The 113,353-nt window shown below is 54.0% G+C and carries 115 protein-coding genes and 1 other RNA gene (2 of these 116 only partly in view); 42 read left to right on the top strand and 74 right to left on the bottom strand.

Annotated elements, in window-relative coordinates:
• The 11 genes from FHW71_RS14340 to FHW71_RS14295 form a co-directional block, all read right to left on the bottom strand.
• Positions 1-220, bottom strand: partial view of a phage virion morphogenesis protein gene (locus tag FHW71_RS14340; RefSeq protein ID WP_179452101.1) — the beginning only. It extends 227 nt beyond the left edge of the window; only the first 220 of its 447 coding nucleotides appear in the window; it begins with the start codon at positions 218-220; the stop codon falls past the left edge of the window.
• Positions 213-644 carry a phage tail protein gene (locus FHW71_RS14335; protein ID WP_179452100.1) on the bottom strand — a complete coding sequence of 144 codons (432 nt, stop codon included), beginning with the start codon at positions 642-644 and terminating at the stop codon, positions 213-215. The genes FHW71_RS14340 and FHW71_RS14335 overlap by 8 nt, the downstream gene beginning before the upstream one ends.
• A complete protein-coding gene (gene lysC / locus FHW71_RS24025; RefSeq protein WP_286176269.1) occupies positions 607-849 on the bottom strand; it encodes an Rz1-like lysis system protein LysC in 243 nt (80 codons plus the stop codon). Before lysC ends, FHW71_RS14335 begins: the two co-directional genes overlap by 38 nt.
• Positions 740-1,168, bottom strand: a complete 429-nt coding sequence (lysB, locus tag FHW71_RS14330; protein WP_179452099.1) for an Rz-like lysis system protein LysB — start codon at positions 1,166-1,168, stop codon at positions 740-742. Before lysB ends, lysC begins: the two co-directional genes overlap by 110 nt.
• Positions 1,165-1,680 (bottom strand): lysozyme, encoded by a 516-nt coding sequence (locus FHW71_RS14325; RefSeq protein WP_179452098.1) that lies wholly within the window; start codon positions 1,678-1,680, stop codon positions 1,165-1,167. Before FHW71_RS14325 ends, lysB begins: the two co-directional genes overlap by 4 nt.
• Positions 1,661-1,873, bottom strand: coding sequence for an HP1 family phage holin (locus tag FHW71_RS14320; RefSeq protein ID WP_179452097.1), 213 nt, complete (start codon positions 1,871-1,873; stop codon positions 1,661-1,663). Before FHW71_RS14320 ends, FHW71_RS14325 begins: the two co-directional genes overlap by 20 nt.
• 3 nt (positions 1,874-1,876) lie before the next feature.
• Complete coding sequence (locus FHW71_RS14315) at positions 1,877-2,080, bottom strand: tail protein X (protein ID WP_061720352.1); 204 nt, start codon at positions 2,078-2,080, stop codon at positions 1,877-1,879.
• Entirely contained in the window at positions 2,080-2,544 is a 465-nt protein-coding gene (locus FHW71_RS14310; RefSeq protein ID WP_179452096.1) for a head completion/stabilization protein, read from the bottom strand. Before FHW71_RS14310 ends, FHW71_RS14315 begins: the two co-directional genes overlap by 1 nt.
• 98 nt (positions 2,545-2,642) lie before the next feature.
• Positions 2,643-3,293, bottom strand: coding sequence for a terminase endonuclease subunit (locus FHW71_RS14305; protein ID WP_179452095.1), 651 nt, complete (start codon positions 3,291-3,293; stop codon positions 2,643-2,645).
• A gap of 3 nt (positions 3,294-3,296) precedes the next feature.
• Positions 3,297-4,352 carry a phage major capsid protein, P2 family gene (locus FHW71_RS14300; protein ID WP_179452094.1) on the bottom strand — a complete coding sequence of 352 codons (1,056 nt, stop codon included), beginning with the start codon at positions 4,350-4,352 and terminating at the stop codon, positions 3,297-3,299.
• Between the two features lie 16 nt (positions 4,353-4,368).
• Positions 4,369-5,220, bottom strand: coding sequence for a GPO family capsid scaffolding protein (locus tag FHW71_RS14295; protein WP_179452093.1), 852 nt, complete (start codon positions 5,218-5,220; stop codon positions 4,369-4,371).
• Positions 5,221-5,362: 142 nt separating this feature from the next.
• Here FHW71_RS14295 and FHW71_RS14290 point away from each other — a divergent pair, with 142 nt between their 5' ends.
• Entirely contained in the window at positions 5,363-7,129 is a 1,767-nt protein-coding gene (locus tag FHW71_RS14290; protein ID WP_179452092.1) for a terminase ATPase subunit family protein, read from the top strand.
• Positions 7,130-8,161, top strand: a complete 1,032-nt coding sequence (locus FHW71_RS14285; protein ID WP_179452091.1) for a phage portal protein — start codon at positions 7,130-7,132, stop codon at positions 8,159-8,161. It abuts the gene before it with no gap.
• A 38-nt stretch (positions 8,162-8,199) separates the two neighbouring features.
• On the opposite strand, the gene FHW71_RS14280 is transcribed toward FHW71_RS14285, so the two are convergent.
• The 12 genes from FHW71_RS14280 to FHW71_RS14225 form a co-directional block, all read right to left on the bottom strand.
• Positions 8,200-9,213, bottom strand: coding sequence for a hypothetical protein (locus FHW71_RS14280; RefSeq protein WP_179452090.1), 1,014 nt, complete (start codon positions 9,211-9,213; stop codon positions 8,200-8,202).
• 99 nt (positions 9,214-9,312) lie between these two features.
• A complete protein-coding gene (locus FHW71_RS14275; protein ID WP_179452089.1) occupies positions 9,313-10,899 on the bottom strand; it encodes a DUF262 domain-containing protein in 1,587 nt (528 codons plus the stop codon).
• A gap of 260 nt (positions 10,900-11,159) precedes the next feature.
• Complete coding sequence (locus tag FHW71_RS14270) at positions 11,160-11,417, bottom strand: hypothetical protein (RefSeq protein ID WP_179452088.1); 258 nt, start codon at positions 11,415-11,417, stop codon at positions 11,160-11,162.
• Positions 11,418-11,529: 112 nt separating this feature from the next.
• A complete protein-coding gene (locus FHW71_RS14265; protein ID WP_049850574.1) occupies positions 11,530-11,718 on the bottom strand; it encodes a hypothetical protein in 189 nt (62 codons plus the stop codon).
• 101 nt (positions 11,719-11,819) lie between these two features.
• The gene (locus FHW71_RS14260) at positions 11,820-13,829 is read right to left on the bottom strand and encodes a replication endonuclease (RefSeq protein WP_179452087.1); all 2,010 of its coding nucleotides are present in this window, start codon (positions 13,827-13,829) and stop codon (positions 11,820-11,822) included.
• Positions 13,822-14,139, bottom strand: a complete 318-nt coding sequence (locus tag FHW71_RS14255) for a DUF5405 family protein (protein WP_179452086.1) — start codon at positions 14,137-14,139, stop codon at positions 13,822-13,824. Before FHW71_RS14255 ends, FHW71_RS14260 begins: the two co-directional genes overlap by 8 nt.
• Positions 14,136-14,363, bottom strand: a complete 228-nt coding sequence (locus FHW71_RS14250; protein WP_179452085.1) for a TraR/DksA family transcriptional regulator — start codon at positions 14,361-14,363, stop codon at positions 14,136-14,138. Before FHW71_RS14250 ends, FHW71_RS14255 begins: the two co-directional genes overlap by 4 nt.
• Positions 14,363-14,590 carry a DUF2732 family protein gene (locus FHW71_RS14245; protein WP_009127567.1) on the bottom strand — a complete coding sequence of 76 codons (228 nt, stop codon included), beginning with the start codon at positions 14,588-14,590 and terminating at the stop codon, positions 14,363-14,365. Before FHW71_RS14245 ends, FHW71_RS14250 begins: the two co-directional genes overlap by 1 nt.
• A gap of 68 nt (positions 14,591-14,658) precedes the next feature.
• Positions 14,659-14,997: a DUF5347 family protein gene (locus FHW71_RS14240; RefSeq protein ID WP_179452084.1), complete on the bottom strand. Its 339-nt coding sequence runs from the start codon at positions 14,995-14,997 to the stop codon at positions 14,659-14,661.
• Positions 14,961-15,152, bottom strand: coding sequence for a phage filamentation protein Fil family protein (locus FHW71_RS14235; protein ID WP_179452083.1), 192 nt, complete (start codon positions 15,150-15,152; stop codon positions 14,961-14,963). The genes FHW71_RS14240 and FHW71_RS14235 overlap by 37 nt, the downstream gene beginning before the upstream one ends.
• A 2-nt stretch (positions 15,153-15,154) precedes the next feature.
• Positions 15,155-15,664: a phage regulatory CII family protein gene (locus FHW71_RS14230; protein WP_179452082.1), complete on the bottom strand. Its 510-nt coding sequence runs from the start codon at positions 15,662-15,664 to the stop codon at positions 15,155-15,157.
• 34 nt (positions 15,665-15,698) lie between these two features.
• Positions 15,699-15,935: a hypothetical protein gene (locus FHW71_RS14225; RefSeq protein WP_061720369.1), complete on the bottom strand. Its 237-nt coding sequence runs from the start codon at positions 15,933-15,935 to the stop codon at positions 15,699-15,701.
• Positions 15,936-16,025: 90 nt separating this feature from the next.
• Here FHW71_RS14225 and FHW71_RS14220 point away from each other — a divergent pair, with 90 nt between their 5' ends.
• The 3 genes from FHW71_RS14220 to FHW71_RS14210 all read left to right on the top strand — a co-directional run bounded on the left by FHW71_RS14220 (position 16,026) and on the right by FHW71_RS14210 (position 19,324).
• Positions 16,026-16,646: a phage repressor protein CI gene (locus FHW71_RS14220; protein ID WP_179452081.1), complete on the top strand. Its 621-nt coding sequence runs from the start codon at positions 16,026-16,028 to the stop codon at positions 16,644-16,646.
• 8 nt (positions 16,647-16,654) lie between these two features.
• A complete protein-coding gene (locus FHW71_RS14215) occupies positions 16,655-17,671 on the top strand; it encodes a tyrosine-type recombinase/integrase (protein WP_179452080.1) in 1,017 nt (338 codons plus the stop codon).
• A gap of 90 nt (positions 17,672-17,761) precedes the next feature.
• Complete coding sequence (locus FHW71_RS14210; RefSeq protein WP_179452079.1) at positions 17,762-19,324, top strand: AAA family ATPase; 1,563 nt, start codon at positions 17,762-17,764, stop codon at positions 19,322-19,324.
• A gap of 309 nt (positions 19,325-19,633) precedes the next feature.
• Here FHW71_RS14210 and FHW71_RS14205 read toward each other — a convergent pair whose 3' ends face one another.
• The 4 genes from FHW71_RS14205 to FHW71_RS14190 form a co-directional block, all read right to left on the bottom strand.
• Positions 19,634-20,338, bottom strand: coding sequence for an MgtC/SapB family protein (locus FHW71_RS14205; RefSeq protein ID WP_061720373.1), 705 nt, complete (start codon positions 20,336-20,338; stop codon positions 19,634-19,636).
• Positions 20,339-20,681: 343 nt separating this feature from the next.
• The gene (locus FHW71_RS14200) at positions 20,682-22,565 is read right to left on the bottom strand and encodes a TolC family protein (RefSeq protein WP_179452078.1); all 1,884 of its coding nucleotides are present in this window, start codon (positions 22,563-22,565) and stop codon (positions 20,682-20,684) included.
• Positions 22,566-22,570: 5 nt separating this feature from the next.
• Positions 22,571-23,812 (bottom strand): HlyD family type I secretion periplasmic adaptor subunit, encoded by a 1,242-nt coding sequence (locus tag FHW71_RS14195; protein ID WP_008103450.1) that lies wholly within the window; start codon positions 23,810-23,812, stop codon positions 22,571-22,573.
• The gene (locus FHW71_RS14190) at positions 23,809-26,121 is read right to left on the bottom strand and encodes a type I secretion system permease/ATPase (RefSeq protein WP_008103452.1); all 2,313 of its coding nucleotides are present in this window, start codon (positions 26,119-26,121) and stop codon (positions 23,809-23,811) included. Before FHW71_RS14190 ends, FHW71_RS14195 begins: the two co-directional genes overlap by 4 nt.
• 267 nt (positions 26,122-26,388) lie before the next feature.
• On the opposite strand from FHW71_RS14190, the gene ddlA reads away from it, so the two are divergent.
• Positions 26,389-27,483 (top strand): D-alanine--D-alanine ligase, encoded by a 1,095-nt coding sequence (gene ddlA / locus FHW71_RS14185; RefSeq protein ID WP_179452077.1) that lies wholly within the window; start codon positions 26,389-26,391, stop codon positions 27,481-27,483.
• Between the two features lie 14 nt (positions 27,484-27,497).
• Here ddlA and FHW71_RS14180 read toward each other — a convergent pair whose 3' ends face one another.
• The 3 genes from FHW71_RS14180 to FHW71_RS14170 form a co-directional block, all read right to left on the bottom strand.
• Complete coding sequence (locus FHW71_RS14180) at positions 27,498-28,922, bottom strand: sensor domain-containing diguanylate cyclase (protein ID WP_179452076.1); 1,425 nt, start codon at positions 28,920-28,922, stop codon at positions 27,498-27,500.
• Positions 28,923-29,216: 294 nt separating this feature from the next.
• Positions 29,217-30,692, bottom strand: a complete 1,476-nt coding sequence (locus FHW71_RS14175; RefSeq protein WP_179452075.1) for a SulP family inorganic anion transporter — start codon at positions 30,690-30,692, stop codon at positions 29,217-29,219.
• A 682-nt stretch (positions 30,693-31,374) separates the two neighbouring features.
• Positions 31,375-32,184: a 5'-nucleotidase, lipoprotein e(P4) family gene (locus tag FHW71_RS14170; protein ID WP_179452074.1), complete on the bottom strand. Its 810-nt coding sequence runs from the start codon at positions 32,182-32,184 to the stop codon at positions 31,375-31,377.
• A 109-nt stretch (positions 32,185-32,293) separates the two neighbouring features.
• Here FHW71_RS14170 and FHW71_RS14165 point away from each other — a divergent pair, with 109 nt between their 5' ends.
• Positions 32,294-33,013 (top strand): polyphenol oxidase family protein, encoded by a 720-nt coding sequence (locus tag FHW71_RS14165; protein WP_179452073.1) that lies wholly within the window; start codon positions 32,294-32,296, stop codon positions 33,011-33,013.
• A gap of 30 nt (positions 33,014-33,043) precedes the next feature.
• On the opposite strand, the gene FHW71_RS14160 is transcribed toward FHW71_RS14165, so the two are convergent.
• The 4 genes from FHW71_RS14160 to FHW71_RS14145 form a co-directional block, all read right to left on the bottom strand.
• Complete coding sequence (locus FHW71_RS14160) at positions 33,044-34,363, bottom strand: gluconate:H+ symporter (protein ID WP_008103467.1); 1,320 nt, start codon at positions 34,361-34,363, stop codon at positions 33,044-33,046.
• Positions 34,364-34,442: 79 nt separating this feature from the next.
• Complete coding sequence (idnO, locus tag FHW71_RS14155) at positions 34,443-35,207, bottom strand: gluconate 5-dehydrogenase (protein WP_061720380.1); 765 nt, start codon at positions 35,205-35,207, stop codon at positions 34,443-34,445.
• A 9-nt stretch (positions 35,208-35,216) separates the two neighbouring features.
• Complete coding sequence (idnD, locus tag FHW71_RS14150) at positions 35,217-36,248, bottom strand: L-idonate 5-dehydrogenase (RefSeq protein WP_179452072.1); 1,032 nt, start codon at positions 36,246-36,248, stop codon at positions 35,217-35,219.
• 170 nt (positions 36,249-36,418) lie between these two features.
• Positions 36,419-37,120, bottom strand: coding sequence for a response regulator transcription factor (locus FHW71_RS14145; protein ID WP_008103473.1), 702 nt, complete (start codon positions 37,118-37,120; stop codon positions 36,419-36,421).
• A 486-nt stretch (positions 37,121-37,606) separates the two neighbouring features.
• Here FHW71_RS14145 and FHW71_RS14140 point away from each other — a divergent pair, with 486 nt between their 5' ends.
• The 3 genes from FHW71_RS14140 (at position 37,607) to FHW71_RS14130 (ending at position 44,321) form a co-directional block, all read left to right on the top strand.
• Positions 37,607-41,272 (top strand): ATP-binding protein, encoded by a 3,666-nt coding sequence (locus FHW71_RS14140; RefSeq protein ID WP_179452071.1) that lies wholly within the window; start codon positions 37,607-37,609, stop codon positions 41,270-41,272.
• 99 nt (positions 41,273-41,371) lie between these two features.
• Entirely contained in the window at positions 41,372-41,995 is a 624-nt protein-coding gene (locus tag FHW71_RS14135) for a response regulator transcription factor (RefSeq protein WP_008103476.1), read from the top strand.
• A gap of 322 nt (positions 41,996-42,317) precedes the next feature.
• Positions 42,318-44,321, top strand: a complete 2,004-nt coding sequence (locus FHW71_RS14130; RefSeq protein WP_179452070.1) for an NADPH-dependent 2,4-dienoyl-CoA reductase — start codon at positions 42,318-42,320, stop codon at positions 44,319-44,321.
• Here FHW71_RS14130 and rlmG read toward each other — a convergent pair whose 3' ends face one another.
• Entirely contained in the window at positions 44,322-45,440 is a 1,119-nt protein-coding gene (rlmG, locus tag FHW71_RS14125) for a 23S rRNA (guanine(1835)-N(2))-methyltransferase RlmG (protein WP_008103480.1), read from the bottom strand.
• A gap of 81 nt (positions 45,441-45,521) precedes the next feature.
• Here rlmG and FHW71_RS14120 point away from each other — a divergent pair, with 81 nt between their 5' ends.
• Complete coding sequence (locus FHW71_RS14120) at positions 45,522-46,022, top strand: M48 family metallopeptidase (protein ID WP_008103482.1); 501 nt, start codon at positions 45,522-45,524, stop codon at positions 46,020-46,022.
• Here FHW71_RS14120 and FHW71_RS14115 read toward each other — a convergent pair.
• Positions 46,019-47,707 carry a chloride channel protein gene (locus tag FHW71_RS14115; protein WP_061720386.1) on the bottom strand — a complete coding sequence of 563 codons (1,689 nt, stop codon included), beginning with the start codon at positions 47,705-47,707 and terminating at the stop codon, positions 46,019-46,021. The two genes, FHW71_RS14120 and FHW71_RS14115, sit on opposite strands and share 4 nt — an antisense overlap.
• 139 nt (positions 47,708-47,846) lie before the next feature.
• On the opposite strand from FHW71_RS14115, the gene FHW71_RS14110 reads away from it, so the two are divergent.
• The 3 genes from FHW71_RS14110 to sstT all read left to right on the top strand — a co-directional run bounded on the left by FHW71_RS14110 (position 47,847) and on the right by sstT (position 51,543).
• Positions 47,847-48,833, top strand: coding sequence for a Gfo/Idh/MocA family oxidoreductase (locus FHW71_RS14110; RefSeq protein WP_179452286.1), 987 nt, complete (start codon positions 47,847-47,849; stop codon positions 48,831-48,833).
• 258 nt (positions 48,834-49,091) lie between these two features.
• Entirely contained in the window at positions 49,092-50,063 is a 972-nt protein-coding gene (locus FHW71_RS14105) for a TerC family protein (protein ID WP_008103489.1), read from the top strand.
• 232 nt (positions 50,064-50,295) lie between these two features.
• Complete coding sequence (gene sstT, locus FHW71_RS14100) at positions 50,296-51,543, top strand: serine/threonine transporter SstT (protein ID WP_008103491.1); 1,248 nt, start codon at positions 50,296-50,298, stop codon at positions 51,541-51,543.
• A 33-nt stretch (positions 51,544-51,576) separates the two neighbouring features.
• On the opposite strand, the gene FHW71_RS14095 is transcribed toward sstT, so the two are convergent.
• From FHW71_RS14095 to uxaC, 3 genes are read right to left on the bottom strand one after another with little or no spacing between them, the layout of a single operon-like run.
• On the bottom strand, positions 51,577-53,067 hold the full coding sequence (locus FHW71_RS14095) for an altronate dehydratase family protein (RefSeq protein ID WP_179452069.1): 1,491 nt from the start codon (positions 53,065-53,067) through the stop codon (positions 51,577-51,579).
• Positions 53,068-53,071: 4 nt separating this feature from the next.
• Positions 53,072-54,520: a tagaturonate reductase gene (locus tag FHW71_RS14090; RefSeq protein ID WP_179452285.1), complete on the bottom strand. Its 1,449-nt coding sequence runs from the start codon at positions 54,518-54,520 to the stop codon at positions 53,072-53,074.
• 2 nt (positions 54,521-54,522) lie between these two features.
• Entirely contained in the window at positions 54,523-55,938 is a 1,416-nt protein-coding gene (gene uxaC / locus FHW71_RS14085) for a glucuronate isomerase (RefSeq protein ID WP_179452068.1), read from the bottom strand.
• Positions 55,939-56,311: 373 nt separating this feature from the next.
• Here uxaC and FHW71_RS14080 point away from each other — a divergent pair, with 373 nt between their 5' ends.
• The 10 genes from FHW71_RS14080 to FHW71_RS14035 all read left to right on the top strand — a co-directional run bounded on the left by FHW71_RS14080 (position 56,312) and on the right by FHW71_RS14035 (position 63,095).
• Entirely contained in the window at positions 56,312-57,613 is a 1,302-nt protein-coding gene (locus FHW71_RS14080) for an MFS transporter (RefSeq protein ID WP_179452067.1), read from the top strand.
• An 88-nt stretch (positions 57,614-57,701) separates the two neighbouring features.
• A complete protein-coding gene (gene exuR / locus FHW71_RS14075) occupies positions 57,702-58,475 on the top strand; it encodes a transcriptional regulator ExuR (protein WP_008103503.1) in 774 nt (257 codons plus the stop codon).
• Between the two features lie 335 nt (positions 58,476-58,810).
• Entirely contained in the window at positions 58,811-59,488 is a 678-nt protein-coding gene (locus tag FHW71_RS14070) for a DedA family protein (RefSeq protein ID WP_008103505.1), read from the top strand.
• Entirely contained in the window at positions 59,485-59,853 is a 369-nt protein-coding gene (gene mzrA / locus FHW71_RS14065; RefSeq protein ID WP_179452066.1) for an EnvZ/OmpR regulon moderator MzrA, read from the top strand. Before FHW71_RS14070 ends, mzrA begins: the two co-directional genes overlap by 4 nt.
• Before the next feature lie 174 nt (positions 59,854-60,027).
• Complete coding sequence (locus FHW71_RS14060) at positions 60,028-60,399, top strand: DUF1090 domain-containing protein (RefSeq protein ID WP_152929102.1); 372 nt, start codon at positions 60,028-60,030, stop codon at positions 60,397-60,399.
• Positions 60,400-60,434: 35 nt separating this feature from the next.
• Positions 60,435-60,740 (top strand): YqjD family protein, encoded by a 306-nt coding sequence (locus FHW71_RS14055; protein ID WP_008103512.1) that lies wholly within the window; start codon positions 60,435-60,437, stop codon positions 60,738-60,740.
• 2 nt (positions 60,741-60,742) lie between these two features.
• Positions 60,743-61,141, top strand: coding sequence for a phage holin family protein (locus FHW71_RS14050; protein WP_175501688.1), 399 nt, complete (start codon positions 60,743-60,745; stop codon positions 61,139-61,141).
• Positions 61,138-61,422, top strand: a complete 285-nt coding sequence (locus FHW71_RS14045; protein WP_008103516.1) for a YqjK-like family protein — start codon at positions 61,138-61,140, stop codon at positions 61,420-61,422. The genes FHW71_RS14050 and FHW71_RS14045 overlap by 4 nt, the downstream gene beginning before the upstream one ends.
• A 207-nt stretch (positions 61,423-61,629) precedes the next feature.
• Positions 61,630-62,040: a DoxX family protein gene (locus FHW71_RS14040; protein WP_008103518.1), complete on the top strand. Its 411-nt coding sequence runs from the start codon at positions 61,630-61,632 to the stop codon at positions 62,038-62,040.
• 80 nt (positions 62,041-62,120) lie between these two features.
• A complete protein-coding gene (locus FHW71_RS14035; protein WP_179452065.1) occupies positions 62,121-63,095 on the top strand; it encodes a glutathione S-transferase family protein in 975 nt (324 codons plus the stop codon).
• Positions 63,096-63,132: 37 nt separating this feature from the next.
• Here FHW71_RS14035 and mdtI read toward each other — a convergent pair whose 3' ends face one another.
• The 4 genes from mdtI to rsmI form a co-directional block, all read right to left on the bottom strand.
• Positions 63,133-63,462, bottom strand: coding sequence for a multidrug/spermidine efflux SMR transporter subunit MdtI (gene mdtI / locus FHW71_RS14030; RefSeq protein WP_179452064.1), 330 nt, complete (start codon positions 63,460-63,462; stop codon positions 63,133-63,135).
• Entirely contained in the window at positions 63,449-63,802 is a 354-nt protein-coding gene (gene mdtJ / locus FHW71_RS14025) for a multidrug/spermidine efflux SMR transporter subunit MdtJ (protein WP_179452284.1), read from the bottom strand. The genes mdtI and mdtJ overlap by 14 nt, the downstream gene beginning before the upstream one ends.
• 407 nt (positions 63,803-64,209) lie before the next feature.
• Positions 64,210-64,588, bottom strand: an RNA gene (rnpB, locus tag FHW71_RS14020) — RNase P RNA component class A.
• Positions 64,589-64,621: 33 nt separating this feature from the next.
• Entirely contained in the window at positions 64,622-65,485 is an 864-nt protein-coding gene (gene rsmI, locus FHW71_RS14015; RefSeq protein WP_154154988.1) for a 16S rRNA (cytidine(1402)-2'-O)-methyltransferase, read from the bottom strand.
• 62 nt (positions 65,486-65,547) lie between these two features.
• Here rsmI and FHW71_RS14010 point away from each other — a divergent pair, with 62 nt between their 5' ends.
• Genes FHW71_RS14010 through dolP form a run of 4 tightly spaced genes read left to right on the top strand, consistent with a single transcriptional unit; the run spans position 65,548 to position 69,108 of the window.
• Positions 65,548-67,566, top strand: a complete 2,019-nt coding sequence (locus FHW71_RS14010; RefSeq protein ID WP_179452063.1) for a penicillin-binding protein activator — start codon at positions 65,548-65,550, stop codon at positions 67,564-67,566.
• Positions 67,524-67,919, top strand: a complete 396-nt coding sequence (locus tag FHW71_RS14005) for a YraN family protein (protein WP_008103534.1) — start codon at positions 67,524-67,526, stop codon at positions 67,917-67,919. The genes FHW71_RS14010 and FHW71_RS14005 overlap by 43 nt, the downstream gene beginning before the upstream one ends.
• 14 nt (positions 67,920-67,933) lie before the next feature.
• The gene (diaA, locus tag FHW71_RS14000; protein ID WP_007890352.1) at positions 67,934-68,521 is read left to right on the top strand and encodes a DnaA initiator-associating protein DiaA; all 588 of its coding nucleotides are present in this window, start codon (positions 67,934-67,936) and stop codon (positions 68,519-68,521) included.
• Positions 68,522-68,535: 14 nt separating this feature from the next.
• A complete protein-coding gene (gene dolP, locus FHW71_RS13995; RefSeq protein ID WP_008103536.1) occupies positions 68,536-69,108 on the top strand; it encodes a division/outer membrane stress-associated lipid-binding lipoprotein in 573 nt (190 codons plus the stop codon).
• A gap of 54 nt (positions 69,109-69,162) precedes the next feature.
• On the opposite strand, the gene FHW71_RS13990 is transcribed toward dolP, so the two are convergent.
• The gene (locus FHW71_RS13990) at positions 69,163-69,864 is read right to left on the bottom strand and encodes a pirin family protein (protein ID WP_179452062.1); all 702 of its coding nucleotides are present in this window, start codon (positions 69,862-69,864) and stop codon (positions 69,163-69,165) included.
• A 129-nt stretch (positions 69,865-69,993) separates the two neighbouring features.
• Between FHW71_RS13990 and FHW71_RS13985 the strand changes: the two genes are divergently transcribed.
• On the top strand, positions 69,994-70,893 hold the full coding sequence (locus FHW71_RS13985; protein WP_008103540.1) for a LysR family transcriptional regulator: 900 nt from the start codon (positions 69,994-69,996) through the stop codon (positions 70,891-70,893).
• 93 nt (positions 70,894-70,986) lie between these two features.
• Here FHW71_RS13985 and FHW71_RS13980 read toward each other — a convergent pair whose 3' ends face one another.
• From FHW71_RS13980 to pmbA, 11 genes are all read right to left on the bottom strand, one after another.
• Positions 70,987-72,897, bottom strand: a complete 1,911-nt coding sequence (locus tag FHW71_RS13980; protein WP_179452061.1) for a PRD domain-containing protein — start codon at positions 72,895-72,897, stop codon at positions 70,987-70,989.
• Positions 72,898-72,921: 24 nt separating this feature from the next.
• Positions 72,922-73,659 carry a KDGP aldolase family protein gene (locus FHW71_RS13975; protein ID WP_179452060.1) on the bottom strand — a complete coding sequence of 246 codons (738 nt, stop codon included), beginning with the start codon at positions 73,657-73,659 and terminating at the stop codon, positions 72,922-72,924.
• The gene (locus FHW71_RS13970) at positions 73,656-74,777 is read right to left on the bottom strand and encodes a DgaE family pyridoxal phosphate-dependent ammonia lyase (protein ID WP_179452059.1); all 1,122 of its coding nucleotides are present in this window, start codon (positions 74,775-74,777) and stop codon (positions 73,656-73,658) included. Before FHW71_RS13970 ends, FHW71_RS13975 begins: the two co-directional genes overlap by 4 nt.
• Positions 74,761-75,894 (bottom strand): amidohydrolase/deacetylase family metallohydrolase, encoded by a 1,134-nt coding sequence (locus FHW71_RS13965; RefSeq protein ID WP_179452058.1) that lies wholly within the window; start codon positions 75,892-75,894, stop codon positions 74,761-74,763. Before FHW71_RS13965 ends, FHW71_RS13970 begins: the two co-directional genes overlap by 17 nt.
• 96 nt (positions 75,895-75,990) lie before the next feature.
• Complete coding sequence (locus FHW71_RS13960) at positions 75,991-76,638, bottom strand: DUF4310 family protein (protein WP_008103548.1); 648 nt, start codon at positions 76,636-76,638, stop codon at positions 75,991-75,993.
• 12 nt (positions 76,639-76,650) lie between these two features.
• Entirely contained in the window at positions 76,651-77,427 is a 777-nt protein-coding gene (locus tag FHW71_RS13955; RefSeq protein ID WP_007892190.1) for a DUF4311 domain-containing protein, read from the bottom strand.
• A gap of 27 nt (positions 77,428-77,454) precedes the next feature.
• On the bottom strand, positions 77,455-77,751 hold the full coding sequence (locus tag FHW71_RS13950) for a DUF4312 family protein (RefSeq protein WP_008103551.1): 297 nt from the start codon (positions 77,749-77,751) through the stop codon (positions 77,455-77,457).
• A gap of 2 nt (positions 77,752-77,753) precedes the next feature.
• Complete coding sequence (locus FHW71_RS13945; RefSeq protein WP_008103553.1) at positions 77,754-78,110, bottom strand: SFCGS family glycine-rich protein; 357 nt, start codon at positions 78,108-78,110, stop codon at positions 77,754-77,756.
• Between the two features lie 17 nt (positions 78,111-78,127).
• Positions 78,128-78,466: a glycine dehydrogenase gene (locus FHW71_RS13940; RefSeq protein WP_008103555.1), complete on the bottom strand. Its 339-nt coding sequence runs from the start codon at positions 78,464-78,466 to the stop codon at positions 78,128-78,130.
• A gap of 253 nt (positions 78,467-78,719) precedes the next feature.
• Entirely contained in the window at positions 78,720-79,109 is a 390-nt protein-coding gene (gene cybC, locus FHW71_RS13935; RefSeq protein WP_061720170.1) for a cytochrome b562, read from the bottom strand.
• 73 nt (positions 79,110-79,182) lie between these two features.
• Positions 79,183-80,523: a metalloprotease PmbA gene (gene pmbA / locus FHW71_RS13930; RefSeq protein ID WP_176970547.1), complete on the bottom strand. Its 1,341-nt coding sequence runs from the start codon at positions 80,521-80,523 to the stop codon at positions 79,183-79,185.
• Positions 80,524-80,639: 116 nt separating this feature from the next.
• Between pmbA and yjgA the strand changes: the two genes are divergently transcribed.
• Positions 80,640-81,182, top strand: coding sequence for a ribosome biogenesis factor YjgA (yjgA, locus tag FHW71_RS13925; RefSeq protein ID WP_179452057.1), 543 nt, complete (start codon positions 80,640-80,642; stop codon positions 81,180-81,182).
• A gap of 86 nt (positions 81,183-81,268) precedes the next feature.
• Here yjgA and mpl read toward each other — a convergent pair whose 3' ends face one another.
• Positions 81,269-82,624, bottom strand: coding sequence for a UDP-N-acetylmuramate:L-alanyl-gamma-D-glutamyl-meso-diaminopimelate ligase (mpl, locus tag FHW71_RS13920; protein WP_179452056.1), 1,356 nt, complete (start codon positions 82,622-82,624; stop codon positions 81,269-81,271).
• 166 nt (positions 82,625-82,790) lie between these two features.
• Between mpl and fbp the strand changes: the two genes are divergently transcribed.
• Positions 82,791-83,798, top strand: coding sequence for a class 1 fructose-bisphosphatase (fbp, locus tag FHW71_RS13915; RefSeq protein WP_008103565.1), 1,008 nt, complete (start codon positions 82,791-82,793; stop codon positions 83,796-83,798).
• A gap of 26 nt (positions 83,799-83,824) precedes the next feature.
• On the opposite strand, the gene FHW71_RS13910 is transcribed toward fbp, so the two are convergent.
• The gene (locus FHW71_RS13910) at positions 83,825-84,103 is read right to left on the bottom strand and encodes a helix-turn-helix transcriptional regulator (RefSeq protein ID WP_179452055.1); all 279 of its coding nucleotides are present in this window, start codon (positions 84,101-84,103) and stop codon (positions 83,825-83,827) included.
• Between the two features lie 91 nt (positions 84,104-84,194).
• On the opposite strand from FHW71_RS13910, the gene FHW71_RS13905 reads away from it, so the two are divergent.
• Positions 84,195-84,467, top strand: a complete 273-nt coding sequence (locus FHW71_RS13905) for a helix-turn-helix transcriptional regulator (protein ID WP_008103569.1) — start codon at positions 84,195-84,197, stop codon at positions 84,465-84,467.
• Positions 84,468-84,570: 103 nt separating this feature from the next.
• On the opposite strand, the gene FHW71_RS13900 is transcribed toward FHW71_RS13905, so the two are convergent.
• Entirely contained in the window at positions 84,571-86,133 is a 1,563-nt protein-coding gene (locus tag FHW71_RS13900) for a methyl-accepting chemotaxis protein (protein WP_179452054.1), read from the bottom strand.
• Positions 86,134-86,302: 169 nt separating this feature from the next.
• Between FHW71_RS13900 and FHW71_RS13895 the strand changes: the two genes are divergently transcribed.
• The 3 genes from FHW71_RS13895 to ppa all read left to right on the top strand — a co-directional run bounded on the left by FHW71_RS13895 (position 86,303) and on the right by ppa (position 87,867).
• A complete protein-coding gene (locus FHW71_RS13895; protein ID WP_179452053.1) occupies positions 86,303-86,716 on the top strand; it encodes a lysozyme inhibitor LprI family protein in 414 nt (137 codons plus the stop codon).
• A gap of 70 nt (positions 86,717-86,786) precedes the next feature.
• Complete coding sequence (locus tag FHW71_RS13890) at positions 86,787-87,236, top strand: DUF441 domain-containing protein (RefSeq protein WP_008103576.1); 450 nt, start codon at positions 86,787-86,789, stop codon at positions 87,234-87,236.
• A gap of 100 nt (positions 87,237-87,336) precedes the next feature.
• Positions 87,337-87,867 carry an inorganic diphosphatase gene (gene ppa / locus FHW71_RS13885; RefSeq protein ID WP_179452052.1) on the top strand — a complete coding sequence of 177 codons (531 nt, stop codon included), beginning with the start codon at positions 87,337-87,339 and terminating at the stop codon, positions 87,865-87,867.
• 53 nt (positions 87,868-87,920) lie between these two features.
• Here ppa and FHW71_RS13880 read toward each other — a convergent pair whose 3' ends face one another.
• The 3 genes from FHW71_RS13880 to FHW71_RS13870 are packed head-to-tail and all read right to left on the bottom strand — an operon-like array spanning position 87,921 to position 93,783.
• Positions 87,921-88,274, bottom strand: a complete 354-nt coding sequence (locus FHW71_RS13880; RefSeq protein WP_101762883.1) for a gamma-glutamylcyclotransferase — start codon at positions 88,272-88,274, stop codon at positions 87,921-87,923.
• A gap of 2 nt (positions 88,275-88,276) precedes the next feature.
• Positions 88,277-92,047, bottom strand: a complete 3,771-nt coding sequence (locus FHW71_RS13875; RefSeq protein WP_179452051.1) for a translocation/assembly module TamB domain-containing protein — start codon at positions 92,045-92,047, stop codon at positions 88,277-88,279.
• Positions 92,044-93,783, bottom strand: coding sequence for an autotransporter assembly complex family protein (locus FHW71_RS13870; protein ID WP_179452050.1), 1,740 nt, complete (start codon positions 93,781-93,783; stop codon positions 92,044-92,046). The genes FHW71_RS13875 and FHW71_RS13870 overlap by 4 nt, the downstream gene beginning before the upstream one ends.
• A gap of 452 nt (positions 93,784-94,235) precedes the next feature.
• On the opposite strand from FHW71_RS13870, the gene FHW71_RS13865 reads away from it, so the two are divergent.
• Positions 94,236-95,573 (top strand): hemolysin family protein, encoded by a 1,338-nt coding sequence (locus FHW71_RS13865; RefSeq protein WP_061720179.1) that lies wholly within the window; start codon positions 94,236-94,238, stop codon positions 95,571-95,573.
• Positions 95,574-95,649: 76 nt separating this feature from the next.
• Here FHW71_RS13865 and FHW71_RS13860 read toward each other — a convergent pair whose 3' ends face one another.
• Positions 95,650-95,856 carry a DUF1107 domain-containing protein gene (locus tag FHW71_RS13860; protein WP_007892150.1) on the bottom strand — a complete coding sequence of 69 codons (207 nt, stop codon included), beginning with the start codon at positions 95,854-95,856 and terminating at the stop codon, positions 95,650-95,652.
• Positions 95,857-96,170: 314 nt separating this feature from the next.
• Here FHW71_RS13860 and FHW71_RS13855 point away from each other — a divergent pair, with 314 nt between their 5' ends.
• Positions 96,171-96,734, top strand: coding sequence for a YtfJ family protein (locus tag FHW71_RS13855; protein ID WP_008103585.1), 564 nt, complete (start codon positions 96,171-96,173; stop codon positions 96,732-96,734).
• A gap of 165 nt (positions 96,735-96,899) precedes the next feature.
• On the opposite strand, the gene cysQ is transcribed toward FHW71_RS13855, so the two are convergent.
• Positions 96,900-97,646 (bottom strand): 3'(2'),5'-bisphosphate nucleotidase CysQ, encoded by a 747-nt coding sequence (gene cysQ / locus FHW71_RS13850; protein ID WP_179452049.1) that lies wholly within the window; start codon positions 97,644-97,646, stop codon positions 96,900-96,902.
• Between the two features lie 293 nt (positions 97,647-97,939).
• On the opposite strand from cysQ, the gene FHW71_RS13845 reads away from it, so the two are divergent.
• Positions 97,940-99,886: a bifunctional 2',3'-cyclic-nucleotide 2'-phosphodiesterase/3'-nucleotidase gene (locus tag FHW71_RS13845; protein WP_179452048.1), complete on the top strand. Its 1,947-nt coding sequence runs from the start codon at positions 97,940-97,942 to the stop codon at positions 99,884-99,886.
• A 34-nt stretch (positions 99,887-99,920) separates the two neighbouring features.
• On the opposite strand, the gene fklB is transcribed toward FHW71_RS13845, so the two are convergent.
• Positions 99,921-100,541, bottom strand: a complete 621-nt coding sequence (fklB, locus tag FHW71_RS13840) for an FKBP-type peptidyl-prolyl cis-trans isomerase (protein WP_008103590.1) — start codon at positions 100,539-100,541, stop codon at positions 99,921-99,923.
• A gap of 216 nt (positions 100,542-100,757) precedes the next feature.
• On the opposite strand from fklB, the gene FHW71_RS13835 reads away from it, so the two are divergent.
• Positions 100,758-101,411 (top strand): LysM-like peptidoglycan-binding domain-containing protein, encoded by a 654-nt coding sequence (locus FHW71_RS13835; RefSeq protein WP_179452047.1) that lies wholly within the window; start codon positions 100,758-100,760, stop codon positions 101,409-101,411.
• Between the two features lie 56 nt (positions 101,412-101,467).
• Here the strand turns inward: FHW71_RS13835 and rplI are convergent, their stop codons facing one another.
• Genes rplI through rpsF form a run of 4 tightly spaced genes read right to left on the bottom strand, consistent with a single transcriptional unit; the run spans position 101,468 to position 102,908 of the window.
• On the bottom strand, positions 101,468-101,917 hold the full coding sequence (gene rplI, locus FHW71_RS13830; RefSeq protein WP_008103594.1) for a 50S ribosomal protein L9: 450 nt from the start codon (positions 101,915-101,917) through the stop codon (positions 101,468-101,470).
• Between the two features lie 39 nt (positions 101,918-101,956).
• On the bottom strand, positions 101,957-102,184 hold the full coding sequence (gene rpsR, locus FHW71_RS13825) for a 30S ribosomal protein S18 (protein ID WP_002210155.1): 228 nt from the start codon (positions 102,182-102,184) through the stop codon (positions 101,957-101,959).
• A 4-nt stretch (positions 102,185-102,188) separates the two neighbouring features.
• Positions 102,189-102,506, bottom strand: a complete 318-nt coding sequence (gene priB, locus FHW71_RS13820; RefSeq protein WP_007892027.1) for a primosomal replication protein N — start codon at positions 102,504-102,506, stop codon at positions 102,189-102,191.
• A gap of 6 nt (positions 102,507-102,512) precedes the next feature.
• Complete coding sequence (rpsF, locus tag FHW71_RS13815) at positions 102,513-102,908, bottom strand: 30S ribosomal protein S6 (protein WP_007892026.1); 396 nt, start codon at positions 102,906-102,908, stop codon at positions 102,513-102,515.
• 387 nt (positions 102,909-103,295) lie between these two features.
• Here rpsF and FHW71_RS13810 point away from each other — a divergent pair, with 387 nt between their 5' ends.
• Complete coding sequence (locus tag FHW71_RS13810; protein ID WP_061720184.1) at positions 103,296-103,502, top strand: hypothetical protein; 207 nt, start codon at positions 103,296-103,298, stop codon at positions 103,500-103,502.
• Between the two features lie 47 nt (positions 103,503-103,549).
• Here FHW71_RS13810 and yjfP read toward each other — a convergent pair whose 3' ends face one another.
• The gene (gene yjfP, locus FHW71_RS13805) at positions 103,550-104,299 is read right to left on the bottom strand and encodes an esterase (protein WP_008103597.1); all 750 of its coding nucleotides are present in this window, start codon (positions 104,297-104,299) and stop codon (positions 103,550-103,552) included.
• Positions 104,300-104,457: 158 nt separating this feature from the next.
• Here yjfP and FHW71_RS13800 point away from each other — a divergent pair, with 158 nt between their 5' ends.
• Positions 104,458-106,389, top strand: coding sequence for a methyl-accepting chemotaxis protein (locus FHW71_RS13800; protein ID WP_179452046.1), 1,932 nt, complete (start codon positions 104,458-104,460; stop codon positions 106,387-106,389).
• A gap of 54 nt (positions 106,390-106,443) precedes the next feature.
• Positions 106,444-106,767 (top strand): biofilm peroxide resistance protein BsmA, encoded by a 324-nt coding sequence (bsmA, locus tag FHW71_RS13795; RefSeq protein ID WP_179452045.1) that lies wholly within the window; start codon positions 106,444-106,446, stop codon positions 106,765-106,767.
• Here the strand turns inward: bsmA and FHW71_RS13790 are convergent.
• The 5 genes from FHW71_RS13790 to FHW71_RS13770 form a co-directional block, all read right to left on the bottom strand.
• Positions 106,744-108,372, bottom strand: coding sequence for an isovaleryl-CoA dehydrogenase (locus FHW71_RS13790; RefSeq protein WP_179452044.1), 1,629 nt, complete (start codon positions 108,370-108,372; stop codon positions 106,744-106,746). The two genes, bsmA and FHW71_RS13790, sit on opposite strands and share 24 nt — an antisense overlap.
• Positions 108,373-108,564: 192 nt before the next feature.
• The gene (rlmB, locus tag FHW71_RS13785) at positions 108,565-109,299 is read right to left on the bottom strand and encodes a 23S rRNA (guanosine(2251)-2'-O)-methyltransferase RlmB (RefSeq protein WP_007892019.1); all 735 of its coding nucleotides are present in this window, start codon (positions 109,297-109,299) and stop codon (positions 108,565-108,567) included.
• Between the two features lie 108 nt (positions 109,300-109,407).
• On the bottom strand, positions 109,408-111,858 hold the full coding sequence (gene rnr / locus FHW71_RS13780) for a ribonuclease R (protein WP_154154936.1): 2,451 nt from the start codon (positions 111,856-111,858) through the stop codon (positions 109,408-109,410).
• 16 nt (positions 111,859-111,874) lie between these two features.
• The gene (gene nsrR / locus FHW71_RS13775; RefSeq protein WP_008103609.1) at positions 111,875-112,318 is read right to left on the bottom strand and encodes a nitric oxide-sensing transcriptional repressor NsrR; all 444 of its coding nucleotides are present in this window, start codon (positions 112,316-112,318) and stop codon (positions 111,875-111,877) included.
• Between the two features lie 190 nt (positions 112,319-112,508).
• On the bottom strand, positions 112,509-113,353 hold the 3' portion of the coding sequence (locus tag FHW71_RS13770; protein ID WP_008103611.1) for an adenylosuccinate synthase. 454 nt of this gene lie beyond the right edge of the window; 845 of the gene's 1,299 nt are visible here — the last part of the coding sequence; its start codon lies beyond the right edge, outside the window; its stop codon occupies positions 112,509-112,511.

Raw genomic sequence — 113,353 nt, 5'->3', positions numbered from 1 at the left:
TCGCAAACATCTTGCGTCGAATGCGGCCCGGCTTGGTGCGGGCGGTGACGCGGCGCGGTTCCCATGCTGTGCCGTCCGGACTGCGCTGTAGCGTGATGTTGTTCTGCTGAATGCGCCGCACATCGCGCGCCACTTCGCGCAGCATCTTTGTGCGCATCGGTGGCTCAAGCTGCGACAGCAGCGCACCCAGCCACGCCTCAACGTCGTGCAGCTCAGCCATGATTCACCGCCCAAAACTCGTCTGGCACTTCCGGCTCCGGCACTGCCTCAACCGACATTACGCCGTCAACTTCCTTCACGATCACACGCTCCGTCAGCTTCAGATTCATGCTGATGTCGCAGCGGTCATTGCCCAGAATGTCCACCTCAAAGGTGAAGAGCCGCTCGCGCTCGGTGGCGTTCTGCAGCGCGTCCGGCTGGTTGACGCCTAGCCAGAATAAAACGGGCGCCATCAGCAGATTCTGATCGCCGGTAAAATCCGTCACTACCACGTTCAGGGTGTAGCGGTACTCCCATGAAATCGACGTGGCGGAGGTGGCAACCACAGCGCCATTGTCCACGAACAGATGCAGGCGATCCGGGTTGTCGGCTACGTAGGGCACGGCTTTATTCAGGGCGTTTCGCAAGGACTGCGGCTTGTTCATCGTCTTTATCCTGACAGCTGATGATGGTATCTACCTTGTCGGCGCAGGCCGCCCATGCGGCCTCGGTGTCGTCAAGTTGCGCCAGCAGGTCGCCGTTACTGCGCGGCGCGGCTTCGTCCAGGCGGCACGGCGTGATTCGCGGACAGCCACTCACGGTAAGACTGACCTCCGGTGAGGGCCGGACGCTGGCGCAGCCGGATAACAGGATCAGGCAAAGGGGCATCAGCCCAGCGGCGAAGCTCGTCATTTTCACGTTTGAGTTCCTCAATGGTGCGCTGCCGGTCACGCAAAAGCGTGCCGTTCTGCTCGGCGGCGGCGTAAAGCTGCGTCTGCGCCCGGCTGCTGGTTTGCGTCAGAATGTTAAGGGCTATCAGCTGGCCGTTTTTCGCCGACAGCTTTTTACCTTGCGCGGCTAAGTCCTTCACCTGCGCGTCGATTTTGTTGTGGGCGGTACTAAGTCGCCACGACTGCACGCCAAGCGCGGCAATCAGAACGAGCGCTATCGCCGCAAGCGCGCGCATCATGCTGTTACTCCTTTTAAGCACCATGCCAGCTCACGCTGTCGCCGGTTATCCAGCCCCTGATTAAATACGCCTTTCACGTACACCCAGCGCGGCAGCTGATAGCAGGCATCGCGCCAGCGCTCCTGTTTAATGAGCGCCACCATCGTTGAGCCGCAGGCGTTCCCGGTGCCGACGTTAAACGCCAGCGACACCAGCGCGTCGTAGACCGGCTGCGGCATGGAAACCGCAGCGCAGCGCGCCAGTGCCGCCTCAACGCGTAACACGTTAGTGATGAAATTCCCCGCCGCCTGCCGCTCGGTGATGCTCCGGCCCGGTACCACGCCAACGGTGTTACCGATGCCGTCGGTCCACTTGCCCGCGTCGCAAAGGTACGGCTTCAGGCGGCAGCCCTCATAATCGGCGATCAGCTTCAGCCCCTCGACGGAGGTGTGCAGCTGCTGGAAACCCGGCATCGTCGCGGCGATAGCAAGCACCATGCCGACGGTGCAGCGCTTAACGGTTTGCAGATTCATATTCCTCCCGCGTGATGCGCCCGGCGGCCAGCAGCTGATAGGTTTTGCGCTTGTAGTACCAGCTGATGATTGCCATCAGCAGGCCGATTAATACCCCGGCCACGGTTGAAACGTCTTTTAGCGACAGGTCGCCCAGCCACGCCATTGCCAGCGCGATGAACCAGACGATCCCGGTGCTGATTTTTTCCCACATGATTCAGTCCCAAAGCTGGACGGCCTGCACGGTGGCCGCCGCCGTCACGTCCGGCAGCTCCACCTCCAGCCCGTGCGGTAAAATGGGGCCGTGCTCCGCCAGCCCCGGATTGGCCTGCAATACCTGCTCCGTCATGCCCTGCGTGCGCCCGTAGTGACGCCAGCAGATTTCGTCCACCGTGTCGTACTGCTGCGCGCGCACCTTCATCAGATCAGCTCAACGGTACAGTGCGGCGCGTTCTGCACGCGGCTGATGGCCCAGCGCGCGTCGCGCCACAGGTCGCCGGTGGCATCTTCCAGTTCTTCCCCGCGCTTCGCTGCGGCAGCGGTGGCGTCAAAGTCCTGATAACGCTCATTCAGCACCGCGCGCGCCCAGCACCACACCGCATTTTCATAGTGATGCAGACGCACGCTGCGCCCGGCCAGCTGCTCCGCCGGTACATCGGCCAGACCGTTAAAGCCGCGCAGCTCCTGCTGTTCGCGCCACAGGTACAGCTCGGCGTTCACTTCCGCCATAGCGGTGAGCACCACCTGCTTCAGACGCTGCGGCGTCACCGTGCCGTCAACGCGCATCACGCTGCGAAACGTCGCCAGATCGATGTCCGGCCAGAAGGAGTTGTTGGGGATAATTTCCGGCGTTCCCGTCGCCTTTTCCGGCGCTACAAACTGCATGCCTTATTTCTCCTGAATAGGTGGGCGGTGGACGGGGTTTTGATGCGGCGCTGCCTGTCGCCACCCCGTGCCGCCCCGCGCGTGGGCACGTCCGGTTATCAGCTGGCGTTGCGGATTTTCCGCTCCAGCTGCTCAATGTCTTTTTTCACCCCGCAGCGCTCGTCGAGCTGCATGGCCTGCTGCAGATGGTTCAGCGCGGAAACCGGCTGGCTTTCACGCAGCACCCAGCCGAGCGACTTATGCAGGCGGGCGCGCGACTGATCGGGCATGTCCAGATCGCCGATCACGTCGAGCGTCTGCATCAGCAGGTCGGGGTCAAAGTCGGCTTTTGCCACAAGGGCGTTTTTGGCGGCGTCGGCCATCTCCTCGGCCAGCAGCGTCTGCACGTTGCGGTTAAAGCCCTGCGGCATCGACCAGCCGTGGCGGATGGCGTGACGGCCAATCGCGAGCGCCCCGGCATAATCACCGGCATCAACGCGCCACAGCATCACGTACATCAGCACGTCGTCCTGCTGCGCGCCGTCGGCGGCCAGCACGCCGTCCACCCACGGCACGTATTTCGGCAGGACTTCCACCTTGATTTCGGCCTTCTTCACGGTGGACTGAATGCCCTTGAGGCGACGGCGGTCTTCGCCAAGCTGCATCAGCATCAGCTCATAGCCGCTGGCGTGGCGAACACTGCCGCCCTGACGGGCGGCCTGTTCAGCCTGGACGCGCTGGCGGTGCTGCCGTGCGGGACTCAGGCTCATTGATTACGCTCCCGCGCCAGCGTTTGCTGAGAAGTCACCAATGGTGATGTTTTCAACCAGCGCGGCGCAGCGGTAGTCCTCAACCACGTAGGCCTCATTGACCGATTCAAAGTTTTCGATACGGTCCCGTTTCGGGTTGTCGATGAGTGAGCGGCGGCGGGATTCTTCCTGCCAGTAAATCGACAGGTTATCGAGGCGGGTGATCAGCACCGCATTAGCCGGGAAGTACGGCGCGCGCACCGCCTGCAGGCCGCCCATGCGTTTCTGGCTGATGATGAGATCGGCAGCCAGCTTGTTGGTGTTGTCCTGCTCGCTGTTAACCAGCGGGAAATACTTGTCCGCCAGCAGCTCGCGGCCACAGATGACCACCAGTTCGTCGTCGTCCTGGAAAATTGGATCAATCAGCTCGTTAACCGCATCCATCACCAGCGCGTCGAGGTTGGCATATACGCCGCCCTTGCCCACCTTCACCGGCTCGGCGGTGGTTTCTCCGTCTTTGGTCACGCTGCCCAGCACGTTGTCCGGCGCATCTTCGCGCACCTTCTGCAGCCAGCCCTTGTTCACGTCCTGCAGCAGCGGATTCGCGGTACGGCTGGACGTTTTCGCGCGCTCGGTGCCGTTGAAACCAATCATGATGCGGTCCAGCGCCTGACGCTTGACGATGGCGTCACGGATGCGGGTCTGGAAGTCCTGGAACTTCGCCCACAGGTCCAGCTTCGCGTAGGTGATCGCCGTGTCAAAGTTGGTCTGCTCACACTTGTACTCAATATCCGACATCGCGGTGGGGTCGGACGGCTCGCGGTCTTTGGCGGTGGTGTCAGTCGTGCCTGCAATGGTGCTGCCGACGCCGAGGCCCAGCAGCTGGCCCGACTGATCGGCCACGCCAATGACGTTAATCAGCGTAAGAAAGGCGGTGGACTGCTGAATGGTGTCTTCCAGCGTCTGCGCAACGGACGGCTCCACGCTGAATTTTCCGGACAGCTCGGCCTGTTCGACCTTATAGATTCGTGCCAGCTGCACCAGAAAGGCGTTGAAGGCAAAACGGGTTAATTTTTTCATGGGGTGTGCTGCTCCTTTAGCAGTTGGTCAGGTGTTCGGCTGGCGCGTTGCCACCCGGTGCGCGCTGGCGGAAATCGGTGCGGCTGTCTTCGCGGCCCAGTAGCTCCTTCAGTTCGGCAAAATCAGCCTTCTGCCCTTTCAGGTCGGCCAGCTGCGTTTCCAGTTCGGTTTCCAGCTTGCTCAGGCGTTCCGCCTGTTCATTCAGCGCCTTGTCGGTGCGGGTGCTGTAGTCCTGCTGTTCGGTAGCAATAAGCTCCACCGCCTGCTGCACGTCAGAAAAGCGGGCATCATCGGACAGCTGCTTTTTACCGAACAGCGCGGTGATGCGGGCAAACAGCGCGGGCTTGTCCTCCACCACTTCCAGCTCGATCACGGTTTCGGTGGCGGCGGTGAACAGGTTTTCCGGGTGCAGCTTGCGGTTCGCCAGCGGGTTCAGCTCGGCTTTCACGCTGAAGGCCAGCATTTCGGTGCCGAGGCTTGCCGGGTCGTCGGTGGCAGCCAGGCCAACCAGATAGGCTTTGCCGGTGTCGGCAAACTTGGTGCTGACTTCCATTGAGGTGAAAAGCTTCTGGCCCTTTTTCACCAGCTCCACGAGGGATTCCGTCGGCAGGATGTCGGCATACAGCGCCAGCTTTCCGGTCAGCGGGCCGTCGGTGATCTCCTCGGTGCCCAGCGCGCTTACCGTGCCGTAACGGTTAAAGGTGCTGTCCGGCGAGTACGATTTGATGTGTTCCAGATTGATGGTCGCGGTGTAAACCGCCGGGTTGTAGGCGGCGGCCATCTGCACCAGCCATTCGCGGGAAATTTCGCGTCCGTCCGTGGTGGCGCCTTCCACCCCGATACGAAAACGCTTTGCTTTAACTGCCATAGGTCAGGCTCCGTTGGGTAAATCGCTTTGAAGCCTTATGTTTGCGGTTCAGAGGGGGTCGAAACAACGCGGGCACGTTGTGCGGGCAGCCACACAATGAGGGACGGCAGAAAAGGGATCGGCGGGGCCGTATTTTGGGGCCATGACAACGACACTCGCCCCCGTAGACCTCGATCCCCGCAGGCAGGCCATGCTGCTGTACTTTCAGGGATACCGTATCGCCCGCATTGCTGAAATGCTGGGAGAGAAACCCGCAACCATTCACAGCTGGAAGAAGCGCGACAAGTGGGGCGACTATGGCCCGCTTGACCAGATGCAGCTGACCACCGCCGCGCGCTACTGCCAGCTGATCATGAAGGAGACAAAAGAAGGGAGAGACTTCAAGGAAATTGACCTGCTGGCGCGTCAGTCCGAGCGCCATGCCCGCATCGGCAAGTTCAGCAACGGCGGCAACGAGGCGGATCTCAATCCGAACGTGGCGAACCGCAACAGCGGGCCGCGCAAGCCGCCTGAAAAGAACGTGTTTACCGACGAGCAGGTGGAGAAATTACAGGAGATTTTCCACGGTTCCATGTTCGGCTACCAGCGCCAGTGGTGGGACGCGGGCAACAAGCACCGCATCCGCAACGTGCTGAAGTCGCGCCAGATTGGCGCCACCTATTATTTTGCGCGCGAGGCGCTGCTGGATGCGCTGACCACCGGACGCAACCAGATTTTCCTGTCAGCCAGTAAGGCGCAGGCGCACGTTTTCAAGCAGTACATCATTGAGTTTGCTAAAGAGGTGGAGGTCGAGCTGAAAGGCGATCCGATGACGCTCAGCAACGGCGCATGCCTGTACTTCCTCGGCACCAACGCCCGCACCGCGCAGAGCTATCACGGCAATCTGTACCTGGATGAATACTTCTGGATCCCGAAATTTCAGGAGCTGCGCAAAGTGGCGTCCGGCATGGCGCTGCACAAGAAGTGGCGCCAGACCTATTTTTCCACCCCGTCCAGCCTCACGCACAGCGCCTATCCGTTCTGGTCCGGCGGCCTGTTCAACCGGGGCCGCGCCAAAGCGGACCGCGTGGACATCGACCTGTCGCACATGAACCTGTCGCCGGGCCGCTTCTGCGATGACGGCCAGTTCCGCCAGATTGTCACCGTTGAGGACGCCGTGCGCGGCGGCTGTAACCTGTTTGACCTCGACCAGCTGCGACTCGAATACAGCCCGCCGGAATACCAGAACCTGCTGATGTGCGAATTTGTGGACGATCTGGCGTCCGTGTTCCCGCTGCAGCTGCTGCAGAAGTGCATGGTGGACAGCTGGGAAATCTGGGCCGACTTCGAAGCGCTGGCGCTGCGCCCGTTCGGGTGGCGCGAAGTGTGGATCGGTTACGACCCGGCGAAAGGAACGCAGAACGGCGACAGCGCCGGGTGCGTGGTGATTGCACCGCCTGCCGTGCCGGGCGGTAAGTTCCGCATTCTGGAGCGTCACCAGTGGCGCGGCATGGACTTCCGCGCGCAGGCCGAGTCCATCAAAAAACTGACGCAGCAGTACAACGTGACCTATATCGGCATCGACTCCACCGGCGTCGGCCTCGGCGTGTACGAGAACGTGAAGATGTTTTATCCGGCGGTGAAGGAGTTTGTTTATAACCCGAACGTGAAAAACGCCCTGGTGCTGAAGGCGTTCGACATCATCAGCAGCGGGCGTCTGGAGTTCGACGCAGGACACCTCGACATTGCGCAGTCATTCATGGCAATCCGCCGCGCCACCACGGCCAGCGGCAACCGCCCGACCTACGAAGCCAGCCGCAGCGAAGAAGCAAGCCACGCCGATCTGGCGTGGGCGACCATGCACGCGCTGGCAAACGAACCGCTACAGGGCGAAGCCGCCCACACCGGCAACATTATGGAGATTTTTTAAATGAGCAAACGCAGGAACAGCACGCGCATGCAGCCCGTGCAGCAGCAACAGATGACCGGCGGCCCGGCGGCGGAAGCGTTCACCTTTGGCGACCCGGTGCCGGTGCTGGACCGCCGCGAGCTGCTGGACTACGTGGAATGCGTGGTGATGGATAAGTGGTATGAACCGCCGGTGAGCTTTGACGGGCTGGCGCGCACGTTCCGCGCCGCCGTGCATCACAGCTCGCCTATCAACGTGAAGCGCAACATTCTTACCAGCACCTTCATCCCTCACCCGCTGCTGAGTCAGCAGGCGTTCAGCCGTTTTGTGCAGGACTATCTGGTGTTCGGCAACGCCTATCTTGAGAAGCGCACCAACAGGCTCGGCGGCGTGCTGGCGCTTGAGCCGGCACTGGCAAAATTCACGCGACGCGGCACGGATTTAGACACCTACTGGTTTGTGCAGTACGGTATGAACACGCAGCCCTACGAGTTTACTAAAGGCAGCGTGTTTCACCTGATGGAGCCGGATTTAAATCAGGAGGTTTACGGCCTGCCGGAGTATCTTTCGGCAATCCCGTCCACCCTGCTAAACGAGTCGGCTACGCTGTTCCGCCGCAAATACTACCTGAACGGCAGCCACGCCGGTTTCATCATGTATATGACCGACGCCGCGCAAAATCAGGAAGACGTAAACAATATCCGCCAGGCAATGAAAAGCGCCAAGGGGCCGGGCAACTTCCGCAACCTGTTTATGTACTCACCGAACGGGAAGAAGGACGGGATTCAGATCATCCCGCTGTCAGAGGTGGCGGCTAAGGATGAGTTTCTGAATATCAAAAACGTGAGCCGTGACGACATGATGGCCGCGCACCGTGTGCCGCCGCAGATGATGGGGATCATGCCTAATAATACCGGAGGGTTTGGTGATATCGAAAAAGCAAGTCGTGTATTCGTGCGTAATGAATTAATTCCGATACAAAAGCAGCTCCAAACACTAAATCACTGGTTAGGCGAAGATGTAATTTCATTTCAAACTTATGCACTTATTTAGAATTATGAGGCCAAATAAAATGGCCTCTTTTTAAATTTCTAAGTTAAACGAATATATTGTTTACCAATTCCTTCAAGATAGTGCTCAACAGCATGTCTTATCAAACCAACATGAGTGTAGAATACTCCGCGTTTAATCCTCGCTTCAGTATCATCCTCACCCTTTCCTTTTGTCCACCACGATTTAGCTGACTCATTACTAACTTTTGCAACTCGAGTTCGTTCTTCATTTATCCAGAATTCTTCTGTACTTTTAATAATGTCAACAAGTTGATCAACCTTAAGGATTCCATTTGAAGTTAATTCACTCATAAGCTCATCATAAGGTTCAATGCCCGATAAATTCTCAATAGGAAGATACCTCGATGCTATAAACCTAAGGCTATCAATATTCAAGTGTTCATCTTGAGTAAGATTATCATTTGATTTCTGATTCAGAATATCGAAATAACCATCTCTTTCTATAAGGATTCTTTCAAATTCGAGATCAACAAGCTCCAACATTGCTGAAGCTCTATTTATAGCTCGTCTTAATTGAACGGGAATGTTTTCTTCATTCTTATATTGTAACTTATGAGATGTTGCCGCCCAAATATGCTGAGACAAAGTTCTAACTTGAATTTCAGCCTTATAATCTTTACACGAAACAAACGACGGAACCTTGAGCCATGACTTGGGGATTTTTACAATATAATGCCTTGATTGATAGCCGAACTTATTATCGTCTAGAGATTCTAATTTATCATCCTCGCTAATAACATTCAAATTCTCCTTGATTAAATTAGATATTACATCCAGATCCCTTTTAAAAAGTAAAATTATCCTGAATCCAATCAAGTCGGTCAAATCATGCACTGTCTTCAGGTTTAGCTCTTTTCTATCGACCTTTTCGGCAATAGAACCCCATTCTTTAACCCTTGACTCAAGATTAATGCCCAATGGAACACCTGACTCGAAAATTAATTTTGTTAACTGGTCAGATAAATTTTTCCTGAAGTCATCAATAGCACCGATGGATTTATTGTATTCATCTTGTAGGTCCCCCTTATTCACATAACACCTCATGGAGATTTATTTGGCAATTGAATAGTATTAATGGAAAACCAGCGATAGTTCTCCATCATAAAAATCACAGTTAAGATTAAAATTAACTCAAAGATTGCCCATCATCGCTTTATGAGCCATTTTAACTAAGCTTTTCTCTCTTACATCAATAAACTCTTTAAAGGATTTGTCACCGTTCCATAACTCCTCATCAATTAACGCCGAGTTAAATATAGCTATCCTTTCTGCAGAGTTAACATTAGGGAAATAGTTGGCCGGATCTTCGTCAGAAATTTTATTATTATCCTGAGCTGTGAGAAATGCAATATTAGCAATAATATTTGACTCGTGAAATCCTATACCAATCTTGCTCAAGAATGATTTAGGATAAATATGGTGGAACTGTCTTGCGTTATAAGCTGATAGAGCTGTTCCTAAATCTACGCATTTACCTGTAATGAAGCTTCTAGGATTCAACTGTGCTAACAAACATATTGTTGATTTTGCAGCAGAGGAATTTATACGCCATGATTTACGGAAAAAATCAGCCTCTATTTTCATTGGGAACTGGATATATTTATCTCTTATAGATAAGATCTTATCCATTTCCAAAATATCTTCCATTACGAATGCATTTGTGCCAGCTTTATATCTTTGAGAAAATGCACAGCACCAAAACCAACGTTTTATTGAATTATATTGATATCCCGTTGGCCGATCCTCCTTAGAAAAGAAATAAACTAATGGTACGAGCATGATAGGGAATGGCAAAAACACAGAGTTCTGTATTTTTAAATCTTTCTCTAAAAAATCTACTGCTTTAACAATACCTTCACGCAATAAGTTTACTGACGAAGCCAAAGTCGCAGGATCATTATTTATCAAAGTGTCAGAATCAATTTCTTTATTTACTATTGATGTAAGGCATCGCATGAGCAATGTCTCATCAGCATGCCTAAAACCCTTACTAGCTAAATAATCATTTATCTCATTAATTTCGATACGTAGATTAAACTCTTCGGACCATGTCCAAGCCGTTAAAAGTTCAATAGTACTAAGACTTGTTCCTGATGAATTAATCCTTTGAAAGATACGACATACCTCTTGATTGGTACGTTCTTTAATTGTAACCACCGGAAAATCATAATCTTTGAACCTATCAACCAGATTGGTTATTTTATTTCTATCACCCTCATCAAAATCACTCAAGTACGAAATTAACTTTGTCGTTTCAAGTATACTATTCAATGGTATGCTTTTTAAATCATGTGGCTTTGTATATACATGATAAAATTTATCGTCTTGAGGAACATAATGCACATTAAATCTTGAAGCTAATTCTTTATTTTTTGTTGGTTTATCGGAATTAAAAACCCCAAATAATGTTGTAAGCCTTTGCTGCCCGTCTAAAATATAGTTTACAGGGTAATCCTCCTTTATTTCAGGTAAATCAAACCCTCCAACATTTCTTTCAAATTTTAAAGGAACTTTAGTTGTCCATAAAAGTAACGATCCTACTGGATAGCCAGAATATATTGAATCAATCAATCCCAATATCTGCTCATCTGTCCAAACATACTCTCTTTGGAAAGCAGGGATTTTTATGCTACCCCTTACTACGTCCTCTAAGAGTGAAGCCAAACGCTCATTACCAGAATCAATTTTCTTTTTGATAGATGTGGACTGAGATGACATATGTTTAATCCTTAAACAGTTTTTAAAAAACATCTCACAATTTCTTATATTTATCAATTCCCTATTTTTTGGAATTTATTACATAACAGTCCTTTGTAGCCCATCAGCGCGCGCTCGTACCCCCGCCACGCCTGCCCGCTTTATGATGCGGTTTTCATGCACCTGCATGACATAAACGAAAGCCCGCCAGAACTGGCGGGCCGAGGGTAAAGCGATCCTTTTCGGATCATGCGAATTCATGCGGCATAGTCATGCACTCTTCACTCCAGCTTGAAGTCATCCACAGAAGCGGCTTTGTGGATGCCAATTCCTTCTGTTTCATTCAGAAAATCCATGCCCTGCCGTAAAGAAATGGGATATGGAATCTCAAGCATGAAAACGAAGTCGTAGGTTTTACCGAGCCAGTAACCCCCGCCACATTCTTTCGGCCGTTGGAAAAACACCCATTCACCAGGCTTGTAGTAAGTGAGCACCTCACCTCGGTAAACGATCTGGAATTTTTCGGGACTTTTAGCCATGGCCTAACGCCTCGCAACTCTCGTTATGTTCGGACTCATCTTGCGTAAGCATCCCGGTGTGATATGTAGCTTCCATCCGATCACATCTTGCTACGCGTGACATCTGAAAAAACTAATCTGAAGCGTGCATCATGCGCGAATATTCGTGGCTTCTGACTTTCCGCATCAGCTCATCGGTCAGTTCAGAGACCCACTGAATGGCAAGCTGCTTCTCGTCATCCGTGCAATCACTAGCAGCAACAAGTTTCATAAATAAATCAATACGCTGGAGCTTCATCGACTCCAAAAAATAATCCTGCATATTCCCTCCGCACAATGAACAACTGGTTATACGTACAGTATATTATGAGTTTCGAAATGTGAAATGTTTTTTTACCTTCCGTGAGAAATCCTCTGGATTAATCAGATGGTTATCTTTTGTTCCTGGAGTCTGCCGTTTCGGTAAAACAGCCGCATTCGCGCGCCTGAATTTATGCTGCATCCTCGGGAAAGAAGGCTAATTTCCTCCTCATGCCCCTCAAAACCACGGGCTTTTAGTTCCAGCTCTAACCGCCGGCGCTCCGGCCCCGTACAGTTATTGACAGAACTCCAAGGGGCGGCGATGCCGCCAGAAGGACCAGCCTCCGCTGACGCGTCGGCTAATTTAGCAACGGCTTCCCACTTCACCAGACGCGTGAATACTTCAGAATCTTGATAGTGAGGCGAATAGATGCCTTGAACGCGCTGCACGTCCTCCGCGTATTCGTTGCCCATTTCGGTAATCTCGTAGCAAAGGCGGATCACCAAGTCATCACGTGCGACCAGCGGGCCACCCTGCGCCATGGTGTAAGACGCCCAGCAGCTGGCAACGGAAGCAGACGCCAGCACAGCGTCCATCTTCTCGTTTGGTAGGCGCGTATCGCCGAGACGGCGCAACTCGCGCCAAACAGTGACCGGCGCGCCGCCAATCTGCTGAAACTGGCGGATGCGCCAGCGTGACGCCCACGCGCAAACGGCTTTCGCCATATCACGCATGTTTGAGCCGGTTTCATCATCCTTTTCGCCGTCCATTGCGAAGCCGTCAATATTTTTGGAGATGTATTTAGCGATGTAACCCGTGGCGCTGCCTTTGGTAGGATCGATAGGCTCAGCGTGGAAACGCGCTTTGCGCGCCTGCGGCGTGCTCAGTTCGTCAGCGTCTTCTTTGCTAGCATGCTCACGCATGATCTGCTGCACACGCTCGCGATGTTCCGGCAGCATAAACAGCAGCATGTGCCAGTGTGGCGTGCCGTCGTGATGAGGCTCAACAACGCGGAAACCGAAAACATGGATTTCTTCGCGTGACAGTGCGGCGCGGATGCGCGCCCAAACGCGGCAGAGATAGCGCTGCGTATCGCGCGGGCTTGAGCCGTTCCATTTAGTAATGAAACCACCCTGGCTGTAAACAGAGTGATAACGCGACGGCGCGGTGATCGTATAAAAGTCCCCTACGCAGCCGCTTTCGTTGGCGATGTCTTCAAAGCCACGCATTCTGGTCATCAGCTCGCGGCGGCGCATGGCCGGGTTCGCGGTGCTGCGGTTGACCATCTCATCCATCGCGACACGATCACCGGTTTCTTTGTTCATCAGGTCGTATCTTTTGAAGAACTCGCGATTGCGTTTCTTCTGCTCGACCCATTCCGCCAGTGTGCCGCGTGAAACGTAAGGTGAAGCTGATTTTTGCACCTGCCCTACAGCGATTGCCATGTGCTCGCGCTGGAGATCGCGCATCTGCTTAAGACGGCCGCGCCACCACTCTGGTGCCATCATGCGTAACAAACCGGATTGCGCCTTGCGTAGACTCAATTCACCTTTGCAGGCTTTAAACTCCGCCCAATATGGCGGTTGCGTGCCGGTCAATGCTGCAAGCTCAGCAACGTAGCGATAAGCAATGCAGGTTATGGTCTGCTCGTCCGCTTCCTGAGGCATTGAGGTTTTATCAACAAACTCAGCCAGGCTGAGCGAAAGATAGGATGCGACTTTATAAGCCAGATCGCGCACGTCCTGCCGGTCAAGCGTAGGCAGACGATCAAGCTGCTTTATGAACGGCAGTTCATGTTGAGCGGCTTCATCAAGACGATAGCGACTGCGAACTAGCTGCAGGCGTGGCAATACATTCTGGCCGATAGTCTGGCGCAGAAACGCATTGGCCCGACGGCGGCCATTATTTGCTGAGAGGATTTTGCTGTAGCGATCGGCAAAGTAACCGGCCAGATAGTCCGGCATGTTTTGCAGATACTGGCTGCGCCAGTTGTGGTCCTCTGGATTCACATTCCAGAGACGGCGCTCAGAAAGGGACATATCCGCCGGAGCGGACATGCCAAAGACTTCACGCCGCTGCTGATTTACGACGTGATGTTCACCAGTAAGGAGATCAGGAAGGCTTTCAGACATGCGCGGCCTGAAGTTCAGACAGCTCTTGCACTGCAGCCTCGACCAATTCAGCAATGCGGCGAGTTTCCGCCACAAAGGCCGCAGTTGTTTTCATCTGGCCGTGCAAAACATGGCGACCAATGACATCAGCAGCCAAATCGCGCATGAGGAGCACTGCCGACTCATATACGGCCATGGTTTGCGGCACGCGCTGACGGACGCCATCAATCTCAAGCCAGCTGAATTTCTCCAGCACTAACTGTTGCGGCTTGCCCGGCTCATTGGATTTCAGCGCGCGCACTGCATAGCGATCATCAACCTGAACTCTCAAAGCGCGGCCCCTTTGTAATGCACGCTTTTCAGTTCGCTAATCTCTTTGCAGGTAACGCACAGCTCGACCCCTGGCAACGCACGGCGACGCGCTTCTGGGATAGCTTCATCGCATGACAGGCAGAAAAACTCACTCGCACCTGCAGGACGGTGAATAGCCGTTGCCAGGTTGCGCGCCAATTCTTCCTGGACGCGCTGCTGAACCAGATCCATTGAGTCGGCCATTAGTGCAGCTCCCGTGATTGGTTCTCGAAGCGTGCGGACTCTTTATCTAGCAGTTCGATAATTTCAGCAGCTGACATTTCTTTGTTTCTTGCATGAATCGCCAATGCTGCCAGGCGAACGGATACGGCCAACGCATCATCTGATCGCTGCTCACTTTTGGCCTTACTCAGCATCGCGTTTAGCACTTCTGCATCGGCTTCAAAATTTCGGGTTTCAATATTTCGCATTTAACTTTCTCCAGAATTTGGGCAAAAAAATGCCCGGCGGGTTTACGCCATTTATTTTTTCGGGTTAATTAATTTGGAAGCGTTAGCTTCTTAGGAAATAAACTCACGACTGCGCGAAAGTGATTCATTGCACCTATCAGCGCGGTAATTTCGTCACTCGTCAATTCACTGTATTCAACGTTGTGACGTTCTTTATTGATGTTTGCCAAAAAGAAAATGGCGCTCATCGCTCGATTATTTTGTTCGTACTGTGGATCACGAGTATTACGCATTTCACTGATGAACCGCTTTAGCTCATTACCGCAATCGCCGTACATCATGTTGCGAAGTGCGGCAATATGATTAAGCGCGCTAACTCGCTGCCCAGCGCTCATTTGAACAGTGATGCTCTCAGCTTTGTAAGCCATGTCGCTTTTTTCCTGTTGCCAGTTAAACCTGCCAGCAATTCGGCTTGAGAGTATGCCGGGTGCCAGCGCCTGCCATTTTCAGCTGCAATCCAGCCGTGGCCGAATGCGTGTGAAGGGCTTTGCCGTTTTAGAAGCGGCGCCACTGAAAACGCCATAATTAAACAACCCCTATCGATGCCCCGATCCCGCTTAACACATCTGCAGTACCAGCCATTGCAGGGTTTGAATGCACGCGCGTTTGAACGGCTATCGCAGCTAACGTCAGGCAACGAATGCCGGCATTAACGTTCTGCACAAATCCACGCTTACAGGCCGAGGTAAATTTCTTCTGACTCACAACGCCAGCAGCCAACAGCCCGACTTCGGCGGTAGCTTTGAGGACATAAGCCGGTAAATTCTCCTGCGCAATTTCGTTTACAGGCACGCATGGCAGGCATTGCAGTTGAGCCAATGCGCCATCAACCAGCGTTGAGTCTTCCGTCAGGTCGGTCAGGATCAGCATTTCACGAACGGTAAGCTGATGGACCTGATCCGGGTTTAGCTTGTTACGGATGGTTTGCGGATTAAGCCCCGCTTTTTTAGCCAGCTGGATGATGTTGTGCTTTGCGGAAAACGCGCGGCACGCTTCATCAAAATGGCTTTGTGTGGAGACACTGAAATCAAACATGCTTAATACCTCACGTTATCCCAATATGGATGCATCAAGCCTGCATTGTGATTTCATGACCGGCTGCTGCTTCGATAATTAGGGCAAGCATGTTGATTTCGATGAGGCCGTTGACCCCATCCTTATTCCTTATAGGTAGGCGGTTTTCGCGGTACATCTGGCGAACAGTGCCTTTCTTGTAACCCGTGCGGCGACAGAACTCCTCTACGGTAATGTACGGTTCTGAAATCACGAGATTGATTGATGGGCGCATTGAAAGTTTACGGGTCATGATGCAGTATTCCTCGGTTTAGGTATTAGATATCACTATTAAACGCTATTCATCTCATCACAGACCGAAGAATAGGATCACAAAACGGACATGTCAACGAAAGAAAACACAAATCGCCATAATGCGAAAGTGGTTCGTGAAGCGGTAGAAAGTAACCGGGGCGGCAAAGACGCGATTCTTCGCTTAGTTGAAGCGTACGGATTCAGCAGCCGTCAGGCGCTATGCACCCATTTGGGCGTTTCGCAAAGCACGCTAGCCAATCGTTCAGCCCGCGATACCTTCCCCGCTGACTGGGTGATCATCTGCCATATGGAAACAGGAGCATCGCTAACCTGGCTTACTACAGGTAAAGGTGCACGCTTTATGGAAGTAGAGGAATCCCGTGTTGTGATTGCGACACATAAAAAAATCTCAAATGGGATTTTAGAGGACATGGATGATTTCATTCTGGATAAAGCATCACTACCCGAAGGCTTGAACGCCCCGTTTGTGATCAACTCAGACAGAAGCACTTATTTGGTTGATTCCTATGAAGGCGAGATCGTCGATGGGTTATGGCTTATCGAAATTGATAAGTTAGTCAGCATTCGAGAACTGGTACGTTTTCCCGGTGGAAGAATACGTGTCGAGAATGGGAAATCGTCATTTGAATGCCAATCAAGTGACATCGTAGTTTTAGGCAAAGTGATCACCCGAACCGAATACCTTTAAGGCATGGAATGGCGATAAACAAATTACCCAACGGGAAATGGCAGGCGCAGGTTTTCCCAAACGGCCGTGATGGCAAAAGGATTCGCCGCCAGTTTGCGACGAAGGGCGAAGCGCAATCCTATGAGAAGTTCGTAAAAGAGCAGGCTCAAGATAAGCCCTGGCTGGGTGAAAAAGCGGATAAGCGGCGGGTAATTGAACTGGTTGAATTATGGTTCAACACGCATGGCATTACGTTGGCGGATGGTGAGAAGCGACGAGCCACAATGGCGTTCGCCTGCGAGGCGATGGGAAATCCACTCGCAACCGAGTTTAACGCGAAAATTTTTGCGTCATATCGCGAGCAGCGTTTAAGCGGAAAGATCACACGCTCCACTCGAGTGAAGACAGTTACGCCTCGCACGGTCAATTTAGAATTAGCGTATTTCAGGGCGATGTTTAACGAGCTGCGCCGGTTAGATGAATGGACCGCACCAAACCCGTTAGAAAACGTGCGAGAGTTTAAAATCAGTGAATCGGAGATGGCGTATCTCACCATCGAAGAAATCAGAACCCTTCTCGCCGAATGTGAGAACAGCCGATCCAAAGACCTGACTACCATTGTGAAAATTTGCCTGGCAACTGGCGCACGATGGAGTGAGGCTGAAGGCTTGAAGGGTAATCAAATCCGCGCCGGTCAGATCATATATATGAAAACTAAAGGCAAGAAAAACCGCGCGGTGCCGATAACTGAAAAATTACAGTCTGAACTGCCATCCAGCAGGAAAGCGCAGGTGCTCTTTAAACCATGTTATTCGGCCTTTAGGAAGGCCATGCAACGCGCTGGCATCGAGACACCTGCTGGGCAGCTTACACATGTTTTGCGCCACACCTTCGCGTCTCACTTCATGATGAACGGCGGCAATATCCTTGTACTTCAGCGAATTTTGGGGCACACGGATATTAAGGTAACGATGCGATATGCACATTTTTCTCCAGATCATTTATCAGAAGCTATGTTACTTAACCCTCTTGATAGGATAGGTTAATAATGAAAATAAAAATTTTAACAACTCCACTCATTAATCCCCTTCAATAAATTCCAGTAAAATATTATAAGAAATTAAATTGAGGTAAAAATGAAATATAGAGAAAGTCAAACAGATTTAAGTTTAAGGAAATGGTTTTCAAATTCATTAGAGCACGCTCTATTAAGAAAAGTAGCTCTCGAACATGGCCGACTTCGTTCCTTGTCTTCATTTGAAATTAAAATAGATTATCCATTATTAGCGATTGCCGGAAGAAATGGCTCTGGGAAATCGACTTTGTTAGCTATGATTGCTTGTGCTTATCATAGTGATGAAGATAAGCATATTATGTCTGGAAAGAGAAAACCTTATTATACTTTTGCGGATTTTTTCATTCAACATTCTGACGAAGTTCCACAAGAAGGAATAGCAATAGGATATTATATTGCCCACAACAATTGGAAACCTTCTAAAACAGTACCCACAGGAAAAGGAATTGGCAGACAACTACGTTCTAAAAAGAAAGGAGGTAAATGGAACAATTATGACAAGAGAGTGGAACGTCAAGTAATCTTCTTAGGAATTGAGCGAATAGTTCCCCATAGTGAAAAAAGTCAATCTAAGAGTTATGCCAAACTATTTATATTTAATGGTGATGAGCTAGGCTGTGAAAATGAAATAAGAGAAAATGTAGGTTATATTCTCAACAAAAAATATGATGATTTTAAATTTGTTTCACACTCAAGATATAGGCTGCCAATTGTAACTTACGAAGGTAAAACAATATCTGGATTCAATATGGGAGCCGGGGAAAACGCGCTCTTCGAAATTTTCTCGATATTATATTCAGCCAAACCCGGAGCATTAATAATTGTTGATGAGATAGAGTTAGGCCTTCATGCTGAAGCACAGGTTAAGCTTATTGAAAGATTAAAGTCAGCCTCTCATAAAAGAAAACTACAAATTATATTCACCACTCATTCAGACATAATTTTTGGGTGTATTCCTGATGATGCTCGAGTCTACATTGAAAATATAAATTCCAAAACAATAATCAATACTGAAATATCACCAGAATATGCATTTGGTAAGTTAAGCTCAGAAAACTCTCAAGAACTCGATGTCTTGGTAGAGGATGTAGTTGCAGCAAAACTTTTATCAAACATCCTTCCTAGCAATATACGTTCAAGATTACAAATTGAAGTAATTGGCTCAGCCAGTTCATTGGCACGTCAAATGGCCGCTATTTTTCAAAGAGGGATGAAAAATAAAGTAATAACAATTTTCGATGGCGATCAAAAAAGATTGTATAGAGACAACCTGAAATGTGCTCATTCTATGCTAGAAAAGAACCACGAAGACTTCACGCAGTGGTTCTCAGAAAATATAAACTACATGCCCGGCGATGAGTGGCCCGAAAAATGGGTTATTAATAAAAATTTAGAATATGTAAATAATCTTTCAATACTGGTAAACGGGGAACCTGATGTTACTACAGCGGCACTAAATCGTGGCGCAGGCTCAGAAAAACACAAAGAATTCTACGAAGCTGCATTATTACTTGGTGTGAATGAATCTGAAATGCTGGATAGATGTTGCATTAACCTAGCTATGATGTGCCCCGACAGCGTAAGTTATCTTGTCGATTTCATCAAAAATAAACTATCTGAATAAGCCTGATTTTTTGGATTTGTAGATTTGTCTCCAAATGCTGCCCCATAAATGGCAGCAAAGTGGCAGCAGAGCGCAACGCTATGTGCCACTTTTCATCACTATTCGGCCTAAAGAAAATATAAAAATCAGTAAGCTACTGATTTCACTCGCTTCGAATTGGGACTCATAATCGCTTGGTCGCTGGTTCAAACCCAGCAGGGGCCACCAAATTTAGCGAATAAATTCATATAATTAAGCCACCTCTCTCAAGATGGCTTTTTTCTTCTTCATTCAAAGTGGCGATTAAATGGCGTCACGTTTGCCAAAAGACTAATCACGCTCCAACTCACTCACCTGCCATCTTACCGAACTCACCCCTTTCTCCAGGCTAATACGGCTCACCAGGCTTTCAAGCTGATCGGTTAATGATGGATTGCAAATCACCTCGGCATTCACTTCCATGCGATGCGGCGGATCCATGTCTTCACTGTGCAGTGATTGCAGGCGTAAGCCGCTGCCGCCGAGCGTGTGCAGCATCAAGCTGCGAACCTGAACTTCATCCTGCGCGAGGCAGATGATTTGTACTTTGTAGTGTTGTATCGCTTCGGCGGCTGAGACGATGGTTTGACGGTTAATTCCCAAAGCCAATTCACGCAGCAGAATATTCGCGCACAAGATCACCATGCAGCCGATCGTCGCCTCCAACAGCAATCCCATGCTGCACAGCACGCCAATGGCGGCGGTGCACCACAAGGTGGCGGCGGTATTCAATCCGCGGATGTTTAAGCCATCACGCATGATCACACCTCCGCCGAGGAAACCGATACCGGATACCACATAGGCCGCAACGCGCGACGCATCGGTGGCGATACCTGGCACGCTTTGTGTCATCAGAACGAACAGACAAGCGCCGGTGCTGACCAGCGCATTGGTGCGCAATCCGGTCATGCGTTGACGTAACTGGCGCTCACTACCAATCAGCGCCCCCAAAACCAGCGCGACTGTGACGCGCAGTAAAAAGATTTTCCAATCCATGATAGACCTCACTCCGCAGCTCTTTATTTGCGGAACAACAGGTTAAAAAATGGATTACAGACAGTGCGAATACCGCTGGGAATCAGCTGCATTGTGCTTATGAAAAGGGGTGATTCTGGAAGGAAATGCACCGTCTTAACGCGCAGTTAAGACAGCGTGAAAGCTATCTTACCGCGAGGTCCTGCTGTAATCGTGTGGGACAAGTGTCCAATGCCGTTCTCCTCTTGGGTAAAAATTCGCCGCGATTCTAAAGTGGTTTGCGCCGCGTTGCCAACTCAAAAAGCCCGTTCGTTTACGTTGGGTTAAGGACAAGAAACCCGCCGAAGCGGGTTTATTTGCCAGTTTAACGTCCGGTCGTTAACCAACGACTTAGCGTGCCGGAGTTAGCATATCCGCTGATAATGGCGGCATAGCTATCAAAACGGTTGCTGACTTCACTAACCTGGTTGTTGTACAGATCGCTTTCTGCACTCAATACGTCCAGCAATGAACGGCGGCCTAAGTGATACCACTGATCAAAGAAGTCCTTACGAATACGGTCGGATTCCACAATCAGGTTTTTGTACAGCACGGCGCGTTCCGCTGTTGAGTGTGCATTCTGGCTGGCAGCGCGTACACGGTTTTCCAGATCGCGGCGCTGCTCCTGCACCTGCTGGCGGCTCGCTTCGGCACGCTTAATCGCCGCAATTTCCTGTGCATTGGTTGAACCGCCGCGGAATAAGCCCCAGCTCACGTTGAGGCCGGTTTGCCATGCCTGCTGGCGCCCGAGCTGATCTTCACGGGTGTTTTTGCTAACTGTCCAGTTAAGCTTTGGCAGACCAGAAGCTTTGATCGCCTCCGCCTCTTTGAAGGCCGCTCGCTCTTCGGCGCTGGCGCGCAAGATCAATGGATGCACGTCAAGGCTAGTCAGCTGGCGATTTAAATCGCCAAAGGAAAGTGCCCACTTATCGCTGGCTGGTAAAGTCACGCGGCTGTTGCCCATCAGGCGATTCAGGGTGATTTCTACATCACGTGCGCGCGATTCGGCGTTTTCCAGATAGCTTTGCGCTTGCAGCAAGCGCCCTTTTGCCTGCGTCAGTTCACTGCGACGTCCGGTATCTGACTGAACAATGCCGCTGAGCATTTTAGTCAGTTCTGCCATACGCGCCAGATATTGTTTGCTGATGGCAATGACATGCTGCTGTTTATTCCACTCAATCAACGCATTACTTACCTGCATCGCCAAATCTTCACGCTGTGCCTGCACTGATTGCAGCGCAGAAGTCACACGCTCTTCACGACTTTCAATGGTGCGACTGGTTTGGCCAAAGTCGATAAGGTTGGTCGCCACTGAAACACCTAATGATGGCGTATTCCCTTGGTATTCATAATTCTTCGTGCCACTACCAAACTCTTTGGTGGCGGATGCGGCGCTGACATCAACCTGCGGCCAGCGCTGGCCTTTTGCTTCATCTACGCTGGCTTCAGCCGCATCACCCTGAGCGATGTAGGACTTCAGCGAGGGGCTAATACGCCAGGTAATGCGCGCGGCTGAGAGAAACTTTTGACGAATTTCACTCTCGGCAACCGTTTCATTAGCCCCACCGCTCATCGTCACCGGGGAAGTCACTGCAGCATCGGCTGAAGGCGTGCTTACAAAATTGATATTTGCCTGTGGGCTTTCCACTGGAGCATAAGTCGAGGTTTGCGCAGGTTGAGGCTGACTCACGTTCCGCGCCGGTTGCAGCGGATTGAACGGCTTTGGCTCGGGACGACGCTGTTCCTCAGTCAGGAAACCGCCACCCTGAATTTCAGCCGGCTGGCTCGGGTTGGCGCTGATCGTTGCCGCACGTTCGACGGCCTTAAGCTGTTGCGGAGCTTCAGCTATCGCAGCCGGTGCGATTGGCGCAGCTGACGGCTGAACCGGCTGAGTAATAGCGGCCGCAGGTATCTGCCTTTCAGCGAAGATCGGCTGCTGCGCTGGCGTAGTGATAACTGGTCGCGCAACGTTTACAGCAGGTGCCGGTGGAGCAGACGCTGGTGCCACAGGAACCGGCAAAGGCTGAGTTCGCACCGGCGCTGGAGCCGGAGCCACTGGACGTTGACCACTCATTTCCGCAAACATCATCAACTCACTGGTGGAATCAGCCATTACGTTGACAGCAGGTGCCATCACCACCGCAACACAAACGGCAAGCAGAGAGAAATGACGCGCCTGTGCATGGCGCATCTTGTTATTATTTTTCATGATTATTAACGCTCGCGGAATGCTTCTTTGGCTTTCAGGACCGGCTTCAGCAGGTAATCGAGAATGGTTTTCTCACCCGTGCGCACCTCGACGGTGGCGATCATGCCGGGAATGATTGGCAGATCTTTGTTACCCGCGTGCAGCGTGCTCTTATCCGTCAGGATGAGTACGCGATAGTAGGTATCATCCGGGCGTCCACTGGCCGCTTTTTGATCGTCTTTCAACGTGTCCGGACTGATGTACTCCACGTGCCCATCAAGTCCGCCGTAAATAGCAAAGTCATAGGCAGTGATTTTCACCTTCGCAGGCAAACCAGGACGCAGGAAGGCGACATCCGACGGACGGATTTTCCCTTCCACCAGCAACTGCTCTTCCAGAGGAACGATTTCGAGGATGTGCTCACCAGGCTGAATAACCCCGCCAATGGTATTCACGCGCACGTTCTTCACCGTACCGCGCACCGGCGCCACAATCGTGGTGCGATCAACGATATCGGCACGACCAATAAGGTTCTCGCTCACCTGGCTTAGTTCTAATTCCAGGCGGCCCAGCTCGGTGTGAGCATCAGATTGATAGCGGTTACGGCGTTCGACGATTTGCGCCTGGATGTCATTTGCCTGACGCTGCATGCGCAGTAGTTCGACTTCCGACAACAGACCTTTGGCCGCTAATGGCTCAGCCAGATGAATCTCACGCATCGAAAGTGCGTAACTACGTTGCAATGAGTTAATGCTGTCACTTAACGCACGTTTACGCGATTCATAGGCTTTGGTTTCCTGCGCCACCACAGCTGGATCGCTCTTCACCTGCTCATCAAACGCCAGTGGTAGTGAATAGGCTTCAGCACGAAGGCGCGCAATACTCCCCTTCAGACCCACCACTTTGCTCAGGACTTCGCGATAGCTGGATTGCGCGCGCGTCGGGTCAATTTTCAGCAGCACATCACCGCGATCCACCACCGTACCTTCACGCACATTCATTTCCGCCAGAATGCCGCCCTCCAGGCTTTGAATGACCTGTTCACGACTGCGTGAAATGACCTTGCCATCGCCTTTGGTGATCTCTTCCACCCGCGCGTAGTTGGCCCACGTAATGCCCACGCCTAACACTGCAATGATGATCCACATCACCAGCTTGGAACCGGGCGTGGTTTGTGACAACAGAGAAGCCTGCACGTCATTCATAAATTCGGCATCAGCGGCGGACATCCCTTTCGCGCTCTTACGCCATGGCATTAACTTGCTCATACTGCAGCCTCCTCTGCTGCTGCTTCCGCTGGCATTGGCACCGCCGAAGCATCGTTAGCGGGAGCTGGCTCACGTACCGCCGGTTCAACCGCCTGACGCGGTTGTTGGCGCGCTTTATTTTTTCCTTCCAGCGCCGCCAGAACCTGCTCTTTAGGACCGTCCGCGACCACTTTTCCTTCTTCCACTACGATGATGCGATCAACCAGCGCCAGAATGGATGGGCGATGCGTCACGACAATTAACGTATGTCCTTCACTGGCACGACGTAAGTGCGCGAGGAACTGATTTTCCGTCATGCTATCCATGGCGCTGGTTGGCTCATCCATCAGCAGTACTTTGGGACGCGTTAACAGTGTTCTCGCCAGAGAAACCAACTGGCGCTGACCGCCGGACAAGCCTTCACCGCCCTCGCCGACCGTTAAATTGATCCCGCTTGGATGACGTGCGGCGACATGATCCAAACCGGTGAGATTCAGCACGCGCAGCAGCTCATTAGCGGTAGCGTCTGGACGCCCAATCATGACGTTCTCGCGCAGCGTGCCGTAGAACAGGCGCGCATCCTGCCCGACAAAGCCAACAGCCTTGCGCCAGTCCGCAGGATCAATCTGGTTTACATCCAGACCATCGGCTGAAAGCTGGCCCTTCACCGGCTGGTAGAGACGCGCCATCACACGTAATAAGGTGGATTTACCGCTACCGATGCGGCCGAGAATCGCTATGCGTTCTCCAGCTTTGATGCTCAACGAGATATCTTTGAGAATCTCCGGGTTCGGCTTCATTGGTGGTGCTGGATAGGAGAAGTTGACGTTGGTCAGCGTGATCTCGCCACTCAGCGGAGGATCGGTGAGATAGGTTTTGCTGCTATCACGATCGACAGGCATCTCCATCAGCTTGTTAAGTGAGGTTAATGCTGCTTTTGCCTGCTGATAACGTACCGCCAGACCAATAACCTGACCGAGTGGGCCGGTGGCGCGGCTGGCTAACATCACGGTGGCGATCATCGCACCCATGGTAAAGGTGCCTTCGTTGATCAGATAAACACCGGCAACCACCAACATCACCGTTTGGAACTGCTGCAGGAACGTCACCACGCCGGTTGCCAGCGTTGAGTAACGTTTGGATTTCATTGAGTTAGCCGATTGCAGTGCGCTGAAGTTTTCCCAGCGGCGCTGCATGTGCGCTTCGCCGCCAACTGCTTTCAGCGTTTCCATTCCTTCAACCGACTCGATCAGCACGCCTTGTTTCAGTGAAGCGTCACGCAAATTCTCTTTCATGATACGTGCCAGTGGCCACTGGATCGCCGCACTGACGATGATGATCAGCGGGATCATCATGAGTGGAATGATCGCCAGCGGACCGCTGATAAAGAAGATCACGCCGACAAACATCAGAATGAAGGGCAGATCGGAAATCGCCGCCAGCGTGGCGGACGCCACGAAGTCACGCACCGATTCATACTCACGAATCTGGTTGGCGAAGGTACCGGAGGAAGCCGGTTTATGCTCCATCTGGATGGAAAGCGCCTGGCGGAACAGCATACTGCCGAGCACTAAATCGGCTTTTTTACCGGCCATATCCAGCAGATGCGCACGTACAAAACGGGTGACGGCTTCGAAGATCATCGCAATGGTGACGCCAATCGCCAACGACCACAGCGTCACGAAGGCCTGGTTCGGTACCACGCGGTCATAAACGTTCATGGTAAAGAAGATGCTGGAAAGACCGAGGACGTTGATCAATACCGCTGCAATTGCGGCGCTGCGGTAATAACGGCGATAACGCCACAACGTGCTAAATAGCCAATGGCCCTTAACTTCCGGCAGCATTTCACTGGCGCGCTCATCAATGATCGCCGTGGGCTTCGTCATAACAGCAAAGCCGGCGTAGATCTCATTGAGTTCTGCCAGGCTCATCTCGACTGCGGCCGCGCTGACTTCTGGCATCACCAGTTGGAAGCGCAACTCGCGTTGGTTCTCCTCATTGGTATGAATTCGACGTGACAGAACAATGCAACCGCCGCCCTCTTTGCGCAGCAGAATCATCGGCATTAACTGTTCTGGAAGATCCTGTAGACGACGCTCGACCATGCCGCCTGTGATACCGGCATTCTCTAGCGCTGTCATGGCTTGTGATGGGGAGAGCAATGTCGCTTTTGGCAACCCTGCCACCAGCGCTTCTTCACTTTTCTCGCGTTTGTAGTGTTTGCAGATCCAAGCCACGCTTTTTAATAACGTGTCATCTACCGTGGTTTCAATACGAGCAACAGAACGCGCATCCTGCTCCACAGCATCCTGCTTCTGGTCGACCATTTCCCGACTCCTGTAAACCTGACAAAAAACGGTGAGCACATTGCCCACCGTTGCACCTGTTTGAATTGGGAAAATTCTGACAGAAGGCAGGTTTTCAGCCGTCCAAGACTTGTCTCAAACGGTTATGAATAATTGTTTAAACTCGTGACTAAGGGCGCTGAGAGGGGCTGTTTTGCGCGGCGTTACGTAGGAAAAAGCAAGGCTGTTGATGGCTGTCCTGGGCGTGTTATCTTACTGGCTCGCTTTATCGCAATCGGACAAATAGCAATGGTAAAACAGCGCGTAGGGATCGTGTTTGGCGGCAAATCAGCCGAGCATGAAGTGTCGTTACAATCAGCCAAAAACATCCTCGAAGCCATCGATAAGAGCAAGTATGACGTGGTGTTACTGGGGATCGATAAACAGGGTGAATGGCATCTCAATGATGCATCAGGATTCTTGCTCAACGCTGAGAATCCGAAGCTGATTGCCCTTAATCGTTCAGGTGAAAATGTCGCGCTAGTACCGGGAAGTTCGTCCCAGCAGCTGATTACCCGTCAGCAGGCGCAGCCGTTGTCACAGCTGGATGTCATTTTCCCCATCGTGCACGGCACGCTGGGTGAAGATGGTTCGCTACAGGGCTTATTACGCATGGCGAATCTGCCGTTTGTCGGCTCTGACGTGCTCGGTTCTGCGGTCAGCATGGACAAAGATTTCACCAAGCGCCTGCTGCGTGATGCCGGGCTGAACGTCGCCCCCTGGCTGAGCGTGACGCAGGCACAGCGCGCGAGTATTAATGCTGAGGCCGTGATTGCCCGCTTTGGTCTGCCGCTGTTTATCAAACCGGCTAATCAGGGATCGTCAGTCGGCGTAAGCAAAGTGGACAGCGCTGAGGCGTTCGATGCTGCGCTGGATCTGGCCTTTACGTTTGACCGCAAAGTCTTAATCGAGCAAGGGATCAAGGGACGGGAGATTGAGTGTGCGGTGCTTGGCAATGATGCGCCAGAAGCCAGCCCGTGCGGCGAAGTGGTAGTCCATGATGCCTTCTACTCTTACGATACCAAATACATCAGCGAAAGCGGCGCGCAAGTGGTGGTGCCAGCAGCGATCAGCAATGAAGCCAGCGAGGCAATTCGTCAGGTGGCGATTACCGCGTTTCAGGCGCTGGAGTGTTTTGGTATGGCGCGTGTTGACGTGTTCCTGACGGAAAGCGGCGAGATCATTGTTAATGAAGTGAATACCTTGCCCGGCTTCACCAACATCAGCATGTATCCGAAGTTATGGCAGGCGGCGGGCTTAAGCTACAGCGATCTGATTTCACGTCTGATTGAGCTGGCGCAACAGCGTCATCAACAAACCAGCCAACTGAAAAGCAGCGTGTAAAAGGCGGACGTGGCTCAGGCCACGTCATTCATCATGCTTCGCGGCTCCATCGCCGGTGAGGTTTGATTACGGCCATTACGTTTGGAGAGATAGAGATTCTTATCCGCCGCTGACACTAAACGATTAATTACGCCAGGCCATTCACGTTCGCTCTGCGCACTGCCGCGCGCCAGACCTAAACTGGCGGTTACCGTTACCGTGTTGCCCTGAATCCAGAACTTCTCTTTAACCATCGCCTGGCGCACTGTCTCAGCAAGTTGATAGAGCTGGCTATGGCTACAATCGAACATCACCATCACAAACTCTTCGCCACCGAATCGACATACCATGCCACGATTACCGACCACGCGCTGAATGCGCCGCGCAATCTCTTCCAATACGCAATCACCGGCATCGTGGCCGAAATTGTCGTTAATAGCCTTGAAATAGTCGACATCAAGCATGACTACGCCCGCTTCCCGCTGTAACGAAAAAGGTTCATTTCTCAAACTTTCATACAGACCCGAACGGGACAGCAACTGGGTGAGGAAATCAAAATTAGCGCGCAAAGCAAGGCGATGATTCAGCTGGCGGATGGCATCCATGCTCACCGCCACCAGCAATGGACTGAGCGCGACGGTAGCGACGCCGAGGCGTGCGGAGGTGAGATGGCTAATCGGCAGCAGCGCATCGTCACCCTGAATGTTCATGACACCGTGCGACACTAGCACAATCTCGGTGATACCGGTTATCAGGATCACCAAACTGGTCAACGGAATCGGCAACACGATAGCGCACCAGATCAGCGCAGGAACCGGGAATGTCAGGCTGCCTGCCCCGCCAATCAATGCTCCAACGATCAGCGACAAGATGACCGCTGCCAGCGGCAGCAGTTTACCGGGATGCAGCAAGGTGCGCGGTGAAACGGTGCGCAGCGGGCGCGCCAGCATCACCGGCAGCAGCATCAGCGAAGTGGAGAACTGTTCGCTAAACCAGTCGCCCCACGCCACGATAAAGCGCGCATTGAAATCGATATCCTGCGCCCATGCGCCCCAGGTCGCACACGCCGCAGCGCCAAGAAAACAGGCGGGAAATATGCGCATCGCATTGAATACCTGACTGTTAGCGGAAGGACGCTGCAGATGTTTGATCAGCATGCTGACCGCGACGAGGATAAACAGAATATTGGCAAAATTGACGGTAAACGCCGGTAGCGCCCAGCCGGAAAATACCGTGTCGTTAAAAACCATCGCACTGAAACACACCATATAACTGGAGGTGGTGTGCAAAAACGGATTCCGCACTATCAGTCCCGCCACCAGCGCATTCACCGGCCAGAACAGCGAGAACTCTTCGGGGATGCGTAAATGGCTGCCGATAAAGCAGAAAAACAGCGTAATGAAGAACAGCGTGAGAGCATTCTTTTTAAAATTATTCTCTTCAAACAGCATAACGCGCATACGTCTGAACCCTGTAACCTGGAAAGTGCCGCCATCAGCCATAGGCATCAGCAAGCATTAAACCGGAAATAACCGTGCGATGATTCGGTAATTAAGCAAGTGTTCGTCATCCTACTCTGCGGCTGGACGGCGCTCAACCTGCCATAAACAGCAGCGTCGGGCCAAATGGCATTGTGGAAACACCAGAGACAAAGGATCAAACTTGCGGCAATTATGCCCTGTAAAGAAAAAAATCGGCTATCCGAGATATCCGATTTTTCGTTTTAAAACCGCTATTCCAGCGCAGACTTATTGCTATTTCACCGCAACAGGCCACTGACTCAGACGAATGCCACGTTCACGCGCGTTTTCACCAAAGTCTTTTAGCACCGCTTTAACGTCGGGATCCATATACTCGGCGTTATCGTTATCCACAACCACCACACTGTTTTCCGGAATCTCCGCCAGCAATCCCTGCAGTTTTGGATTGTGCATAAAGGTCAGATTTTGCTTGAGGCGTAAAACGTAGTGACCATCATGACGCGTGAGCTGCAAGGCGTTGCGATGGCTTTTATAGATGCTGTAGAGAATTTGGGTAGCGATGCCAATTCCAATGCCGGCCAGCATGCCAAACACGATAATCCCGCCGATGGTGGCAAGGAATGGCACATATTGCTGCGGCCCCATGCGTATCTGCTCAATGAACAGGCGCGGTGTAGCCAGCTTATAGCCGGTATAAAGTAGTACCGCCGCAAGGCTGGCAAGGGGAATCGCGTTGAGCAGATTACTGAACCACAGGCCGCAGATTAACAGCAGCACACCATGAATCAGAATCGACAGCTTGGTTTGCGCGCCAACGCTCACGTTCACCGAGCTGCGTACGATCACCGCAGTAATCGGCATCGCGCCAAGAAAACCGGCGGTCAGGTTACCAACGCCCTGCGCAAACATCTCTTTGTTGGGTGAAGGGGCGGGATTTTGCGGACGCAGTTTCTTCAGCGCTTCCTGGCTGAGCAGGGTTTCAAGGCTCGCGACCAGCGCCAGCGTTATCGCCACCATCCACACCGCAGGGTTCTGCCACGCTTGCCAGTCTGGCGTTTCCAGCTCCGCAACCAGCGCCGACATGCTATCGAACGCAGGTAGCGTGATGCGCGGTAAGCCTTCTGCCAGCGTCGGGAACAGACGATCGCCAAACACCGTGGCGGCACAGCCCACTAGCACCGCCACCAGCGGGCCGGGCATCCAGCTCAGCGCTTTAACCGATTTAATCAGCGGCGTGGTCCACAGCCAGAGAATGACTAAACCCACGCCAGCAACCAGCATCGCGCTGCTCGAAAATTGAAACTCCCCGTTAACCAGCGACAGCAGCTCGACATCTCCCGCCGCGCCGAATGCCACCGGAATTTGCTGCATAATCAGCAGAATACCAATCGCCGCCAGCATGCCTTTAATCACGCTGCTCGGCACCAGCGCGATAAAGCGTCCGGCACGCAGTAAGCCAAACAGGCACTGCAACACACCCGCCAGGATCAGCGCGGTGAGAAAGGCGGAGAAACTGCCTAGCGTGGCGATCGATGCGACCACTATCGTCACCAATCCCGCCGCCGGGCCGCTAACGGCAAAGCGCGAAGGGCTCAGCGCAGTAACCAGCAAACCGCCAATCACACCGGTTAGCAGACCAGCAAAGGGTGGCAATCCACTCGCCTGCGCGATGCCAAGACAGAGCGGCAGCGCGACCAGAAACACCACCAAACCAGCCGGAATATCCTGACGAAGCGTGCTTAAATTCATGGCGTTGATTCCTCTGCAGATTGCTGAATTAACCGCGCGCGGCGCTGCAAAGCCAGACTGCGATTTATCGCTAATAAGGGTTTCAGGGTCGTCACAATAATCTTCTCTCAACGTTTATAAATATCGCTTTCAGGAAAATAGCGACGTCATTAAACGCGGCTATGGAGAACAATTGAGGATGAAAGCAGAACTTCCTCACAGAAATTGTTTATAGACGCTTAAGCATAGTGTTGCATCAGGAATATTTCTGACGTCGACAAAATGCGTCTTTTTGTAAACAAAACTTCAATAAACGTATGAATTTGGTAAGTTTATGCAAGCAGGCAAGCATTGGACGTGATTGATAAAAATCATTATTAACAGTCCAATAAGAGAATCTTTAAATATAATATTCGTAATGCAATTACAAAAATATACACGTAATAACGCAGTGCCTTTCAAGTGGCGATAAGAATTAAACCTTTTGAGCTGGGAAAATTCCTAATTATAAAACTTATGATTAGCGTGATTCACTGCCATTGCGCCAGCAAGGCAATATAATTCACTGTTCGTTCTTCATAAATAAAGCAAGAGATCAGGAAAACCGTGAGGTGAATAATAGTTACGCAGGAGTGTAAATATAACTGGACCTGAAGAGGGCATGAATGCGCCTGCCTAAGCAGACGCTTTTTCACCTGACGAATTATTTACCGTTCCACGCTTTCATACGCGCTTCACGCACCTGCAATTGCTGTTCAGGCGTTAGTTTGTTGTAGTTTTCTGCCATGCCACTTTCCCAGTCGCCATACAGCGGGTTCGGTAGCACGATGAATTGAGTGCCAAAACGCTGATGGTTGAGGCTCACGAACTGCTGACGCTGCGCATTTCCCTGATGCCAGGTTGAACCGCCAAAGTCATTCAGGTTGTCGCCCACATACAGCACCACGTTGTAACCAGCGTTTTTCACCGCATCGAAGCGCTCTTGCTTGTTGGAATTGCCGGTGCTCAGGCGCACCGTTTTCTCGCTCACGCCGCTGAAGCCCAACTTATTCAGGTTCTCCACCGTTGCGGCATAGTCTTTTTGATCGCGGTTGGAGATATAGAACATAGTGCCGCCGTGGCTGTTGACGTAGTTGGCAAACTCCACTGCGCCCGGCACGGCGGTTGCCTGACGCGCCTGCGTCCACGCTGACCAGGTTTTACCCGAGAAGGGCTGGCCATTTTTTGCCTGCCACGCGCTGTAGGCGCTGTTATCGATCATCGTTTCATCTAAATCGACGATAACCGCTTTCGGTTTACCCGCCAGCGATGGCGCCTGATCAAAAGCCATGCGCGCGCTGTTAAATGCCTGCCAGCTCAATGCCTGATATTCGCCGGATTGCTGGAACCAGTTCACTGCCAGTACCGATTGCTGGCCGAGATGTTGCTGAGCCTGCTGTTTGGCAGGTTGCGCGCAACCGGTCAACGCCAACGCCATTAAGCCGGACGCCGCCAGCAATGTGGTTTTCTTCATCATTTCATCCTTAAGTGATTAGGGTCAGTTTTTGTAAAGCTTTAAAAATGTAGCAGTTAACGTAAGCTGTGGGCAGCAGAAAGCAGCCGTTTGGTGAGAGGAGACACTTATGGCACAGCACCCACACAGCGGTCCACGATCAAGACTATTGGATGATTTTTCCTGGCTGGAATACGCGTTTCAGCCGGCGGGCCAGCCTGTTCCAGCCAATGCCGCTTACGGCCAACAGCGTCACAGCGCCAATGTGCTGCTGGCTAATCAAAACATCCCGCCTAAGCGTTGCGAATCAGATGGTTTGATTGGCGAAGATCATCTGCCGGTCGCGGTGTATACCGCTGATTGTCTGCCGGTGTTATTTGCCGATCCGCAACAACGGCAAGTGGCGGCGGTGCACGCCGGATTAAAAGGCACGCTCGGCGGCGTGTTGAACAACGCGATTGATCGTCTGCTGGAACGCGGCGCTAGCCGTGCAACGCTGCGTGTGGTCATCGGTCCGGCGATCGGGCCGTGCTGCTATGAGCTGGGTAACGATCTGGTGACACAGATGCAGGATCGTCACGATCTTCCGCCGTTACCCTATTCCACTCAGCAGCCGCATAACGCACAAGCGATTCGTCCGCAGGCGCGGGCCCAGCAAGATGGAATCTGGTTTGATTTGCCTAATCTGGCGCGGCGCTTGTTGTTACAGCGGGGAATGGTAGCGGAACATATTGAAGTGCTGAACGTCTGTACTTATTGCATGGCGGAATCGGGTTCCAGCTATCGCTACAACACCCATTTTGACAGCGGCTATCAATCCCGTTTCTCGTGGATCCGCACGCGTGGTTGAGGGCTTCACATCCTTGTGAAGCCTTGTCGATCAGTGAATTATTGCGTTGAGCGCCAGTACGCCGGCTAAACCGAGAATCGAGATCAGCGTTTCCATCACCGTCCAGGTTTTCAGGGTTTCCACCACGCTCAGGTTGAAGTAGCCCTTAAACAGCCAGAAGCCGGGATCGTTAACGTGTGAAGCGATCACGCTGCCGGAACCTACCGCCAGCACCATCAAGGCCGGATCGGCATGCGTGGCAGCGATAATCGGCGTCACAATACCGGCGGTGGTGATGGCGGCCACCGTAGCTGAACCCAGCGCCACGCGCAGCATCGCCGCCACCGTCCAGCACATCAGCAGCGGTGACAGTGACGATCCCTTCATCATATCGGCGATGTAGTTACCCACGCCGCTGTCCACCAGCACCTGTTTGAACGCGCCGCCGCCTGCGATGATAAAGATGATCATGGCGATGGCGGCAATCGATTCGCCGCACATATCCATCACTTCTTCCATCTTACGGCCATTGCGCAGCCCCAATGTCAGCACTGCGATTACCACCGCGATAAACAGCGCTACCGCCGGATTACCGATGAATTCGAAGAACTGACGCAGCGCATTCTCTTTTGGCGTGGTCAACTCAAAGACGGCGGCAATCGCCATCAGCACCACGGGAATCACTGCGGCAAAGATACTGATACCAAAGCCCGGCATCTCCTCTTCGGTGAAAATTTTTGGGTTGTACAGCCCTTCTGGCGGTGACTTCTCAAAGCTTTTAAGGAACTTAGAGAAAACCGGCCCGGCAATAATCACCGTTGGAATGGTGATGATCATGCCGTAGAGCAACGTTGTACCGAGATTGGCGCCAAAGATGGTGGCAATCGCCGTTGGGCCAGGATGCGGCGGCAGGAAGCAGTGTGTGACCGAGAGCGCGGCCACCATCGGCACGCCGACATACAGCAGCGGCAAACCGGCAGCCGCCACGATAGTGAACACCAGCGGCAGCAGCAGTACGAAGCCAACTTCATAGAACATTGCCAGGCCGACGATCAGTCCGGTCACTACCAGCGCCCATTGCAGCCGCTCTTTACCAAACGCGGCGATCAACGTGGTGGCCACCCGTTGTGCGGCACCGGTATCGGAAACCAGCCGCCCCAGCATGGCGCCGAAGCCGAGGATCATCGCTAATCCGCCTAACGTGGAGCCGATACCTTTCTGGATCGACGCCATCACGTTCAGCGGCGTCATGCCTTCGGCAATACCGACCACCGCCGAGACAAACACCAACGCAATGAAGCCATTTACCTTAAATACAATCATCAACACCAGCAGCAGTATCACACCCAGCACAATGATGGTTATTGGCATTTTTTATTATCCTTAGGAATACAGAGGGGTGATTAAGGTTTAGGCGCGGCCCGACGATAACGCCAGCCGCGCACAGGCATCACACGGCGACGCGCATGCCACCGTCAACGAACAGCAGATGCCCGTTAACGAAATTCGACGCACCGGAAGCGAGGAACACCGCCGCGCCAATCAGCTCTTCCGGCTTGCCCCAGCGTGCGGCTGGCGTGCGCTTGGTGAGCCAGCCGGTAAAAGCAGGATCATCAGCCAATGCTTGTGTCATCTCAGTAACGAAATAGCCCGGCGCAATGGCGTTGACCTGAATATTGTGGCGCGCCAGCTCCACGCACATGCCGCGCGTTAGCATGGTCACCGCGCCTTTGGAGGCCGCGTAAGGCGTGATAGTGTCGCGCCCTAATTCGCTCTGCATCGAACCAATATTGATGATTTTACCCTGCTGACGCTCAACCATTTTTTTCGCCACGGTTTGTGAAACCAGGAATACGGCGGTCTGATTGACTGCGATAACGTCATTCCAGTCCTGCTCCGGGAATTCCAGGAAAGGTCGGCGGCGCTGAATGCCGGCATTGTTTACCAGCACATCAATCGCGCCCCACTCCGCTTCAATCTCATCCACCGCCTGCTTAACCTGCGCCGATTGCGTGACATCAAACGCTTTGGCATGTGCACGGAATCCGAGCTCGCGCAATTGGGTTGCAGCTTTCTCTGCGCCTTCATGCGTGGTGGCGTTGACGATCACTTCGGCACCGGCTTCTGCTAAGCCGCGCGCCAGCAAAAATCCAATACCACGCGCCGAACCGGTTAGCAGCACACGCTTGCCTTCGAGGGAAAATAACTGGCTCATCACTGCTCCTTAGAAAGTTAACTGAACTTTAGCGGCACGGGTTTTATCGCCGGCAAACTGCAGCGCGGCATCAATATCCTGCAAGGCGAACTCGCCGCTGAACAGCGGCAACGGATTTACCACGCCAGTAGCCAGCCATTCGACGGCGGTGTTGAATTCATGGGTAAAGCGGAATGAGCCGACCAGATTAATCTCTTTGGCAATCAGGGCCATGATCGGGAAGTTTGGGATGGTGCCGCCCATACCAACCTGCACCAGCGTGCCTTTGGCGCACACCACATCAAGGCAGCGCTGCAGCGAAGAAGGATGACCAGAGGCTTCAAACGCCACATCGAAATAGCCTTTGTCGGCGAGGTATGGCGCGAAATCGCCCTCTGCGGCATGAATCACGTCGGTTGCGCCCATCTGCTGCGCCATCTCCAGTGAACGCTCGCTGATATCGCTGCACACAATGGAGGCAGCGCCGCGCGCTTTTGCTGCCGCCGCAATCAGGCAGCCAATTGGCCCCACGCCCGAGATAAACACGTGCTTGCCGGTGAGATCGCCCGCCTGCTGCGTGGCGTGAATGCAAACCGCCAGCGGCTCAGCAAATACCATGACTGTTTCATCAGCATCCTGCGGGAATGGCACGCATTGCGCGCTATCGACCACTTTATATTGAGTGAAACCGCCATCAACGTGCGGCACATACATGGCGCTGCCGAAGAAGCGCATGGTGGTGCACTGGTTTTCCTGATCGCGCTGGCAATATTTGCAGGTGCCGCAGGGCTTTGAGGGATTTACCGCGATTTTTTGCTCAGGTTTGAGATTCGAGTTATCGCTCTCGACCACGTAGCCGATCACTTCATGCCCAAGGATCATCGGCATTTTGATCTCAAAACTGCCGACCTTACCTTCCTGATAGTAATGCAGATCGGAGCCACAAATGCCGCCGCGCGTAATGCGCACCAGCGTACCTTTGCCGTCCCATTTCACCTGCTGCTGCGCAACGCTGACTTGTTTTTTTCCGGTGATTACGCCGGATTGCGTATCGATATTCATAACGTCCCCATAAGTGCTGTCGCAATGGGGGTCATCAGACCGGGTTATGCAGCTTTAAACTGTGACAAAGATCACCTTAAAACATGTTACGAGAAGGTGTTACCTGGAACGTGAAGCATGTGATGTAGAAAGGAAAAAAGGCGGCCGTAATTGGCCGCCGCAGAACAGAATTAATAGCCTGACATCAGGTCGTGGCTGTATTTGAACAGCTCAGAATCGGAGCGCAAACCGAGTTTTTTCAGCGCAGATTGTTTCTGTCCGCTCACGGTTTTACGACTGCGTTTAAACTTCACGGCAATTTGCGACACGCTCAAACCGTCGAGGAAACAACGTACCACTTCCACTTCGCGCGGACTGAGGGTTTTCACCTTCTCATACATGTTGCCTTTGCTGCTGAAATCGAGGCTATCATCCAGTGACTCTTCGCTCATTACATAGAGATTCTCCACTTCGTAAGCGACTTCTTTGGACAAGAACAAACGTCCCTGCGCCACCTGACGAATCGCATGCGTAATTTCCTGCATGTTGTGGCTTTTACCAATAAAACCTTTCACACCCGCGCTGAGCACCATTTTGACGATGGCAGGACTTTCCATTGAAGATGAGATGAGAATTTTTTGCTGCGGATAGTGATTACGCAATTGTTTCACCAACGCCAAACCATCCAGTTCACGCTCACCCAGCAGGAAATCCAGTACCAGCACATCAACCACAGTACTTCTTAGCTGATTAAATAATTCATTACTTGAAGCCCAGGTTCCCACCAAATGAATATCGGGCTCATGTTTTAAACACAACTCGAAAACGGTACGGACCATTGGGTGATCATCAAGGACAGCAACACGCACTTGTTTATTGTGTGCATATACCATTTATATATTCCTTTATTACAGTTTTAACTTTGTCCAATTGTGATAACCACACCAGCTGAAGTGACCTGATGATATTAATATGAAAAGATTGAGATAATAATTTCATCTCAGCATTATAATTTCCCACACGCTTTCGCCAGAAAATAGATTATTCACGTCGTTTAACTGGCTTTCAATTCTCAGCGCAATAGATTTTTATGTTGTCCACTCACGTTAAACTGCGAAAATTCTGACTTAACTCCACAATAAGACCACATAAGAATTGTCTTGAAAGGACAAGACATAGTTAACACTTTGAATAAAGTGAACAATTAATAAAATCGAGTTTTTGAATGCTCAAGCGTTTTCTTTAACGACAGGTTGTTTTTTTGAGAATGGTCGCAAAATATTGACACTATTGAAATAGGGGGAGAGAAGTATATAAATATCTCTATACTCCAATGTCCTCACTGTAATTAATATCATTACTTTTCTCGAGATGTAGCCGTGTTCAATTCGCTCGCAAGTTTTCGCCGGACAGTGCTATTGCTGGTCGCTTTATTTTCCTGTACATCATCTGCAACGGAAAAAACACTGCAGCTTCTGGCTCGATATGATACTGCGCAACCCGCATTGCAATTAGCCGAACCCATTCCTTCGGAATTTCGCAACAAAGTGATCAAAGTCGCAGTAGCGGGTCAGCCGCAGCCTCCTTTATTTATGGATACCGACACACGACGCTTTGAAGGGCTGAGTGCCGATTATCTCTCCCTGATACAAAGCATGCTCGATACCACCATTGAGCTCTATTACTATCCTGATCACAGCGCCGCGCAGAAAGCCGTGATCAGTGGCGAGATGCAGATGCTGGCGATCAATGTTGTGTTACCCACTTCACCGCCACAACAGTTGATCTCAAGTGCACCCTGGATGTTGGATTACAGCGTGGTTGGCTTTAAAGCAGAACACGCAATCAGCCTGAGTCCTTCACAGGGCCAACGTATCGCCTGGTCCGGAGCACCGCAACGACGCGAATATCTGGAAAGTAACTATCATGGCGACCAACTGGTGCGCTTTCCTGGCTATTATGATGCAGTTGCGTCCGTGGTTTTTAATCAGACTGGGCAGGTTTGGGGAAATGCCGCAACGCTAAATCATCTCAACCGATATCTGTTTGCTAATGCGCTTAAAATAGCGCCAGACGCACACAGCATTCCAATGAACGTTAGCTTTGGCATTAGTCCACACTTTCCCTTGCTGGCAAAAGCGGTTAATAAGGCATTGCAGCAAATTCCGCTGTCTATTCGCATGCAGATAGCCAAACGCTGGCAGCTTGATGTTCACCATGTTTTGCAACGTAATCCACTCGCATTAACCCTGGAAGAGGAGCAGTGGCTGAAGGATCACTCACGTATAAGCACCTTATTACCGACCAAATTAGCCCCGTTAAGTAGCCGTACAGCGAAAATGCCCTTCCTCGGCATGAGTGTTGATGTGCTGGAACTGATCGCCAATCTGACCGGGCTGAATTTCAGTAATCATGCGTTGGGAGCAGCATCACCCTCCAGCGATAAATATAATTCTCCTCGCCTGTTTCCCATGGATATCCTGGATCGGGAAGACGAGGCGCATCCTCAGTTAACAACCCGACCATGGCTGGTGTCGCATTGGGTGATCATCCGCAATCAGAAACCCCGCAATATCGTCGGACGCGATTCCTTCCCCTTTGGCTCAGTATTAATGCTGAGCAATCAAACGATGAAAGAGTGGATGTTGCAGCATTATCCCCACCTTAGTTTAGCTAACAGTGATGATCCAATTGATGCCCTGCGCCAGTTGCAAGAGCACAAGATTGATGCCGTAGTGCTGCCAAAAATTTTTGCAGATTATCTGCTACGTAATCATTTTGGCGATGCGTTACATGTTGAGAGTACGCTGGGTGCCGATCCAGCACGTTTCGTTATGCGTGTTGAGCCCGGTAATGAAATGTTGGTCAGCATTCTCAATAAAGCCTTATTAGCGATCCCTCCCGAAACACTGTTCAAACTGCTGGCGCAGTGGCGGCAGGCAGAAACCCCTTTTATTAGCGCTTCATGGCAGAACTATAAACAGGCGATCCTGATGATTGTTTCAGTTTCGTCCGGGCTGATTGTACTTATTTTGTTGTGGAACCGTCATTTGCGTAAGGTCATTCAACAGCGCATTCAGGCCGAAAATGCGTTAAAGAATCAACTCAATTTCACCCATACTCTATTTAATGAATCGCCGGTCGCGATGTATATTCGCGACAAAAATACCCGGTTGGTTGACTGTAACAAAGCCTATTTGCGCTATATGAATTTCCAGCGTGAAGAGGTGATTGGTAAACGGCTATCCGACGTATTTACGGGCAATAATGCCAGCATCCAAAGTATTGAAGAGGGTTATCAGCAAACCTTGCGCGATGGCGAAGCCGTGATGCGCGATATCCATATGGTATTTGATCAACAACCTCTCCAGCTCTACAACTGGACATTACCTTTTCGCGATCGTCTCGGCGATGTAGCAGGCGTAATTGGTGGCTGGCTGGATGTGACCGAACGTAATGCGCTGTTGCAGGAGTTGCAGCTGGCAAAAGATGCGGCGGATAAAGCGAATCGTTCCAAAAGCGAATTCCTCGCCAGTATGAGCCATGAGATCCGCACCCCGTTGCATGCCATTATTGGCTTGCTAGAGCTGGAAACACGTTCGCAGTCCACGGATTCACTTTCAGAGAATATTCGTGTTGCCTACAGTTCAGCACACGCATTGTTATCATTAATTGGTGATGTACTCGATCTTTCAAAGATCGAATCCGGTATGTATCAACCCACGCCGGAAACTGTCTATTTGCCGGATGTCATTGAGCAAGCTGTCGCACTGTTCCGCAACAAAGCCGAAAGCAAAGGGATTGATCTACGTGTCGAAATGGATATCGCCGCCTATTGGGTGAAAACCGATCCGCTGATGATCAACCAGATCCTCTCTAATCTTTTAAGTAATGCTATTAAATTTACGGAAGAAGGCACAGTTACCGTGGTGCTGATGCAAGGTATCGCGCAGGAAGAGGAAGGCAGCGAATTTGTCATTGAAGTGAGCGATAACGGTTGTGGTATGACGGAAGATCAACAACATGCCATTTTTGAACCCTTTGTCCAGGTCGGCGAACGCCATCAACAGCAGCTGGGCACCGGATTAGGATTAAGTATTTGCCGTAATCTTGCGCACTTGCTGGATGGCGAGCTGATTGTAGAAAGTGCACCGGGCGAAGGAGCGGTCTTCTCTTTTTATTTCCGTGCACCGCAAGGAGAACCACGCGATCAGACCCAACCGCATCTGTCGCATCCTGTGTTCTCTGACAAACTCTCAGTGTTAGTTATTGACGATCATGCTCCCAATCGCTTGCTACTCGGTAAGCAACTTGAGTTATCAGGCCATCAGGTGGTGGTCAGCGAAAGTGCTGCCGAAGCGCTAGCGCTGTGGCAGCAAGCGCCACTGCGTTTTGATTTAATCATCACCGATTGCAATATGCCGACAATGAACGGCTTTCAGTTTGCTGAGGCGCTCCGCCAATATGAGCAACTGCATCATTTACCGCCGATTATGTTGTACGGCCTAACGGCCTCGGCCGAACAACACATCATGCAACGCTGTTTGCAGGCTGGCATGAATGACTGCCTGTTTAAGCCTCTGAATCTGGATCGTTTACTGGCGCAGATTGAGCATTGCACCCGACGTGGCACGACGAACTCAAAGCCATCGCCTGCCGCTGAAGAATTTATTCAGGATGATGATGGTGCAGAAAGCGCTATTGCCGATCTCCCTCCACTGTTAACCCAGTTGGCTGAACGTGATGTTGAAAGTTGCCTGGCGTTGATTGCCAGCATCCGCACCAGCCACGAAACGTTGCTGGCAGAATTACAGCAAACTCAGGAAGCCAGTGCGCTGTCACAACTCGGCCACAAACTAAAAGGAGGTGCCGCGATTTTGAATGCGCATGCTCTGGTGAAATTAGGTCGTCAATTAGAGGTGCACCGCGAGGAGGCATATGATGCGCAAACATTAATAGCGAAAATTACAGTGGAAATAGATCGTGTAAATCAAACGCTATTAGAATTTTCAGAACTTCGCCTGAAAAATCATCACTTTTCCTAGAATCATAATCTTATCGAGACATTTCTCGGTTCGCCCTATTAATCCGCCGGACATAATGACCGTCAACGTCATCATTATGGTGGCGTTAAAGGGAGAGATATGTTTAATGCAAAAATCCTCATCGTTGATGAGCATCGTTTGGTTGCCGCCGGCGTGCAGGCTTTATTATTAATGAATGGTTTTAATTGTGTCACTACTGCGCACACAATTAACGATGGAATTGATGATATCATTCATCATCACATCGACATACTAATATTAGATCCTGACTTTAAAGAAAAAAATGGCATCGCATTTTTACGAGACATCGTTAAATCAAAAACCTGGATGAAAGTCATTCTAATAAGCCAGGGTGGAAATAATCACTTATCTATACAATCACTTAGCCAGGGCGCTAACGGGTTCGTGTCAACTTACGATCCCATTCAAACCCTGATCGCCGCGATTGGTTGCGTCTCTAACAACGTGAATTATCTGCCTGGTGACATTCTGGATAAGCGTCAGCGTTATGCGAATGAGCAAGACATGCTTTCTCGCCTGACGGATCGTGAAAATTTGATTTTACGGCAACTCGCACAAGGAAAATCAAATAAAACCATCGCTTGCGAGCTGGGATTAAATAATAAAACCATCAGTACTTATAAAACAAAAATATTCCAAAAACTTGAGTCAAAAAACCTGGTCGATATCATCGAACTCGCACGTCGTAATGGAGCGTGCTAAAAGAAAAATCAAGACTAGTCTTGCGGATAAACAGTGTAGTGACATGGCATGATGTGCCTTGTCCTTACCCCGGACAGTTTTTAAAAAGATTGAGTTTTAAAGGAATTAATAACCACAGAGCTAATTTATTAGCCCCTTCTTCATGCTATTACAGGGCGAGTAGGTTTCTTCCCGTGCCTGGCGAAAGAAGTCCGATACTTTCGTCTGCGACTTACCGCCCTGCTTTTTTTTGATGCTTCTCACAGGCTGAACGCCGCACATTTCCTTCCCTGCAAAATCCCGCTAGAGTTCACTCATCCGACCACTTTCTGAGTATGTGATCATGTCTGAACATTATGCCCACCTGTTTGCCCCGTTGGATTTGGGCTTTACCCAGCTTAAAAACCGTTTTCTGATGGGCTCGATGCATACCGGATTGGAAGAACACGCCGATGGCGCAGAGCGTCTCGCCGCCTTCTACGCTGAGCGCGCGCGTGAAGGCGTGGCGCTGATTGTCACCGGCGGTATTGCGCCCAATTCGCAAGGCGTGGTGGCTCAAGGCGGAGCGATCCTAAACCAGGAAAGTCAGTGCAACTGGCACCGCGTCATCACTGATGCGGTGCATGCAGAAGGCGGGAAAATCGCGCTGCAGATTTTGCATGCTGGCCGCTACAGCTATCAACGCGATCTGGTTGCCCCTTCGGCGTTACAGGCGCCGATCAATCCTTTTACGCCGCAAGCGCTCAGCGATGCGGATATCCATCAAACCATTCAGGACTTCGCACACTGCGCCAAACTGGCGCAACAGGCCGGCTATGACGGCGTGGAGATCATGGGTTCGGAAGGTTATCTGATTAATCAGTTTCTGGTAGCGCATACCAATCAGCGTGAGGATGACTGGGGCGGCGATGTGGCGCGACGTCAGCGCTTTGCGTTAGCCGTGACGCAAGCGGTGCGCAATGCCGTCGGCAGCGACTTCATCATTATCTTCCGCCTGTCGATGCTCGATCTGGTTAATAACGGCAGCTCGCTGGAAGAGACACTTTCGCTGGCACAAGCGCTGGAGCAGTGTGGCGTTACGCTGTTTAACAGCGGCATTGGCTGGCATGAAGCGCGCATTCCTACCATCGCCACTTGCGTACCGCGCGCCGGTTTTGCCTGGGTCACGCAGCATCTGCGCGAGCGCGTGTCGGTGCCGGTCATTGCCACTAACCGCATCAACCATCCCGATGTTGCTGAACAGCTTCTGCGTGACGGTATCGCCGATATGGTATCAATGGCGCGCCCTTTCCTCGCCGATGCGGCTTTCGTCCGTAAAGCAGAAACCGGCCAGCCCGATGCCATCAACACCTGCATTGCCTGTAATCAGGCCTGCCTCGATCAAATCTTTGTCGGCAAAGTCACCTCTTGTCTGGTGAATCCACGCGCCTGCCATGAAACGCTGATGCCGGTGATCGCCACCGAACAGCCGAAGCAGTTAGCGGTGGTGGGTGCTGGGCCCGCAGGCATGGCGTTCGCGCTGCAGGCGGCGGAGCGCGGCCATCAGGTCACGCTGTACGAAGCCGACGCACGAATTGGCGGGCAGTTTAATATCGCCCGGCAGATTCCCGGCAAGGCCGAATTCAGTGAAACGCTGCGCTATTTCCGTCATCAGCTTGCTGCCGCAGGCGTAACCGTTAAGACGGATCACCGCGTAGACGCAGACGAACTGGAAGCTGCTGACGAAGTGATTATCGCCACCGGTATCTTGCCGCGCCAGCTGGCGATTCCCGGCATCGATCATCCCAGCGTGCTGAGCTACCTCGACGTCATACGCGATAAAAAACCGGTGGGAAAACGCGTGGCGATTATCGGCGCGGGCGGCATTGGTTTTGATACCGCCGAGTTTCTGCTGCATCAATCCAGCCATGACGATTTTTACCAAAGCTGGGGCATCGACCGAAGCCTGCAGGCGCGTGGCGGTTTGATTGCGCCACAGCCACAGCCCGCCGATCGGCAAATCTGGCTGCTGCAACGTAAATCCGGCAAGCCGGGCGCAGGCTTAGCAAAAACCACTGGCTGGATCCACCGCGCCAGCTTGCAGGCGCACGGCGTGCAGATGTGGGGCGACGTCGAGTATTTGCAGATTGATGATGCCGGATTACATCTGCGTCATCAGGGCGAAGCGATAACGCTGGCGGTAGATAACGTGGTGATTTGTGCCGGACAGGAACCGCTGCGCCTGCTGGCGGAGCAGCTCAGTGCGCGAGGTAAATCCGTTCGGGTGATTGGCGGTGCAGATGTGGCGCAGGAGCTGGATGCTCGCCGCGCCATAGCTCAGGCGACCGAACTGGCGCTAAGTATCTAATTAACGCAGTTTGACCGAACGCAGCACCACGAACTTGGCGTTGGACGCCACCAGCTCGCAGTTACCAAACAGCTTTTTCATTTTGACGTGATAGCCGAGGTGGCGGTTGCCGACGATGCGCAACTCGCCGCCATACTGCAGGCAGCGTTTGGCATCACGCAGCATTTGCCACGCCAGATGATCGGTCACCGCGTGTTGCTGATGGAATGGCGGGTTGCACAGTACCGCGTGCAGGCGATCGGACGGGAAGCCACTCAGCACGTTGTTAACGCGGAACTGACAGCGCGCCATATCCTGCGGACGGTTCACTTCTACATTCAGTTTGCTTGATGCCACCGCCATGTAGGATTCGTCATAAAACAGCACGTCCGCGTTCGGATTCTGCTCCAGCGCCAGCAAGCCAATCACGCCATTGCCGCAACCGAGATCAAGAATCTCACCTTCAATGTCAAAAGGCAGATGCTGCATAAAGAAGCGTGCGCCCACATCCAGCGACGCGCGGGAAAACACGTTGGCATGGTTGTGGATTTGGTATTCAGAATCATCCAGCGGCCAAACGGTGGTCGCAGGCTGATCCGCTAATTGAGGCGCCGTGTAGCGGCTATAAATCAGACGCGCTTTTTTCCACGCCAGCGAGGTTTTGCTCTCGCCGAGGATGCGCTCGAACAGTTGCAGCGTGGAGTTGTGAATATCTTTGGCTTTCGCCGCCGCCAGAATCAATGTGTCTGGCGTGATCACTTCGCGCAATGCACGCAGTTGATGCTCCAGCAGCGCCAGCGCTTTGGGGATTTTGATCATCACCACCGCCGGCGCGGCGGGCAGTGGCGCCAGGCTATCGATAAAGTGCACCTGATCTTCATCCATCTCATTGAGACGCAGGTTCTGTTTTGCCGCCTGTTCGCTCAGCAGCGAATCGCTGACGTGCCACACAGGTCGAGCGCCCAGCCCGCAGGTCAGCGCGCCAAAGCTATCGTTGAACACCAATACCGGTCCCTCAGGCAGTTCTTGCTGCAACAGGTATTCATCGGCGGAATCCCACGCCTGTAGCGGGCTTTCCTCACGCATAGGCGGGAAGCGGTGCAGCGTCAGCGTGCGATTGGTCAGTTCAAGTTGGCTCATGGAATCTCCGGCGTGGTACACTTTGCGCGATTTTCGCCCTAAAAAGGGGGCGCAGTATACTGTCTTTCGCCGGGAATCCCAATGTCATTAATCTATCTGCAGGGTTACCCTGAAAACATCCTCGAGCAGGTTCAGACGCTGATCGAACATGAGCGTTTAGGTTCATTTCTCCAGCAACGCTATCCCGATACGCACAATATCGTCAGCGATCGTGCGCTCTATGATTACACCCAGGCGCTGAAAAACCGCTATATGCGCAGCGCGCCGCCGGTGAGCAAAGTGATTTGGGACAATAAGATCAAAGTGATGAAGCACGCGCTGGGGCTGCATACGGCGATTTCGCGCGTGCAAGGCGGCAATCTCAAAGCCAAAGCGGAGATTCGCATCTCCACTTTCTTCCGCCTCGCACCGGAAGCGTTTTTGCGCATGATCGTGGTGCACGAGCTGGCGCACCTTAAAGAGAAAGAGCACGACAAAGCCTTTTACCAACTCTGCTGCCACATGGAACCGGATTATCATCAGTTGGAGTTTGACGCTCGCTTGTGGATGACCGACCAGGCGATGCGCGGCAACGCGGCTTAAAGAAACTCCTGCGCTTTTTGAATCAAACTGGTTTTGGTCAGTGCGCCCATAAAACGGCGCTCCTGCGGGTTATTCAGCACCGGCAGCCGCTCAAGCGTGACGCGGGCAAAGGCTTCCCAACCTTCACGCATACTTTGATTCTGATAAATGCAGGGAAAGTTATTATCCATCACGCTGCTGACTGGCGAATGCAGCGTGATCTCCTGCGACAGCACCTTGCGTGAGATATCGTGAATCGACACCACACCAAGAAATTGCCCTTCGCTATTAATTACATACACATAACGTTCACGCTTGAGTGAGCTCACCGCCAACGCCTGCCCCACCGACTCTTCCGGCTGCAGCGCTGCGCCGGGAATGATCAGCTGGTCAACGCGCATGTTATCGAAATCATACTTGGCTTCGGAACGACTGAAGTGACTGCTCACCACCGGATAAGTGCTGGACGATTGCAAGCGATAGACCACCATCGACGCCAGCACCGACGCGATCATGATCGGGAACAGCAGGCTACTATTCAGCGTCATCTCTAACACCATCAGCATCGCCATTAACGGTGCCTGACTTACCGCCGCCAGCACCGCCGCCATGCCGATTGCCGCATACAGCAAGGTATTGCCGACCGGTAAATGCAGCATCACGCCCATCTGCGCCAGCGCCACGCCGAGCAGTGCGCCGATCAATAATGAAGGGGTAAACAACCCGCCCACCGCGTTGGAGCCAACCGACAGCGTGGTCGCCAGCGTTTTTAACAGCAGCAATCCCAGCAAACCCATCAGCAGATATTGGCCATCAATGATTTTGACGATCACTTCGTACCCGTTACCGAGAATATCGGTGGAGATCAGCGCCAGAAAACCCACCGCTAATCCACCCGCGCCCAGCCGCAACGGCAGCGAACGCACCCGGCCAAACAGCGCCTTGCTGCGCGCAATGAGTTTTATTAGCAGCCAACCGGCGATGCCAGCGACAAAACCAATCAGCAACGTCATTAGCAAGCTGCTGATATCCATCTGAAACAGCGCTTCGGATAACGGATAAAGCGCGCTGCGGAAACCCAGCGACCACATGGTCATTACCGCCACCGCCGACGAGATAATAAGCGGAATCAAGCGCTGCAGCGCCGAAATGCCAAACGCGATTTCCGCCACAAATATCGCCGACGCCAGCGGCGCGTGATACACCGACGAAAGTCCGGCTGCGGCGGCCATCGCCACGATATCGCTGTTGCGAAGATTGAGCGATTTGGGCAGCCAGCGCCCGATTAAACTGCCGCTCAGCGCCGATAGCTGCACCATCGGCCCCTCTTTACCAATCGACGCGCCGCTGCCGATACTGGCAATCGACGACAGCGCACGGAACAGCGAGGTTTTGGTCGGCACTGCATCAAGCCGCGCGTTGATCACTTCCAGATAATCGGTCTGCACCGTTTCCTGTTTCTCAATCGCCACCGCATAGCGCAGGAAAAAACCGGCGATAACGCCGCCCGCGCCCACCAGCAGCGGCCAAAAGATCCACGGCCAGACATGCATCGCTACGGTGATTTCGTTATCGCTGTTGAACAGCAGGCGGTTAATGACATCGATCACGCCGCGAAAAGCCAGCGTCACCAGCGAGGCCACGCATCCAACGGGGATGGCGATCAGTAATGTGGTCCAGTTCAGAGCATGTTTACTTCCACTCACCCGCGCGTCCCCGCTAAGTCGGTTAAAAAGTTGTGCGGCATCATCATATTGGAATGCGGATCTCAGGATCAAATTTCGCCTGCCTGGCGCTCAGATGAACATGTTACTCTGCCGTTTTACTTTAGCAGGAGAGCAGCACGTGATTCGTTTCGCCATCGTGGGAACCAACTGGATTACCCGCCAGTTTATCGACGCCGCGCATGAAACCGGCAAGATGAAGCTGAGCGGCGTCTACTCGCGTAATCAGCAGCAGGCCGACGCTTTTGTGGTGGATTATCCCTGCAAGCTGACCTTCACCTCACTTGACGAGCTTGCCGCCAGCAGTGAGATTGATGCGGTATATATCGCCAGTCCGAACGCGCTGCACAGTGAGCAGGCGATCCTGTTTATGTCGCACGGCAAGCATGTGATTTGCGAAAAGCCGATGGCATCTAACCTGCGTGAAGCCGAGGCGATGATTGCCTGCGCGCGCCAACATCAAGTTGTGCTGTTCGAAGCCTTTAAAACCGCCAGCCTGCCGACGTTCCTGCAACTGCAAAAAACGCTGCCACAATTGGGTAAACTGCGCAAAGCCCTGATCAACTATTGCCAGTACTCCTCGCGTTATCAACGCTATCTGGATGGCGAGAACCCGAATACCTTTAATCCTCGCTGGTCGAACGGCTCAATCATGGATATCGGCTTTTACTGCCTCGCCGCCGCCGTCACCTTGTGGGGTGCGCCGCAGCAGGTCAAAGCGCAAGCTTCGCTGCTGGAAAGTGGTGTTGATGCGCATGGCGTGGTGGTGCTGGGCTACGGCGATTTTGATGTCACGCTGTTGCACTCAAAGGTCAGTGATTCACTGATCCCGAGTGAGATTCAGGGTGAAGCGGGATCGCTGATAATTGAAAAGATCTCCGAATGCCAGCAGCTGCGCTTTATCCCGCGCGGCGGCGAGAGCCAAAACCTGACGCAGCCGCAGCACATCAACACCATGCTGTATGAAGCCGCAACCTTCGCCAAATTGGTAGAAGCCGGTGAAGTTGAGCATGCGGGGTTAGAAACCTCGCGCATTACGGCGCAACTGCTCACGGAAATTCGCCGCCAGACCGGCGTGGTATTCCCGGCAGATCAGGCTGAAGTGTAAATATTGCAAAACATTTCTGGACCCCTCTTGAAAGCGATTATCGAACTCCGTATGTTGAGCGCTGCAAAGGGGAGTAACTTCTACGCTGACTGATCGTCATTACGATGCGCTACGCATCCGGTCGTCAGGCAACCCGGAATCCATTCTGAGTTGTAAGTGAGACCTTGCCGGAAGGCGAGGTTTGCTTGCAGCACGATCAAAGCGGCTGACGTCTTCTGACTTCAGCCGCTTTTTTTATTTCTGGAAAAGGATACGACTATGCACTCAGTTGGCACACCGCTACTTTGGGGCAGCTTTGCTGTCGTGGTGCTCATCATGCTGGCGATCGACCTGCTGTTACAGGGCCGACGCGGCGCACAAACCATGTCATTCAAACAAGCAGCGGTCTGGTCGCTGATTTGGGTCTCCGTTTCACTGCTGTTCAGCGCTGCCTTCTGGTGGTATCTCGACGGCACCGCCGGGCGCGAAGTCGCCACCGCGCAAACTCTCGCTTTCCTCACCGGCTACGTTTTAGAGAAAGCGCTGGCGGTTGATAACGTCTTTGTCTGGCTGATGCTGTTTAGCTACTTCGCTGTGCCGGCGAATCTACAGCGTCGCGTGCTGATTTATGGTGTATTGGGCGCGATTGTGCTGCGTACCATTATGATCTTCGCTGGCAGCTATTTGGTTACCCAGTTCAGCTGGATTCTGTACGTATTTGGTGCCTTCCTGCTGTTCACCGGCCTGAAAATGGCGCTGGCGAAAGAAGAAGATGACAGCACGGTTGGCGACAAGCCGGTAGTGCGCTGGCTGCGCAAGCATCTGCGTATGACCGATAGCCTGGACGGTGAGAAGTTCTTCACCCGCAAAAACGGCGTGCTGTTTGCTACGCCGCTGCTGCTGGTGCTGATCATGGTTGAACTGAGCGATGTGATTTTCGCTGTGGACAGTATTCCCGCCATCTTCGCGGTGACCACCGATCCGTTCATTGTGCTGACTTCAAACCTGTTCGCGATTCTCGGCCTGCGCGCCATGTACTTCCTACTGGCTAACGTGGCAGAGCGCTTCTCGATGCTGAAATATGGTCTGGCGATTGTGCTGGTGTTTATCGGTATCAAAATGCTGATCGTCGAGTTCTATCACATTCCCGTCGGCATCTCGCTGACGGTGGTGGGCGTGATTCTCGGCGGTACTCTACTGATCAACGCCTGGGTGAACCACAGAAACGACCAGAAGAAGATCTCACCATAATCTTCTGCAGGGGCGCTAATCGCCCCTGCTTTGTTTCGCCAGTGGCAACCTTCGCCTTTTATATATCTGTCACACTTCCCATCATCAGCAGATCAAAAAACCGATCTGCCGCGCATGCACAGAATTATCTCTTTCCTCATAGGCTCTTTTCCTTATACTCCGCCGGGCAAACCGTTGTGCGTGGTGGAACCGCGCACAATACTCATGACCGCAAATATAAAAAGACTGTGATATGCAAAACAACTTTATTGGACGTCTGGGCGCGCTGTTCGCAGGAAGCCTGGTAAAACAAATCATGATCGGCCTGGTGGCGGGCGTGGCGCTGGCGTGGTTCTCACGTGATGCCGCACTGGCCGTTGGCTTGCTGGGCGAGCTGTTCGTGCGTGCGCTGAAAGCCGTCGCGCCGCTGCTGGTTCTGGTGCTGGTGATCTCCTCGATCGCCAACCATCAGCAGGGACAGAAAACCAATATCCGCCCGATAATCATGCTGTATCTGCTCAGCACGTTCTTTGCTGCGGTTGTGGCAGTGATCTTCAGCCATCTGTTCCCTCAGACGCTGTCGATGAACGTCGGTGCCACGCAAATTACGCCGCCGTCGGGCATTGCCGAAGTGCTGCACGGTTTGCTGATGAGCATGGTGTCGAACCCGATTGAAGCGCTGATGAACGCCAACTACATCGGCATTCTGGTGTGGGCGCTGGGATTGGGCCTGGCGTTTCGTCATGCCAGCCCAAGCAGCAAAGCGTTTCTTAATGACGCGTCAAATGCCGCGACCTGGGTGGTGCGCTGCGTGATCCGTTGTGCGCCGCTGGGGATTTTTGGCCTGGTAGCTTCCATCCTTGCCTCAACCGGTTTTGATGCGCTGTGGGAATACGCCAATCTGCTCACGCTGCTGCTCGGCTGCATGCTGATTATGGCGCTGGTGATTAACCCGATGCTGGTGTTCCAGAAGATCCGCCGCAACCCTTATCCTCTGGTATTTACCTGCATGCGTGAAAGTGGCGTCACCGCATTCTTCACCCGCAGTTCAGCGGCCAATATCCCGGTGAATATGGCATTGGCGAAGCGCCTCAATCTGGATGAGGACACTTATTCCGTGTCGATCCCGCTGGGCGCCACCATCAGCATGGCCGGTGCTTCGATCACCATCACCGTGTTGACGCTGGCTGCGGTACATACGCTGGGTATTTCGGTGGATGTTCCAACCGCGATTCTGTTGAGTCTGGTGGCGTCGCTTTGTGCCTGTGGCGCATCCGGCGTGGCCGGCGGTTCGCTGCTGCTGATCCCGGTAGCCTGCAACATGTTTGGTATTCCGAATGATTTGGCGATGCAGGTAGTGGCGGTGGGCTTCATTATTGGCGTGCTGCAGGATTCCGCCGAGACCGCGCTGAACTCCTCGACGGATATTCTGTTTACCGCCGCCGTATGCCAGGCCGAAGCCGAGCGCGAGCCGCGTCGTACGGTGTCAGAATCGGAATAATTGCTCCAGGTCGCCATTCATGGCGACCTGGTTCTACAACGTCACTCCGCTTTTAAAGATGGCTAACTCGCGGAAATCATTGGTTTCATTGCGCGCCGGTTGGCCATTGGCAATCGCCACAATCATATCGACGAAGTCCTCCAGCATCGCCGCCATACTCATCCCTTCAATCAAACGTCCGGCATTAAAATCGATCCAGTGCGGCTTCTTCTCGGCGAGCTGCGTGTTGGTGGCGATTTTCACCGTCGGCACAAAACCGCCATACGGCGTGCCGCGTCCGGTGGTAAACAGCACCATGTGACATCCCGCGCCTGCCAGCGCGCTGGTGGCCACCGCATCGTTTCCCGGCGCACTTAGCAGATTGAGTCCCGGCGTATGCAAGCGCTCACCGTACTTCAGCACATCCACCACCTGACTTTGTCCGGCCTTCTGCGTACAGCCAAGCGACTTCTCTTCCAGCGTGGTGATGCCGCCGGCTTTGTTGCCGGGTGAGGGATTCTCGTAAATCGGCTGCTGGTGATCGATAAAGTAGCGCTTGAAGTCGTTAATCATCGCCACAGTTTTTTCAAAGGTGGCTTCATTGCGGCAGCGACTCATCAGGATACGCTCTGCGCCGAACATCTCCGGCACTTCGGTCAGCACAGTGGTGCCGCCGTTGGCAATCATCTGGTCGGAGAAACAGCCCAGCATGGGATTGGCGGTGATGCCGGAGAAACCATCCGAACCGCCGCACTCCAGACCAAACTTCAGCTCGCTGAGTTTGCCCGGCTGACGCTGATCTTCGCGCATGGCACGATAGAGTTCGTGCAGGCGCTCCAGCCCCGCTTCCACTTCATCATCCTGCTTCTGACACTCCATGAACTGCACGCGGTCGCTATCGAAACCACCAAGCGTTTCACGGAACACATCGACCTGATTGTTCTCGCAGCCAAGGCCAATCACCAGCACCGCGCCAGCATTGGGATGGCGCACCATATTTTGCAGCATGGTGCGGGTGTTCTCGTGATCTTGTCCAAGCTGCGAACAACCAAACGGATGGCTGAACAGATGCACGCCATCAATGCCTTCGGCGTCATTGGTCTCTTTCATAAAGCGCGTCAGGATTTGCCGTGCGATGCCATTCACGCAGCCGACAGTGGGCAGAATCCATAACTCATTACGGATGCCCACTTCACCACTGGCGCGGCGGTAGATCTGCACGTCGCGGTCGCCTGCTTGCGGCGGCAGTTCGAGAAAATCGGGTTGATAGTCGTACTCATCCAAGTCGCTCAAATTGGTGCGCGCATTGCTGGAGTGGATGATCTCACCGGCCGCAATCGGCTGAGTGGCGTGCGCGATCGGCAAACCGTATTTGATCACCAGCGCGTCAGTCGCTAAAGGCTGCAACGCAAATTTATGCCCGCGCCCAACCTCCTGCTGCAAGGTGATCGTCTGTTGATTGATTTCGACCTGGGTATTGGCTGGCAAATCGCGCAACGCCACAGCAACGTTGTCGCGTGAATGTATTCTAATGGCATCTTGCATAGCGTTATCTCAGTTGTGTCAACGCCGTCCGCATCCCGTGGACGATGATGTTTTGCAGGTGTTGGCTAACCGCGGCAACTAACCCGGGCCGCTGAGTGAGATCTTCGCCCCAGTGATTGGCATCGCTGAGTACCGCGCGTACCAACTGTTCCGGAGTCTGTTTATCGTTATTTACCGCTGGCCACAGCTCAGCAAAACGCTGCAGCCAGTGTTCGTCGTCCTGCAGCGGCCAGTGACGCTCGCCCTCTGCACCGCGATAAAAGGCCAGCAGCGCGGCAAAGGCGAAAGTCAGGCGCACAGGCCATTGACCGTTTTGCTGCTGCGACATCAGCAGTTGCGGCAGCAAACGGGTGCGGAATTTAGTCATGCCGTTGAGGGCGATGGAGAGTAACGCATGGCGAATAAAGGGATTACGGAAGCGACGCTGCACCGCGTCGGCAAAGGCGCGCAGCTCATCGCGTGGCAGATCCAATGTTGGGATCACCTCGTCACGCAGCAGCGCATCGACAAAACCGGCCATCTGCGCGTCATCCATCGCTTCTCCCACGCTCTCCAGCCCGGCCTGAAACGCCACCGGCACCAGCGCGGTGTGTGCGCCGTTGAGGATCGCCACCTTTTGCGCTTTGTACGGCGTGATGTCGTCCACCAGCTTCACTTCCGGTGCCAGCGCGTGCAGCTGGAGTTCCTGCGCCAATGCGTCCGGCCCCTGAATCACAAACTGGTAATAGACTTCGCCCGCCACCAGATAGCGATCTTCATAGCCCAATGAAGCTTCGATCGCCGCGCTATCCGCCGGATATCCGGTGACAATGCGGTCCACCAGCGTGTTGTAGAACGCGCAGTGATCCTGTACCCAGCGGGCAAACTCCGGCGGCAGCTGCCAATGCTGGCTGTAGCGCAGCACCAGCTCACGCAGCGTGTCGCCGTTGTAATCGATCAGTTCACAGGGCACCACCAGCCAGCCTTTATCACTGGCGCCGGCAAAATGGTTGAAGCGCGCCCACAGCAGCTGCGTCAGCTTGCCGGGGAAGGACGAGGCGGGCGTATCGTCCAGCCGATCCTGCTCTGCGAAGGCAATGCCCGCTTCCGTGGTATTGGAGAAAACAAAACGCATCTGTGGCGCGCGTGCCAGCGCGAGAAATTCGTCAAACTGTTGATACGGCTGGATTTCACGATTCACGCTGCGGATCAGGCGGGCTTCACTCACCTGCTCGCCCGCCGTATTTAGCCCGCGAATCAGCGTGGTGTACAAGCCATCTTGCTGATTAAGCGTCTCTTCCACCACGCGATTGCGCGGCCGCACCACCACCACGCCCGCATCGGTGTCTTGATGTTGATTAAGCCAGTCGAGCTGCCAGTCGATAAAAGCGCGCAGGAAATTGCCTTCACCAAACTGGATAACCCGTTCGCTATAGTGCGCGCCGGGAAAGTCGTGACGATTGAGTCGCTGCATCATCAGGCTCCCAGCTCAATGCCGAAGTAATCGCGCGCATTGTTGAAACTGATGTTCTGTACCATCTGCCCCAACAACGCTTCGTCGGCAGGCGCTTCGCCCCGCTCCACCCAATTGCCGATCATCTGGCACAACAGACGACGGAAATATTCGTGGCGCGTGTAGGAGAGGAAGCTGCGGCTATCAGTCAGCATGCCGACAAAGCGGCTCAGCAGGCCGATTTGCGCCAGCTGTGTCATCTGCCGCTGCATGCCATCCAATTGATCGTTGAACCACCACGCCGAACCAAATTGCATCTTGCCCGGTTCGCCTTCACCCTGGAAATTGCCCGCCATAGTCGCCAGCACTTCGTTATCGCGCGGGTTGAGGCAGTAAAGGATGGTTTTAGGCAGCGCGTTATTGCGGTTTTGCGCATCCAGCAGGCGCGCCAGCGGTATCGCCAGCGGCGCATCATTAATCGAATCGAAACCAACATCCGGGCCGAGGATATCGAACTGGCGGCGATTGGCGTTGCGTAGCGCGCCAATGTGATACTGCTGCGCCCAGCCACGGCGCGCGTATTCGCTGCCGAGCCACACCAGTACGGCAGTTTTGAATTGGGCTGTCTCTTCAGCGGAAGGCGCTGCGCCTTGCAGTCGACGCGCCAGAATGCCGTCCAGCGTGGCTTCATCCGCTTCCGCAAACAGCACCACATCCAGCGCGTGATCGGAGATTTTGCAGCCATGCGCGGCGAAGTGATCGAGCCGCTGGCTTAAGGCGCGGCGCAGATCGTCAAAGCGCAGCACGCTGACATCCGCCACCTGCTCTAAGCGCTGAATCCATGGCACGAAGCTCTCCAGCTCAATATTGAAGGCTTTGTCCGGACGCCAGCTCGGCAGCACTTTGACGTCGAAACTGTTGTCCTGCGCCAGCTTGCGGTGATGCTGTAAGTCATCGAGCGGATCGTCGGTAGTGCCGACCATTTTCACCTTCATCTGCTGCATGATGCCGCGCGCGCTGAATGCATCCTGCGCCAGCAATTCATTGCACTGCTGCCAGATACGTTCCGCGCTCTGTTCGTTCAACAGCACATCGGTGATGCCAAAAGGTCGACGCAATTCGAGATGCGTCCAGTGATAGAGCGGATTGCCGATGGTATGCGGCACGGTGCGCGCCCAGGCATTAAATTTCTCACGGTCGCTGGCATCGCCGGTACACAACGCTTCCGGCACGCCATTAGCGCGCATCGCACGCCATTTGTAATGATCGCCTTTGAGCCAGATGTCATAGAGATTGGTGAAGCGGTAGTTATCGGCAATCTGCTGCGGCGGTAAGTGACAGTGATAGTCGAAAATCGGCTGGTCTTTGGCGTAGTCATGGTACAGACGACGGGCGAACTCGGTGTCGAGTAGAAAATCCTCACTCATAAAACGCGACATACCTGCTTCCTCATTTTGTAGCCAGATGGCTTTTAACTAAAAGTTATCATACCAATTTAGACGAACGGCAAAATTGTTTGCGATCCGACTCACAATAATGACAGTTTCACTGTGGATATATGGACGATTCTGTTGTGGATGTTGCGTTAAATGGCTGTTTTAACGATCTTTCGCTCTAACACACACGCGCCGCAAGGTTTATGTGATGGCATTCAACTTTTGAAGCTGTATAACAAGTTAACCTCTCGCTCCGTTGCTAACGGGATTAATGGCACAGGCAAGGAACTGCGGGAGTGAGCAGCGCTGTTCACATCTTCCCGCTCCAGATAACTACAGCGGTAAAACCGCAACGACAGACTGGACGAGGTTAATAATGCGTAAGATCAAAGGGCTACGCTGGTACATGATTGGGCTGGTGACGCTGGGCACGGTGCTCGGCTACCTGACGCGCAATACCATTGCCGTTGCGGCGCCCACGCTGGAAACGCAGTTGGGTATCACCACGCAACAATATTCCTATATCGTCGCCGCCTACTCGGCGTGCTACACCATCATGCAGCCGGTGGCCGGTTATGTGCTGGACATGCTCGGCACCAAAATCGGTTATGCGGTGTTTGCCGTGCTGTGGGCGATCTTCTGTGCCGCAACCGCAATGGCGGGCAGCTGGGGCGGCTTTGCGCTGGCGCGCGGTGCGGTTGGCGCCGCCGAAGCGGCGATGATTCCGGCAGGCCTGAAAGCCAGTAGCGAATGGTTCCCCGCCAAAGAGCGTTCGGTGGCGGTGGGCTATTTCAACGTGGGATCGTCGATTGGCGCGATGCTGGCACCGCCGCTAGTGGTGTGGGCGATTATGGCGCACAGCTGGCAAATGGCGTTCATTATTACCGGCGTGCTGAGCATGGTGTGGGCCATCTGCTGGCTGGTGTTTTACAAACATCCCAAACAGCAAACCAAGCTGAGCGATGAGGAGCGTCACTACATTATTGCCGGCCAGGAATTGCAGCATCAAACCGGTAATAACAAGAAGATGTCGGCGCGCCAGATCCTGCGCAATCGTCAGTTCTGGGGCATTGCGCTGCCGCGTTTCCTCGCCGAACCGGCGTGGGGAACCTTCAACGCTTGGATTCCGTTGTTTATGTTCAAAGTGTACGGCTTCAACCTGAAAGAGATCGCCATGTTTGCCTGGATGCCGATGCTGTTCGCCGACCTCGGATGCATTGTCGGTGGTTACTTGCCGCCGCTGTTCCAGCGCTGGTTTGGCGTCAATCTTATCGTCTCGCGCAAACTGGTGGTCACCATGGGCGCAGTGTTGATGATTGCGCCAGGCACCATCGGTTTGTTCACCAGTCCGTATGTCGCGATTGGACTGCTGTGCGTCGGCGGTTTTGCCCATCAGGCGCTTTCTGGTGCGCTGATCACGCTCTCTTCGGATGTGTTTGGCCGTAACGAAGTGGCTACCGCCAATGGCTTAACCGGCATGGCGGCCTGGACGGCGAGCACCATGTTTGCGTTGGTGGTCGGGGCGCTGGCCGATACGCTGGGCTTCAGCCCGCTGTTCGCGGCGCTGGCGGTGTTTGATCTGTTAGGCGCGGTGGTTATCTGGACGGTCCTGAAAAACCAGCCGGTTTCTGAACTCGACGATCAACCCTCAGTGCAGTCCGCTGCGGTACGCACCTAACCTCATCGGGCTGGCATCCGCCAGCCCATTTCCTCTGTGCGGCTGAAGTGGTATAACAACTCAACTTTCTCCCACAGCGGACCGCGCAATGGACCTGACCGAATCACGACGCCTCTATCAACAGCTCGCCAGTGAACTCAAACGCCGCATTGAAGCCGCCGATTACCGGGTTGGCGACAAGCTGCCTGCCGAACGTCTTATTGCGGAAGAGATGCAGGTGAGCCGTACCGTGGTGCGTGAAGCGATCATCATGCTGGAAGTGGAAGGTTACGTGGAGGTGCGGAAAGGTTCCGGCATTCACGTGATCAGCAGCCAGCAGCAGAACCGCGTGGTGACGTCCAGCCAACTTGAGTTTGCCAATTTCGGTCCCTTCGAGTTACTGCAAGCGCGCCAGCTGATTGAAAGCAACGTGGCTGAATTTGCCGCCACGCAGGTAACGCGTCAGGACATCGTGGCATTGATGGCGATTCAGGAGAAAGCGCGTCAGGAAGATCATTCGCGCGATTCTGCGTGGGATATGGAGTTTCACGTGCGCATCGCACAATCGACGCAGAACAGCGCCTTAGCGGCTATTGTCGAGAAGATGTGGCTACATCGTCTGCACAATCCTTACTGGCTGAAGCTGCACGAACACATTGATGCCAAAAATATCACCAGCTGGTGTGACGATCACGACCAGATCCTCAAAGCCCTGATCCGCAAAGATCCCGCCGCCAGTAAGCTGGCAATGTGGCAACATCTGGAAAATACTAAGCAGATGCTGTTTAACGCCACCACCGACGATTTTGAATTTAACGTCGACCGTTACATGTTTGCTGAAAATCCGGTCATCCTGCCTGAAGGTAGCGAAAACCCACGCTGATCCTGCTTATTTTTCAGCCGTTTTGTTGCCGAAAAAGTCAGTTAGTCTGCAATAGTGTCAGCTCATGTAAAGCTCCTTTGGACCACCTGCGTCTAAAGGTAAAACTCCTGTGCGGCAGGCACTTTCCCCTGTCTGGATAACGTTATTTTTGTTACAGTTATCGCCCTTTTATTACCCTTTGCGACAGGGCTTTTATAAAGTCGCTGATTTAACAATCAATTCTGGAAGGATCCGGAAACTCCTGCTCAGGCTGCTTATCTAAAATGTATAACCAACGCCAGTCTGCGCCTAAGCCCCTCACGGGCACGTTTAACAATGATGTTCAGGAATGATTGATGGATATTTTGCAAGCATTGCTGCATGCCTTATGGCAGCAGGATTACGAAATGCTCTCCGACCCGACGCTGGTTTGGGCCATTTATGGCGTGCTGTTCATGATTCTGTTTCTGGAAAATGGACTGCTGCCCGCCGCGTTTTTGCCCGGCGATAGTTTACTGATTCTGGTGGGTGTGCTGATTGCTAAAGGCACCATGGGTTTCCCGCTGACACTGCTGATTCTGACCACCGGCGCCAGCCTTGGCTGCTGGGTAAGCTACATTCAGGGCCGCTGGCTTGGTAATACGCCTACCGTGCAAAAATGGTTATCGCACCTGCCTGCGCAATATCATCAACGCGCCCACCGACTGTTCCATCGCCATGGCCTGTCTGCGTTGCTGGTGGGTCGCTTTATTGCCTTCGTCCGCACCTTGCTCCCGACCATCGCCGGGCTTTCTGGCCTGAGTAATGCGCGCTTTCAGTTCTTCAACTGGGTAAGTGGCTTCCTGTGGGTGCTGATCCTTACCGTGCTGGGCTTCGCGCTGGGCAAAACCCCGATTTTTCGTCGTTACGAAGATGAGCTGATGTTGTGCCTGATGCTGCTGCCGTTGGTGCTGCTGGTGATTGGCCTGGTCGGTTCTTTAGTGGTGATTTGGCGCAAACGTCAGTCGACGCGTAACGGGAATTCACAGTCATGATCAAACTCCGTGGATTCCCAAGGCGTTTACTGCCTTGGGCGCTGGGTGGCGCGTTGGCGCTACTGGCGATTTGCTTCGTTCCGACTCTGATGCAGCATGAAACCGTGGTGCAAATTCGTGTCGCCAACAGCGGCACCAATCTGCCCGATGGTTTTTATCTCTATCAGCAACTTTCCGCACAGGGCGTGCGTATCAAAAGTATTACGCCTTCAGGCGATGCGCTGGTGATTCATTTTGAGAATGAAGAGCAGAGCCTCGCGGCGCAGAAAGTGTTGAAGCGCCTGTTGCCACAAGGCTTTGTCGTTGCCGCTGGCCCGCAGGCTTCGCAGCAATATCCCGACGCTAATCGCCCCACTTACAGCTAAATTTCACCGCCTGACGTTAAGCCAGGCGGTGAGCTAATCCTCGCTATCCCCGCGTCTTCTTTGAATTTTTTCGTCTGCTGTCTATCCTTAGAGGTAGCGTAAGCCTAAGACATGCTGGGAAGCCTCTCTTGTCTGCTCTCAGGCAGGTCATCAACAATGGAAGGTCACAACCTGATGAAACATCAATTACTGCTAGGTGCTATTCTTTTTTCACTCTCGGGTTCGCTGCTGGCGGCTGAATCGCTCTGCCAACAAAAAGAGCAGGATATTCAGCGCGAGATCGATATGGCGAAACAGCACGACAACCAGCGCCGCGTCACCGGGCTGGAGCGCGCGTTGACCGAAGTTCGCGCAGGCTGCACCGATGAGAAGCTGAAATCCGCACACAGTGAACGTATCGCTGAGCAGAAGCACAAAATCGCCGAACGTGAGCGTGAGCTGAAAGAAGAGCGTCAGGATGGCGACAAGGACAAAATTGAGAAGCGCGAACGTAAGCTGGAAGAGGCGCAGCACGAACTGAAAAAGCTTGAAGCTGAACCTTATTAATCGGACTTAACTAAATGCTGTAAAAGGAGATTTCCATGGCTAAAGAATCAACATCTGAACATCTGCGCGCTGAATTGAAAAATCTGGCTGATACCCTGGAAGAAGTGCTGAGCAGCTCAGCAGATAAATCCAAAGGTGAGCTGGATAAGCTGCGTCATAAAGCGCGCGGCGCTATTGAAAGCTCCCGTGAACGTCTCGGCGATTCCGGCGAACGTATTGCACAAACAACGCGTGAAGCGGCGGAGAAAGCGGACGAATACGTGCGTGATAATCCGTGGCACGGCGTGGGTATTGGTGCAGCGGTAGGTATTCTCATCGGCATTTTAATCTCACGGCGTTAATGATGAGTGATAGTCAGCAAAGCCACGGCCCCGGCAAAGGGGTCTTTAACATCGGTCAACGGATAGTTACCACGCTGGTCAGCATGGTTGAGACGCGTGTCCGACTGGCGATTGTGGAACTGGAAGAGGAAAAGGCAAACCTGATTCAGATGCTGATGATGGTTGGCCTTACCATGCTGTTTACCGCTTTCGGTCTTATGAGCCTGATGGTGCTGATCATCTGGGCGGTGGATGCACAATATCGTCTGATGGCGATTGCGATTACCACTGCGGTACTGTTTGCGCTGGCGCTGATCTTCGGTTTGTGGACGTTGTACAAATCGCGTCAGTCAACGTTACTGCGCCATACGCGTAAAGAGCTGGATACCGATCGCAAACTGCTGGAGGAGCATCGCTCATGAGCCGCCGCGAACGTGAAGCACGCATTCACGAACTGCTCAATCAGGTGCAGCAGCAGCGGCTTGATCTCAGCGCCGACAGCCGCGATTGGCTGACCAGCACCGCGCAGTACGATCGCGGTTGGTTAACCATCATCGGCATGCGTCGTTATCTGGCGATTGGCAGCAGCGCATTGGCCATTTGGTCGATTCGCAGCCCCAATCGTCTGCTGCGCTGGGCCAAGCGTGGTTTCGGCGTCTGGAGCACCTGGCGCATGATCAAATCAACCTTGAATACCCGCTAATTCCTCTCTCTAAAACCGGATCTAGTCGATTCGGTTTCGCTCTCCTCAAATTTACTGAATAACATTGACAGTTTATCTCGCTTACAACTCTTTCAACCTGCGATTATCATCTCCCTCCATCAGCCCACTGAACTGAAACAACCGGTTCAAGGGGATTCAAAACCCGCAGGCCAACAACCTGCAACAAAAACCTTGTTGGAGTAGATGATGAAAAAATTCGAAGACTCAGGCCTGCTGGTAGCACGCGTATTAATGACCATTCTGTTTATCACCGCAGGCTGGGGCAAAATCACTGGCTACGCCGGTACCGCACAATACATGCAGGCGATGGGCGTCCCAGGCTTCCTGCTGCCGCTGGTTATTCTGCTGGAGTTCGGCGGCGGTCTGGCGATTCTGTTCGGTTTCCTTACGCGCTTTACCGCACTGTTCACCGCTGGCTTTACCCTGCTGACCGCGTTCCTGTTCCACAGCAACTTCGCGGAAGGTGTTAACCAGCTGATGTTCATGAAAAACCTCTCCATCGCCGGTGGTTTCCTGGTATTGGGTCTGGTTGGTCCAGGCGCTTACAGCATCGACCGTCTGATTCGTCAGCGCGTTCAGCCAGCGACCGCACGTTAAGCAGCATAAGCGTTAGAGAACACATATACTGAATCAGAGGGGCGGGGATTTTCCTCGCCCCTTTTTATTATGGAGGGCTTATGGGACAGCTGATTGACGGTGTCTGGCACGACACCTGGTACGATACGAAGTCAACCGGTGGCCGCTTCAAACGCACAGAAGCCGTCTGGCGTAATTGGGTTACCGCCGATGGCAGCGCCGGTCCAACCGGCAAAGCGGGCTTCGCTGCTGAGCGTGGTCGCTATCATCTTTACGTCTCGCTTGCCTGCCCGTGGGCGCATCGCACGCTATTAATGCTTAAGCTCAAGGGACTGGAAGAGATGATTTCGGTTTCGGTGGTGCATCCGCTGATGCTGGAAAACGGCTGGACCTTTGACGCCAGCTTCCCTGACGCCACCGGCGACGCGCTGTATCAAAAAGAGTTTCTTTATCAGATCTATCTGCATGCCGATGCGCACTATTCCGGCCGCGTGACCGTGCCGGTGCTGTGGGATAAAACCCAGCAAACCATCGTCAGCAATGAATCCGCCGACATCATGCGCATGCTCAACAGCGCGTTCGATGCGCAAGGTGCCCGTGCGGGTGACTATTATCCGGCCGTGCTGCGCGACAAGATTGATGAAGTAAACAGCTGGGTGTACGACACGGTTAACAATGGTGTGTATAAAAGCGGTTTCGCCACTTCGCAAGCGGCTTACGATGAATCGGTGACGGCGCTGTTCCATTCATTAGCGCGTCTCGAACAGATTCTCGGTCAACACCGCTATCTTACCGGCGACCAACTGACCGAAGCGGATTTGCGCTTGTGGACCACGCTGGTGCGCTTCGATCCGGTCTACGTCACCCACTTTAAGTGCGATCGCCACCGCATCAGTGATTACCGTAATCTGAGCGGCTTCCTGCGCGACATCTATCAAATGCCGGGCATCGCCGACACGGTGAATTTGCCGCACATCCGCCATCACTACTATTGCAGCCACAAAACCATCAACCCAAGCGGCGTGATTTCGCTGGGCCCAGCCTTTGACTGGGATGAGCCACACGGGCGAGGTTGATGCCTTACTAACTCTCTCCCAAATGGGAGAGAGAACTTTAGGCAAACTTAATCAGCACCATACCGAGCAACAACAATCCCACGCCCAGCCAGCCAACCCGACTAAGACGCTGGCCAAACAGAATCCAGCCTGCTGCCACGGTGGCGACCAATCCCAGCCCGCCCCACAATGCGTAGGCTACCGTCAAATCAATCCCTTTCACCGCCTGCGCCAGCGCGCTGAACGCTGCCAGCACCGCCGCCAGCGATAACACACCAAATAGCGGACGGCGGAAACCGTTGGAATATTTCAGGAAGATATTGGCGACAATCTCCAGGCCAATGGCCAGCGCCAGCCACGCGATATGTAGCCAGTTAAACGTTGCCATGGCGCAGCTCCTTGCGACTCAACGTGCCTGATTTGATTAGCACAATACCGAGGATCAGCGTCAGCAGGCCGGCGACTTTAACGGCGGATAAGGCTTCATCGAACAGCAGCACGCTAAACAGCGTAATAAACAGAATGCCAATGCCTTCCCACATGGCATACGCCACGCCAAGGGCAATCCGCTTGATGGCGAAGGATAAACAAATATAAGACAGCGCGATCATCACCAGCATAAAAATATAGCCGGCGTTGCCACCGTTTACGCTGGCCCATTTCATTGAGACGGTACCAATAATTTCCGCAGCGATCGCCAGCGCCAATAAAATCCAATACAGCATGATTTCTCTCCTGAACGAGAAATAAACGCCACCCACGCGAAAATTAGCGTGTTAGCAAAGTTAAATTAAAAAGTCAGAATAGGAGAGAACGGAACTAAAGCGCGAAGCGCCAGTGCTGATCGCAGATTGAGCAGTTTGATACAGAAAGGAAGGAAGAGAGTGAAGCCTTATTTAGCGCGAACATTTTGTCCATAAAATTACAACTTATCCACGTTGTTGCTTCTCGTCAGTGTGGATTAAATTTGTCCTCAGTAGTTAAACACGCGCTTATTCTGGCATAGCGGCAATAATGTTTTCAGGGATTTTCATTTCTTTACGTGGGAGAGTTTAATTAATTATGTGCGGGTTGATGCCCTCATCCTAGCCCCAGAAAACACAAAACCCGCCGAAGCGGGTTTTGTGTTTAAAAAAGTCGAAACTGACCGATAAGCCGGGTTCTGTCGTGGACAGTCATTCATCTAGGCCAGCAATCGCTCACTGGCTCAAGCAGCCTACCCGGGTTCAGTACGGGCCGTACCTTGTGAACCCCTATTTGGCCTTGCTCCGGGTGGAGTTTACCGTGCCACGAACTGTTGCCAGCCGCGCGGTGCGCTCTTACCGCACCCTTTCACCCTTACCTGATCCCATTACTGGGCCATCGGCGGTTTGCTCTCTGTTGCACTGGTCGTAGGCTTGCGCCCCCCAGGCGTTACCTGGCACCCTGCCCTATGGAGCCCGGACTTTCCTCCCCTTTGCCCGTCTCCCCCCGAAAGAGGACGACGACAAAGCGGCGACTGTCTAGTCAGCTTCGGCGCGGGATAATAGGCGATCTGCCAGCGTTTGTCACGCCTCTTGCTGCTCCAGCGCGTACTTATAGAGTGCGTTCTTCTTCACACCATGAATTTCCGCCGTCAGCGCGGCCGCTTTCTTCAATGGCAGCTCTTTTTGCAGCAATGCCAAAGTACGCAGTGCCTCAGCCGGCAGCGCTTCTTCATCAGCTTTATGGCCTTCAACAATCAGCACCATCTCACCTTTGCGGCGATTTTCATCTTCCAGCACCCAAGCCAGCAATTCGCCGACCGGTGCGCCTTGAATAGATTCCCACGTTTTGGTGATCTCACGCGCCAGCACCACATAGCGCTCGCCGCCCCACACGCTGACCATATCTTGCAGGCTATCGATCAGGCGATGGGTTGATTCATAGAAAATCAGCGTACGCGGCTCTTCACCCAGCGCGCGCAGCACATCGCAACGTCCTTTGCTTTTGGCCGGTAGAAACCCTTCGTAACAGAAACGATCGGACGGTAACCCCGCGGCACTTAATGCTGTAATCGCCGCGCAGGCGCCTGGCAACGGCACCACGCGCACGCCAGCTTCCCGGCAGCGACGTACCAAATGGTAGCCGGGATCGTTGATTAATGGCGTGCCGGCATCGGAGACCAGCGCGATGCTCTGGCCCTCTTGTAGCTTGGCTAACAGCACCTCAGCTTTCTGCTGTTCGTTGTGGTCGTGAAGTGCGAAGAGTCGCGCATTGATGGCGAAATGTTGTAGCAACAGCCCGGTATGACGTGTATCTTCCGCTGCGACTAGATCGACGCTTGAGAGCACCGTCAACGCTCGTTGAGTGATATCACCCAGGTTACCGATCGGGGTAGGAACGATATAGAGCGTGCTGGCAGAAATCTCTGCCCGATCGAGTTGTTTCATTGTTTCATCCGAATTGCCGATTTAATATTGAGCATCTTGAAAAAAACATCACTGGATACAGTATGCTTCCTTCAAAAGTCGTACGTCATAAAGCAGGACGCTTAGTACCTGTTCTTCTCGCTGGGCTGATTTTAGCCGCCTGTAGTGGTCAGGGACCGCAACAAACCTCTAACGTCAATATTCAGGGTCCTGCGACTGGCCGGTCTGACTATTATCTGCAACAGGTGCAGCAAAGCAGCGATGATAGCAAGACCGACTGGCAATTACTTGCCATCCGTGCCCTGTTGAAGGAAGGAAAGTATCCGCAGGCAGCGAATCAGCTCAATCAGCTGCCGCAGCAGTTAAGCGATGTGCAACAGCAAGAACTGCTGCTGCTGCGCGCGCAGATGCAGGTTGGTCAGCAGAATTACAGCGGTGCGCAACAACAGCTTACTCAGGTCAAAACTGGCGATCTGTCGCAGGATCAGCAGGTGCGCTACTACGCGCTGCAAATCGCAGCGGCTCAGAATCGCCCTTCACTCGCACTGCTGCGTGCTTATATTGCACAGGAACCGCTGCTGAAAGGTGCCGATCACCAGAGCAATATCGATGCAACCTGGCAAGCGTTAACGCAGATGACCAAGGATCAAGTCAACAGTCTGGTGATCAATGCTGACGAAAATACGCTGCAAGGCTGGCTCGATTTGCTCAATACCTGGCGCGCAAACAGCCAGGATCCACAAATGCTGAAAGCGGCGATTCAGGACTGGCAGACGCGTTATCCGCAGAATCCAGGCGCGAAGACGCTGCCAACCCAGCTCAGCCAGGTGCAGAACTTCACTAAAGCGTCGACCAACACCATCGCGCTGCTGCTGCCGCTCAACGGCCAGGCGCAGGTATTTGCTAACGCGATTCAGAAAGGCTTCAACGATGCGCGCAATGGCGTGCTCAACGCGCCGGCACCGCAAGCCGCGCCAGCGCCTGCTGTAGCCGATGCCAGCACACAGCCGCCAGCCGACACCAATAGCGTTGTCAGCCCCGCCGTTGCCGGTAACACACCACCGCAAACCGAGCAGCCACAGCCAGCCGCACAACCGGCCGTGGCGCAGGGCAACAGCAATGCGCAGGTGAAAGTGTATGACACCAGCAGCCAGCCGATTGCGCAGGTGATGCAGCAGGCTCAGCAAGATGGCGCCACGCTGGTGGTCGGCCCGCTGCTAAAAAATGACGTTGAAACCGTCGCCAATAGCAACACTCCGCTTAACGTGTTGGCGCTGAATGAACCCGAACAGATCCAGAACCATCCGAATATTTGTTACTTTGCGCTTTCTCCTGAAGACGAAGCGCGCGATGCCGCGCACCATATCTACGAGCAAGGCAAACGCCAGCCGTTGTTGCTGGTGCCGCGCAGCAGTTATGGCGACCGTATTAGCAAAGCGTTCGCGCAAGAGTGGCAAACGCTGGGTGGATCAACCGTACTGCAGCAGCGTTTTGGCGGCGTCGGCGAACTGAAGCAAGGCATCAACAGCGGTGCGGGTATCGCGTTAAGCGGCACGCCGCTTAACGTTGAGCCTGCACAATCGCAGGGCGTGGCGATTGCTGGCCTGACTATTCCTGCGCCGCAAACCAGCGCACCGGCACCAGCGGCCGATGCCAGCAGCGGTAGCGTGGATGCGGTGTACATTGTTGCCAGCCAGGATGAGCTGCAGCTAATCAAGCCGATGATTGCGATGCGTACCAGCAGCCGCAACAACACCGCGCTGTATGCCAGTTCACGCAGTGCGCAGGCGGGCGCAGGTCCGGACTTCCGTCTGGAGATGGATGGCCTGCAGTTCAGTGATATCCCGCTGTTGTCCGGTAGTAATCCGGGCCTGATGCAGCAGGCGGCGAAGTCGTTTAACAACGATTATTCGCTGGTTCGCCTTTACGCGATGGGCATTGATGCCTGGACGCTGGCGAATCACTTTAACCAGATGCGTCAGGTGCCAGGTTTTGCCATTGATGGCAACACCGGCAAGCTGAACGCCGACACGGATTGCGTGATCAACAGGAAGTTGGCATGGAACCAGTATCGTCAGGGACAGATCGTTCCGGTGCAGTAAACCGCCAGCGCATTGGCGCTGAGCAGGAACAACTGGCGCGTCGCTATCTGGAGCGCGCCGGGCTGCAGTGGTTCGCCAGCAATGTACGCTGTCGCAGCGGGGAAATTGACCTGATTATGCGCGACGCCGATTGCTGGGTATTTGTTGAAGTACGCTATCGACGCGATGCGCGCTACGGCGGTGCCGCCGCCAGCGTAACGCGCCAGAAACAACAAAAGCTGCTGCGTGCCGCCGCACTCTGGTTGCTGGCGCGTGGCGGCAGTTTTGATACGGTGAATTGCCGTTTTGACATCATTGCCATTACCGGGCGTGAGCTGGAGTGGCTGCCCGATGCCTTTAATGCCGATGGATAGAACCAGGTGGTCTTGTGCAGGACAGAATTAAAGCGTGTTTTACCGAGAGTATTCAGACCCAAATCGCCGCGGCCGAAGCGCTGCCCGATGCGATTTCCCGCGCCGCGATGACGCTGGTGCAGTCGCTGCTGAACGGTAACAAAATCCTTAGCTGCGGTAACGGTGCGTCGTCAGCGAATGCCCAGCATTTTGCCGCCAGCATGATTAACCGTTTCGAGACGGAGCGCCCTAGCCTGCCTGCGCTGGCACTGAGCGCTGATAATGTGATGCTGACGGCGATTGGTAACGATCGTCTGCACGATGAAATTTACGCCAAGCAGGTTCGAGCGCTTGGTCAGGCTGGTGATGTGCTGCTGGCCATTTCCACCCGTGGCAACACCCGCGATATCGTCAAAGCGGTTGAAGCTGCGGTTACCCGCGATATGACCATCGTTGCGTTAACCGGCCACGACGGCGGTGAGCTGGCGGGCCTGCTCGGTCCGCATGATGTGGAAATTCGCATTCCATCACATCGTAGTGCACGCATTCAGGAAATGCATATGCTGACGCTGAACTGCCTGTGCGATTTGATTGATAATACTTTATTCCCACACCAGGAATGACTGAAGGAGCTCAAATGAAAGCATTGAACGCTGTCGCCATTCTCTTAACCGCCATGCTGCTGCAAGGCTGTGTTGCCGTGGTTGCCGGCGGCGCTGCCGTCGCCACCAAAACCGCCACTGACCCGCGCACCGTGGGCACGCAGGTCGATGACGGCACGCTGGAACTGCGCGTCTCGAACGCACTGGCAAAAGATGAACAAATCAAAAACCAGGCGCGCGTAGTGGTCACCGCCTATCAGGGCAAAGTGCTGCTGACCGGCCAGTCGCCAACCCCAGATCTGGCGAGCCGTGCCAAACAGATCGCCATGGGCGTTGACGGTGCCACCGAGGTGTATAACGAAATCCGTAGCGGGCAGAAAGTCAGCCTCGGCACTTCGTCATCCGATACCTGGATCACCACCAAAATCCGCTCGCAGCTGCTGGGCAGCGATCAGGTGAAATCTTCGAACGTCAAAGTGACCACCGAAAACGGTGAAGTATTCTTGCTGGGCCTGGTCACTGCAGAAGAAGCGAAAGCGGCGGCCGATGTTGCCAGCCGTGTGAGCGGCGTGAAGCACGTGACAACGGCCTTCACCATTCTCAAGTAAGCGTTACCGCAACGTATCAGGGCGACTTAGGTCGCCCTTTTTTGTGCGTGAGGGTTAGGCGGGAAGGTCAATCACTAGCGCGCGCAGCGGCGTTCTGGCCTGCAGGCTAATCTGATTCTCATCGCTGAGGAACGCGCCGTCGCCGCAGCTCAGCGGTTGCTGTTTGGCGCTGCTGGCCTGCACATCCAAAGAACCATGGATCGATTGCAGATAAGCGCGCGGCCCGTGCAATTTCACCGTGTACTGCTCGCCCGGCGCTAACGTCACCTGATGCACCCAAACCTGCTGGCGCAGCTGCAAGCTGCCCTGCGCGCCATCGGGCGAGGCGATCAGCACGCTGGTTTGCTGCGGCAAATCGCGCTTCTGCAGCAGCGGGTTTTCACGTTCCGGACAGGCGGCCAGCCACAGCTGCATACGGGTTAATGGGCGATCTTTGCTGATGTTGATTTCGCTATAATTCACGCCCTGACGCGCAGAGAGAAGCATCGCCTCGCCTTCACGCGCCACCAGATGATTGCCTTCGCTGTCGCGATACTCGGCTTCACCTTGCAGCACCAGATTCAGCACATCGACTTGCGGATAGCTGCGCGGCTGGAATGCAGCGCCCGGTGCCAGAATTTCCTGGTTGAGCACGCGCAGTGACGCGTAGCCCATTAATTTTGGATCGAAATAGTGGCCAAATGAGAAGCTGTAGCGCGCCTGCAACCAACCGAAATCGGCCTGGCCACATGCGGACGCGCAGCGGGTTGTCATCATGATAATCCTCCGACGCGCTGCGGTGAGATTCGACCGCAGGCTTGATGGGATCATGGTAAAAGTCTGGACGCCGGATTGTAAGCCAGTTAATCTGCCTGGCATGTTCAAATTTACTGACAGAGAATCGGCATGGCAAAAGACCGCGCGTTAACCCTTGAAGCTTTACGTGTGATGGATGCTATTGACCGTCGTGGCAGCTTTGCCGCCGCGGCCGATGAACTGGGTCGCGTCCCTTCCGCGCTGAGTTACACCATGCAGAAGCTGGAAGAGGAGCTGGATGTGGTGCTGTTTGACCGCTCCGGTCACCGCACCAAGTTCACCAACGTGGGCCGTATGCTACTGGAACGTGGCCGCGTGCTGCTGGAAGCCGCCGATAAACTCACCACCGATGCCGAAGCGCTGGCGCGCGGTTGGGAAACGCATCTCACCATTGTTGCCGAGGCGCTGGTTCCTACCGAGCGTTTGTTCCCGCTGGTTGAGAAGCTGTCAGAAAAAGCCAATACGCAGATTTCGCTGATCACGGAAGTGTTAGCCGGTGCCTGGGAGCGGCTGGAACAGGGTCGTGCCGATATCGTGATTGCGCCAGATATGCACTTCCGCGCTTCAACCGAAATCAACACCCGCAAGCTGTACAGCATTATGAGCGTCTATGTTGCCAGCCCGGACCATCCAATTCATCAGGAAGCTGAGCCGTTGTCAGAAGTGACACGCGTGAAGTATCGCGGCATCGCGGTGGCGGATACCGCGCGCGAGCGCCCGGTGCTGACGGTACAGTTGCTGGATAAGCAGCAGCGCCTGACGGTAAGCAGCATGGATGATAAACGCCGCGCGCTGCTGGCCGGTTTAGGTGTGGCGACTATGCCCTATCCGATGGTGGAGCAGGATATTGCCGAAGGTCGTTTACGCGTGGTGAGCGCCGAGTATACCCGCGAAGTGGATATTATTATGGCGTGGCGCCGCGACAGTATGGGCGAAGCCAAAGCCTGGTGTTTGCGTGAGATTCCGAGATTGCTGGCGAAGCGCGGGTAATCTGATTGAGCAGGTCGCCATGAATGGCGACCCTACGGATTGCGCGTTTTGTAGGGTCGCCATTTATGGTGACCTCGTTGCAAACCGCACCGATCACAACCGACTCAAACAATCGATCGCCACCGCTTTAAAACTGACAAAATCCGCGCAATCGCGCAGCCGCGTCATCGCTCTTTCGCGCAGGAAGGTGACGAACAGATCGTAAATCGCCATCGCCTCTTCGTATTCGCTCTTGCTGATCGCCAGCAGGAAAATCACCGATGCCGTTTCCTCGCCCCAACTAACGCCGTGCGGTGCCAGCACCGTGTAGACCACGGTTTTCTGCGCCAGCAAGCCAAGTGAATGTGGCAGCGCGATGCCTTCGCCGAGCATGGTGCTGACAATCGCTTCGCGCTCCTCGACCGACGGATAAAAATCAGCATCGACAAAACCTTCACTCTCCAACTGATCGCACAGCAGGCGAAACAGATCCGACTGCGCCATCGGCTTGTCCAGCACCATAAAGTGCTGCGCGTCGAAGTACTTCTCCAGCATGTACGGACGCGTGCGATCCACCAGCACCAACTTGCCGAGTTGCTCCAGTTGGAACTCGGTTGGGAATGGCGACATCACCGCAATCGGCTTGTTCTTCTCACTCAACCGGGCGGTGGAGATGACAAAGTCTTCATCGATATGCTCGCGCAGTTCATAGTCGCGCTGCGACAGCCGCGCCGTTACCACCAATTGCGGGTATTTGCGCAGCAGTAGCGCCTCAATCATGCGCAGCGTCGAGTTGCCGCTGTCGCAAACCAGCAGCACCTGCGGATGGCGTTGATAGCCAACGTCGTAATGCCTCTCCAGCCCGACGCCGATGTGCAGCACCAGAAAACCGATCTCGTTCTCACTGATGGTGTAAGGCGTGTATTTGCCCCAGCTGGTGACCGCTGCCAGCGTCACATCGTAGGCCATTGGATAGTGCTGCTTGATGTTACTGAGCAGCGGATTGGGGATGTGAATTTGGTAGCGCACCCGCGTGATCATGGTTTTGATATGGGTGAGCAGATCGGCGCGCAGCTGTTCGTCGTGCTGCAGCCGATAGTTGTAATGGGTGTTGATGTAATTCAGCAGGTAATCGACCAGCGCATCGGCGTCGTCAGCGTTAATGGTACTCGGTGCCAGCGCCTGAATCTGGCGCGCGGCGATATTGACCCGCAGCCAGTTCTCTTCCGCCTGAGAAATCGGTTTGCCGACCAGCGGACGCATCAGGTTAATCAGGTCGTGCGCCGCCTCACGCACTTCATCGCCGACATCTTCGGCTCCGGGATCGTTGAGCGGGAAGCCTTCGCTGATGCGTCGCACCGCCACCGCGCAGTAAATTTGCAGATAGCGATCGCCTTCATCGCTGAGGCGAATGGCGTGCTGGGCAAAGCACTGTTGCAGCAAAGGTTCGAGCTGCGCCAGAATGCCGCTGTGCAACGCTTCCACCGTCAGCAGCGGGCTGTCCGGCGTCTCCTGATCGATCTGCCACAGCAAGTCGGTTAAGCAGGTGCGGATCGCCGCCTCGCTGCCAAACAGCTTCATGCCGTAATGCGGTTTGGTTTCGATATTGAGGTGATAACGGCCTAGCCATTCGCGCACTTCCGCCATGTCACTTTGCAGCGTGGCGCGGCTGACAAACCACTCTTCAGACAGATCTTCCAGCTTGATCGAATACGCCGCTGTCAGAAACCGCGTCAGCAGATAACGCACGCGCTCCTGCGAGGTACGCGGCACGCGCAGCGGCGTGGCGCTCTCTTGCTGTAAGCGGCCAAAGCGCGCCGCATCGTCAATTTTGAGTTGATATCCCGCGCCGCGCGCCAGCACAAACTGCGCGCCGTGCTGTTCCAGCAGCGCGTTCAGCGCGGTGATATCGGTGCGCACCGTGCGCGTTGAAACGGAAAAGCGGCGTGCCAGCTCATCCTGCGGCAGCGTTTCATTTTGCAGCGCAGCGAAAAGCTGGGTCAGACGCTGATTGGGAAATCTCACGGAGCCTCACCTGTTACTCATTTGTTACAGCAGTTTCTTGCACGTTGCCAGAAGCTGGCGCACATCGTCAATGCGCGTGTCGCCGCTTGCGCTATCGATAATCGAACTGTAGACGTGCGGGATCACTTTGCTGACGCCTGCGTCGAGCGCAATACGTACAATTTCTTCGAAGTTATTGAGATCGATGCCGCCGGTTGGCTCCAGCCAGAAGTCGTGACGCGCGCAGGCTTCCGCCACCGCACGATACTCATTCACCGCCTTCAGGCCGCCCATCGGGAAGTATTTCACCGAGCTGCCGCCCATGTCCTGCAACATGGCGATGGCGCTGTCGATTGGCACAATCGCGTCGGCGTTCTTTGAGCTGCGTGGGCCGGTAGAGATTTTCACCCTGCCCGGCGTGCCGGTCGGTGAAATCAAACCATTCACCACGGTTTGGTTCTGGCCGAGCAGCGCACGGCTGGTCGCCACGCCGGTGAATACCTGATTAACGTGCTGCGGTTGCAGCACCGCCGAGATCTCACTCACCATCGCCGATTGGTTCGGATCGCCCGCGCCCAAACCCACCGACAGCGCATTGTCGATCAGCGCCGCATACTCGCGCATATCGGCAATCGCTGCTTCATTGCTGGCGTAGTTTTTTGACAACACTCCTACCAGCACATGGCCTTCAGCCGCCTGCCAGATCTCTTTGGCGTTCTGCTTCGAACCGGCCAACACGTTGAGGCACAGGCGATCCTGATAGAAATTAGGGTTCAGACTCATGCGCGTTTTCCTCCGCTGATCAACGCCTGAATAGCGCTAAAGATGATGTGCAGCTGATCGGCGCTAACACTGCGCACATCGGCTTCGATAATGCCTTCGTTGGCTTTGTAGCCACGGAAATAGATGGCGATGTCGCCAGTTTTCAGCGCCTGCACCAGTTCGCTGGTCGGCCAGCCGGTGACCGCTTCATCAAACTTGATTTCGGCACGCGCAATATCGCGTCCCGCCGCATCCCACACCACGCGCGCGGTGACGCCGTTCAGCGTGTTGAGGTTATCAATGAAAGGCGTCATGTTGGCGACCATTTCAGCGCCGGTGGTTTTTGGCTGCACCAGATAGTTTTCAATCGCCTGCGTCAGGCCGAGAATGCCCTCTTTGCCGACTTTCATCGCGCGGCCAATGCCGTTGCTCTGACGTTTCACCCACTCAACGTATTGCGTACGACCAATCACCAAACCGCTGGTCGGCCCTTCAATCGCCTTGGCACCGCTGTAAATCACCAGATCCGCACCCATTTGGTAGTAGCACTGCAAATCTTCTTCTGCTGCTGCATCGACGATCAATGGAATGCCGTGTTTGCGCGCCACAACCGCCGCCTGCTCCACGCTGAGATGACTTTTCTGCACGCAGTGATGCGATTTGATATACAGCAGCGCCGCCGTGGTGGGCGTGATCGCCGCCGCCAACTGCTCGGGCGAACATTCGTTGCTGTAACCGGCCTCGATCAAACGACCCCCGCCGAGCGCCACCATCGTGCCAACCGGCGCACCGAAGTTCACGTTATGCCCTTTTGGCACCACGATATCGTGCGGCACGCTGAGCGGCGCGGCGTGCAGGTTCTCCAGCAGCCAGTCGTTATCTTTCACAATCACCGCCGCCACGCTCTGCGCAATGCCAGCAGAGGCACACGACACCACCACCGCGCTTTCCACGTCCAGCAATTTGGCGATGTAAGCGCCGGTCTTGTTGACCAGATCTTTCATCTCGAAGTAGTGATTCAGACCGTAGCTAACGGTATCCACCACATCCGCCGACGGCGTGGAAACGCCGAGAATGGTCATGCGGCCCGAGGCGTTGATGACCTGCTTCAGGTCATATTTTTCATAAATCGAAGACATGATTCGCTTTCCCTTCATCAGTCAGATGCCAGTGACCGGCGATAACCACGGCCTGCGGCAAAATGTGTTGCTGACCCAAAACCTGTTCGCCTTCAGCATCGACGAACGGGCGGGCTTCCTCTTTGACGGTAAAAATGGTCAGGTCGGCGTCATAACCGGCGGTTAAGCGCCCTTTGCCCGCCAGACGCAGGCCAGCAGCGGCATTAACGGTGACGCACTCGATGATTTGCGGCAGCGTCATGCCAACGCTGAAGAATTTCGACATCACGTGCGCCAGGCTATGTACCGGGCCGTTGATGCGGTTGCGACAGTAAATGTCGGAGCTGATGGTGTCGGGCAGAATGCCCTGCGCGATCGCCTGACGCGCCACCTCAAAACTGAAGCTGGCGCCGCCGTGGCCGATATCCAGCTTCACGCCGCGCGCGATGGCATTTTTCACCGCCGCTTTCAGCTCGCCCTGCGGCGACAAGATACGATTCGGCTTGCCGTTAAAGCAGTGCGTAATGATGTCGCCGGAGGTCAGCAGATCGGCGATCTCTTCCAGCACCGGCGGGTTGTTGCCGATGTGCACCATCAGCGGCAAATTGCCAGCCGCTTGCTGAATCGCCTTGGCGCGCACCAGCGGCTTAATACCGTTCTCGCCCACCACGCTGCTGCTCATGCGCGCTTTCAGGCCGACGATAAAATCCGGACGGCGTTTCACCGCCTGCACCACCGCATCGCCATCGATCTGCGCCATATCGGCCAGCTCGTTTTGCGTCACAATGCCAGTGCGCGAAATGTTAATCAGCGCGCGCACTTCAGTAGTAGCCGAACGCGTGAGCTGATAAAAGTCGTCGATGTCATCAGCGCCGGTGCTGCCGGCATCCACCACCGTGGTGACGCCTTGCGCCATGCCAATGGTGTCGGCGTCGTCGTGATAAATCGGGGATTTGGGATAACAGTGCACGTGGCTGTCAATCCAGCCAGCGCTGACGTAGTAACGTCCCGCGAGATCGCGCTCCTGCTGTGCCGGGCCGCTTACCTCGCCGACGGCGGCAATTTTGCCGTGCTGGATGGCAATATCCACCAGCTGTTCGTCGCACAGACGTGCGCGGCGCAGAATCAGATCAAACATGCTTACTCCTTACTCATTAAGGTGCGCATAAATGCGCACCCTACGAAAATCGCTCCAACCCGCCGTAGGGTCGCCATTCATGGCGACCGTCCAGCATCAGAGAGAGATTGGGAACATCGCACCCAACACCATCGCGCCCAAAATCGCGCCGCCGGTGATCGGCTTGTTCCACAGGTAAAACAGCAGCGCGCCTACCAGCGAACCGAGACCAATCGGAATCGACGCAGCCATCGCCGACAAGATAATCAACGGCCCAAGGAAACGGCCCGATGCGTTACCCGCGCCCATCATCACGTCTGCGCCGTAGGTTGAGTCGCTCTGATTGATGGTGAACTTACGCGCCAGGATGATCAGATAACCAATCGCTAAACCCACCACCAAACCGGTGGCCAGTGAAGCGGCGAAGTTGGCGACCGGGAACACAATGCCTGCACCAAGCAGCAGCGCAGGTACGCCAAGGCCGACACCGGTCTGGATCGCGCCGCCGATATCGAGAATCCCCACCAGCGAACCTTCGATAATGCGCGCGAACAGGAAGCTGGCACCGAATGCCGCCACCGCGCCATACACGCCTGTTTCCATACCGGAACGCAGCATCGAGACAAACGCCACTTCGTTAAAAGCACCAATGCCGTACAGGTAATACATGTGCGTACCGGCAAACACGCCGGACGAGAGCAGGCCAACAAAAATCGGGAAAGACCAGTCGGCGTACCAGAACCCTTTGTTTTCGGTTTCGTTCATGCTGATGGCTCCTTATTTGCCGCTGACGCTGTTGTGGATCATATCCAGCCAGCCCGGAATACCCAGTTGGAAGGATTGCAGCAGTTTCATGTCGAAACCGCGGAAGAAGCCGCTCAAAGCAAACAGCAGCACGATGGCGAACATCATCACTTTGGTGACTTTGTTCCAGCCGCTCTCTTCCACACCTTTACCGATCAGGATACCCAGCACCAAACCCGGTACGGCGTTGCCCATGATCAGCTGCGCCAGGCCGCCGAAGATGGTGGCCCAGAAGCCGGATTTCTTACCGGCATCAATCGCTGCCAGCCAGAAGATCACTGGCATCACGGTGTTCACCAGCAGGTTAGCCGCCGGTACCAGCACTTTCACTGCGGTGACCTGCAAGGCCGCCGGAACTGCAGATGCGGTGCTGTTAAGGAAGGCCACCACAATCATGCCGATGATGCCGCAGGCAATCGCCATGCGTTTCGGGTTGTGCAGCGTTTCCGCCACGTTGCGGTTTTTCACCATCAATGCCGCCGCGCCCCAGTTCGGCAAAATGCGGTGATCGACGTCCTGCGTGAAAGAACCCGCTGCAACGGATGATGCCCAGGCGTTAAAGAAGAAGCCGAGACCAAAGGAGAAGTGCGATGCTGGATCGCCTTCACAGGAATTGAGTTCACCCAAGGTACGGAATGCGCCCATACCTTGCGTGGTCGGTGCGTGGAACATGCGCGCTGCGCCCGCTCCTACCCCGACGCCAACCAATCCACCAATGATTAACGACTTAAACAAAATGATTAAAAACATGTCGTCGTACCCTTGTTGTCGTTTTTATTAAGTCGCTATGAAGTCCACCTTGTCGGTGTCGATCACAGTGACGCTGACGGTAATTTCCAGCTCAACGCTGTAATTGCGTCGCTCACGCGCGAGGAAGAAGAACAAGAATTTTTCCTTGCGCACGCTCTCCTGCGCGCGCAGCACCCGCACATCCATGGGTTCAATGCGCAACAGAATCTTTTGGCTGGTGCGCAGCACTTGCTGCTGCACCTTGCTCAGCGCATCGGCAAAGGCTTTTGCTTTACTGTCGCCTTTGCCCTGCACCGTTACCTGCGTCTCGTATTGCTGTTTCATACTTAGCTGCCGTGTTTTTTAGTCCAGGCCTGCACCAGACGCTCACCCAGCTCTTCTTTATCCATAAAGCCGAAGCCCAGCACGGTGGCACCTTCATTGATGGCGGTCACGCCTTCGTCAATCGAACGCATGCCGTGTTTGGCTTTGTAGCCATATTTGTTCTGCGCGGTAATCGCACCGGCGCCGCCGCTGCCGCAGAAGGAGATGCCGAAGTCAGCGTTTTCCGCTTTCATCACGTCGCCCAGCTTCATGTCAGCTGCCACGCCCGGCACCACCACCGCACGACCACCGGCTTTCTCAATGCCCGCAGCTACTTTCTGACCTTTACCCAGACGATCGCCAATCACTACAGTTACCATGTTGAATTCCTTAAAATTTAAGCTTCGTTTGCACGTGCAACTTCAATATGTACGGATAACAGCCAGGCTTCCTCTTTGGGCAGATTGCCAAACAGATCTACCACCTGCTGCGCCAGCGCCATGGTTTCCGGCGAGATATCTTCAAACAGCTCAGCTTCTACTTCCGGCAGCGCTTCGCCCGTCAGGGAGCGCGATGCCATCGCCCGGACATGCGAAGCCAGCATCTGCTGCTGCACTGCGTTGGCTTCGATGTGATGCGCGGCGTAGATCGCTGCAATTTGGCTTAACACCTTATCCGCCAGCGCCTGAATCGCTTCCGGCGTGCTCTGTTTCAGCGGGACAGCTTCACTCCTCACCTTGTTACTCCTGTTTACAGCGGACAATTACAGATAATTCGCGTTGAAAAGAAATTACGCTTTCCGCTGCAGGCTGTTGAGACGCATCTTTTCCACCTCAAAGTGGAAATCCCACGGGCGAGTGTGCGCCAGATCTCAGGACGCACGAAGTGTGCGAAACCGGTCACAAAATGCGAGAAATGATGGATTTACGCGAGTTAAAACGGAGAGAAGGCAAAGAGGAATAAGGCCAGCCGCAGGGCTGGCCGTTTTATCAGCGGAATTTCTTATGGTTGGCGTTGCGAATATCTTCCAGTTTCTTCGCTTCAGCCTTGGCTTCGTCCAGCTTGTTGGCTTGCGCCAGCTGATCGACCACATCGATCTGGGCAATCAGTGAATCCAGACCGGCGTGATAATCCTTGATCTGCGCGCTATCGGCCGCCTGACCTTCCAGTTTTTCCGGCGTGGATTGCTTAGCATCCGTCGCCGCCTGACGCATTTTACCCAATGCAGTATGCATTTCCTGCGCGTCGGAGGTTTTCTTCACCACGCTCAGACCATCCTTGAGCGCATCCATATCTTTTTCTAAATCGGCCGCAAACACGCTAGCCGAGGAGAACAACAGCGATAACGACAACACTGCAATCACATGCTTATTACGCATTGGTATTTCCTTTTATTATTGTCGGGCCAAAAAAAAAGCAGCCTTGCGGGCTGCTTTCAGAAAGCGATGACTCTTATTGTCCGGCGATTTTCATCTCCGGCAGCAGCACCGAACCGCATTGTATATTGCTGCGGGTTTCAATGTCGTTACCGACAGTTACCATATTGAGCCACATATCCTTGAGGTTACCGGCGATTGTGATCTCGCTCACAGGATATTGAATCTCACCGTTTTCCACCCAAAAACCGGATGCGCCGCGCGAGTAGTCGCCGGTCATGCCGTTGATGCTGGACCCCATCATCTCGGTTACCACTAAACCGGTGCCCATCTGCTTCAGCAGGTCGTCAAAGCTGTGGCCCTGGCCGGCAATGCGCCAGTTGTGGATGCCGCCCGCGTGGCCGGTGCTCTGCAAGCCCAGTTTGCGCGCCGAGTAGCTGGTCAACAGCCAGTTCAGCAGCACGCCATCTTTAATGATGTCACGCGATTGGGTGCGCACGCCTTCGCTGTCGAATGGCGTAGATGCGAGGCCTTTCAGCAGGTGCGGATGCTCTTCAATGGTCAGCCACTCCGGCAGAATCTGCTTTCCGAGCGAATCGAGCAGGAAAGTCGATTTGCGGTACACGCTGCTGCCGCTGATCATGCCAACCAGATGGCCAAACAAACCGGTCGCCACTTCCGGCGCGAAGATCACCGGCGCTTTCATGGTCGAGAGCTTGCGCGGTGCCAGACGCGACAGCGTGCGGCGGGCGCATTCGGCTCCAACCCATTCCGGGCTTTTCAGATCGTCAAAAGAGCGGCCAATGGTATACGCGTAATCGCGCTCCATATTGCCGTCCTGCTCGGCAATCACGCAGCTGGAGAGCGAATGGCGGCTGGAGCAGTAACTCTGCAACATGCCATGGCTGTTACCAAACACTTTGATGCCAACGTGGCTGTTGAAGCTGCCGCCTTCGGTATTGGTGATGCGCTTGTCGGCCTGCAACGACGCTTGTTCCGCCTGAGCGGCCAGTTCGATAGCGCGATCGGCATCGATCTCCCACGGATGGTAGAGATCGAGATCCGGCGCTTCAAACGCCAGCAGATCGGGATCGGCTGGTGCGCCGAACGGATCCACCGAGGTGTAGCGCGCAATGTCGATCGCCGCCTGCACGGTGCGTTTGATCGCATCCGGGCTGAGATCGGTAGAGGAAGCGCTGCCTTTACGGTTTTGATGGTAGACGGTGATGCCGAGCGCACCATCGCTGTTGAATTCGACGTTTTCCACTTCGCCATAGCGGGTACTGACGCCGATGCCGGTGGTTTTCGTGACCGCCACTTCAGCGCCATCGGTGCTGGCTTTTGCCAATTCCAACGCCTGCGCGACAGCCTGTTCCAACACTTTACGTTGTTCTGCAACCTGAGTAGATACGTTCATCGACCTGCCGTCTAATCTTAAGTATGAATGGATTGAGTCTATCAGACTCAGAGAACAATTTCGCAGTCGCCCGATAAACTGGTAGGATTAGCCTCTTTTTTTTAGGGAGCCAAGAGATGACCAAGCAGCCCGAAGACTGGCTCGACGATGTGCCGGATAATAATGACGAAGAAGATGAAGAGATTATCTGGGTTAGCAAAAGCGAAATTAAGCGCGATGCCGAAGAGCTAAAACGCCTTGGCGCCGAGCTCGTTGAGTTGGGGAAAAACTCCCTCGACAAAATCCCTCTCGACGAACAACTGCGCGACGCAATTGAGCTGGCGCAGCGCATCAAGAAAGAAGGCCGTCGCCGTCAGCTGCAGCTGATCGGTAAGATGTTGCGTTCACGCGATGAAGATCCGATTCGCCAGGCGCTGGATAAGCTGAAGAACCGTCACAACCAGCAGGTTGCGCTGTTCCATAAGCTGGAGATTTTGCGCGATCGTTTGATCGAGCAAGGTGATGACGCGGTCGCTGAAGTGTTTAACCTCTATCCGCACGCCGATCGTCAGCAACTGCGCAGCATGATCCGCAACGCGCAGAAAGAGAAAGCCACCAATAAGCCACCAAAATCCGCCCGCCTGATTTTCCAGTATCTGCGCGAGCTGGCAGAAGCTTAAGCTTTCTGCGGACATGAAAAAGGTCGGCATGAATGCCGACCCTACGATGTCCTGTTGTAGGGTGGCCATTTATGGCCACCGCACAATCACCGCCCTAACCGCTCCAGCAGTTTCTGGTGAATACCACCAAACCCGCCGTTACTCATCACCAGAATCGAATCGCCTGGCTGGGCTTTCTTCGCCACCATTTCCACCAGCGTATCGATATCCGCGCTCCACTGCGCCGGCTGAATGCACGCCTCGGCCACATCGGAAACCTGCCACGGAATATGGTGCGGCTGGAACAGGAACACTTCGTCTGCGCGACCCAGCGATGGCGCTAATTCGTTCTTGCTCACGCCCATCTTCATGGTATTTGAACGCGGTTCCAGCACCGCCAGAATGCGTGCCGTGCCGCCCACTTTGCTGCGCAGCGCCGCCAGCGTGGCGAGAATTGCAGTCGGATGGTGAGCAAAATCGTCGTACACCTTGATGGCGTTCACTTCACCACGCAATTCGAGACGACGACGAGCATTAATGAAGCTACTCAGCGCTTCACCCGCATCCACCGGTTTCACCCCAACATGACGCGCCGCCGCAATCGCCATCAGGCCATTGTGCATGTTGTGCTCGCCCACCAGCGCCCAGTTCACTTCGCCGACTTTCTCGCCGTCGAGCCAGATCTCCCAATGTGACGAGTCCGGCGTCAGCTTTTTCGCCTGCCAGTGACCGTTATCGCCCACGCTTTCCTGCTCGCTCCAGCAGCCCATCGCCATCACTTGCTTGATGTTGTTGTCGTGCTCCGGCAGCAGGATCTTGCCCTGGCCCGGGACGATGCGGATCAAGTGATGGAATTGCTTCTGGATGGCGCGCAGATCGTCAAAGATATCCGCATGATCGAATTCGAGGTTGTTGAGGATCAGCGTGCGCGGGCAGTAATGCACAAACTTGGAACGCTTGTCGAAGAACGCGCTGTCGTACTCATCCGCCTCGATGACGAAGAATGGACTTTTTCCTAATTTTGCCGAAACCTCGAAGTTTCCTGGCACACCACCGATGATAAAGCCCGGTTCCAGGCCGCAGGCCTCGAGAATCCACGCTGCCATGCCGGCTGTGGTGGTTTTGCCGTGGGTTCCCGCCACCGCCAGCACCCAACGATCGCGCAGCACGAAATCGTGCAGCCATTGCGGGCCAGAGAGGTAAGGAATGTTGCGTTCCAGTACCGCTTCCACACAAGGATTGCCGCGCGTCATCGCGTTACCAATGATCACCAGATCCGGTTGCGGATCGAGCTGGCTGGCATCGTAACCTTCTGTCAATTCAATGCCTTGCTGTTCCAGCAACGTGCTCATCGGCGGATAGACATTGGCGTCTGAGCCGGTAACGTCGTGCCCCAGCGAGCGTGCCAGCATCGCCAGTCCGCCCATGAAAGTGCCACAAATCCCGAGGATGTGAATACGCATAAAGAGATCCATTACTCAAAAGTTCGGCGCACAGTGTAACGCCGAGTTGAGAGGGAAGAAACGGATTAGGACTATGGTTTTTAAAGTTCAATCGGCTAAACTGCGCTCATACGTTGGTAGCTTGTTACAGCTGCTGCCACTCCATCGTAGATGCAGGGAATGTGTTATGAAAACGTTAGGCGAATTCATCGTCGAGAAGCAACACGACTTTCCACACGCCACAGGTGAACTGACGGCGCTGATTTCTTCCATTAAGCTTGGCGCTAAAATTATCCACCGCGACATCAACAAAGCGGGTCTGGTGGATATTCTGGGTGCCAGCGGCGTGGAAAACGTGCAGGGTGAGCAGCAGATGAAACTCGATCTGTTTGCCAACGAAAAGCTGAAAGCCGCCCTGAAAGCGCGCGGCGTAGTAGCCGGTATCGCGTCGGAAGAAGAAGACGAGTTCGTCATCTTTGAAGGCTCAGAGAATGGCAAATACGTTGTGTTGATGGATCCACTGGATGGTTCTTCGAACATCGACGTTAACGTTTCCGTCGGCACCATTTTCTCTATCTACCATCGCATCAGCGAGCCGGGCACGCCAATCACCGAAGCTGACTTCATGCAGCCGGGCAACAAGCAGGTTGCGGCGGGTTACGTGGTTTACGGTTCTTCCACCATGATGGTTTACACCACCGGCGTGGGCGTGCATGCGTTTACTTACGATCCGTCGCTGGGTGTTTTCTGCCTGAGCCACGAGCGCATGACCTTCCCGGAGAAGGGTTACACCTACTCGATCAACGAAGGTAACTACATTCGCTTCCCGCAGGGCGTGAAGAAATACCTGAAGTTTTGTCAGGAAGAAGACATCGCCACCAAGCGCCCGTATACCTCGCGCTACATTGGTTCGCTGGTGGCCGATTTCCACCGTAACCTGCTGAAAGGCGGCATCTACCTTTACCCAAGCACCGCAAGCCATCCGAAAGGTAAGTTGCGTCTGCTGTACGAATGCAACCCAATGGCCTTCCTGGCGGAGCAAGCGGGCGGTAAAGCCAGCGATGGTGCCAATCGCATCCTCGACATCCAGCCAGAAACGCTGCATCAGCGCTGCCCGTTCTTCTGCGGCAACGACGCGATGGTGGGCGACGTTGAACGCTTCATCCGTGAATATCCGGACGACCATTCAGCGTAATTTTTTCCCGCTGTACCAAGCCCGCCTTAGTGCGGGCTTTTTATTTTCATATTTCTGATTTTGGCCTGGCGATCAATTAACGCGCCATCTTCCGCATAATAACGACTCGGCCAAATTTCTGCGGGTGAAATACCAATCGCTTCGGCAATTAATAATTCCCCTTTTGGCCACGGCCGCACTAATGCATTGGCGAGCGTGGTTGAACATAATCCAGATTGTCGCGACACCGCCGCCATTGAAGTTCCTTTCTTTCGCAGAGCAGCAATAATATCGGCAGGATGCCAGTCTTGTTTTGCATTATTCACGTAACTCTCCTTAGTCCGCTTATCTGTTCTATTTACGATACTACGTTACTCGTAGTATCTGACAAGCAGTAAATCTACGATTCTCGTAGCCATGAAATCGACCTCCTCTCTCCAGCTAACCTTCCAAAGACGCTTGAAACAAGCGCGTCTGGCTAAGGGTTTGTCTCAAAAAGGATTGGGGATTGCGGCGGGGATCGATGAGTTTGTTGCCAGCACGCGAATTAATCGTTACGAGAATGGAATTCATCAGGTTGATTTGGATACAGCGCAGCGATTGGCGGACGTATTAGAAATACCCGCAGCTTATTTTTACGCGGAAGATGATGCGCTAGCCGAAATCATTCGCACGCATAAAAGTAATTAAATTCCGGCTTAATGATTCGCTACGTCTAAATACGCACTGCGATAAATTGATTATTGGGTCGCAATTTATAGCGACCCAACTTATTTCACACCTATTAACTTTATTACGCCGCAGACACGCGGAATTGCGCCATCGAATCCTGCAACTGCTGCGACTGCGCTTCCAGCGATTGCGTTGCGGCGCTGGCCTCTTCGACTAACGCGGCGTTCTGCTGCGCAGCTTCATCCATCTGCGTCACCGCCTGATTCACCTGCTCGATACCGCGACTCTGCTCTTCCGAGGCGATAGAGATCTCTTTCATCAGCGTGGTGACACGCATCACTTCGCTGGAGATCTCATCCATGGTTTCACCCGCACGCGTGGCCATGTCGCTGCCCTCTTGCACCCGCGTCTGCGATTCTGCAATCAGCTCGCGGATTTCTTTAGCGGCGGTAGCGCTGCGACCAGCCAGCGTGCGCACTTCATTGGCGACCACGGCGAAGCCGCGCCCTTGTTCACCGGCACGCGCAGCTTCAACCGCAGCGTTCAGCGCCAGAATGTTGGTCTGGAAAGCAATGCCATCAATCACGCTGAGGATGTCGCCAATGCGATTGGAGCTTTGGGTGATCTCCTGCATCTTCTCCATGACATAGCCGACCACTTCGGCACCACGATCGGCGCTGTCGGAGACATTGCTGGCAAGCTGATTGGCCTCTTTGGCATTACTGGCATTGAGACGCACGGTGGCGGTGAGCTGTTCCATGCTGGCAGCAGTTTGCTCCAGCGAGGCGGCTGACTCTTCGGTACGCTGAGAAAGATGCACGGTGCCTGCCGCTAACTCGCGGCTGCCTACATCAATCTGCAAACTGGCTTCACGTACCTGACTGACCGAACTGCTGAGCGCCAGCTGCATATTCGCCAGCGCCTGATTGAGACGACCTAACTCATTCTTTCCGGCGGCTGGCAGCGGCTGTGATAAATCGCCCGCCGCAATTTGCTCCAGATGCAGAATTGCGCCGTCGAGTGGACGCAGCAGCAGACGACGCAGCAGTTGCCAGGCCAGCGCAATCAGCAGCAAGGTCAGCGCCACGGAAACGGCAATCAGAATCTTCAGCTGCAGCTCATCATGCGCGGCCTGCGCCAGACGCGCCGCCGAGACTTCATTGGCGTAGACGCTGAAATCATTCACCGCTTTCGAGTAACTGGCCGCCAGCGCCGACTGTTTGCCTTCCAGCACCTGATAATACTCATCGGTGTACTGCTTTTTCAGGGCATCAATCATCGGCGTGATGCCCTCTTTCTCGTACGCGTTGTAGGTCGCGACGACGGCGTCAGCCAGCGTTTTGCCGTGAGCGGTGACCGTGCCGGCGTCCACAAAGGCCTGCAAATACTTATGAGAACTTTCTACTGCCGCCTGGGTTTGTTTGGTGACAACATCGCCGTCATCCAGTAAACCAATTTCAATTTTACGCACCGCCAATGCAGCGTTGGCGCGAGCGCGCATCAGTTCGGAACGACTTTGATACAAGGCGTTGAGCTCAATCCCCTGTATGCGGTTGAGCGCATCCAGTGATTGATTGCCTGCGTTGATGGCCGAGATGCCCATCGCGCTGACTGCCAGCAGCAGCAGCGTCATAAAAGCCAAAAGCGTGAGTAATGCAGTACGAATTGATAGCTGTTTGAACATGATTATCCCCGTTTGCAAGAAAAGGCAGAAATCCGCTGGCCCTAAAACGGAAAGATTATCGGCAGTTGATCGCAGAAACTTTATCCATTGTTGATGGTCAATTGGCTGACGATCACCCAGACTTCACTTTTACTGAAGTCTGCCCCAGCAAAATTTAAGGAATGAAACGATGAAAAAATGGCTCCCGATGGCGTGTTTGTTGGTCAGTGGTTTTGCTGTAGCACAACAAAACCCTATCGATCAGCAGCTCGATCAGTGTCTGAAAGAGGAATCCAGCACCGCCGGCATGTCTCAATGCTACGGCACGGCCAATAAAGCCTGGGATAAAGAGATGAACGCGCAATACACCCAAGCGATGAAAAAATTAACCGGCGCGCCTAAAGACAAATTGCGCAGCGCCCAGCGCGCGTGGCTGGCTTATCGCGACAGCTGGCTGGATGCCAGCCGCAGCTATTTTGTTAGCAGCCAGGGCACGATGGCCGCGCTGTCGGTCGGTGCGCAGGGCGTGAGTCTGGTGCGCAATCAGGCGCTGATGTTGCATTCAATTAACAAAGGCAGTTGCGCCAACCCCGACGATTGTTGATTAATGTAAGCGTTTAATACGCTTAGCGCTGGCATCGGCCAGCGCGCCCATTAATCTGCAGGGAGAAACCATGGCTGCTTATGCCTCCACCATCATTCTTGTTTGCCTCGCCGTCCTCAGCTATTTCGTTCATAACAGCGCCGTTACCATTTCGATTCTGATCCTGCTGGCGATTAAGCTCACTCCGCTGTCGCAATTCTTCCCCTATGTGGAAAAACAGGGCATTCAGATTGGTATCATCATCCTCACCGTTGCGGTGATGGCACCGCTGGCCAGCGGCACGCTGCCGGCTTCTTCGCTGTTGAAATCGTTCGCCAACTGGCAATCGATTATCGCGATTGTGGTGGGCGTTTTTGTCGCCTGGCTCGGCGGACGCGGCGTGAACTTTATGAGCGTGCAGCCTTCGGTGATTGGTGGGCTGTTGATTGGTACGGTGATTGGCGTGGCCTTCTTCCGTGGTGTGCCGGTCGGACCACTGATTGCTGCGGGGATCGTCTCGCTGTTTGTCACCGCGAAGTAGCGCCTTGGAGCATTCCGAAACGCCAAAAAGGGGGCATACTTTCAGAGTCAGTTGGCTATAATAGCCGTCACTCAACATATGACTAATGAAGGAAAGCCAGATGAGTTTGAACCAGGTGCCTGCAGGTAAAGAGTTGCCAGAAGATATCTACGTTGTCATTGAGATCCCGGCTAATGCCGATCCGATCAAATATGAAGTCGACAAAGAGTCTGGCACCCTGTTTGTAGATCGTTTCATGTCTACCGCCATGTTCTATCCGTGCAACTACGGTTACATCAACCACACGCTGTCTCTGGATGGTGATCCGGTTGACGTACTGGTGCCAACCCCGTATCCGCTGGTGCCGGGCTCAGTGATCCGCTGCCGTCCCGTTGGCGTGCTGAAAATGACCGACGAGTCTGGCGAAGATGCCAAACTGGTTGCGGTTCCGCACACCAAACTGAGCAAAGAGTACGATCACATCAAAGATGTGAACGACCTGCCAGAACTGCTGAAAGCGCAGATCACCCACTTCTTCGAGCACTACAAAGATCTGGAAAAAGGCAAATGGGTGAAGGTTGATGGCTGGGACAACGCAGAAGCGGCCAAAGCTGAAATCATCGCCTCTTACGAGCGCGCGCAGAAGAAATAAGCCTCTTTTCTGCCATGCATAAAAAAACACCGTCCATTGGACGGTGTTTTTATTTATGCCTCTGTTTCGCCATCTCGCCTTAACCAGTCACCGCTCGCGATATGCGTGCGACCCGCGACTGAGCGCTGATAGACATACAGCCAGGCACTGCCGTAAGGCGTCTGAATAAGCTGGCGTTTGTATTCGCCATTTTTGGTGCGCAAGGCATCAAGTTCGCCAAGCGTGCTGGCGTCAATGCGATACACCTCGCAATAGACGCTGCCTTCTCCTTCTACCACGCCCGGATAGTGACCCAGATTGTAGAGATCAAACCCCACAATCTGATGGTCGCCGAGCCACTGCGCATTCGTCATCCAATGACTGTTTCCCTGTTTGCGCCGTAAACTGCCATAGACAATTATTCGCATTGCTAAAACTCAAACTGATAGAGCAGATCCAGTGCCTGATCGAGACCCGACACGGCTTCTAAATAGAGTTTGGGCATCAGGCGATAACGCAAGGTTAAGGTCGCCAGTGAATCAAATATGCCAACACCGTATTTTACTTGTAGACCCGGTAACACGTAACCACTCACCTGCACCTGCTGGCTATCGCCTACGCCAGCGGTATCAACCGCAAGATTACTGACACCGAAGGTCTCGCCGATTTTACCCACAACCTGACCACTTTGCGCAACCCCCAATCCAACAAGCGCTGAAGTTAATGCGTTACTGTCGCCATCGCTGTTGAGTCCCTGGCCGCGTAACAGGTAGGAAAGTGCTTCCTGCTGCGACATCGCCGGATCGGAGAACACTTCCACTTTCGGCTCATCCGCCAGGCCGGTTACTCGTAATCCGGCTGTGACATCGTCTTCGGTAGCCTCAGGATTACGGATCGCCTCGAGGTTGACGTAAGGCTGATCCGGCGGCCCAGCGAACTGCAGCTCACCTTTACGCACCACCAAATCCTGACCATACGCATGGAAGCGGCCGGATGGGATATTGATCTGGCCGTTTAATCCCAAGCCATTTTTATCCTGCACCAGTTTGAGATCGCCATTCAGTTTGGCTTTCAGGCCAAACGCCGAGAGCCGCACATCATTACCGACGTGGATCACAAGATTGCTGTTGATCGGAATCGCGGCGGTTTTCGGCTGAATCGGTTTGAGATTTTGATCCAGCATCACCTCATCAGAGGAGACGCCGGTAGCGCTTTCCGGCACTTCCTGCACGGTAATGCGCGCCCACGGAATATCCACTCTGCCGTCGAGGCTGAACGCAGCTGGCGTGGCTTCAAATACCAGATCCGGCGAAACATCCATGCGCACCATCGGCGGCACGGTGACGCGGATGCGGCTGCCTTGCGCAGCCACGCGCGCGCGCCAGTTATCCAGCTGGCTCCAGTCGGCGTTACCGCTCAGGTTAAGATTGCCCTGCGCCGTCTGAATCATGCCGTTGAGCGTTGAGCTCATGCCGTTGAACACCATGTTGAGATTGGCGGCGGTGAGATCGACCGGCATAAAGCTGCCGTCGACATCCACATCGCTCAGCCCCAACTGACCAAACACCTGCGGCTGCTGCAGCGTGCCGCCAAGGCGCAGATTGCTGTTCAGATTGCCTTTGATCTTCTCGCCCTGCATCAGCGCCGGATTCAACATCGCCAGCGAAATATTGCTGATGCCGATGTTGCCCGACAGCTGACGCCGATTCTCAGGATCGGCGATCTGCACATTGCCGCTCAGCTGGCCGTTGTTGACGATATGGATCAGCCAATCAAGCTGGGCGCGACCGTTACGCAGCGCGGCATTCAGGTTCAGCGTATCGAAGGCGATAGGCAAGCTGTTGCCCTGCACGTCCTGCTCCACTTTCACGCCGCTGCCTTTCAGCGCGACCGTGCCGGTTGGCAGCGCGCCGTCGGCGGTCCAGTTGACGCGCGCATCACCGCTGAAAACACCGTTTAGTTTGGTGGCATCGGTGAGGAACGGTTTGATCATCGCCAGATCGAAGCGATTGAGCACCACATGCGCATGTCCGCTGGCACCGGCTTCAATCGGTTCCGGTACGCACAGCTGCGCGTTCGGATTCTGCCAGCAGTGCGGACCAATGGTGGCGGTTTGCTTGCTGTTGAGGTAATCAATCGCCATCGCCCGCGTCAGTCGCCATTCGCCTACCGGCGTGTCGAAACGCGTGTTGTTGAGATTGCCCTGCCAGCGCTCGGTTTTGCGATCAAAGCTGCCGTTCAGCGCCAGCTGACCGGAAACCGGTTCGCCCTGTACGTCGAGCTTCAGCTGATGCTGCTTTTCGTTGCCGTCGGCGTTCAGCGTCAGCAGATTCACTTTCAGCGCATCCTGCTGCAGTTGTTCCACACGAAGTTGCAGCTTACCGGCGATTTGATCGCTGGATTTCACATCGCCCTGCAACGCCACGCGACGGATTTGCAACTGCTGCCAGCGCAAACCGGTAGCGGTGAGATCGGCCAGCAGCTGCGGCGCCTGCAAAGTACCGCGCGCTTTGACGGTGCCTTTGGCGACGCCGCCCAGGCCCGGCAGCGCGTTATCCAGATTTGGCGCATCAATGTTGGCATCGAGGTTAAGCGTGTCGCCCAACTCGCCCTTCACGTCCAGATGGTTGCGACCCAGCGCAATGTTAAGGCCAGGCACTTTCCACTGGTTATAGCTGTTGCCGCTCAAGGTACCTTTGGCGCTTACCGCGTTCTGCTTGACGTTCCCTTTCAGCTCCAGCTGCGGCACGTTGAGCTGCCATGTTCCGCCGTACAGGCTGCCGCGCGTGGCAATTTTGCCATCCAGCTTGGCTGGCCAATCCGGATACTGTTTGGCGGTGTTGATGCCGGAGAGCGTCAATTCGCTGCGCCAGCTGATGGCTTTGCTCCAGTCCACCAGCGCCGTCAGATCGATATTGCCCTGCAGCGCCGCTACGCGCAGCTTATCCAGATTAAACTGCTGCTCGGTACCCTTGCCGTCCAGCGCAATAGTCGCGGGCGGCACGCCTTCGCCTTTCACTGCGGTGCGCAGCGACATCACGTAATCGGTGGCTTTGCCTTTGAACTGATAATCGAGATTATCCGCCTGATACTGCACCGCGCTGGTGAGCGGCCAGCGCAGCTGCGGGCTGGTGAGTTTCAGTGCCAGCGGCAAACCGGCAACCGCAAGTTGCGTGGTCGCATCCAGCTGCGCACGCACCGGACCGGAAAGATTCAGCCCGAGCTTCAACTCGTCACGCATCGCGCCCGCAAGGTTCATTTTGATCTTCTCGCCCTTGATCGGGTCGAGATTGAGCGTGCCGTTAAGCGCGAAATTCACCGGCCAGTTATCGGCCAATGTCGCTTCACCGCTGGCGTTCACCTGCCCTTGCGGCGAATCGATATCGAAGGTTTCCAGCTGCAGATGGCGATCGGCGGTTTTGGCTTTTAATAACAGACGCGTGATTGATACGTCGGTATCACCGGTAATGCGCAGCTGTTCACCCAGCAGCTCCTGCACGGTGATATCCAGCGGCAGCTGGAAATCCGGCATGTCCGGTAACAGCGGCTTAGCAAACATCGCCTGCAGCGTTTCGCCCAGCGGCTTTTCATCCGGCTGCGGCTGCTGCACTTTTGGTTGCACCACTTGCTCATCTACCACTTTGGCCGCTTTAGGCAGCGCAATCAGCAGGCTTTGGATATGGGTTGGCGTCAGCGTCAGCGCGCGATCCTGCCACTGCAGGCCGGTGGTGAAATCGAGCAGGGAAATCGCCGTGTCATCAACTTTAACGTTGATGTTGTGCAGCCCAACTTTGCTTAACGTGATCGGATACGGCGTGCTGAGATTGGTGCTGCCGCTCTGCTCTTCCGGCGGCGGTGCGCTGGCCGGTGCCATTTTTTTGCTATCGACCACTACGCTGACATCCTGCAGCGCGATGTCATTAACACACACTGACGAATGCAGCAGGCAGTTGAGATTCAGCGCCAGATGGAAACGTCCAGCATCCACACTGACGCCCGGCATTTCATACTTCACGCCGCTTAGCGTCAGGTCGCGCCAGCCACCTTCAACCTGTTTGATCGACAAACCTGGCACCCAACGATCGGCGCCTTTCAGCAACAGATGCAAACCCGGCGTGGTGCCAATCAAAAACGCGATGCTGCCCAACAGCAGCACCAGAAAAATACCGATGCCAATCAGGACCTTTTTCCACAGCTTCATAGTTCAGGCCCCAATCCTACATAAAATTGCAATCCATGCTCCTTGTCGTCGCCAATCGGCCGCGCGATATCAAACTTGATCGGCCCTACCGGAGATGACCAGCGCACGCCGAAGCCGGCGCCGGTTTTCAGGTTGCTCTGCTTGATGTCGTTGACCGCTTCACCAGAATCGACGAACACCGCGCCCCACCATTTGCCGGTCACGTTGTATTGATATTCAAGCGAGCCTGTGGCCATTTTCGAGGCGCCGGTCAGCTTACCGTTATCATCACGTGGTGATACGTCTTTGTATTTGTAACCGCGAATACTGCGGTCGCCACCGGCGAAGAAGCGCAGATCCGGCGGCACTTTGTCGAAGTCGTTGGTTTCGATCCAGCCAACATTGCCGCGCGCCACAAAGCGATGCTTATCGGCGAGCGTGCGAATCCAGACGTTTTGCGCCTGCAGGATGACGAAATCAACGTCCGAACCCCATGTGGTATCCGACACATCCACCGAGTAACGCTGCGAATCGCCCCACGTCGGCATCAAACCGCCGCGCGAACGGGTGCGGTTCAGGCTGACGCCCGGATAGAGCAGCATGGTGGTGTTGGTGACGCTGGCCTGGGTAAAGTGATCGAGGCTCCAGCGCAGGTTAATTGCTTTCTGCCAGCCGCTGCTGCTGTCCCAGTTACGCGACATCGCCAGCGTGGTGGTATCGGCTTTGGTGTCGTTGAGATCGGTGCGCTTCACGCCGCCGGAGAAGGTGTAATACTGCTCCAGCGGACTTTTCAGCAGCGGAACTTTGTAGCTGAGATCGAGCTGCTGCTCCGGCGCAGAGACGTAGGCGCTGGCGGCCAGGCTGTGGCCGCTGCTGTTAATCCACGGTTTTTTCCACGTGCCTTTAATGCGCGGCCCGACATCGGTGGAGTACCCGACGCCGGTTTCAATGGTGTTTTCCACGCGTGGCGATACCACCGCATTCAGCGGCAGCACTTTGGTTTGACGGCCTTTATCAAATTCAGGCGCGACCACCACCGAGTTGAACCAGCCAGTTGCCGATAAGCGGCGGTTGAGTTCCGCCAGATCGCGCGAGCTGTAGTGATCGCCCTTTTTGAACGGCACCAGATTTTGCAGATAGGCTTCGTCGATTTGCGAGCCCTGGAAACCGACATCGCCAAAGCGGTAGCGCGGGCCGCTATCGTAATTGATGTCCCAGAAGGCTTCGCGCCGTTCAACCGAAACGCCAAGCTGGCTTTGCTTAAAGTCACCGTCGAAGTAACCATTACGCAATGCCAGGCTGGAGAAGCCGTTTTTAAATTTGTCGTAGTCGCCGTGATTGAGCTGCGTACCGACTTTCGGCGTGCCCTGTTTGACCCATGCTTGATAATCTTTGTCAGTGCGGGCTTCACCTTCAATCACGATGGTGCTGCCGCCGATCTTGACTGGTTCGCCGGGCTTGACGTGCGCGATCAATACCGGACGACCACCTTGTGGCGGTGCCGGGCGCGATTCGAAATCGATCTCGGGTTCGTAATAACCCAGCGCACGCAGGCCTTCTTTGATCGCTTCTGCAACGCGCGCCTGGAAACGCCCGTCGTTCGACACCTCGTCAGTGCCGATAGTGGACAAGCGTGCCCTGACGTTCTTCTGTAAATCCCCGGTAAGACCGTCCAGTTGCAAGCGCACTTTGGCTGCCTCAACGGCAGGTGCAGCAAGCAACAGGCTGGCCAAACAATAAATATGAAATCGTGGCACACGTACTCCTGTTAATAATGCCGGCCCCTATTCCGCAGGGGCGTTTATTCTCTGGAAGGGTATCATCACCGCGCGTGTACCCATCAGCATAGCCGCCTTTTTTCTGCCCATCGGCGTAAACCCAGCGACTAAGCCAAATTGTGACCTATTGTCGGTAAATGGGGGGAGCGATACAACTGCCACGCCATTCTTCTGCGCCTGACAGCCGCTCACTCGGATTAATCCGAGCGCTTATCATGCCCCTATAGCGGCATGATAAGCGCTGCTGCTATAATCAGCGACCAGCAGGCCTCGCCTGCACCTTTTTCTGCCCCGACGTTAACCTTATCTTGTCGATATGGCGCAGACATTTTTGGCACGGATAGCCTGTTTGACTGGCAAGTACCGGATGTACGCCCACTCCCGCGCTGCCCAGGCCAAAAATGACAAGTGATTAACCCAACGGATCTTTTATGCTCGATAGCTTGCTTGTCATTCTTTTACTGATAGTCATCAGTTCATTTTTTTCCCTTTCGGAGATCTCGCTGGCAGCCGCCCGTAAGATCAAGCTGAAGCTGCTGGCTGACGAAGGCAACATCAATGCCCAGCGCGTGCTGAAGATGCAGGAACAACCTGGCATGTTCTTCACCGTGGTGCAGATTGGCCTGAATGCCGTGGCGATTCTCGGCGGTATCGTCGGCGATGCCGCCTTCTCGCCCGCCTTTAATAGCCTATTCAGCCGCTTCGTGGCACCCGAATTGGCTGAACAACTCAGCTTTATCTGCTCCTTCACCATCGTAACCAGCCTGTTCATTCTGTTTGCTGACCTGACGCCAAAACGCGTCGGCATGATTGCCCCGGAAGCGGTGGCGCTGCGCATCATTAACCCGATGCGCTTCTGCTTAGTGGTGCTGCGTCCGCTGGTGTGGTTGTTCAACGGCCTGGCGAACGTCTTCTTCCGTCTGTTCAAACTGCCGATGGTGCGTAAAGACGACATCACCTCCGACGATATTTATGCGGTGGTCGAAGCCGGTGCGTTGGCGGGTGTGCTGCGTAAGCAGGAACATGAGTTGATTGAGAACGTGTTTGAGCTGGAATCACGCACCGTGCCGTCATCGATGACCTCGCGCGAGAACGTGGTGTGGTTCGATTTACACGAAGATGAAACCACGCTGAAAACCAAAATCGCTCAGCATCCGCATTCCAAATTCATTGTCTGCGATGGCGATATCGACCACATCGTCGGTTATGTCGATTCCAAAGAGCTGCTGCTGCGTGTGTTGGGCAATCAAAGCCTGACGCTGAACAGCGGTGTGAATATTCGTTCTGCGCTGATTGTGCCGGATACGCTGACGCTCTCCGAAGCGCTGGAAAGCTTCAAAACCGCCGGTGAAGACTTCGCGGTGATCATGAACGAATACGCGCTGGTGGTCGGCATCATTACCCTGAATGACGTGATGACTACGCTGATGGGCGATTTGGTGGGCCAGGGTCAGGAAGAGCAGATTGTCGCGCGTGATGAGAACTCATGGCTGGTGGAAGGCGGTACGCCAATTGATGACGTGATGCGTGTGCTGGATATTGATGATTTCCCACAGTCTGGCAATTACGAAACCATCGGCGGCTTCATGATGTACATGCTGCGCAAGATTCCGAAGCGTACCGATTTTGTGAAGTTTTCCGGCTACAAGTTTGAAGTGGTGGATATTGATAGTTACCGCATCGACCAGTTGCTGGTCACGCGTATTGATGAACGCCCGCCGGTGCTGAATGTGACCAAGAATGCGCTGGATGAAGCAGAGTCATCCTAGGGTCGCCATTCATGGCGACCAACCAACAATCGCATAAAAAACTGAGGGCGCCATCGGCGCCCTTTCTTATGCTTACTTAGTTGTACTCGGCTTGCAGCCGCAGCACCTGGCGATTGATTTCTGACATCACGCTGAGATGCTGTTTATCTTTGACACGCGGCAACATCACTTTGCCCTTATCAAACTCGAACGCGCCCACATCCTTGATGTACAACCTTCCTCTAAATAGCGTTTTTACATATTTCGCAATTTGCAGCGGATTATAGCGCTGGAAGATCTTCATGCTGTTTAACTCCTGAAAATGTTTAATACGCTCCGTCGTGACCAAATTTGGTACGAACCCATGAAGCGCAAATGAGGCATAACTATAGAGCATCCTTTCTTACCAATGTTCCGAAAAGGTGAATTATTTACTGAATTGACACATCATTACAGAATACTCTGTTATCAGCCTCACGAAACTCAGTATAAACCTTCACTCATTATGGAATTGTGGCATAGGTTGCAAACCTGTTAACTCATTGCGACAGACGCATCATCCATGCCTAATATTGCAGGAACATGAACAACTGGTCGGATCACCAAGGAGTTTGATAAATGCGTTTGAGACACACTGTGATAGCACTGGCACTACTGCTGCCTGGCCTGGCTTCGGCACATGCATTCAAACTGGGTGAACGCGTGCCCGCTGTTGGCGTTAACGACAAAGGAGAGCTGGTTTATCAACAAGATGAAGATAAGTTTAGCTACAAATCCTGGAATAGCGCGCAGCTGAGCGGAAAAGTTCGCGTCATCCTGCATATTGCCGGTCGTTCTTCTGCGAAAGAGCAGAACGCGGCGTTAATTGAAGCCATCAAAGCCGCGCATCTGCCGCACGATCGTTATCAAACAACCACTATCGTCAATACCGACGATGCGATTCCTGGCACCGGCATGTTTGTGCGCAGCAGCATTGAGAGCAATAAGCAGCAGTATCCGTGGTCGCAGTTTATCGTCGATAGCAACGGCAGCGCGCGTCAGGCATGGCAATTGGAGAAAGGGGGATCGGCGATTGTAGTGCTGGATAACACCGCACATGTGCGTTACGTCAAAGATGGTCCGCTAACGCAGGATGAAGTGCAGCAGGCGATGAAGTTAATTCATGAGTTGTTGCAGAAGTGAGTAGAGGTCGCCATAAATGGCGACCTTACAAGTGCAATCATCCGGCGTAGGGTCGCCATTTATGGCGACCTCATGCTGATAATCATGCAGTTTTAGAAAAAGCCCCGACGCTTGGTTTGAATCTTTATGCGTAGCTGGTCGCCATAAATGGCGACCCTACAAATCTTAAAATAGTGATACGCGGAAACCGGGATTGAGGAACGATTCGCGCGGGGCGTAATCGAGGGTTTTGCCCTGCCAATCGTGGACATGCGCGCCGGCGGCAATCGCCACCGCATGGCCTGCGCCGGTATCCCAGATGTTAGTCGGCCCGAAGCGCGGATAAAGCTGCGCGCTGCCTTCGGCCACCAGACAGAACTTCAGCGATGAGCCAATTGCGGTGGTTTGATGCTCGCCAAGCTGATGCAAATACTCCTGCAACTCGGTATCACTATCAAAATGCGAACGGCTAACCACCACTAACGGTGGACGCGCTTCACGCGCATGAATCTGCGTCTGCTTGCCGTTCTCTTCTTTCCAGGCTTTACCTTCCGCTGCCGAATACATCACGCCCAGCACGGGCGCGTACACCACACCCAACACCGGTTTGCCGTTTTCGATTAGCGCGATATTGACGGTGAACTCGCCGTTGCGCTTGATAAACTCTTTGGTGCCATCCAGCGGATCGACCAGCCAGTATTTCTGCCAGTGCTGACGGACGTCCCAGCTCGGTGGATCCTCTTCAGACAGCACCGGCACCTCCGGTGAAAGTGCCGTCAGGCCTTGCACAATCACGCGATGCGCCGCGAGATCGGCTGCGGTGACCGGAGAATCATCCGACTTGCGGGCCACATCAACCGGCTCTGCGCCGTTGTAAACCTGCATAATGGCATCGCCCGCATCACGCGCCAGCTGACAAATTTTATCTAACATTCTTAACCTCTTTTCCGCTGATTCTGCCTGTCAGACACCAACCGCCAATCTGTTCTTATTTTAGCAGTTGTCATTCAACAGCCTGCGACTGCGCTGTCTGCTACGGCAATCTATATGATTATCAATACCATAGTTCATCAGCGGCGGCTATGGCGGGATGCTGAATGCGTTTTTACGGCGGCCCGGCAGCAGATATTGGATGAAAGTCCGAGCTCCATCACAAATTGAAATGATAATTCGTCATGGTTTTACATTATTTTGAGAGGCCCATTGGACCGAACAAGGAGCAAGCGATGTTCAAAGCGAGCATGTCGTTATTGGCACTCTGTATTACTGCCGCCACGGTACAGGCTGCTACGGTGGATTTGCGCATTCTGGAAACCACCGATCTGCACAGCAATATGATGGATTTCGATTATTACAAAGATACGCCGACGGAGAAGTTCGGCCTGGTGCGCACCGCCACCTTAATTCAGCAGGCTCGCGCCGAAGCGAAAAACAGCGTGCTGGTCGATAACGGCGATATTATTCAGGGCAGTCCGCTGGGCGATTACATGGCGGCGAAAGGGCTGAAAACGGGCGAAGTACATCCGGTGTATAAAGCGATGAACACGCTGGATTACGCGGTCGGAAACCTCGGCAATCACGAATTCAACTACGGCTTACCTTATCTGCAAAAAGCGCTGGCCGGCGCGCGTTTTCCTTACGTCAATGCCAACATTATCGACGAGAAAAGTGGAAAACCGCTGTTTACGCCCTACTTAATCAAAGAAACCACGGTAACAGACCGTGACGGCAAGCCGCATACGCTGAAAATTGGTTATATCGGCTTCGTTCCGCCGCAGATTATGGTGTGGGATCGCAACAATCTGCAGGGAAAAGTGCGGGTTGATGACATCACTGAAACAGCGAAGCGTTATGTGCCGGAAATGCGCGCAAAAGGTGCTGAAATAATCATCGCTATTCCGCATTCCGGTTTGAGTAGTGAGCCCTATCACGCCATGGCAGAAAATTCGGTTTACTACCTCAGCCAGGTTCCCGGCATCAACGCCATCATGTTCGGCCACGCTCACGCGGTGTTCCCGAGCAAAGAGTTTGCGGCAATTAAAGGCGCTGATATCGCTCAAGGCACGCTAAATGGTGTTCCGTCGGTGATGCCCGGCATGTGGGGCGATCATCTTGGTGTGGTCGATCTGGTGCTGAATAATGAGGGCGGCAAATGGCAGGTCGCGCAGGGCAAAGCCGAAGCACGCCCAATTTATGACAGCGCAGCGAAAAAATCTCTGGCGGCTGAAGATGCCGATCTGGTGAAAGTGCTGGAGCAGGATCACCGCGCCACGCGCGAGTTTGTTGCCAAACCGATCGGTAAATCTGCCGACGTGATGTACAGCTACCTGTCGCTGGTGCAGGACGATCCCACGGTGCAGATCGTTAACAACGCGCAGCGCGCTTACGTTGAGCACTTTATTCAGGGCGATCCTGATCTTGACCGCTTGCCGGTGCTCTCTGCTGCCGCGCCGTTTAAAGCCGGTGGTCGTAAAAACGATCCCGCCAGCTATGTCGAAGTGGAAAAAGGTAATCTCACCTTCCGTAACGCCGCCGATCTCTATCTCTATCCCAATACGCTGGTGGTGATGAAAGTCAGTGGTGCACAGGTGAAAGAGTGGCTGGAGTGCTCAGCGGCGCAGTTTAATCAAATCGATCCGCACAGCAGCAAACCGCAATCGCTGATTAACTGGGATTTCCGCACCTATAACTTCGATGTGATCGATGGCGTGCAGTATCAAATCGATGTCACACAACCGGCGCGCTATGACGCGGAATGTACGCTAATCAACAAAGGGGCTTCGCGCATTAAGGATCTCAGCTGGCAAGGCAAGCCAATCGATCCTGATGCCACTTTCCTGGTTGCCACCAATAACTACCGCGCTTACGGCGGCAAGTTTGCCGGTACCGGCGATAAGTATGTTGCTTTCGCCTCACCAGATGAGAACCGCTCGGTGGTTGCCGCCTATATCAGCAGCGAAACCAAAGCGCATGGCGAAGTGAAACCGCAGGCCGATCACAACTGGCGTTTAGCACCGATTAATAGTACCACGCCGCTGGATATCCGTTTTGAAACCGCGCCTGGCGAAAAAGCGACGAAATTTATCGAGCAGCATGCCGATTACCCGATGAAAGCCGTGGGCATCGATGAGATAGGTTTTGCGCTGTGGCAGGTGGATTTGCAGAAGAAATGACGAATAAGGGCGGCGATTGCCGCCCTCTTGCTACTTACAGAATTTCCAGCAGCTCAACTTCGAAGATCAGGGTGCTGAATGGCGGGATAGAGGCGCCAGCGCCGCGCTCGCCGTAAGCGAGGTTGTGTGGAATCGCCAGTTCCCACTTGGAACCGACTGGCATCAGCGTCAGCGCTTCGATCCAACCGGCGATTACGCCGCTAACCGGGAATTCAGCCGGTTCGCCACGTGCCACTGAGCTGTCGAATACGGTGCCATCGATCAGTTTGCCGGTGTAATGCACGCGCACACGATCCTGACGTGAAGGGATTGGCCCCTCGCCCTGGGTGATGACGCTGAACTGCAGACCGGTTTCGGTGCTGCTTACGCCTTCGCGCTGTGCGTTCTGCTCAAGGAAAGTCTGACCTTCTGCCGCCATCGCTTCTACACGCTCACGACGCACGCCTTCAGCGCGCTCGTGCACTTCACGCAGTGCGCGATGTACCACGTCAACCGGGACGGCCGGTGAGTTCCCTTCCAGCGCGTCGCGCAAGCCGGCGAGCAGTGCTTCTGGCTGCAGACCCTGCAGTCCAGACTCTTGCAGCTGCTGGCCTACCTGTAAACCGATACCGTAACTTGCTTGTGATTCGACGCTGTCGAATGAAGGGGTCGTCATCTTGATTCCTTAATCCCGGAGAAAAATAGAACCGGCAGCATACCAGCGCGGGCGGCTGGCGTAAAATCTCACGCGCCGCAGATGACATTTCCCGGCGAAACGGAAACAATACAGCGTTCAAATTTTTCAATGCTGCCAGGCACTTCCTGTCAGCATTGCTCATACTATAGCTGTGGCGAGGTTTTCACCTGCCACCGTCGGAACAAGAGAGAATACATGGGCCAGATCGCCCCACGACGTCGCAGGACGCGCGCACCGCGTACTTTATTACCTTGGTTGCAACGTTGGCTGCCGCGCATTCCGCGCAAAGCCGCCAGCGAGGAGGATTCACGAATGGCTTCCGATCACACTTCCCGCGTTCCCGCCGCACTGCAGCGCGTTTGGCATCTGCTGGATGATGTGCGGTGGATGGATCCGCTGCCTGCTTTGCATCGTCGTGGCATTGTTATTGCCCTGCTGGTGCTGCTGCTGGCGTTTCTCTGGCCAAGCAGTACGCCACAGTATCCGGTTGAGCGTCCGGCAGACACTAACGCTAAAGAAGTACCAATGCAGGCGGAGATTTACGATAACAATCAACAGCAGAACACGCCGCCGAAAACCGATTCGCAGGGCGAATGGCGCACCTACAATGTGGCATCAGGCCAGACGCTGGCGCAGCTGTTCCGCGACAACAATTTGCCGGTGAATGATGTGTTTGCCATGGCGCGTGTCGAAGGTGATGGTCAGCCGCTGAGCGCGTTGCAGAATGGTCAGCAGGTGAAGATTCGTCAGAACGCGCAAGGCGTGGTGACCGGTTTAACGGTGGATGGCAGCAACGGTCCGGTGCTGTTTACGCGTCAGCCGGATGGCAGCTTTATCCGCGCTCAGTAAATCGCAGAAACAAAAACGCCGGCGCAAGGCCGGCGTTTTCGCATTACTGAGTGAACTTACTCAGCAACTACATTCACAACCAGTTTAGCGAATACTTCGCTATGGATCTGGAAGTCAACTTCGTGCTCACCGGTGGTGCGCAGTACGCCTTCTGGAAGACGAACTTCGCTTTTAGCCACTTCAACGCCAGCTGCAGTTACTGCATCAGCGATGTCACGGGTACCGATGGAACCGAACAGTTTACCAGCGTCGCCTGATTTAGACGCGATGGTTACGTTGCCCAGTGCGTTGATTTTCTCTGCACGTGCGTTAGCAGCAGCCAGAACGTCAGCCAGTTTGGCTTCCAGTTCAGCGCGACGTGTTTCGAAGAACTCAACGTTTTTCTTGGTAGCAGGAACAGCTTTACCCTGTGGAACCAGGAAGTTACGAGCGTAGCCCGCTTTAACGTTAACCTGATCACCCAGGCTGCCCAGGTTTGCTACTTTATCAAGCAGAATAACTTGCATTACCTTATCCTCTTAAAGTCGTTAATGGACAACTACCGATTACTGATGACGATCAGTGTACGGAAGCAGGGACAGGTAGCGAGCGCGCTTGATGCAACGAGCGAGCTGGCGCTGGTATTTTGCACGAGTACCGGTAATACGGCTCGGGACAATTTTACCGCTTTCGGTAATGTAGTTTTTCAGTGTAGCGATATCTTTGTAATCAATCTCTACAACGCCTTCCGCGGTGAAACGGCAGAACTTGCGACGACGGAAATAACGTGCCATTTGGCTAGTCTCCAGAATCTATCAAATCAATCTGCTCGGCATGTAACACCATTCTACTCTGACCATTGCGTGCCTGATGGCAGCTAATAAAGCCTTCAAGAGTGAGTTGCGTGCCGACCGTTATATGTTGAGTAATCACCTGATGGGTGCTGCCGCTGATAATCACCGGCATTTGACACCAGGCTTGCCGGTGGAAACCGGCTTCCTCTTGCACAGAACGATGCTCAAGCACGAACTGGCAATGAGGAATCCCTGACGGACTGACTTTTCGAACCGGCGTCTTGCACACAGTGCCAGACAGGCGCAGTCGATTTGCCGTCATGTCGGATTACTCTTCAGAATCCCCAGCATCTGAGTCATCAGCCGATTCGTTAGCAAAGTCTTCGCGGCGATCACGACGCTCGTCTTTAGCTTTAACCATCGGAGATGCTTCAGTTACCGCGTGCTTAACGCGCATAACCATGCTGCGGATAACGGCGTCGTTGAAGCGGAAGTTAGTTTCCAGCTCGTCAATCACTTCCTGCGGCGCTTCTACGTTCAGCAGAACATAGTGAGCTTTGTGCAGTTTGTTGATTGGGTAAGCCAGCTGACGGCGGCCCCAGTCTTCCAGACGGTGAATCGTGCCCTGTGCACCGGTGATAGCACCAGTGTAACGCTCGATCATACCTGGAACCTGTTCGCTCTGGTCAGGGTGGACCATAAATACGATTTCGTAATGACGCATCGATAGCTCCTTACGGATTATTCAGCCTCCTGTCAGGGTCAGCTGCGGCCCACGGAAGCAAGGAACGTTATAGGTTGCGAATCATTTAAAAAATGAAACACACCTCTGAATGCAGCTGAAAAATTGACGCGTAATCATACTGGCGTCCTTGTGGAAACTCAAGCGCACAATTCATCAAATGGCGACTATCGTGCCAGCTGATGCGGCTTTTTGTGCTAAGTGAGATGCGTCAGTGAGTTAGCGAGCGTTTGATCAAATTCTCTGAACAAGGCGTTCAATGGGACGATCTGGCGGCAAGTTGGTTAAGAACTACACTATTTACAGGCGCAACGAATAATCCTATTTGCCGCGTCTGAGAGTGCAATCCCTGTGAGTCTGGAGTCGATTATGAAAATGATCATTTTCGCCACTTTACTGGGTCTCTTCCTGTCTCCACCCGCTTTTGCCAGCTCCGCTGACTACGCGCAGCAGATGAGAAGTAACAGCAACGCGGCATCAGGCTATGTCTACGTTAATAGGTTGGATGCGCCTGCAAGCAGTAACCCAGTCAGTGCCAATACCAGCGCCGCCGAACGGTTGTCATCACAACTTTAGTTCGGCAACTTAAACGGGCTGGCGCCAATCACGCCAACCCGCATTTTTTATAAATGGTGTTTAAAGAAACTGACCAGCGCCGTCAGGGCCGAAGGCGTGATTTTGTGGCCGATGTTCTTTTCGGAAAGCGCGGTCATCTGTTGATCGAGTTGCGCCTCGCCTAACGCTTTCTGCAGACGCGCCGTTTCGGCAAAGGGCACCACTTCATCCGCTTCGCCGTGCCACAGCAGTAAAGGTCGATTCGCCAGTTTCTCCAGTTGCTCGCTGGGATCGTACGGCGCCAGCGGCGCTAAGCGCGCGGCAAAAGCCTCTTTCTGTTCTGGCGTACGCGCCACCAGCGGCGGAAACAGCGTATGACTCAGCTGCATGAAGTAGCCGGAACCCATTAAACACGCCACGCTGTGGATTTGCGGATAGCGCGCCATTGCGCCCAGCGCAGTCATGCCGCCCATCGAGGCTCCCGCCACGGCAAAACGCTCATCGGCAATCCAGTCGTTATCGCGCAGCACCTTTTCCAGCAACGGCACTTCATCGATGTTCTGTTTGAGGATCTCCCAGAAGTGGGTCATACGTGCATCGGTATCGCCGTTGTAGCGCGCGCCGTGCATGTCCGCATCGGGCATGATCACGCGGAAACCGGCCTGCGCCAGCGCCACGGCAAAGTAGCTGTAAACCTCTTTCGATGAGGTAAAACCGTGATAGAACAGCACCGTGGGTAAGCGCGCCTGGCGCTGCCCGGCCGGTGCTGCGTGAATACATTCGATGCCTGCCAGATTCTCCGTTGCCAACTCAATCATACCGCCTCCATTGAGAATGATTATCACTGGACTCAGTGTAAGCGCTGCCGGACAAAATGCGAGCCACTTCACATTAAGTTTGAATAATTTCTGCCCTAAACATTTAGCCCGCTTTGCCGTTGATCTTGTACCCCTTCAATAATCTCAAAAGGTACTTTATGAAGCGTCTTTCTCTCAGCGCCATGGGTCTCGGAATCAAGCTGTCTGTATTGACGTCTTTGAGCGTGGCAATTGTGCTATTTACTCTGACCTTAACCCTGAGCCATAACGCGGCACGTCAGCTGGAGCAGCTGGCAACCGATGATATGCAGAATCAGGTGCAAGGCATTAATGAAATGGCCACCATGTTCAACGCCACGCTGTCGGAAGAGGTGGCGAATTACACCAAACTGTTCCAAAGCTTCCTGCCAAAACGTTTTAGTCGCGACGACAGCGAACGTGTTCAGGTGGGCGAATTCAGCACGCCAACGCTGCGCGCGGGATTGAAAACCCTCAACCTCGATCAAATCGCGGTGGATGATTTTCTCGATCGCACCGGTGCGGTTTCCACCATCTTCGTGCGTGACGGCGAGGATTACATTCGTATCGCTACCTCGCTGAAAAAAGAGGATGGCAGCCGCGCGGTGGGCACCAAACTGGATCGCAGCAGCGCGGCCTGGCGCAGCATCAATCAGGGCACGGTGTATCGCGGCCTGGCGACGCTGTTCGGCCATCGTTACATCACGCAGTATCAGCCGGTGCAGGATAGCAGTGGCACGGTGATCGCCATCCTGTTCGTCGGGGTGCAGATCGATGCGCAGTATGCGCTGATGCGCGACAAAGTGCTGGCGCGCCATCTTGGCGACAGCGGCACCTTCTCGGTTTTGAACGGTGCGCCGGGCAGCAGCCAGGGCCAATATCTGTTTGATCGTCACGCTGAAGGCAAACTGCCGCGCTGGGATAACGCCACGCAGCAGCAACTGCTTAGCCAGCCGAAGGGATTAGTGGCGGTTGAACTGGATGGCGAAACCAAACTGCTGGCGTGGCAGCAGCTTCCCGGCTGGAACTGGATTATCGCCGGTGAAGTGAGCCGTGCCAGCCTGCTGGCGCCGATCACACACAGCCGTAACCTGTTTATGACGATTGGGCTGGCGCTGGTGATCGCTTTTGCCATGGGCTTTATGTGGTACAGCCGCCGCGCCATCACGCGCCCTCTGCAGCAGGTGATCCATCTGGCAGAACAGTACGCCGCCGGTAATCTGCAGGCACATCTCGACTCTTCACGTCGTGATGAGATTGGTCAGTTGGTCAACGCGATTAACGGCATTGGCGATGGGCTGGAGAAAGTGGTCAGTCAGGTGCGTTCGGCGGCGCGTGAAATCAGCAGCGGCACCGATACCATCGCCGCCAGCAGCTCCAGCATCAGCGAGCAGATTGGACGTCAGGCCAGCAGCGTGGAGGAGACCTCGGCCAGCATGGAGCAGTTTGGCGCTACTGTGGCACAAACCGCGGCCAATGTGCGTCAGGCGATGGCGCTGGTCGGTGAAGCGGCTAACACCGTGAATCACGGCGGCAGCACCGTGGCACGATCGGTGGAAACCATGTCGGAGATTCGTGTGGCGTCGCAGAGCATCGCCGATATCACTCACGTGATTGAGTCAATTGCGTTCCAGACCAACATTCTGGCGCTCAATGCGGCGGTTGAAGCGGCGCGCGCCGGTGAACACGGTAAAGGCTTTGCGGTGGTGGCGGCGGAAGTGCGTGCGCTGGCACAGCGCAGTGCCACGGCAGCCAAAGAGATTGATGGCTTGATTGCCAGCTCAATCGATAAAGTGGCGGCTGGCCATACGCTATCCGAGCAGACGCGTGATGCGATGAGCCATATCGTCAATCACATCGACCAGGTTAAGACGCTGATGGGCGAAATCAATATTGCCGCGCAGGAACAGGCGGCGGGCATTGGTCAGGTGAATCTGGCGATGAATCACATCAGCCAGGCCACGCATCAAAGCAGCGATATGATTAACCAGTCAGAAACCACTGCCAATCATCTGAGTAAGAAAGGTCATCATCTGACGCAGCTGGTGAGCATTTTTCATCTGAAGGACTAAAAGCCACGGGAAGATGGCTTACACTTGAGCCATCTTCCTGCTTCAGGAGTTGCTATGCGTACCCTCTATTTGGCCTTAACTCTGCTGCTCAGCGGCTGCGCCGCTTTCACCACCACGCCACAAGCTCCGCCGCCACCCACGCAGCAAGCGCAGGAGATTTCACGCGCGCAAAGTTATGGTCTGCCAAAGCTCGGCAATATCACCGCCACCACACGCGGATCGCCGGATGATGCGCAGCGCGCTATTGCTGCTAAGGCCAATCGGGCGGGCGCGGTTTACTATCAAATTTTGATGCTGGATGAAACCACCATTCCCAGCTTCTGGTACGCTACCGCCATTCTGTATGGCGCGCCGTCAAGCGGCACTGCAGCGCAATAGTAAGCGTGCGCAGAGATCGTCGCTCAATGCACGCGTGCCGCGCAGATCGAGATGCTGCTGACACCAGCCATCGGCCAGCGGCGGCTCTGCCACTTTGAGCAGAATCGCGGCACTCGCCAGCTGCAGTAACTCGCGTGTGATCTCCCGCGCCTGCCCTTCGCGCGGATTCGCGAGCTGCAAGCGTAACTGCCGCCAGCGGCGATCAAAGTGACGATTACTGCCTTTCACCGCATCAAACTCATCGTGCAGCATGGTCATCACCTCGGCGTGGCGGCCGAGCACGCGCAGGACATCCAGGCACATCACATTGCCGGATCCTTCCCAAATGCTATTGACCGGCATCTCACGATAAAGACGCGGCAGCTCGCTCTCTTCGCAATAGCCAATGCCGCCCAGCACTTCCATTGCTTCTGCCACAAAGGGCATGCCTGCCTGACAGACCACGAATTTGGCGGCCGGTGTGAACAAGCGTGCGTACAAGCGTTCATGTTCGCTGGCCGGTGTTGACCAGGCGCGCGCCAGTCGCAACATCAAGGCGGTTTGTCCTTCCAGTTGCAGCGCCTGTTGCGCCAGCACTGCGCGCATCAGCGGCTGATCGATAAGGTTCTTGCCCATCACCTGACGCTGCTGCGCATGGTGTACGGCAATCGACAGCGCACGACGCATCTGTCCGTGGCTGCCCAGCGCGCAGTCGAAGCGCGTCATGCCGCCCATCTTGAGGATCAGCCGCACGCCGTCGCCCTCTTCGCCCATCAGCCAGCCGATCGCATCCTGAAATTCCACTTCAGCGCTGGCGTTGGAACGATTGCCGAGCTTGTCTTTCAGTCGTTCGATGCGAATAGCATTGCGCGCGCCATCCGGCAGCAAGCGGGGCAGGAAGAAGCAACTTAGTCCTTGAGAAGTCTGCGCCAGAATCAGATGCGCATCGCTTTGTGGGACCGAGAAAAACCATTTATGGCCGGTGATGCGATACGCTTCGCCCTGCCCGCGCACGCCGAGCGGTTCGGCGCGTGTGGTGTTGCTCAACACATCGGTGCCGCCCTGTTTTTCCGTCATGCCCATGCCTATCAGCAGGCCGCGTTTCTTATTGCCCGGCAGATGATGCGCATCGTAACGATCGCTGAGCAGCGCTTCGCGCCAGTCAGCGTAGGGTTCAGGCAGATGATTTTGTAGCAGCGGAATGGCGGCGTGCGTCATGGTCACCGGACAGAGCGAGCCCGCTTCCACCTGTGCATGCAGGATAAAACGTGCGGCACGCGCCACCATCGCCTGTGGCTGCACGTCGGGCTGCCAACTGAGATTGTGAAGCCGGCTGGCGCACAATCCCTGCATCAGCAGATGCCAGGCGGGATGAAAACGTACTTCATCGAGACGTTCGCCGCGCGCGTTGTAGCGCAGCAGTTCTGGCGCTTCAACGTTCGCTAAGCGGCCTAACTCAAGGGATTCGGCGCTGCCAAGTTGCAGGCCGACTGAAGCCAGCCATTCGCGATCCCAGCTGGCGCCTTCGCGTGCAACGGCCTCGCACAGGGCGATATCTCGCGTGAACAGGTTGCTGTTGCTGAGCGGATCGGGCTGATTGAATACGGTGTGGGTGTGCCAAATCATACATATCCCCGTCATACTTCGAGCTACAGGTGCGTTGGCTGCGTGTGTTCACCCCAGTCACTTACTGATGTAAGCTCCTGGGGACTCACGCACTTGCCGCTTGCCGCCTTCCTGTAACTCGAATTATTTAGGGTATAAGTATGTAGCTGTTTTGCAGTTATGCCTGGTCTGGAAATTTTTTTGCGGTGGGGATCACGCCTGACGCTGGCGAACGGCTTCGAACAAGCAGACGCCGGTGGCAACTGACACGTTGAGTGACGAGACGCTGCCGGCCATTGGGATGCTGATCAGCTCATCGCAATGCTCACGCGTCAAACGACGCATGCCTTCACCTTCCGCACCCATCACCAGCGCCATTGGGCCAGTCATTTTGCTTTGGTAAACGGTGTGATCGGCTTCGCCTGCGGTACCAACGACCCAGACGTTGTATTCCTGCAGCAAGCGTAAGGTACGCGCCAGGTTGGTGACGCGAATCAACGGCACGTTTTCTGCCGCGCCGCTGGCCACTTTCTTCGCGGTGGCATTCAACGGTGCTGCACGGTCTTTTGGCACGATGACCGCATGCACGCCAGCGGCATCCGCGCTACGCAGGCAAGCGCCGAGATTGTGCGGATCGGTAACGCCATCCAGCACCAGGAGGAACGGCTTCTCAAGGCTCTGCAGCAGATCCGGCAAATCACCTTCCTGATACTGCTTGCCTGGCTTCACGCGCGCCACAATGCCCTGATGCACGCCGCCTTCAACCTGGCTATCGAGCCATTGACGGTTCGCCACCTGCACCGGGATTCCCTGAGCTTCCAATGCGAGGATCAGCGGCTGCAGGCGACGATCTTCGCGGCCTTTAAGGATAAAGACTTCCTGAAAACGCTGAGGATCGCGCTCCAGCAGCGCCTGCACGCTATGAATACCAAAAATTATTTCACTCATTACTTTGCTCAAGGTTGGATTTAGATCGTTGAATACGGAGATTCGGGTGCGCATTGATGCGCACCCTGCAACGTTTTCGTCTGGTCGCCATACAAGGCGACCAAACTATCAGGCTTCGTCAGGCTGCTTCTTCGACGCACGCTTGGACTTGGTGGCGGCGGCGATTTTACGGGTTTTCTCGGAAACTTTTTTGCCTTTTTTCTCGCTTTTAGCCGGTTTCTCAGCAACGGCAGGCTTTTTCTTGTCGCCACGGAACGCTGAATCAGGCTCGAAAGTGCCCTTCTTACCGGCATCACGACGACGTTTAGCTGGCGGTTTGCCGCCGCGTTTCTCACGCTCGCGCTCGGTTTTGCCTTCGCCGCGCGGTACACGCTTGCTGGAAATCAGCGCGAAGTCGATTTTACGCTCGTCCATATGTACTGCATCAACGCGCACTTCCACCGCATCGCCCAGACGATAAGTACGACCGCCGGATTCGCCGATCAAACGCTGCCCCACCGCATCGAAGCGATAATAGTCGTTATCCAGCGTCGAGACGTGCACCAAACCATCGATAAACAGATCGTTGAGGCGTACGAAGAAACCAAAGCCGGTCACGCTGGAGATCACGCCGTTGAACACGGTGCCAACCTGATCCTGCATGAAGTCACACTTCAGCCAATCAGCAACATCGCGCGTGGCTTCATCAGCACGGCGCTCGGTCAGCGAACAGTGCTGGCCCAGCTGCAGCATTTGCTGCATGTCGTAGTGATAACCACCGGTCGGCGTGGTGATGCCATCCACTTCGCCGCGCTCTTTTGCCAGCAGATATTTGATGGCGCGATGCAGCAGCAAATCCGGATAGCGGCGAATCGGCGAGGTAAAGTGTGCATAAGACGCCAGCGCCAGGCCGAAGTGACCCCGGTTTTCAGGATCGTAAACCGCCTGCTTCATCGAACGCAGCAGCATGGTTTGCAGCATTTCCGCGTCTGGACGATCGGCAACTTGTTTCAGTAGAGCAGCATAATCGGTCGGGTGCGGCTTAGCGCCGCCCGGCAGGCTTAAGCCCAGCTCATTCAGTACGGTACGGAAGCTTTTGATGCTGTCTTCGCTTGGCCGATCGTGATCGCGGAACAGCGCAGGCTCTTCATTTTTCTCAACAAAACGCGCCGAGGCGATGTTGGCGAGAATCATGCACTCTTCAATCAGCTTGTGCGCATCATTGCGTGAGGTGCGCTCAACGCGCTCAATGCGACGCTCGGCGTTGAAGATGAACTTGGCTTCATCGGTCTCAAACGAAATGCCGCCACGCTGCTCGCGCGCGGTTTCCAGCACCTGATACATGTTGTGCAGTTCTTGCAAATGGGGAACCTGCGCCGCGTATTGTTCACGCAGATCGGCATCACCTTGCAGAATGTTCCACACTTTGTTGTAGGTCAGTCGCGCATGGGAGTTCATCACCGCTTCATAGTGTTTGAAACCGGTGAGTTTGCCGCTGGAGGAGATGGTCATCTCGCACACCATGCACAAACGATCAACCTGCGGATTCAGCGAGCACAAGCCGTTGGAGAGAATCTCCGGCAGCATCGGGATAACCTGCGACGGGAAATAGACCGAGGTACCGCGCTGATGAGCTTCATCGTCCAGCGGTGTGCCCGGACGCACGTAATAGCTGACGTCGGCAATCGCCACCCACAAACGCCAGCCGCCGCCGCGCTTCTTCTCGCAGAAAACAGCATCATCAAAGTCGCGCGCATCTTCACCATCAATGGTGACCAGCGGCAACTTACGTAAATCAACACGCCCAAGCTTCGCCTCTTCCGGCACTTCTTCTTTTAGCTTAGCGATCTGCTTCTCAACTTCTTCCGGCCAGGTGTGTGGGATTTCATGAGTGCGCACCGCCATATCGACCGCAAGGCTGGTGCCCATATCGTCGCCAAGCAGTTCAGTAATCTTGCCGAGCGCCTTGGTGCGACGCGTGGCACGTTGGGTGATTTCCACCACCACCACCGAACCCATACGCGCGTTGAGCGTTTCTTCTTGCGGGATCAGAATATCAAAGCTCAGGCGGCTGTCGTCTGGCACCACAAATCCGGTGCCCGCATCGGTGAAGTAGCGACCAACGATCTGGCTGTTACGCGGTTCAAGCACACGCACAACGCGCGCTTCACGACGACCTTTACGATCGGCGCTGCCCGGCTGCGCCAGAATCACGTCGCCGTGCAGGCAGAATTTCATCTGTTCGGCAGAGAGATAGAAATCATCTTTCTGGCCCTCCACGCGCAGGAAGCCGTAGCCATCGCGATGACCAATCACTTTTCCGCGCAAGAGATCGAGACGTTCTGGCAGGGCGTAACATTGACGACGCGTAAACACCAACTGACCATCGCGCTCCATGGCGCGCAGACGACGACGCAGCGCTTCCAGCTGCTCTTCGCTGGTGATATTCAATTCCTGCGCGATGTCATCGCGGTTAGTCGGTTTTTCCCGTTTTTCTAGCAGTGCCAGAATAAATTCGCGGCTTGGAATTGGGTTTTCGTATTTTTCAGCTTCTCTATCCTGAAAAGGATCTTTTGACATTACGGTTCCTCCGATGTCATTTAATTTGGATTGCCACCGGCGGTTCGGACAATAAAAGTTGGTACAGCGAATCGTTATCTTTGACCAAATCGGCCAGCGTATACTTGTCCAGTTCCTTGAGGAATAGCTGGACCGCATCGTGCAATGCTTTACGCAAACGACAGGCCGGCGTGATCACACACTCGTCGCAGTTCACGAGCTGCAATGGCTCCATTCTTCGCACCACATCGCCAATGACGATTTTTTCCGGGTCCATGCCTAAACGAATTCCGCCGTTTTTACCGCGTGTTGCGGCGACAAAGCCAGCCCGGCTCAGTTGGTTGATGATTTTAACCATATGGTTACGCGACACCCCGTAGGTATCGGTGACTTCGGTAATGTTGGTCTGCTTACCTTCCGGTAACGTCGCCATGTAAATCAGGGCACGCAGACCATAATCGGTAAAACTTGTTAGCTGCACATATACCTCAGTGAATCATCGAACGTTATGGTTATGCGCCGGTCGGCGTGATGTTTAAATATGATGATAAACCAGAGCGTGGTGGCCGGTGCGTTTTTTCTGGCAAGTATCGATATCTGCAAGAAAAAATAGAGTGAGTGGAGTCAAAGATTAGAAATACAAAGGCCGGACAGAGTCCGGCCTGAGGAGATTATGCGTCGAACGGGTCGCGCAAAATCATGGTCTCACTGCGGTCTGGGCCGGTAGAAATAATATCAATCGGCACACCGGTCACTTCTTCTACACGTTTGATGTAGTCACGTGCAGCTTGCGGCAGACCTTCCAGCGTCTTAACGCCGAATGTGGTCTCGCTCCAGCCTGGCATGGTTTCGTAAATCGGCTCAATGCCTTCCCAGCCTTCAGCCGCCAGCGGCGTGGTGGTCATTTCGCGGCCATCTGGCATGCGATAAGCTACACAGATTTTCACTTCTTTCAGGCCATCCAGCACGTCCAGTTTGGTCATGCAGAAACCTGACAGCGAGTTGATCTGAACTGCACGGCGAACGGCAACCGCATCCAGCCAGCCGGTACGACGACGACGACCGGTGGTCGCGCCGAACTCGTTACCTTGTGCACACAGGAACTCACCGGTTTCATCGAACAGTTCGGTCGGGAATGGACCTGCACCAACGCGCGTTGAGTAGGCTTTAACGATACCCAGCACGTAATCAACATAGCGAGGACCAATACCTGAACCCGTCGCTACGCCGCCTGCGGTAGTGTTCGATGAGGTCACGTACGGATAGGTACCGTGATCGATATCCAGCAGCGTACCCTGTGCACCTTCGAACATGATCAGGTCGCCACGCTTACGCGCGCCGTCCAGCAGATCAGACACATCAACCACCATGCTGGTAATGATATCGGCAACCGCCAGCGTATCACTCAGCACTTTTTCGTAGTCAACAGCGTCAGTTTTGTAATAGTTAACCAGCTGGAAGTTGTAGAAATCGACGATCTCTTTCAGCTTCACCGCAAAGGTTTCTTTGTTGAAGA

The organism is Enterobacter sp. Sphag1F (assembly GCF_014193275.1).
In the GTDB taxonomy this organism is placed as follows: Bacteria; Pseudomonadota; Gammaproteobacteria; order Enterobacterales; family Enterobacteriaceae; genus Pantoea; species Pantoea symbiotica.
The sequence above is the reverse complement of the archived record's forward strand: the minus strand, read 5'-3'. Positions and strand labels throughout refer to the sequence as shown.

Excerpts from the sequence above, each read along its gene's own strand:
- FHW71_RS14200 (WP_179452078.1), bottom strand. The coding sequence starts at position 22,565 with ATGAAAAATAATAACAAGATGCGCCATGCACAGGCGCGTCATTTCTCT.
- FHW71_RS14090 (WP_179452285.1), bottom strand. The coding sequence starts at position 54,520 with ATGCAGCGACTCAATCGTCACGACTTTCCCGGCGCGCACTATAGCGAA.
- FHW71_RS13900 (WP_179452054.1), bottom strand. The coding sequence starts at position 86,133 with ATGTTCAAACAGCTATCAATTCGTACTGCATTACTCACGCTTTTGGCT.
- FHW71_RS13865 (WP_061720179.1), top strand. The coding sequence starts at position 94,236 with ATGCTCGATAGCTTGCTTGTCATTCTTTTACTGATAGTCATCAGTTCA.
- FHW71_RS13955 (WP_007892190.1), bottom strand. The coding sequence starts at position 77,427 with ATGTTTTTAATCATTTTGTTTAAGTCGTTAATCATTGGTGGATTGGTT.
- FHW71_RS14145 (WP_008103473.1), bottom strand. The coding sequence starts at position 37,120 with ATGGTATATGCACACAATAAACAAGTGCGTGTTGCTGTCCTTGATGAT.
- FHW71_RS14290 (WP_179452092.1), top strand. The coding sequence starts at position 5,363 with ATGACAACGACACTCGCCCCCGTAGACCTCGATCCCCGCAGGCAGGCC.
- FHW71_RS14080 (WP_179452067.1), top strand. The coding sequence starts at position 56,312 with ATGCGTAAGATCAAAGGGCTACGCTGGTACATGATTGGGCTGGTGACG.
- FHW71_RS14265 (WP_049850574.1), bottom strand. The coding sequence starts at position 11,718 with ATGCAGGATTATTTTTTGGAGTCGATGAAGCTCCAGCGTATTGATTTA.
- FHW71_RS13790 (WP_179452044.1), bottom strand. The coding sequence starts at position 108,372 with ATGATTTGGCACACCCACACCGTATTCAATCAGCCCGATCCGCTCAGC.
- rlmB (WP_007892019.1), bottom strand. The coding sequence starts at position 109,299 with ATGAGTGAAATAATTTTTGGTATTCATAGCGTGCAGGCGCTGCTGGAG.
- FHW71_RS14135 (WP_008103476.1), top strand. The coding sequence starts at position 41,372 with ATGTTTAATGCAAAAATCCTCATCGTTGATGAGCATCGTTTGGTTGCC.
- FHW71_RS14320 (WP_179452097.1), bottom strand. The coding sequence starts at position 1,873 with ATGTGGGAAAAAATCAGCACCGGGATCGTCTGGTTCATCGCGCTGGCA.
- FHW71_RS14275 (WP_179452089.1), bottom strand. The coding sequence starts at position 10,899 with ATGTCATCTCAGTCCACATCTATCAAAAAGAAAATTGATTCTGGTAAT.
- FHW71_RS14045 (WP_008103516.1), top strand. The coding sequence starts at position 61,138 with ATGAGCCGCCGCGAACGTGAAGCACGCATTCACGAACTGCTCAATCAG.
- FHW71_RS14285 (WP_179452091.1), top strand. The coding sequence starts at position 7,130 with ATGAGCAAACGCAGGAACAGCACGCGCATGCAGCCCGTGCAGCAGCAA.
- FHW71_RS14060 (WP_152929102.1), top strand. The coding sequence starts at position 60,028 with ATGAAACATCAATTACTGCTAGGTGCTATTCTTTTTTCACTCTCGGGT.
- rpsR (WP_002210155.1), bottom strand. The coding sequence starts at position 102,184 with ATGGCACGTTATTTCCGTCGTCGCAAGTTCTGCCGTTTCACCGCGGAA.
- mdtI (WP_179452064.1), bottom strand. The coding sequence starts at position 63,462 with ATGGCAACGTTTAACTGGCTACATATCGCGTGGCTGGCGCTGGCCATT.
- FHW71_RS14120 (WP_008103482.1), top strand. The coding sequence starts at position 45,522 with ATGTCATTAATCTATCTGCAGGGTTACCCTGAAAACATCCTCGAGCAG.
- FHW71_RS14050 (WP_175501688.1), top strand. The coding sequence starts at position 60,743 with ATGAGTGATAGTCAGCAAAGCCACGGCCCCGGCAAAGGGGTCTTTAAC.
- FHW71_RS13960 (WP_008103548.1), bottom strand. The coding sequence starts at position 76,638 with ATGAACGAAACCGAAAACAAAGGGTTCTGGTACGCCGACTGGTCTTTC.
- FHW71_RS13855 (WP_008103585.1), top strand. The coding sequence starts at position 96,171 with ATGCGTTTGAGACACACTGTGATAGCACTGGCACTACTGCTGCCTGGC.
- FHW71_RS14205 (WP_061720373.1), bottom strand. The coding sequence starts at position 20,338 with ATGGATTGGAAAATCTTTTTACTGCGCGTCACAGTCGCGCTGGTTTTG.
- FHW71_RS14260 (WP_179452087.1), bottom strand. The coding sequence starts at position 13,829 with ATGTCTGAAAGCCTTCCTGATCTCCTTACTGGTGAACATCACGTCGTA.
- FHW71_RS14240 (WP_179452084.1), bottom strand. The coding sequence starts at position 14,997 with ATGGCTTACAAAGCTGAGAGCATCACTGTTCAAATGAGCGCTGGGCAG.
- bsmA (WP_179452045.1), top strand. The coding sequence starts at position 106,444 with ATGCGTACCCTCTATTTGGCCTTAACTCTGCTGCTCAGCGGCTGCGCC.
- fklB (WP_008103590.1), bottom strand. The coding sequence starts at position 100,541 with ATGACGACCCCTTCATTCGACAGCGTCGAATCACAAGCAAGTTACGGT.
- FHW71_RS14305 (WP_179452095.1), bottom strand. The coding sequence starts at position 3,293 with ATGAGCCTGAGTCCCGCACGGCAGCACCGCCAGCGCGTCCAGGCTGAA.
- FHW71_RS13990 (WP_179452062.1), bottom strand. The coding sequence starts at position 69,864 with ATGATGACAACCCGCTGCGCGTCCGCATGTGGCCAGGCCGATTTCGGT.
- uxaC (WP_179452068.1), bottom strand. The coding sequence starts at position 55,938 with ATGTCGCGTTTTATGAGTGAGGATTTTCTACTCGACACCGAGTTCGCC.
- FHW71_RS13880 (WP_101762883.1), bottom strand. The coding sequence starts at position 88,274 with ATGCGAATAATTGTCTATGGCAGTTTACGGCGCAAACAGGGAAACAGT.
- yjfP (WP_008103597.1), bottom strand. The coding sequence starts at position 104,299 with ATGATTGAGTTGGCAACGGAGAATCTGGCAGGCATCGAATGTATTCAC.
- pmbA (WP_176970547.1), bottom strand. The coding sequence starts at position 80,523 with ATGAACGTATCTACTCAGGTTGCAGAACAACGTAAAGTGTTGGAACAG.
- FHW71_RS14175 (WP_179452075.1), bottom strand. The coding sequence starts at position 30,692 with ATGAATTTAAGCACGCTTCGTCAGGATATTCCGGCTGGTTTGGTGGTG.
- FHW71_RS14055 (WP_008103512.1), top strand. The coding sequence starts at position 60,435 with ATGGCTAAAGAATCAACATCTGAACATCTGCGCGCTGAATTGAAAAAT.
- FHW71_RS14325 (WP_179452098.1), bottom strand. The coding sequence starts at position 1,680 with ATGAATCTGCAAACCGTTAAGCGCTGCACCGTCGGCATGGTGCTTGCT.
- mzrA (WP_179452066.1), top strand. The coding sequence starts at position 59,485 with ATGATCAAACTCCGTGGATTCCCAAGGCGTTTACTGCCTTGGGCGCTG.
- FHW71_RS13905 (WP_008103569.1), top strand. The coding sequence starts at position 84,195 with ATGAAATCGACCTCCTCTCTCCAGCTAACCTTCCAAAGACGCTTGAAA.
- FHW71_RS13875 (WP_179452051.1), bottom strand. The coding sequence starts at position 92,047 with ATGAAGCTGTGGAAAAAGGTCCTGATTGGCATCGGTATTTTTCTGGTG.
- FHW71_RS14245 (WP_009127567.1), bottom strand. The coding sequence starts at position 14,590 with ATGCGAAATATTGAAACCCGAAATTTTGAAGCCGATGCAGAAGTGCTA.
- FHW71_RS13890 (WP_008103576.1), top strand. The coding sequence starts at position 86,787 with ATGGCTGCTTATGCCTCCACCATCATTCTTGTTTGCCTCGCCGTCCTC.
- FHW71_RS14160 (WP_008103467.1), bottom strand. The coding sequence starts at position 34,363 with ATGCCAATAACCATCATTGTGCTGGGTGTGATACTGCTGCTGGTGTTG.
- yjgA (WP_179452057.1), top strand. The coding sequence starts at position 80,640 with ATGACCAAGCAGCCCGAAGACTGGCTCGACGATGTGCCGGATAATAAT.
- FHW71_RS14190 (WP_008103452.1), bottom strand. The coding sequence starts at position 26,121 with ATGGTCGACCAGAAGCAGGATGCTGTGGAGCAGGATGCGCGTTCTGTT.
- FHW71_RS14220 (WP_179452081.1), top strand. The coding sequence starts at position 16,026 with ATGTCAACGAAAGAAAACACAAATCGCCATAATGCGAAAGTGGTTCGT.
- FHW71_RS14180 (WP_179452076.1), bottom strand. The coding sequence starts at position 28,922 with ATGCGCGTTATGCTGTTTGAAGAGAATAATTTTAAAAAGAATGCTCTC.
- FHW71_RS14005 (WP_008103534.1), top strand. The coding sequence starts at position 67,524 with ATGGAACCAGTATCGTCAGGGACAGATCGTTCCGGTGCAGTAAACCGC.
- FHW71_RS13845 (WP_179452048.1), top strand. The coding sequence starts at position 97,940 with ATGTTCAAAGCGAGCATGTCGTTATTGGCACTCTGTATTACTGCCGCC.
- ddlA (WP_179452077.1), top strand. The coding sequence starts at position 26,389 with ATGGTAAAACAGCGCGTAGGGATCGTGTTTGGCGGCAAATCAGCCGAG.
- FHW71_RS14210 (WP_179452079.1), top strand. The coding sequence starts at position 17,762 with ATGAAATATAGAGAAAGTCAAACAGATTTAAGTTTAAGGAAATGGTTT.
- FHW71_RS14335 (WP_179452100.1), bottom strand. The coding sequence starts at position 644 with ATGAACAAGCCGCAGTCCTTGCGAAACGCCCTGAATAAAGCCGTGCCC.
- FHW71_RS13945 (WP_008103553.1), bottom strand. The coding sequence starts at position 78,110 with ATGGTAACTGTAGTGATTGGCGATCGTCTGGGTAAAGGTCAGAAAGTA.
- FHW71_RS14170 (WP_179452074.1), bottom strand. The coding sequence starts at position 32,184 with ATGAAGAAAACCACATTGCTGGCGGCGTCCGGCTTAATGGCGTTGGCG.
- rsmI (WP_154154988.1), bottom strand. The coding sequence starts at position 65,485 with ATGAAACAACTCGATCGGGCAGAGATTTCTGCCAGCACGCTCTATATC.
- FHW71_RS14130 (WP_179452070.1), top strand. The coding sequence starts at position 42,318 with ATGTCTGAACATTATGCCCACCTGTTTGCCCCGTTGGATTTGGGCTTT.
- FHW71_RS13835 (WP_179452047.1), top strand. The coding sequence starts at position 100,758 with ATGGGCCAGATCGCCCCACGACGTCGCAGGACGCGCGCACCGCGTACT.
- mpl (WP_179452056.1), bottom strand. The coding sequence starts at position 82,624 with ATGCGTATTCACATCCTCGGGATTTGTGGCACTTTCATGGGCGGACTG.
- priB (WP_007892027.1), bottom strand. The coding sequence starts at position 102,506 with ATGACGGCAAATCGACTGCGCCTGTCTGGCACTGTGTGCAAGACGCCG.
- FHW71_RS14105 (WP_008103489.1), top strand. The coding sequence starts at position 49,092 with ATGCACTCAGTTGGCACACCGCTACTTTGGGGCAGCTTTGCTGTCGTG.
- FHW71_RS13810 (WP_061720184.1), top strand. The coding sequence starts at position 103,296 with ATGAAAATGATCATTTTCGCCACTTTACTGGGTCTCTTCCTGTCTCCA.
- exuR (WP_008103503.1), top strand. The coding sequence starts at position 57,702 with ATGGACCTGACCGAATCACGACGCCTCTATCAACAGCTCGCCAGTGAA.
- cysQ (WP_179452049.1), bottom strand. The coding sequence starts at position 97,646 with ATGTTAGATAAAATTTGTCAGCTGGCGCGTGATGCGGGCGATGCCATT.
- FHW71_RS13860 (WP_007892150.1), bottom strand. The coding sequence starts at position 95,856 with ATGAAGATCTTCCAGCGCTATAATCCGCTGCAAATTGCGAAATATGTA.
- idnD (WP_179452072.1), bottom strand. The coding sequence starts at position 36,248 with ATGAATATCGATACGCAATCCGGCGTAATCACCGGAAAAAAACAAGTC.
- FHW71_RS14165 (WP_179452073.1), top strand. The coding sequence starts at position 32,294 with ATGGCACAGCACCCACACAGCGGTCCACGATCAAGACTATTGGATGAT.
- cybC (WP_061720170.1), bottom strand. The coding sequence starts at position 79,109 with ATGCGTAATAAGCATGTGATTGCAGTGTTGTCGTTATCGCTGTTGTTC.
- rlmG (WP_008103480.1), bottom strand. The coding sequence starts at position 45,440 with ATGAGCCAACTTGAACTGACCAATCGCACGCTGACGCTGCACCGCTTC.
- FHW71_RS14250 (WP_179452085.1), bottom strand. The coding sequence starts at position 14,363 with ATGGCCGACTCAATGGATCTGGTTCAGCAGCGCGTCCAGGAAGAATTG.
- FHW71_RS14070 (WP_008103505.1), top strand. The coding sequence starts at position 58,811 with ATGGATATTTTGCAAGCATTGCTGCATGCCTTATGGCAGCAGGATTAC.
- sstT (WP_008103491.1), top strand. The coding sequence starts at position 50,296 with ATGCAAAACAACTTTATTGGACGTCTGGGCGCGCTGTTCGCAGGAAGC.
- FHW71_RS14235 (WP_179452083.1), bottom strand. The coding sequence starts at position 15,152 with ATGGCGTTTTCAGTGGCGCCGCTTCTAAAACGGCAAAGCCCTTCACAC.
- ppa (WP_179452052.1), top strand. The coding sequence starts at position 87,337 with ATGAGTTTGAACCAGGTGCCTGCAGGTAAAGAGTTGCCAGAAGATATC.
- FHW71_RS14315 (WP_061720352.1), bottom strand. The coding sequence starts at position 2,080 with ATGAAGGTGCGCGCGCAGCAGTACGACACGGTGGACGAAATCTGCTGG.
- rnr (WP_154154936.1), bottom strand. The coding sequence starts at position 111,858 with ATGTCAAAAGATCCTTTTCAGGATAGAGAAGCTGAAAAATACGAAAAC.
- FHW71_RS14230 (WP_179452082.1), bottom strand. The coding sequence starts at position 15,664 with ATGTTTGATTTCAGTGTCTCCACACAAAGCCATTTTGATGAAGCGTGC.
- FHW71_RS14035 (WP_179452065.1), top strand. The coding sequence starts at position 62,121 with ATGGGACAGCTGATTGACGGTGTCTGGCACGACACCTGGTACGATACG.
- rplI (WP_008103594.1), bottom strand. The coding sequence starts at position 101,917 with ATGCAAGTTATTCTGCTTGATAAAGTAGCAAACCTGGGCAGCCTGGGT.
- FHW71_RS14225 (WP_061720369.1), bottom strand. The coding sequence starts at position 15,935 with ATGACCCGTAAACTTTCAATGCGCCCATCAATCAATCTCGTGATTTCA.
- FHW71_RS14310 (WP_179452096.1), bottom strand. The coding sequence starts at position 2,544 with ATGCAGTTTGTAGCGCCGGAAAAGGCGACGGGAACGCCGGAAATTATC.
- FHW71_RS13895 (WP_179452053.1), top strand. The coding sequence starts at position 86,303 with ATGAAAAAATGGCTCCCGATGGCGTGTTTGTTGGTCAGTGGTTTTGCT.
- FHW71_RS13970 (WP_179452059.1), bottom strand. The coding sequence starts at position 74,777 with ATGTCTTCGATTTATGAAAAATATGACCTGAAGCAGGTCATCAACGCC.
- dolP (WP_008103536.1), top strand. The coding sequence starts at position 68,536 with ATGAAAGCATTGAACGCTGTCGCCATTCTCTTAACCGCCATGCTGCTG.
- FHW71_RS14095 (WP_179452069.1), bottom strand. The coding sequence starts at position 53,067 with ATGCAAGATGCCATTAGAATACATTCACGCGACAACGTTGCTGTGGCG.
- FHW71_RS14300 (WP_179452094.1), bottom strand. The coding sequence starts at position 4,352 with ATGAAAAAATTAACCCGTTTTGCCTTCAACGCCTTTCTGGTGCAGCTG.
- rpsF (WP_007892026.1), bottom strand. The coding sequence starts at position 102,908 with ATGCGTCATTACGAAATCGTATTTATGGTCCACCCTGACCAGAGCGAA.
- idnO (WP_061720380.1), bottom strand. The coding sequence starts at position 35,207 with ATGAGCCAGTTATTTTCCCTCGAAGGCAAGCGTGTGCTGCTAACCGGT.
- FHW71_RS14010 (WP_179452063.1), top strand. The coding sequence starts at position 65,548 with ATGCTTCCTTCAAAAGTCGTACGTCATAAAGCAGGACGCTTAGTACCT.
- FHW71_RS14040 (WP_008103518.1), top strand. The coding sequence starts at position 61,630 with ATGAAAAAATTCGAAGACTCAGGCCTGCTGGTAGCACGCGTATTAATG.
- FHW71_RS14295 (WP_179452093.1), bottom strand. The coding sequence starts at position 5,220 with ATGGCAGTTAAAGCAAAGCGTTTTCGTATCGGGGTGGAAGGCGCCACC.
- FHW71_RS13985 (WP_008103540.1), top strand. The coding sequence starts at position 69,994 with ATGGCAAAAGACCGCGCGTTAACCCTTGAAGCTTTACGTGTGATGGAT.
- lysB (WP_179452099.1), bottom strand. The coding sequence starts at position 1,168 with ATGATGCGCGCGCTTGCGGCGATAGCGCTCGTTCTGATTGCCGCGCTT.
- fbp (WP_008103565.1), top strand. The coding sequence starts at position 82,791 with ATGAAAACGTTAGGCGAATTCATCGTCGAGAAGCAACACGACTTTCCA.
- FHW71_RS14215 (WP_179452080.1), top strand. The coding sequence starts at position 16,655 with ATGGCGATAAACAAATTACCCAACGGGAAATGGCAGGCGCAGGTTTTC.
- FHW71_RS13800 (WP_179452046.1), top strand. The coding sequence starts at position 104,458 with ATGAAGCGTCTTTCTCTCAGCGCCATGGGTCTCGGAATCAAGCTGTCT.
- FHW71_RS13965 (WP_179452058.1), bottom strand. The coding sequence starts at position 75,894 with ATGTTTGATCTGATTCTGCGCCGCGCACGTCTGTGCGACGAACAGCTG.
- FHW71_RS14195 (WP_008103450.1), bottom strand. The coding sequence starts at position 23,812 with ATGAGCAAGTTAATGCCATGGCGTAAGAGCGCGAAAGGGATGTCCGCC.
- FHW71_RS13950 (WP_008103551.1), bottom strand. The coding sequence starts at position 77,751 with ATGAAACAGCAATACGAGACGCAGGTAACGGTGCAGGGCAAAGGCGAC.
- FHW71_RS13975 (WP_179452060.1), bottom strand. The coding sequence starts at position 73,659 with ATGAGTCTGAACCCTAATTTCTATCAGGATCGCCTGTGCCTCAACGTG.
- FHW71_RS14270 (WP_179452088.1), bottom strand. The coding sequence starts at position 11,417 with ATGGCTAAAAGTCCCGAAAAATTCCAGATCGTTTACCGAGGTGAGGTG.